Genomic DNA, 115,343 nt, shown 5'->3' on the forward strand with positions numbered 1-115,343 from the left:
TGTGGCGCGGCCGCGGCCGCGACTGACCGGCACACTGCCTTTCATCGAATCGTCCAGGTCGTGGCGCACTTATCCCATGTTCGCGCTGCGTGGACCGACGTAATCTCGGTGCGCACCATCCAGACGAGGCCGTCCCGTCTGCATCGCAAGGGAGCATGTATGTCCATTTCTGCACGCCGCCGCACCCGAGCGGCGACTCTGTTCGCCGGCGGAGTCGCCGCCGCGCTCATCCTCGCCGGCTGCGCCGGTCCGTCCGATCAGGCCGCCGACGGCGAGCCCGTGGAGATCACATTCCAGTCGTGGGTTCCCAACATCGACCGCGCCGTCGACGCGTTCAACGAATCCCACGACGACATCCAGGTCACGCTCGAGACGATCACCGCCGGGCCCGACGGAGGCTACGCAACGATGCTCTCCGCGGTCCAGGCCGGCAACCCGGCCGATGTCGTGCAGCTCGGCTACGACGCGATCCCCGATTTCCTCATCAACGACGCCCTCGAGGACATCACCCCGTACGTCGCTGACTCCGAGGACCTTTTCGTCCCGTGGCAGTGGCAGACCGGCGTCTTCGGCGACAAGGTCTACTCGATTCCGCAGGCGTCGGGTCCGCTCGGACAGTTCTACCGCGCCGACATCTTCGCCGAGCTCGGCATCGAGTACCCCGAGACGTGGGACGAGTTCTACGAAGCGGCGAAGGTCGTACGCGCCTCCGATCCGAACCGCTACATCACCGCGTTCGCCTTCAACCAGGCGCCGTGGATGATCGGCCTGGCCCAGCAGGGCGGCGCGAACTGGTTCACCGCCGAGGACGACGCGTGGAAGGTGTCCATCGACGGCGCGGAAACCGCCAAGGTCGCGGAGTTCTGGCAGAAGCTCATCGACGAGGACCTGGTCAAGGTCGAAGCCGACTTCTCAAGCGAATGGAACGCCGACCTTCAGAACGGCAACATCCTGTCGTGGATCTCGGGCTCCTGGGCCGACGCCATCCTTCGCGGCACCGCTCCCGACACGGCAGGGTCCTGGGCGGTCGGCGCCGTTCCGCAGTGGAATGCGGGCGAGAACGTCTCGGCGACCTGGGCGGGCGGCTCGGCCAACGCGGTGCTCAAGGGATCGGACAACCCAGAGGCCGCCGCGGAATTCGCCGTCTGGCTGAACTCGAACACCGACAGTGTCAGCATCCTCACCGAGATCGGTGCCGGGTGGCCCTCGATCGTCGACACGGACGCGATCGCCTCTCTGCAGGATGCGCCCGAAGTGTTCGAGTTCTATGGCGGCCAGGACATCTGGGACGTCTTCGCCGACTCGGACAAGGCCGTCGATACTTCCTGGGCGTGGCCGCCGCTGTCATCGACCCTGTTCGCCAGCCTGACCGATAACGTCAAGGCGGCCGTCGACGCCGGCACACCGCTCGTCGACGCGTACGCCAAGACCCAGGCCGACATGGTCGCGGCGCTCGAAGAGCGCGGCATCTCGGTCGATTGACACCCGACGGGGTGAGCCGCGCCCGAGCGGCTCACCCCGTCGTCCACTCCCTGGAGGATCCGTGAGTCTCGCTGTCCGCTCGCCGGCCCCCGCAAGCAGCCCGCCGGCGCCTGCGCCTCTTCATCCCCGGCGCCGCCTGCCCGGCGCCGTCTGGGTGCTCGTACTGCCGTTCGTCGTGATGTTCGCCGCGTTCTTCGTGGCGCCGATCGTGTACGCGCTCGTGCAGAGCATGTTCACGACGCGCAGTTCGGGTCTGGGGTACGGCGCACCCGAGACGGTGTTCGTCTTCCTCGACAACTACGCGCGAGCACTCTCCGATCCGGCCTTCGTCGAGAGCCTGGGGCGGCTTCTGCTGTTCTCGGCCATCCTCGTCCCGTCCATGGTGGTGACGGCGCTCGGCCTGGCTCTGCTGCTCGATTCCGGACGGGCGTTGTTCCCGCGGGCGTTCCGCGTGCTCTACTTCTCGCCCTACGGCGTCCCCGGGGTCGTCGCGACGCTGCTGTGGGGCTTCCTCTACGTCCCCGCGACCAGTCCGGTGCTGCAGCTGCTGGGCATGGCCGGCGTCGACTTCGACCCGCTCGCCAGCGGTACCGTGCTCTTCTCGATCGCGAACATCGCACTGTGGGGCTTCGCCGGCTACAACATGGTCATCCTGATGGCGGCGCTCAACGCCATCCCGTCCGAACTCTACGAAGCGGCACGGGTGGACGGCGCGTCAGCCTGGTCGACCGTGTGGCACATCAAACTGCCGCTGGTGCGCCCTTCCATCATCCTCGTCACGGTCTTCACGATCATCGGCACCCTCCAGCTCTTCGTCGAGCCGCTCGTGCTGCGGCCCCTCACCACAGCCATCAGCTCGACGTACACGCCCAACCTCGCCGCGTACAACCAGGCCTTCGCGCAGGGCAACCCCAACCTCGCCGCCGCGATGGCGGTCATCGTCGCCGTCCTCGGCTTCGCGTTCTCGTTCGGCTTCCTCCGTCTCGTCAATCGGAAGGACAACCGCGCATGGTGACCTCCCGCCGCTCTGCCCGCACCGCCGGCGCCGCCGGCACCATCGCGGTCAACGCCGTTCTCCTCGTGGCGGGCCTGTATTTCCTCCTCCCCCTCGTCTGGGTGATGATCGCGGCGACCAAGTCCCCTGCCGACCTCTTCGGCACCTTCGGCCTGTGGTTCTCCGATTCACCGCAGGCGTGGCAGAACCTCATCGCCCTCTTCACGCAGGACGGCGGCGCGTTCACGCGATGGGTGATCAACAGCATCATCTACTCCGGCGTGGGCGCCTTCGTGGCGATGGTAATCTCCGCGGCGTGCGGCTACGCGATCGCGAAGTTCCCGTTCCGCGGCCGCGACCTGCTGTTCTCCGTCATCCTCGGTGGAGTCCTCGTACCGGCGACGGTGATCGCGCTTCCGCTCTACTTCCTGCTCAACACCTTCGGCCTGACGGGGACCTACTGGGCCGTTCTGCTGCCCAGCATGGTGAGCCCGTTCGGCGTCTATCTCGCGCGCATCCATGCCAACGCCAGCGTCCCCGACGAGGTCATCGAGGCCGCGCGGCTGGACGGCGCCGGCGACCTGCGCATCTTCGGGTCGATGGCCGCGCGAATGATGACGCCGGCGCTCGTGACGATCTTCCTCTTCCAGTTCGTCACCATCTGGAACAACTACCTGCTCCCGCTCGTGATGCTCAACGACACCTCGACCTTTCCCGTGACCCTGGGTCTGACGCTCTGGAACGGCCAGACGCAGCGTGACCCGATGTTCTACTCGCTCGTCGTGGCGGGATCCGCGGTATCGGCGTTGTTGCTGGTTGCTCTCATGACGGCCCTGCAGCGGTTCTGGCGTGCGGACCTCACGGCCGGCGCGACGAAGGGCTAGCCCTTCCGCAGCTCGCGGTACGCGCGCGGGCTCATGCCGTGGGTACGGCTGAACTGCCGAGAGAAGTAGAACGGATCCTCGAGGCCCACCCGTCTTCCGATCTCTGCGACGGGCAGGTCCGTCGTGTCGAGCAACGCACGCGCACGCGCCATCTTGAGCGCGTTGTGATGGGCGAGCACTCCCCCTCCAGTGGCCTCCCGGAAGAGTGCGGCGAGGTGGGATGCCGACACCCCGACCATCGCCGCGAGCTCGGCGACCTGAACCCGCCCATCGACGCGGTCCTCCAGATAGCGCATGGCACGCTGCACGGGTGCACCGTCGCTGGGAAGCACCCTGTCCACGGCGAGCTGAGTGAGCAGCCGCCACGCCATCCCCGCCGTGGCGGTGAGCCGGGCGGGTGTCGTGTCGCGAGCCAGAGACACCGATATCTCATCGAGGATCGATGTGACGCGGTCGACCTCGCGCAGCGAGAGAGTGAGACGCCCGAGCCGGATGCCGGCTGCCTCGACCAACTCGGCCACATCGCTTCCTCGCACGTGACACCACCAGATCGTCCAGGGGTCGTCGACCGCCGCACCGTACGAGTGCGGGGAGCCGCTCGGGATCACGATCGCGGTACTGCTGCCTACCCGAGTCCGGACGCCTTCTGCCTCCACCCATCCCGAACCCGCGACGCACACGATGACGATCGTCTCCGCCGCGCCGCGTGGCCGGTGTCGCCCATGATGCTCCGCCCGGGGGAAGTAGCCGGCGTCCGTCACCAGCATCCGGCGCGTGACCGGCCGCTGCAAGGCCGACTCGACGAGCGGTCTCGGCACGACACTGAGGCGCTGCCGCTCGAATCCTTCCGCGCGTTCCACTCCGGCATCCTCCCACGAATCGATCATCGGATCATCCATGTTCGACGCCCGTTCGGCCATTGTCCGGCGGCGTGCCACGGCATAGCTTTGCGAGGTGACTCCCGACGCCGACGCCCAGAGCCGCATCGACCTTCCCGCCGCCCCTGCCGAGCAAGCAGAGCTCCTGGCGGCCGGTGGTGTCGCCTGCTGGAGCGAGCCGCTGTGGATCGACACGTATGCCCCCGGCGCTCCCGACCCCTACCCGCTCTTCCTCGATCGGCGCGTCTATCAGGGATCGAGCGGCAAGGTCTATCCGCTGCCGATGGTCGACAGCGTCGCGCACGACAAGGCACCCCGCCAGTGGCAGGCCATCCACCTCGAGAACGAGTTCGTTCGCCTGGTGCTCCTTCCCGAGATCGGGGGGCGCATCCATATCGGCTACGACAAGGTCGCCGGTTATGACTTCTTCTACCGCAACAACGTCATCAAGCCGGCGCTCGTGGGGCTCGCCGGGCCATGGATCTCGGGCGGCGTGGAGTTCAACTGGCCACAGCATCACCGCCCCGCGACCTTCCTGCCCGTCGATGCCCGCATCGAGCGCGAGCCGGATGGCGCCGTGGTGGTGTGGCACAGCGATCTGGACCCGCTGCAGCGCATGCGCGGTCTGCACGGGGTCCGGCTGCGCCCGGGCTCCTCGGTGATCGAGGTCGACGTGAGTCTGCACAACCGCACCGACGTGCCGCAGACGTTCCTGTGGTGGGCGAACGTCGCGGCCCGGTCGCACGAGCGGTACCAGGCGTTCTTCCCAGACGACGTCGCCTTCGTCGCCGATCACGCCCGCAGAGCCATCACCGCGTTCCCCTGCGCAGACCGTCCTTACTACGGTGTGGACTACCCCGCCCTGGCGGCCGAGCGGCCCGGCGCCGATCGCATCGATGTGTACAGCAACATCGCCGTTCCCACGTCGTACATGATCACCGACACCGACGATGCCTTCTTCGGCGGCTATGATCACGCAGCCGATGCCGGGTTCGTCCACTGGGCAGACCGCGCGATCTCTCCCGGCAAGAAGCAATGGACCTGGGGCGACGGACCCATCGGGCGCGCCTGGGACGACCAGCTCACCGACGGCGACGGTCCGTATGTCGAGCTGATGGCCGGCGTGTATACCGACAACCAACCCGACTTCAGCTGGCTTCTGCCGGGTGAGACGAAGCGATTCCGCCAGTACTGGTACCCCATCCACCGAACGGGCCCCGTGCGGCAGGCGACGACGGATGCCGCGATCGGCGTCCGCGCCGAGGGCGGGGCTTCTCGCATCACGGTCATCGCGACGCGGCAGCTGCCGGCTGCGACGGTCGAGGTGCGACGGAATCAGGAACTCGTATCCGAATGGACCGTCGACCTCGGGCCCGATGCGCCCTTCATCGGCCGGCTCGACCTGCCCGCCGATGAGCAGGCGCTCGAGGTCCGTGTCGTCTTCGGCGGCGCAGAGCTGGTGGTATGGCGCGCCCGGCACGAGCACGCCGGCGAGCCGTGGACGGCCACCGCTCCCGAGCTGCCGGCGGATGTGCCGACCAACGACGAGCTCTACACGACCGCGATCCACCTGCTGCAGTACCGGCATCCCACCCGCTCCGCCATCCCGTACCTGCGGGAGGCACTGCGACGCGATCCGCGCGACGCCCGCGCCGCGACAGCGCTCGGTGCCTGGCACCTCTCGCGCGGCGAGTATGAACAGGCACGGCAGCTTCTCACCGCCGCGATCGAGCGCGTGACCCGCCGGAATCTCAATCCCCGCGACGGCGAGGCCGCGTACCTTCTCGGCCTCGTGCACGAGCGGCTCGGCGACCTCGACGCCGCAGACCGCTGGCTCGGCAAGGCGGGGTGGAACGCGGCCTACGCCGCTGCCGCCTCGCTGGGCCGCGCACGCATCGCCCTGCGCAGAGGGCGGGCGAGCGAGGCGCTCGCCTCCGCCCGCGACGCGGGCACGATCCCGGAGGCGCGACGGCTCGCGGTCCTCGCGCTGGCGCGCCGCGGTGAGACCGACGCGGCGCGCGCCAAGCTCGAGTCGCTGTTGACGCAGGACCCGCTCGATCCCGCGACACGCGCGCTCGCCGGCCAACGGCTGGATCGCGACTCCCGCACGAGCTTGGACGTCGGCGCGGAGCTCGCGCGAGCCGGCGCGATCGACGAGGCGCTGCACTCGACCGGTGACGCGGTGGAGGCGACGCCCGCCGCTGGACTCGCCGGTCCGCTTCGGCACTATCTCCGTGCGCACTGGCTGGAGCGCGCAGGCCGACTCTCGGAAGCTCACCGCGAGCGGACGACCGCGCGGCGTGTTGCGGCATCCCTCGCCTTCCCCGCCGGACTCGATCAGTACGATGCGCTCGTCTCCGCGGTCGACGCGGAGCCCGGGGACGCGGTCGCGGCCGGCCTGCTGGGGATGTGGCTTCTCGACGCTCATCGGGAGGCCGACGCGCTCGCGATGCTGCGGCGTGCGGCGGACTCCGGTTCGACCGACCCGGTTCTCTGGCGCAACCTCGCCCTGGCCCTGGTCGCCGTCGAGAGTGATGACGCGGCGGCGGATGCCGCGCTCGCCCGAGCCCTTGAGCTGCGCGCGGACGCCCGGCTGGTCTTCGAAAGAGATGTCCTCGCCGCCCGCCGCCGTCTGGGCTCGACAGCGCGCCTCGAACTGCTCGAACGGCATGCCTCGCTTCTCGGGGAGCGCGACGATCTCGCCGTGCGGTACGCCGAGCTGCTTCTCGACGCTGAGCGCGTGGACGAGGCATGGTCGCTCCTCACCACTCGCCGCTTCCGCCCGTTCGAGGGCGGCGAGGGACGCGTCATCGCGGCGTTCGACCGGGCGTCGTGCATGCGTGCCGAGAAGCTCCTCGACACGAATCCGCACGCGGCTGCCGCGCTCCTGGAATCGGGCCTCGAGCCGCCGCGCACGCTCGGCGAAGGCCGTCACCCCGCAGAGCGGCCGGTGCGGCGGTGGGTTCTGCTCGGCAGAGCCCGCGCGGCCGCCGGCGATGCGCACGGCGCAGAGCAGGCCTGGCGCGCCGCCGTCGCCCCGACGCCGCTCGCCGTCGCTCCGCGGTCGGCGGACGAGGCGACCTATTGGGAGGGCATCGCTCGACTTCATCTCGGCGACACCGACGCCGCGTCGGCCGCATGGGATGCGCTGGACTCGCGTGCCGCGAGCCTGCGGGAGGCGCGCGACGTCGTCGATTACTTCGCGACTTCCGTGCCTGAGCTGACTCTTTTCGATGCAGACACGGCGGCCGTCCGGATCGACGTCGCGGGCCGGCTGGCGGACCTCGCCGCCCAAGGACGTGCCTTCCAGCAAGCGGCGACGACGCTCGTCGGAACCTCGGAAGGGGTCGGCTGATGACTGAGCGCTACCTGGGTACCGGCGCCATCGAGTCGGACGAATCCGCACTCACCGGGGTGGTGCCGGCCCACCTTCCGCAGCGGCTGACGATCACCCTGTGGGACTTCTCCTGGTACACGCAGGCGGGCTCGGGCGAGCCCTACGCCGACCTCGACTCCGCAGTCGCCGATGCCGCGGCGCTCGGCTACAACGCCATCCGCATCTGCGCGGCGCCGCTCCTGCTGTTCGGGGGCCTCGGACTGGATCGCCGGGCGCAGGATCTGGAGATCGAGGGGCTCGGCGCATCGCCCCACGGCGGCTACTTCGGTCAGCGCACGCGGTGGTACGACACTCCGGGCGGATTCCGCCTGGATCTGCGCGCCCGACTGCTGGAGCTGTTCGAGGCGGCCGCGCGTCACGGCGTGGTGATCGTGCTCGCCACGTGGGAGTACCAGCAGTCCCCGGCGTTCGCCGCATCGTCGGACTGGTTCGACGCGATCGACTCGGTTCCGCTGCAGGAGCGCTACCGAGTTCTCGCCGAAGCCTGGGACCGGATGATCCAGTGGCTCACGCGGCACGACCATCGGCAGCGGATCGCACTGGTCGAACTTCACAACGAAGTGGACTTCTCGATCCTCCCCGCCCTGGCAGGAAGCGGGGCCGAGGAGATTTCGCGGCTGCGGTCGCGGCATCCCGACCTCCTCATCACCGCCAGCTACGGCAAGCCGCCCCACCTCGCCATGCACGGCCTGCCGCCCGGCCTCGGTGCGGCGCAGTTCCACGTGTACAGCTACGGCGTGCTCGATGCGTTGCAGCAGCGCATCGATATCCGCTCGGAGGGCAGCGAAGGTTTCCCGAACGCCGCGCTCCGCGCGCTGCTGAGGGCCGACGCCCCGTCGGTCGAGACATACGGTCGGGCAAGGGACTGGAAGTACCGCGCGACCGTCGTCACCGACCAGATGATCTACGGGTACGACTGGGTCGACCCGGCCGCCTGGGACGCGTGGCTCTTCGAGCACTATCCGCCGTACGAGCACGCCATGCGGCGCGAGATCGCCGCGCGAACGATCGCGATCGCCGCCTGGGCACGCTGGCAGGGCGTCCCCGCGGTCGTCGGCGAGGGGTGGGTCGGCTACACCCCGCTGCACGGCACGTTCGAAGAGAGCGAGATCGGACTCTCGCTGGCCGAACACGGAGTCCGGACCGCCCTCGACCATGGCGTGTGGGGAGTGGTGCTGTGCTCCAACGCGGCGCCGCACCACCCGATGTGGCGATTGCGGGACTGGCAGCGCTCTCTGAACGCAGAGATCCTCGCTCGCTGACGGCGACCGGCCCGGCTCCACGGCCACGGCGACGGCGACGGCGACTGTGACAGTGACTGTGACTGTGACTGATGCGGGCTACTGCGGTTCGAGTCCGAGGTCGTCCAGGTCGATCGCCGCGAGCCACTGCAGACCCTGGGCTTCGACCGCCGCCTGCGCCCCGGTCTTGCGGTCGACGATGACGGCGACGGCGACGGGCTCTGCCCCCTCGCGGCGGAGGGCTTCTACCGCTTTGAGCGCGGACTGGCCGGTGGTGGACGTGTCTTCGACCACGACGACGCGCTTGCCGGCGACATCCGCCCCCTCCACCTGACGGCCGCGGCCATGGTCCTTGGGCTCCTTGCGCACCACGAAGGCGTCGAGCGGCGCGCTTGTGCGGGCCGACTCGTGCATCACGGCGTTCGCGATCGGGTCGGCGCCGAGGGTCAGCCCGCCGACCGCGACGATGCCGTCGACGTCGCGCACGAGGTCGAGCATGATGCGGCCGATCGCCGGGGCTGCACGATGGTCGAGCGTGAGCTTGCGCATGTCGACGTAGTACGTGGCCTGCTTGCCGCTGGAGAGCGTGAAGTCGCCGTGGAACACCGCCTCGGCCTTGATGAGGGCGATGAGGTTCTGGCGATCGAGCTCGAGCTCGGACGTGGAGGCGACGGTCATGCCCCGAGTCTACGGAGGGCCATCAAATTCACAGATCAGAGTGGGCCGGCGCCAAGCGGCGCCGGCCCACACGGGTACTCAGGTCAGTCGAGGAAGGTCGACAGCCACGCCAGGTCGTCGGCGCGGTCGACGCGGTAGACGCCGCCCGTCCCCGCGCACGTGCTGTTCAGGCCGAACGACGTGACGCCGGCGATCACGTTCGTGTCGCCGATGAAGTTCGGTCCGCCGGAGTCGCCCGAGCAGGTGCCGCCGGTGTGGGCGTTGTTCGACAGCAGCAGCGAGGCATCACCGGTGAAGCCCGTATTGATCTGGTTGAGCTTGGGGTACGACACCATGCGCAGGCGCTCGGCCTGGGTCTTCCAGGACGCCGCGTCGGGGAAGCTCTTCTGCAGCCCGTATCCGACCGCCGTGAAGGTGATGTTCTTCTTGTCGGTCTTGAAGGCGTCGAGCTGATCCAGCGTGGGCAGCGCGCCGTACTCGTCGACGTGGACGGGCTCGTCGAGCACCACGACGCCCAGGTCGTAGAGATAGAACGCCGCGTCGTCGTACTGCGGGTGGGTGTAGGGCGTCCCCGAGACGTCGCCCTCGTTGGGGTAGTCGTGTGCCACGGCGTCGCGCACGTCGTCGTCGAACCAGATCTCGACGCTGTCGGCGCCGAAGGTGCAGTGGCCCGCCGTCAGGTAGACGGTCGGCGAGATGAGCGTGCCGCTGCAGCGCCACAACGGCGTGCCGTCCTCGCTCTGGGCGACCATCAGCCCGACGTTCGGATGACCGTCGCCGTCGGGGACGCCGTCGGTGACCGCCTGAGCCGGTGATCCGATGGACAGGAACAGCAGTGCCGCTGCGGTGGCAGCGAGCGCGAGCGCGGGTTTGCGCATCTTCATACCCCTTCCCTGGGTTGCCGATGAGCATGCCATCGGAGCCAGACGCCGACAAGGGGCGGAGTGCTCACCACGTCCCCGCCCCGCCGTAGGCTGGAGGAATGCGCCTGGCCACGTGGAACGTCAACTCCATCCGCGCCCGGGTCGACCGCATCGTCGACTTCGCGGTGCGCGAGCACATCGATGTGCTCGCGATGCAGGAGATCAAGTGCAAGGTCGAGCAATTCCCGTTCGACCGGTTCGAAGAGGCCGGCTTCCACGTCGAGGCGCACGGCTTCTCGCAGTGGAACGGTGTCGCGATCGCGAGCCGTGAGCCCGTGACCGACGTGCGCACCGCGTTCCCCGGCATGCCGGGGTTCGAGAAGGGGCATACCGGGACGGATGCCCCGCTCGAGGCTCGCGCACTGGGCGCCACCGTGGGCGGCGTCGAGGTGTGGAGCCTCTACGTGCCGAACGGTCGCTCGCTGGGCGACCCCCACTTCTTCTACAAGCTCGAATGGCTCGAGGCGCTCCGCGAGTACGTGTCGGGCACGCTGGCGTCCCAGCCCGACCTGCCACTCGCGCTCGTCGGCGACTTCAACATCGCGCCGACGGATGCCGACAACGGCGACCCGGCGGTGGTCCAGGGCTTCTCGACGCACGTGTCGCCGCCCGAGCGCGAGGCGTTCGCTGCGCTCGAGAGCGCCGGTCTTCACGACGTCGTGCGCCCGCTCGTCCCGTCGGGCTACACCTACTGGGACTACAAGCAGCTGCGGTTCCCCCGCAATCAGGGCATGCGCATCGACTTCATCCTCGGATCGCACGCCGTCGCAGAGGCGGTCGCCGGAGCGGCGATCCACCGCGACGAGCGCAAGGGCGAGGCCCCGAGCGACCACGTCCCGGTCGTCGTCGACCTCGACTTCGACGACGCGGACGACGACGACCGCCCGATGATCTTCTGACCCAGCCGGCTCAGTCGGGAGGCGCGGGCGTGCAGCCGGGCGGCTCGGAGTTGCCGCTGATGGTGAAGTCCTCGCACGTGAGGAAGTGCTCCTGGTTCAGCCCCAGCACGAACGACGTGACCGCGATCCCGAGCACCACGAGCGCGATGAGCCACTTCGTGCGGCGGCGGGTCTCGGACGCGAAGTCCGGCCACACGACACGCACCAGCACCCACAGTGTGAATGGGATGCCGAGCAGCACGGCCAGCAGCGCCGCGAGATCCACGATCGCGACCGCCAGGTCGGTGGTCTCACCCGAGATCGCGAAGTTGAGCACCAGCCACACCGTGGGCAGCAGCAGCACGAAGGCACGGGCCAGACGGCCCCCCACCGGTCGGCGCTCGACCAGAACGAAGACGAACGCGGCCGTCGACGCCGCCCAGAGGCCGAGGATGTCGTCGAAGAAGATCTCCTCCCACGCACCGAGGGTGAACGCCGGCCACCACGCGACCGCGGCGATGCCGACCATGACGACGCCGACCGGGACATCTCGCCGCCGACGCGGTGCGGAGTCCGGATGCGGGTCGCTCACAGCCGCACGCTAACGCGTGTGGCCGAGGCATCCGTCCCTCCACGCCGACATGCTGTGCGAACTTTTTTCACGGTCCGCGTCATGATTCCGCCCCGATCGTGTCTTGATGTACGGAGCTCGTGCTCCACCCGAACCCGGGATCACCCCTCACCAGGGGTTTCCCAGCCCGCATCGCTAGCCTGGCGCCGATCCGCGCCGCCGGTGAACGAGTGAGCCCGAACACGCCGTCCGGCGAGGAGAAGACGTGACCAGCCCGAACGCCGTCAGCGACGCGCTCCTCGAGCCGTCGGATGACGACCTCGTCGAAGCTGCGCGCGGCGGGGACGACTCGGCGTACGCGACGCTGTGGCAGCGTCACGTGGAGAGCGGTCGTCGCGCGGCGCGTGCGGTGAGCCCCTCGGTGGATCCGGACGACCTCGTCTCGGAGGCGTTCACTTCGATCCTGGCCACCATCCGCAGCGGCGGCGGGCCGCGGGAGGGCTTCCGTCCCTACCTGTTCAGCACGATCCGCAACATCGCTGCATCGTGGGGTCGTCGCTCCAAGGAGCAGCCGCTCGACGACCTGGATGAACGGCCGGCGGATGCGCCCGCCGACATGGCCGAGGTCGTCGCCGACCGATCGGTGCTGGCGCAGGCGTTCCGGGAGCTTCCGGCGCGCTGGCGCACGCTGCTGTGGTACATCGAGGTCGAGGGGATGAAGCCCCGCGAAATCGCACCGCTGCTCGGCATGTCACCCAACGCCGTGTCGGCGCTGGCGTATCGCGCTCGCGAAGGCTTCCGGCAGGCATGGCTGCAGGCCCACGTCAGCGATCCCCGACGCCCCGCGGAGTGCCGTTGGGTGTGCGAACTGCTCGTCGCGCAGGAGACCAAGAAGTCGGTGCGCCGCGCCGACCGCAAGCGGCTGGACGCGCATCTGCGCGAATGTCAGGCGTGCCGCATCGTCGCGGCCGACATCGAGGACGTCTCGCACAAGCTGCGGATGATCCTGCTGCCACTCGTACTCGGCGGTGCTGGGGCCGTCGCGTATACCGCCGATGCCACTCCGGCCGTGGCATTGGCGGTGACCGGGACGCCCGACTGGGGCGGCGCGTCCGGAACCGGGGGACGCGGCGCGGGGGGCGCCGCGGGCAGAGGTGCCGGCGCGGGGGGCGCCGGCACCACTGCCCTCCCGATCGTGGGGATCGCGAGCGGTGTGGCCGCCGCCGGCCTGGCGGCCGCGGCCGCCGTGGTGATCGCGATCGCCCCGTGGAGTCCGTCTGTCGGCGAGGGTCCCGCCTCGGCCGACATCGGCTCACCGGCCGTGTCGGATGACGCCAGCGAACCCGCCGACCTCGAGACGGATGACCCCGAGGAAGCGGCGCTGCCGGCTCCCGACCCGGCGCCGCCGATCGAGCCCGTCGCGCTGCCCGAGGACGATGCCGCACCGGATGCCGCAGCGCCGCCGCCGGCACCGGCTCCTGCACCGACCCCGCCGCCCGTTCCCGCCCCGACGCCCGCTCCGACTCCGAACCCGACTCCGACTCCGACGCCCACCCCGGAGCCACCCGTGCAGACGGCGGTGCCGGCACTGGACGCGCCGCAGGACCCCGACGCCCCGGTGCCGGCGGCCATCACGGGTACCGGCGTCGCCGGGGCGCTGGTCGAGATGATCGACGAGCGCGGTGCGCGTCTGGCCGAGGCCACCATCGGCGAGGACGGACGCTTCCGTGTCGAGATCCCCGCCGACTCCCTCCGCGCGGGCATGACCCTGCACGCGGTGCAGACGTCGCCCGGGTCGCTCCCCTCTGCCGCGAGCGCGCCGATCGGACCGTTCCTGGCACCGGTCCCGACCGTCACGTCCGACGACGGCACGCTGCAGGCTCAGCTCGTCGACGCGGACTTCGACGGCGCGGCCGACGACTTCTTCCTCCTGCTGGAGGGCCTGGCCGGGCAGACGGCCGTCGTGTCGCTCGACGGAACACCGACCGGCACCCGGCACGTCTTCGAGGACGAACCCCTGCGCCGGGTCGTGTACGACATGGCTCCCGGCGAGCACGTGATCAGCATCCGGTATCTCGATCCCGCCACCGGCCTGCTCGGCCGCCGCGCCGACACCACGATCCTCGCGATTGCTCCGACGGCCTGACCGTCGAGTCGGCCGCCTATCCGCGGCTGCGGTGGCGAGGCGCACGCTTGCCAACAACAAGTGCTCTCCCCCGTAGGACGGATGCCGCGGCCCTGCGCACTCCGTACCGTTGAGGTATGTCCGACCACCCTCCCGCGCGCGTGACGCACCGGCCGTCACCGAGTCCCAGCGATCTGCGCAGCGACGTCTGGCTCGCCGGAGTGCTCTTCGTCGGCGCCGTGCTCAGCGCCGCACTGGGGAACGTCGTCGGCTTCTTCGGTTCGGAAGACGCCCCGGGACTGCAGTGGGCCCTCGTCTACGCACTGGGCATCACCGCCCCGCTCGCAGTGCGGCGCCGCTACCCGGTCACGGTGGTCGTCGTCCTCGCGCTCGTGTTCTTCGTCGGTATGTCGGCACGCATCCCCGAGCTGTACGTCGGCAACATCGCGGTCTTCATCGCGATGTACACCGTGGGCGCGTGGGTCGATGACCGCCGCCGCGCGGCCCTCGTGCGGATCGCGGTGATCGTGGGCATGTTCGTCTGGCTGCTCATCACCACCTTCCAGGCGGCGATCGACCCGGGAGACGGCGCACCCTCCCAGGCGGGCATGTTCTCACCGTTCGCGGCGTACATGCTGATCCAGTTCCTCGTCAACGCGGCGTTCTTCGGGGGCGCGTACTACATGGGCGACCGTGCGTACGCCGCAGCTCTGTCGCGCGCCGCGCTCGAGGAGCGCACGCACGAGCTCGAGCGTGAGCGCGAGGTGACGGCGGCTCAGGCGGTCGCCCTCGACCGCGTCCGCATCGCACGTGAACTCCACGACGTCGTGGCCCACCACGTCTCGGCGATGGGTGTGCAGGCCGGTGCGGCCAGAGCCGTGCTCGAGAAGGATCCGGATGCCGCGCGCACAGCGCTCGCCTCGGTCGAGGCATCCGCCCGCTCCGCCCTGCACGAGCTGAGGCAGCTGCTCGAGACGCTGCGCACCCCCGCCGGCGATTCCGAGGGCGGTTCGACGGTGCACGTCTCGGGCCTGCCCGATCTGGTGCGCCACGCCAGCGCGAACGGATTGCCCACGACGCTGACGGTCGTCGGCGATCCCGTCGAGCTGCCCGACGTGGTGCAGGTCAATCTGTACCGCGTCGCGCAAGAGGCGCTCACCAACGCCCGCCGGCACGGTGGACCGGGTGCCGCCGCCGACGTGCGCCTGCGCTACGGCGCCGACGCGGTCGAGCTCGAGATCTCGAACACGGGACGGTCGGCACTCGTGATGCGGGCAGGGCTCGGGCTGGTGGGCATGCGCGAACGCGCGATCGCGTCCGGCGGCACGCTCGACGCCGCGCCCCGCGCGCGGGGCGGGTTCCTCGTGCGGCTGCACGTGCCGCTCGGAGCTCCCGCCGATGCCGCCGCTGGAGCACGCTCGTGAGCGGCACGCCGATCCGGGTCCTGCTCGTGGACGATCATGCCGTCATGCGCGCCGGCTTCCGGATGATCCTCGAGTCAGCGGGCGACATCGTCGTCGCCGGCGAGGCGTCGACCGGCGCAGAGGCCGTGGCCGCGGCATCCGCCCTGCGTCCCGACGTGGTGTGCATGGACGTGCAGATGCCCGACATGGACGGGATCGAGGCCACACGGCGCATCATCGCCGACCCGGCGTCGTCGCCCGCGATCGTGGTCGTGACGACGTTCGACCGCGATGACTACCTCTTCGACGCCCTCGCGGCGGGCGCGACCGGCTTCCTGTTGAAGAACGCCGGCCCGGAGGAGCTGGTCTCGGCCGTGCGCGTGGCCGCGGCCGGCGACGCCCTCCTGGCACCCGAGGTGACCCGCCGCGTGATCGCCCGCTTCGCCGCGGCCACCCCCGTCCCCTCTCGCGAGAATCCATCTGGTGGACGAGACGGTGGGTGGCACCCGCCGTCCCGCCCGTCCGAGGGATTCTCGCGGGATGCGCGAGCCGAGGGTTCGACCGTGAGGCCCGAGCTGACCGACAGGGAGGCGGAGGTGCTGCGACTCGTGGCGCAGGCGCTGAGCAACGCCGAGATCGCCCGGCGGCTCTACATCGGCGAGGCCACCGTCAAGACGCACGTGTCCAACGTGCTGCAGAAGCTCGGAGCCCGCGACCGGGTCGCGGCCGTGGTCTACGCCCACCGCCGCGGACTGGCCTGACGCACCGCGGCCGCCACGACGACGGATGCCCCGGCCCGTGGCCTGCGAGAGGCGCACGGTCGGGGCATCCGATCGAGAGTACTCAGGCGGCGACGGGCACCTGCACGTAGCGATCGACGAGGGCACCGAAGGCCTCGAGATAGCCGACGAGGAACTCGGCGGTCTGGTCATTGGTGACCTCGCCGGACTCGGCGAACAGTCCGGGGGTCGCCTGCACGTAGCCCTCGGGCTGGCCGAGGGTGGGGGCGTTGTAGTGGCTGAGGATGGCCTTCAAATGCTGCTGGGCCGCAGCGGTGGCGATCCCGCCCTGGGAGGTGCCGATCACGGCGGTGGGCTTGCCGTTGAACGACATCCGGCCGTACGGACGCGCCGACCAGTCGAGCGCGTTCTTGAGCACGCCGGGGATCGAGCGGCTGTACTCGGGCGTCACGATGATGACGCCGTCGACGTCCTCGATCGCCTGTTTGAAGTCTCGGGCCACCTGCGGGAAGTCGCCGTCGTGGTCGGGGGAGTAGAACGGCAGGCCGGCGATCGGGATCTCGACGAGACGCATGCCCGCGGGTGCGAGACGCTCGAGCGCCTTCGCGAGGCGACGGTTTATCGAGGTCGACGAGATGCTGCCGACGATGTAGCCGATGGTCCGGTCGGTCATGTGTTCCTCCAGATAGAAAAGGCCCCCGGCGGGGACCACCGTGGACGTTCCATTTCCATGCAAGGACATACACATCTGGTCTATTCCCGCGTATGGAATCGCATCCCCTCCCCCGGACGGAGCAGAGTCCGCCTTCAGGGGGAGGTCCCGTCGCGCACGCCTGCCTAGCCTGGTGTGGACAGGCTCGATCACAGGGCGGAGAGGAGACGGGATGCTGCAGCTGAGCGGGATCACCAAGAGTTACGGCGGACGCCGGGTACTCGACGACGTGTCCTTCGAGGTGAGGCCGGGGCGCCTGACCGGATTCGTCGGGGGCAACGGCGCCGGCAAGACCACCACCATGCGGATCGTGCTGGGCGTGCTGGCTCGCGACGGCGGCACGGTGACGCTCGACGGCACGGAGGTGACGGCATCCGACCGCCGCCGCTTCGGCTACATGCCGGAGGAGCGCGGCCTGTACCCGAAGATGAAGGTGCTCGAGCACATCGTGTATCTCGCGCGGCTCCACGGCTTCTCGAAACCGGATGCCACAGCTCGCGCGACCGCCCTGCTCGAGCAGCTGGGGCTCGGCGAGCGTCTCGAAGACAACGTCGAGACTCTGTCGCTGGGCAACCAGCAGCGCGCACAGATCGCGGCAGCCCTCGTGCACGACCCGCAGGTGCTGATCCTCGACGAGCCGTTCTCAGGCCTGGACCCCCTCGCGGTCGACGTCGTCGCGGGCGTGCTGCAGCAGCGCGCGGCGGACGGCGTCGCGGTGCTCTTCTCCTCGCACCAGCTCGACGTGGTCGAGCGCCTGTGCGACGACCTCGTCATCATCGCCGGCGGAACGATCCGTGCGGCGGGCGCGCGCGACGCGCTGCGCTCCCAGCACTCCACCCGCAGGTTCGAGCTCGTCTCGGCCGGTGACGCGGGCTGGCTGCGCACCGAGTCCGGCGTCGACGTCCTCGACTTCGACGGCGGCTATGCGGTGTTCGACGCCGACAGCGACGAGACCGCGCAGCGCGTCCTGCGCCGCGCCGTCGCACAGGGCGACGTCGCGAGCTTCGCTCCGCAGCATCCCACCCTCGCCCAGATCTTCAAGGAGGTCATCCAGTGAGCACCCTCGAACGTGGTGAGTCCGCACCCTCGCATGGGCTGAGCGCGCCGCAGGGCATCTGGCTCGTCGCCGAGCGTGAGATCGGCTCGAAGCTGCGGAGCAAGGCGTTCGTCATCTCGACGGCCATCCTCGTGCTGGGCGCCCTCGCCCTGGTGATCTGGGGCGGCTTCCAGGCGGCGAACTCCAGCGGCACGCCCGTCGCCGTCACGTCGGACGCCTCGCAGTACGTCGCGAACGCGGAGGGCCTCGACGTCACCGACGTGGCCGACCGGGCCGAGGCCGAGGCGCTCGTCGAGAGCGGCGAGGTCGACGCCGCGGTCGTGGCAGACTCCGACTCGCCGACCGGCTTCACGATCCTCGCCGAGTCCAGCGCACCGTCGCAGCTGCTGCTGCAGCTGGCCCAGGTGCCGCCGGTCGAGCTGCTCTCGCCCGACGACGTCAACCCCGCCCTCGGCTACATCGCGGCGCTCGGATTCGGCATCGTGTTCCTCCTCGCCGCGTCGATGTTCGGCGGCACGATCGCCCAGAGCGTCGTGGAGGAGAAGCAGACCCGCGTCGTCGAGCTGCTGATCTCGGCCGTACCGGTGCGCGTGCTGCTGGCAGGCAAGGTGGTCGGCAACACGATCCTCGCGATGGGTCAGATCCTGCTCCTGGCCGCCGTGGCGATCGTCGGACTGACGGTGACCGACCAGACCGCGCTGCTGCAGGGTCTCGGCGGGCCGATCGCCTGGTTCGCGGTGTTCTTCCTGTTCGGCTTCATCCTGCTGGCGGCGCTGTTCGCCGCGGCGGCCTCCATGGTGTCGCGCATGGAGGACGTCGGCTCGACCACGACGCCGCTGACGATGCTGATCATGGCGCCGTACTTCCTGGTGATCTTCTTCAACGACAACCCGCTGGTGCTGGCGATCATGTCGTACGTGCCGTTCTCGGCACCGGTCGGCATGCCGATGCGCATCTTCCTCGGTCAGGCGCAGTGGTGGGAGTCCCTGCTCTCGCTCGTGATCCTCATGGCCACCTGTGTGGCGGCGATCCTCGTGGGCGCGCGCATCTACCAGAACTCGCTGCTGCGCATGGGCGGCCGCGTGAAGCTCAAGGAGGCACTGGCCCGCTGACGCGGATTCCGGATGCTCCCCATCGGCCGGTCTTGGGCCAGTGGGGAGCTTTCGTCATCTCCGCAGCGCGGCGCGGCCCGCGTGCCCGCCGAGCGCGTCGGCCGCACGCACGAGCGCGAGGTGGGTCAGCGCCTGGGGAGTGTTGCCGGCGTGACGGCCCGCTTCGACGTCGTACTCCTCCGACAGCAGGCCGAGGTCGTTGGCCAGCGCGCACAGACGGTCCATGAGCGCACCGGCGTCGTCGGTGCGGCCGCTGCTGGCGTACTGCTCGACCAGCCAGAACGAGCATGCGAGGAACGGATGCTCGCCACCGGCGAGGCCGTCGACGTCCGACTCGGTGCGATACCGCCGCACGAGCCCGTCGCGCATCAGCGTGCGTTCGATCTCAGCCACTGTGCCCACCATGCGCGGATCGTCGTAGGCGCAGAAACCCACCTGCGCGATCAGCAGCAGCGACGCGTCGACCTCGGTCGAACCGTAGTGCTGCACGAAATGCCCGCGCTCGGCGTCGTAGCCCTCGGTCTCGACCTCGGCGCGGATGCGGTCGCGCATCTTCTCCCACGTCTCGGCGTCGCCCTCGAGCCCGTACTCCCGCACCGCCCGCACGCCCCGGTCCAGCGCGGCCCAGATCATCACGCGGGAGTGCGTGAACATCCGCTCCTCGGCGCGGATCTCCCAGATGCCGTGGTCGGGCCGGTCGATCCACTCGATCACCTGCGTCAGCAGCGCGCGCTGCAGCGGCCACGAGAACGAGTCCTCTTCCACCCCCGCGGCACGCGTGGCCTCGAGGGCGACCATGACCTCGCCGATCACATCGGCCTGGTACTGGTCCACCGCGCCGTTGCCGATCCGCACCGGCGACGCTCCTTCGTACCCGGGAAGACTGGTGATCTCGCGCTCGGCGAGGTCGCGCTCGCCGGCGATGCCGTACATGATCTGCACGTCGGCCGGGTCGCCGGCGATCGCGCGCAGCAGCCATCCCCGCCACCGTTCGGCCGTCCGGGTGAAGCCGTGCTCGAGCAGCGTCTCGAGGGTGAGCGCGGCATCCCGCAGCCACACGTAGCGGTAGTCCCAGTTGCGCGACCCGCCGAAGTCCTCGGGAAGCGACGTGGTGGCCGCCGCCACGATGCCGCCGGTGCTCTCGTGCGTGAGCGCCCGCAGCACCAGCAGCGACCGCACGACCGAATCGTGGTGCGGGCCGTGATGGTGGATGCGGTCGGCCCAGTCCTGCCACCACGCGCGGGTCGCGGCGAGCGAGCGGTCCACGTCCAGCGGGTCGGGCACCTCATGGTGCGACTTGAACCACGTGAGCGACAGGTCGACGACCTCACCGGCCCCGACGGGAATCCGCGCCTGATGGGCATGGTCGGTGGGACGAAGCGGCGCTCCTCGCAGCACGAGGGCGTGAGGTCCGGCGATCGCGAGGCCCGTCAGCGGCACGCCCGGCACCTGGCGCACCCATGGGATCGCACGCGCGTAGTCGAAGCGCAGACGCACCGTGTCGGTGAACTCGACCGTGCCTGAGATCCCGATGATCCGGCGCACGATGTCGACGCGATTGCCGTCGATCGGCATGAAGTCGTGCACCTCGGCGACACCCTCGTCGGTCTCCCATCGCGTGACGAGGATGAACGTGTCGCCGTCGTAGCGCCGGGTGCTCGTCGCCTGCGGGTCGCTCGCGCGCAGGCTCCAGCATCCGTGATTCTCATCTCCCAGCAGCGCCCCGAAGACCGAGGGCGAGTCGAAGCGCGGCACGCAGAACCAGTCGATGCTCCCCTCCCGTGACACGAGCGCCGCGGTGCGGCAGCTGCTGAGAAGGGCGTAGTCCTCTATGGGTGACGGCATCGTCCCGATTGTGGCAAACCCGGGCGCCGAACGACAGCAGCCCGCCGCCATCCGTTTCGAATCGCGCGGTAGGTTGGGCGGCATGGCGACCGAGACCACGCTTCTGATCCTGGGCGCCACAGGCGACCTCACCTCGCGGCTGCTGCTGCCCGCGCTCGGGCAGCTGCTGACACTCGAACCGGATCGCCGGGTCCGCCTGCGCGGCTCTGGCATGGAGGACTGGGACGACGCCCGCTGGCGCGAGACGGTGCGGACGGCGTTCGCGACGGGCGGCTTCGAGAAGGCGTTCGACCGGGTGTCGGAGACCACCTACGAGCAGGCCGACATCACCGCGCCGGCCGACCTCACCCGGCTGCTGTCCGACCCCGGCGCGCGGATCGCTCTGTATTTCGCTGTGCCGCCTGCAGTGGCCGCGGCGGCATGCGAGGCGCTGGCCGGCGTCGCGATCCCCGACGGCACGGTGCTGGCTCTGGAGAAGCCGTTCGGCGTCGATGAGGCGAGCGCGCGCAAGCTCAACGAGACCGTCGCACGGCTCGTGCCCGAGGAGCAGGTGTTCCGCGTCGACCACTTCCTCGGCAGGTCGACGCTGCTCAATGTGCTCGGCGTACGGTTCGCGAACCGCGTCTTCGCCCCGGTGTGGTCGGCCGAGCACATCGAGTCGGTCGTGATCCGTTATGACGAGACGCTCGGACTCGAAGGGCGCGCCGGCTACTACGACCGCGCCGGGGCCCTCGTCGACATGATCCAGAGCCACCTCCTTCAGGTGATGGCAGTGCTCACGATGGAGCCCCCGGCGACCCTGCACGAGCGCGACCTGCGCGACGCGACGGGGGCCGTCCTGCGGGCCACGCATGTGTGGGGCGACGACCCGGTCGCCTCGTCGCGTCGCGCGCGTTACACCGCCGGAACGGTCGGCGACCGCGAGCTGCCGGCGTACACGGACGAGGCCGGCGTCGACCCGGCGCGCGGCACCGAGACGCTCGCCGAGCTGACATGTGAGGTGCGCACGGACCGCTGGGCGGGCGTGCCCATCACGCTGCGTTCGGGCAAGGCGCTGGCGGGCAAGGACGGCGAGATCGTCCTCACGTTCCGCCCCGTCAACCACGTGCCTGCCGGCCTCACCGGCCCCGCGCCCGGTTCGGTGCTGCGGTTCTCGCTCGGGCCCGACCGGATGGAGCTCGAGCTCAACGTCAACGGCGGCGACGACCCGTTCGAGCTCGAGCGCGCGATCCTCGAAGCCGACCTCGGCGCCGGCGCCCTCAAGGCGTACGGCGAGGTGCTGTCGGGCATCCTCGATGCCGACGCCGTGCTCTCGGTGCGCGGCGACGCCGCCGAGCAGTCGTGGCGGATCGTGGACCCGGTACTGGCCGCGTGGCACGCCGGCGACGTGCCGCTCGACGAGTACCCGGCGGGTACCCTCGGGCCGGAGGGGTGGCCGCACCTGCCGTGAGCGGCACCCCCGCCCAGAGCGGTCGCGTCAGCCCGTGACAGGTCCGCCCGACATCACCGAGATGACGTTGCCCGCGGGGTCGGTGAACCACGCGATGTCGGGCCCGCCCTCGAAGCCTCGCGAGATCCCCTTCTCGTCGGTGCCGTAGTCCGGATCACTGTAGATCTTGGTCACCACTCCGCGGGAGTTGAGGTCGTCGACGGCGGCCTCGACGTCGTCGACAGCGAAATTCAGCACGGTGAAGACGGCAGGCTCATGGTCGGGCTTGGGGTACACGAAGATGTCGCCCCCTCCGGGCAGCGCGATCGTGAAGCCGCCCACGTCGTCCGCCGTGACGGCGAGTCCGAGCGTGTCGCGGTAGAAGGTCATGGCCTCGTCGACGTCGGGCACGGCGAAGCTCGAGAACGGCCGGTCGGGTGAGAACATGTCCGCCTCCAATGGTCGGTGTCGGGATCAACGATCCTCCTGCGGGCGGGGCGTGTCCAGGGCGTCGTCCACCGTCGGCCGACGCGCGTCCCGCTCCCTCGACGGTGGCGCTCAGTCGGGTGACGGGCTCGTTCCGTGCAACGCGGGCGGGTTGTGGTCGGGGTGGAATGCGAAGAAGAGCGAATACGTCTCGCCGTCGGCATCCGGCCCCCGGTCCTTGAACTCCTGCGCGAGATCATAGAGCCGCTGCTGCAGCTCGGCCTTGTGCTCGTCGTTGAGCTTCAGCCCGAGCCACGTCGTGTCGAGGTCTTCGTCGGCGAGACCCTCGATCTGCTGCAGGAAGGTCTCGACGAGCACGGTGCTGCCGCTCGGCATCGACGTGCGCCACGACAGCCCGGTGGCGCGATACGGCACCTCACGTGCCCCCTGTGCGCCGGCGCGTTCGGGCTCGGCGGCGAGGTAGCCGGTCGAGACGAGGGTGCGCACGTGGTGGAGCATCGTGCCGGGGTTCACGCCCAGGAGCTCGGCGAGCTCCTTGTTGGTTCGCGACTCGAACGCGCACAGCCGCAGCACGCGCAGTCGCAGCGGCGAGCTGAGCGCTTTCATGCGTGCTTCGGCCTCGGGATCGCCGGGGCGAAGCTCGATACGCTCTTCGTGCGACTTCACCATAGAGCGAGCCTAGCGAACCGATTGACAAGTCTCAATCAGTGGCGCAGACTGATTGACATGTCTCAATCAGAGGGGCCGTCGGACGTCGCCGGCGTCGACACCGGAGTCCTCGCCGAGGCTCGGGCAGAGGCCATGACGTCGGTGTCGCGCGCGAGTGCCGAGGACGCCGTCGAGGCGGATCAGGATGCCGCGGCCGCGACAGCCGGGTCCGGCGAACCGGCCGGCCCTGCCACGCCGGCCGCCCCGAAGGGCTCGCTGTGGCGAGACCGCAACTTCCTCACGATGTGGAGCGGTCAGGCTCTCAGCCAGTTCGGCGCGCAGATCACCGAGCTCGCCCTCCCCGTCCTCGCCGTGCTCACGCTGCAGGCGACGGAGTGGGAGGTGGGGCTGCTGGGCGCCGCGCAGGTCGCGGCGTTCCTGATCGTGGGACTGCCTGCGGGTGCGTGGATCGACCGCATGCACAAGCGGCACGTCATGATCTGGGCGGACGTGGTCCGCGCCGTCGCGCTCGCACTGCTTCCGCTGCTGGCCGTCCTCGGGGTACTCGAGATCTGGCACATGATCGCCGTCGCGCTCGTGATGGGCATCGCGACGGTGTTCTTCGACGTGTCGAACCAGAGCATCATCCCGTCGCTGGTGCGCACCGACCAGATCGCCGAGGCCAACGGCAAGCTTCAGTCGACCGAGCAGCTCGCGGGTCTGGCCGGTCCTGCCGTCGGCGGCTGGCTCGTCGGCGTGCTCGTCGCCCCGGTCGCGATCCTCATCACGGTGGCCACCTACGTCACGTCGTTCATCGCCCTGCTGTTCACCAAGGACCACGAGGTGCGCCGCGCCCCCGAGGACCATCAGCCGCTCCACAAGGAGATCGGCGAGGGCCTGTCGTGGGTGTTCGGCAACCCGCTGCTGCGCCGCATCGTCGGCACGACCGGCGTGGCGAACTTCTTCGGCACGATCGCGACGACGCTGCTGCCCATCTTCGTGCTGCGCGAGCTCGGGCTGACCCCGGCGATGCTGGGCATCGTGTTCTCGCTGTCGGCGGTGGGCGGGCTGCTCGGCGCGATCGCGACGCCGCGCATCGTGGCGCGTATCGGTGAGGCCCGCGCCATTCCCCTGAGCGCGATCGCCTTCTGCCTCGTGCCGTTCTTCCTCCCGGCGATCTCGCTCGTGCCGGCGCTGGCCTTTCCGCTGCTCGTGGCGCAGTTCTTCGTCATGAGCTTCACGGTGCTGCTCTACAACATCACCCAGGTGACCTTCCGGCAGCGCATCACCCCACGGCGGCTGCTCGGCCGCATGAACGCCTCGATCCGCTTCGTCGTGTGGGGGGTCATGCCGATCGGGGCACTCATCGCGGGCGCCCTCGGGACCTGGATCGGCACCGTGCCGACCCTGTGGATCGCTGCAACAGGCGAGCTGCTGGCGTGCCTGTTCGTCGTGATCGGCCCGTTCTGGGGGATGCGCGACCTGCCCGATGCCGCGGAGGAGGCGCTGTCCGGCGCCACCACGTGAACGAGACCCGGATGCCCGGCACGTGCGCAGGGCGCGCGCCGGGCATTCGTCATCCGTCCCCACCGGGCAACGCGCCTGCGCCCACACGGCGGGAGGGGCCGTGGGGACGGCGCCTGGAGGGGCGAGGGACCGTGATCCGTCCCCTACCCGGCGGGCGATCATCGCGCAACCACTGCCGTGAGGGGGCTCGGCGTGATTGGGTGGCTCCATGACGGCCCGCATTGTCTCCATCGGCACCGCGGTCCCGCCCGCGCGCATCGCGCAGGATGCCGTGCGCGAGCTCTTCGCGTCGCAGCCCGGCGTCGACCGCCTCACGCGGCGGCGCATCCAGGGCGCCTTCGGCGCCTCCGCGATCGAGCATCGCCACACCGTGCTCGGCGAGCTGGCAGGTCTGCCGCCGACGCCGGGAGGCCCCGAGTTCCTCGACGCTGACGGCACGCTGCGCGCTCCGACGACGGGTCCGCGCAACGACCTCTACACCCGGCTCGCGCCGGGGCTCGGCGCCGAGGCGGCACGCACCGCGCTGACGGATGCCGGGCTCGCGGCATCCGCCATCACCCACGTCGTGACGGTGTCGTGCACCGGCTTCTTCGCGCCTGGCCCCGACTACCGGCTGGTGCGGGATCTGGGACTGCCGACCACGACCGAGCGCTACCACCTCGGGTTCATCGGGTGCGCGGCGGCGCTGCCCGGACTGCGGCTGGCCGCGCGGATCACCGATTCGCAGCCCGACGCGGTGGTGCTCGTGGTGTGCGTCGAGCTGTGCTCGCTGCATATCCGGGCCTCGGCCGACCCCCAGCAGATCGTCGCGGCATCCGTCTTCGGCGACGGCGCCGCGGCCGCGATCGTCGCGGGACCGGCGGCGGTGCAGGATGCCGGCGGCCTGGACCTCGACCGCTTCGGCACCGCGCTCACCGACGAGGGCGAGGACGACATGGTCTGGACGATCGGCGACCACGGCTTCGAGATGGTGCTGTCGGCCGAGGTGCCGCGGATCATCGGGCGTGAGATCCGCGCGGCCGTGGACCGGTTCGTCGGCCCCGATGCACCTGACGCGTGGGCCGTGCACCCCGGAGGCCGCAGCGTGCTCGATCGCGTCGAGGCGGGGCTGGACCTGGATCCGGCCGCGCTCGATGCGTCGCGTGCGGTGCTGCGCGAGTACGGCAACATGTCGAGCGCGACGATCCTGTTCATCCTGCGCGGGCTGCTGCACGACGACACGCTCCCGGAAGGCGCGCGCATCGCCGGACTGGCGTTCGGCCCGGGGCTCACCGTGGAGTCGGCGCTCATGACCCGGCGGCTCGGTCGCGGACGCACGTCGGGCCACGATGCGGTGCGCCAGGACCTCGCCGCCGGGGTGGCACCGGCCCTGGCTGCGCGGGCATGAGCCCGACCGCGACCCGATTGGGGAGCGCGGCGATGAGCCTCGCGGTGCGCGACGACACGCTCGTCGAGCTCATGGACGACCCGCACTGCGACCCACGCCGGCTGCGGGCGACACTGCGCCGCTTCGGTACCGTGAACCGGCTCGTCTCGGGCTGGGGCAGCGTGTATCGCAACCGGCTCAGGCCGCATCTGGCCTCACTCGGCCGGCCCGCCCGCGTGCTCGACCTGGGCTCCGGCGGTGGCGACCTCGTCGCGCGACTCGCGGGCCTCGCGCAACGCGACGGCCTCGACGTGCACTGGACCGGCGCCGACCCCGACCCACGTGCGCACGCCGTCGCGACGGAGCGCGAGGTTCCGCCGACCGTCGCCTTCGTGTGCACGGATGCCGCAGCCCTCGTCGCCGAGGGCCACATCTTCGACGTCGTGCTCTCGAACCACGTTCTGCATCACCTCGGCGCGGAGCTCCGGGCGTTCGCGGCGCAGTCGCTCCAGCTCTCGCGCGGGCTGGTGCTGCACGGCGACATCGAGCGCAGCGGCTTCGCGTACGGGCTCTACGCGGTCGGGATCACGCCCTTCGCGCCGGGAACCTTCCTGCGCACCGACGGCCTGCGGTCGATCCGGCGCAGCTTCACGCGCGGCGAGCTCGCCGAAGCGCTCGCTTCCGATGGGCCGGGCTCCTGGCGGGTCGAGCGGCCCGCGCCGTTCCGGCTCCTGGCTGTGGGGCACGGGCATGGCTGAGGTCACGGGCATGGCTGAGGTCACGGGGGTGGGCCACGGCATCCGTCCCCTTCCGCCGTCCGGCGACCGCACTCATGTGGCCGTTGCTGCGGCATCGGCGCCGCTGTTGCGACACGAACTGCCTCCCGAACGACGCGTAGCCGACGCTCAAGGCGCAGATGCCGCAGGTTCAGGCGCACGCAAGGGACGCGAACTGCCCCTCGAACCGTTCAGCGTGGGGCCCGGGCATGGCTGAGGTCACCGTGGTCGGTGCGGGCCCGGTGGGGATGCTGCTCGCCGCCGAGCTCGCGCGCCGCGGAGTCGATGTCGACGTGCTCGAACGGCGGCCGGCATCGCGTGACGGCTCTCGAGCGATCGGCGTGCACGCCCCGGTGCTGGCCGCGCTCGAGGCATCCGGGGTCACCGAACGGCTGCTCGCCCACGCCGTGCGGGTGCGCCGGGGTGAGGCCCGCTCCGGTGGGCGGCTGCTCGGTGTGGTGCGGTTCGACGAGCTGTCGACGCGCTTCCCGTTCGTGGCGACACTTCCCCAGGCGGCGACCGAGGCCGTGCTGGCCGACGGGGCGCCCGAGCCGCTGCGCGGCGCCAACGTGATGGCGGTCCTGCCGGGCACCGACGGCGTGCTCATTCGCACCGGCGTCCTCGGCCGACCGGTCGAGCAGACGAGCGGGCTCGTGGTCGTGGCATCCGGATCCGGCGGGCGTGACCTCGCCTACCGCGCCGGTGCGGTGCCTGTGCGCGAGTACCGAGATCGGTACGTGATGACGGATGCCGAGACCGGCCCCCGTGCGGACGCCGAGGTCGCCGTGGTGCACCTGGATGCCGCCGGCGTGCTCGAGTCGTTCCCGCTGCCCGACGGACGACGGCGGTTCGTCGCTTGGGATCCGCCGGGCGGCGACCCCGAACCGGGCGCCCTCATCGCACGCATGCGCACGGCGCTCGAGCTGCGGGAGGAGTCGGCGGCAGCGTCCGCGGTGACCGAGGCGACGGCGTTCGGCGTGCGCCGCGTCGTGGCGCCCCGTATGCGCAACGGGCGTGTGTTCGTGATCGGGGATGCCGCGCACGAGGTGAGCCCGATCGGCGGGCAGGGCATGAACCTCGGCCTGCTCGACGCGGCGACACTGGCCCCACTGCTGGCGGAGTGGGTGCGCACGGGCGCGGCGCCCGAGCCGGACCTGCGCCGCTGGGAGGCACGTCGGGTGGCATCGGCGCGGACGGCCGCGCGGCTCGCCGCGGTCAACACCGCGCTGGGCCGCTCGCTGCCGCGCGGCCTCGCCCGGGCCCGGCGTTCCGTGGTGCGCGCGATGCTCGCGCCACCTGCCGCTCGCCTCTTCGCCCACGCCTATGCGATGGGCCTCGACCGCGACTCCTGACGCGGCCACGGCTGGCGCGGGGCGTGCAACCCACCGAGGTTGAGAAACCACGCGCAGGTTGAGAAACCAGGCGTCACAGCGAGTCCCAACCTCTACGCGGTTTCTCAACCTCAAGGCGCGGGGCGTGGGTGAGCACAATGCTCGCGCACCCGCTGGTCGCCGCTCCGCCCACGCCGACGCGATGGGTGTGGGCCGCGCCTCCGACCCGGGATGGGTAGAGGTTCAGAAACCACACGCCGGTTCAGAAACCACGTGTCGCGGTGAGTCTCAACCTCTACGCGGTTTCTCAACCCCTCCGCGCTTCTCAACGTGAAGGCCGGCTTCGGGAGCGGCATGCCGCGGGGTCAGGCGACGAGAGCTCCCCCGGATGCCACGAGCTGCGCCGCGAGCAGAAGCGCTGCGAGCATCACGAGGCGGAAGAGCGCGCGCGTCGGGGGCCGCACCACCGCCCGCACGACAGTCGCGACCGCGAGGAGCGCGACCCCGGAGAAGAACACCCACGAGATCGGCGAAACCGCCGCGAGGTCTCCGCCGGCCGAGCCGAGCAGCACCGCGACGGCACCGGCGACGACGCCGAGCGCCGCGACGACGGCCGACGTCCGGGCGCCGAGCCGGTGCGGCAGCCCCCGCACACCTGTGCGCTCGTCGTCGTCGAGGTCGGGCAACACATTGGTCAGGTGCACCGCAGCGCCGAGCACCGCGCCTGCGATCCAGGCCCACCCCGCGGCGAAGGCCGGCTCGGGCGCCGACAGGGTCGCGAGCGAGGGGAACACGCCGAAGCTCACCAGGAACGGCACGATCGACAGCGGGGTCGACTTCAGTCCGGCGTTGTACGCCCATGCGGAGCCCAGCGTGAGGGCATGTGCCGTCAGCATCCGCCATCCCAAAGGCGCCGACAGCACCAGCGCCAGCGTGAGGCAGACGGATGCCGCCACCCACGCCGCAGGCAGGCTCACGTCGCCGCGGGCGAGCGGCTTGTCGGTGCGGCCGACGGCGCGGTCACGGCCAGCGTCGAGGGCGTCGTTCGAGATGCCGATCGACAGCTGCCCGGCGAACACCGCGACGGTCAGCAGAGCGAGCCTCCACGCCTCGAGGCCGCTCGAGAGTCCAAGGGCGAGAGCCAGCGCAGTCACGACGAGCGTGGGTCCGGGGTGCGACGACCCCCACAGTGCTCGGACGATGCGCACGTTCGATGCTCTCACGCACCGCCCGGCGTGCCCGGTTCCCCTCGTCGCTCACCCCGACGCGAAAACACCAGTCCAGAACGCCGACACGCCGAGGACGGATGCCTCCGCCCGGCGTGTCGCGGTCACCCGCTGGTGTTTTCGCACCCACCACCGCACGCCGGCCACACGCCCACCGCGGGCCGACCACCGCCCGGCGTGCCTGGTTCCCCTCGCCCCCCACGACGCTCACCTCCACGCGAAAACACCAGTCCAGAACGCCGACACGCCGAGGACGGATGCCTCCGCCCGGCGTGTCGCCGTTACCGGCTGGTGTTTTCGCACACACCACCGCACGCCGGCCACACGCCCACCGCAGGCCGACCGCCGCCCGGCGTGCCCGGTTCCCCTCGCCCCCACGACGCTCACCCCGACGCGAAAACACCAGTCCAGAACGCCGACACGCCGAGGACGGATGCCTCCGCCCGGCGTGTCGCCGTTACCGGCTGGTGTTTTCGCACACACCACCGCACGCCGGCCACACGCCCACCGCAGGCCGACCACCGCCCGGCGTGCCCGGTTCCCCTCGCCGCCCGCACGACGCTCACCCCGACGCGAAAACACCAGTCCGGAACGCCGACACGCCGAGGACGGATGCCTCGGCCCGGCGTGTCGCGGTCACCGGCTGGTGTTTTCGCATACTCCACCGCCCCGGCCGCCCGCCACCACACACCACCGCCCGCCGGTCGCGCACGCCACCGCGGACCTCAGGGCGCCCGAACTGGGCTCAGTCGTCGAGCAGCTCGGCCTCGATGACCTCGTCCTCGTCGGCCGGCACCTCCGGCGAGGGCGCGGGGCCTTCGCTGACGAGTGTCAGCCCCGAGCCGTCGGCGGCGACATCCACCCGTACGACGTCGCCGTCGCGTACGCCGCCGCCGAGGATCGCCATCGCGAGGCGGTCCTGGATCTCGGACTGGATGAGCCGGCGCAGCGGCCGCGCGCCGAACACCGGGTCGTAGCCGCGCTCGGCCAGCCACGCACGGGCATCTGGTGTGACCGCGAGAGCGAGGCGGCGGTCCTTCAGACGCCGCTGCAGCGCGAAGACGGCGAGCTCGACGATCTGCGCGAGGTCGTCTTCGGTGAGCGCCTGGAAGATCACGATGTCGTCGAGGCGGTTGATGAACTCGGGCTTGAACGCCTGGCGCACGAGGCCCTGCACCTGCTCGCGCTTCTGCTCCACCGACAGGGTCGGGTCGATCAGGATCGGCGAGCCGAGGTTCGAGGTGAGGATCAGCACGACGTTCGTGAAGTCGACGGTGCGCCCTTGACCGTCGGTCAGACGGCCGTCGTCCATCACCTGCAGCAGCACGTCGAACACCTCGGGGTGGGCCTTCTCGACCTCGTCGAGCAGCACGACCGAGTACGGGCGGCGACGCACGGCCTCGGTGAGCTGACCGCCCTGCTCGTACCCGACGTAACCGGGAGGGGCGCCGACGAGCCGCGAGACGGTGTGCTTCTCGCCGTACTCCGACATGTCGATGCGCACCATGGCGTGCTCGTCGTCGAAGAGGAACTCCGCGAGCGCCTTGGCCAGCTCGGTCTTACCGACGCCGGTCGGGCCGAGGAACAGGAACGATCCCGTGGGCCGGTTGGGGTCGCTGATGCCGGCGCGCGAGCGGCGCACGGCATCCGACACCGCCTTCACGGCGGCCTTCTGCCCGATGAGCCGCTTGCCGAGCTCGGCCTCCAGGTGCAGCAGCTTCTCGGTCTCGCCCTGCAGCAGACGACCCACCGGGATGCCGGTCCATGCCGCGATCACGGCTGCGATGTCTTCGTCGGTGACCTGGTCGTTGACCATGCGGTCGCCGGCGGGCTCTTCGCGTTCGGCCTCGACGAGCTGGCGCTCCAGCGCGGGGATCTCGGCGTACAGCAGGCGCGACGCCTTCTCGAGGTTGCCTTCGCGCTGCGCGCGGTCGGCCTCCATGCGGGCGGCGTCGAGCTTGGTCTTCAGGTCGCCGACGCGGTTGAGCGATGCCCGCTCGCGCTCCCAGCGGCCCTGCAGTTCGCCAAGCTTCTCCTGCTCGGTGCGCAGCGTCTCGCGCAGGGTCGCAAGCCGCTCCTTCGACGCGTCGTCCTTCTCCTTCTTCAGCGCCAGCTCCTCGAGCTTCAGCCGGTCGACGTGGCGGCGCAGCTCGTCGATCTCGAGCGGCGCCGAGTCGATCTCCATGCGCAGGCGCGACGCGGCCTCGTCGATGAGGTCGATCGCCTTGTCGGGCAGCTGCCGGGAAGGGATGTAGCGGTGACTGAGGGATGCCGCGGCCACGAGCGCGGCATCCGCGATGGCCACCTTGTGGTGCGCCTCGTACCGCTCCTTGAGTCCGCGCAGGATCGCGACGGTGTCTTCGACGTTGGGTTCGCCGACGTAGACCTGCTGGAAGCGGCGCTCGAGCGCGGCATCCTTCTCGATGAACTCGCGATACTCGTTGAGAGTGGTCGCGCCGATCATGCGCAGCTCGCCGCGCGCGAGCATGGGCTTGAGCATGTTGGAGGCTGCGACGGACCCCTCACCGCCGCCGGCGCCCATGAGCACGTGCAGCTCGTCGATGAACGTGATGATGCGCCCGTCGGACTCGGTGATCTCTTTGAGCACGCTCTTGAGGCGCTCCTCGAACTGGCCGCGATACATCGCGCCGGCCACGAGCGCCGAGATGTCGAGGGTGACGAGCTCCTTGTCCTTGAGCGACTCGGCGACGTCACCCGCGACGATGCGCTGCGCGAGGCCCTCGACGACGGCCGTCTTGCCGACGCCGGGCTCGCCGATGAGGACGGGATTGTTCTTGGTACGGCGGGTCAGCACCTGGCTGACGCGCCTGATCTCGCTGTCTCGTCCGATGACGGGGTCGAGCTTGCCCTGGCGGGCGCGGTCGGTGAGGTTGATGCCGAACTGCTCGAGGGCGCTCTGCGCGTCCTCCTGTCCGGGCTGCGGGGTGGCGTTCATGTGTCTCCTGAAATCTGCTCACGTTCAAAGTTGAGTCGTGATGGCTCAAGTTTACCAGGCACCGGACGCCGCGGCAATCCGTTCGGCGGCAGGCCCATCATCCCCGCGCGATCTCCTCACGCGCGTCCGCGTACGCGCGGCGCAGCGTCTCGCTCACCCATTCGCCGCCGTGGTACAGGTTCGCCTCGCCGATGTCGTCGACCAGGCCACCCGCGATTAGCTGGTTGATCACGCGCTTCTCGCTCGCGACGATCTTGAGAGAGGCATCCGCCGACGCCAGATCGTGCGCATACCGACGCAGCACCTCGATGAAGGCGAGCCCCACCTCGTCGGTGCCACGGAGCCGGACGATCACGACGGCGCGCCGCGAGTCGGCGCCGATGCGCGGAAGCTGGCGCTCGAACGTCGGTGCGCTGGCGAAGAAGAGGCTGCCGTACGGCTGAAGCACCAGGACCTCGCCGGGACGGACGGATGCCGGCGGGTCGGATTCGCGCAGGCGCCCGTCGTCGGTGATGTGCACCTGACGTACCCGCACGCGGTTGGACTGCTGCGCCACGAACATCACGATCCCGAGGCCGACTCCGACGAGCACCGCGAACTGCAGCGGGATGATCAGGGTCAGCACGAACGTCACCGCCATGATCGTGGTCTGCAGCGCTCCGCTCTTGATCACCGAGAACACGCGGCTCGGCTTGATCGCCGAGATCCCGACCACGATGAGCAGCGCGGCGAGCGCCGGCATCGCGACGAAGGCGACGAGTCCCGAGGCCAAGAGGATCACCAGGGCCATGACTCCGCCGGCGAAGACGAGCGACCAGCGCGTGCGCGCACCGGCGGCCACGACGAGCGCCGAGGCCGACATCGATCCGCCTACCGGCATGCCGCGGAACAGGCCGGCGACGACGTTGCCGACCCCTTGCCCGATGAAATCACGTGAGGCGTCGGCGGGCTTGCCGTCAGGGGTGGGGATGCCGGCCGAGACGCCCGCTCCCTGCACGAGGCCCACGAATGCCAGCGAGACGGCGGGGATCGCGAGGTACGCGATGTCGTCGAGGTTCGGGAGCACGGGTGCCGGAAGACCGCGGGGCACGTCGACGATGTCGTCGAGGACGACCACGGGACCGGCCACCCACAGGTTGAGCAGCCACGCCCCGATCGAGCCGAGCACGACCGCCACCACCAGGCTCAGGCTGCCGACGCGCGTGGGCTGCAGCACGACGATCGCAAGGACCGTGATCGCCCCGACGACGACAGCGGGGATGCTCCACTGGCTGACGTGCAGGATGAGGTCGATCGTCTTGACGATACGGTTCGCGCCCTGCGCGTCGTACCCCGTGAAGTTCGACAGCTGACCCAGCACGATGTTGACGCCGACCGCTGTGATGAATCCCGTCATGACCGCCGTCGGCACGAACCGTACGAGGCGCCCGGCGCGGGCCAGGCCCGCCACGATCATGACGACGCCGGTCAGCATCGCCAGCGTGTAGAGCGCACGATCGGGATCCGGCCTGCTCTGCAGGTCGGCGTCAGCCACCACCAGCGCCATTGCGCCCGTCGCCTGCACGGCCATGAACGTGCTGCTGGTGAAGAAGGCGGCGCCCACCATGCCGAACAGGTAGCCATAGAGCCCGGCGAGCGGGTTCACGCCCGCGAGAAGCCCCGATGCGAGGCCGTCGGGCACGCTCTCGACACCGAGCGCGATGCCGGCCTTGACGTCCTTCCCCAGGGCCTCGCGCGTGAACCACGTCTTCGGATTGAGGCCCATGGGGCCCACGGTAGCGAAGGGCACTCGTCGGTCGCGCGCCCGTGAGCGCGAACGGGCTCGTCAGCCACGGATTTCACACGTCCTGGGTGATGCCGGGCTGCGCGGTCTGCGCCACCTTCGAGATGTGCGGCACACGCCGGTGCCACCTCGCAGGAAGACCGCCCGGCGCCCGCTTCCACGAAAGGACCACGCACATGACCGACAACGACACCACTGTCACGGGATGGGTGGGATGGGGCGTCTTCGCCGCCGTCGTCCTTCTCATCGCCGGCGTCATCGATCTCTTCCACGGCCTTCAGGCCCTCATCGGGCCCGACACCGCCTATTTCGTGGGTGAGGCCGGCCTGTTCTCGCTCGACATCCAGGCGTGGGGCTGGTGGCACCTCATCTCTGGCGTGCTGCTGATCCTCGTCGGCATCGCGCTCCTGAGCGGGGCGACGTGGGCGCGTGTGATCGCCATCATCCTCGTCGCGCTCAACGCGATCGGGCAGCTCACGTTGATCGCTGCGCAGCCGTGGCTGTCGATCGCCGTGCTGGCGCTCGATGTCCTCGTGATCTACGCGCTCACCGTGCACGGGCGCGAACTCAAGGCACGGCGCGGCTGAGCCTCCTGAGGCTCAGGCCACCGGCTCGAGAACGGTTGCCCCGGCATTCGCTTCGGCGGGTGCCGGGGCTGGCCCCATTCGCCCGGGGGCTCCGAACGGCGCGTCGGCGGCGTTGGGAGTGGGCGTCGGGCCCGCCATCTCGTGCTCGTCGGTCGTGCAGGAGAAGCGGGCACGGTAGGCCGTCGGCGTCGTGCCCAGCACCCGGGCGAAGTTCTGCCGCAGCACCGCCGCCGAACCGAATCCGCTCTCGTACGCGACGCGGTCAAGGCCCAGGTCGGTGGATTCGAGCAGACGCTGAGCGTGGATGATGCGCTGCCGTGAAAGCCACGCGGCCGGCGTCGCACCGAAGTCGGCCTTGAACCGGCGGGCGAAGGTGCGTGGCGACATGTGGGCTTTCGACGCCAGCTGCTCCACCGTGAGGTCGAGGCGCAGATTGTCGAGCATCCAGTCCGTGACCGGCGCGAGCGACAGCGAGGTGGTGGCGGGGAGCGGCTTGTCGATGAACTGCGCCTGACCGCCGTCGCGCTGGGGCGGCACCACCATGCGCCGTGCGATCTTGTTGGTCAGCTCGGCGCCGAGCTCCTGCCGCAGCAGGTGCAGGCACGCGTCGAGGCCGGCGGCGGTGCCGGCGCTCGTGATGATGCGGCCGTCCTGCACGTAGAGCACGTCCGGGTCGACATCGACCTTCGGGTACATCTCTGCCATCTTCTGCGCGTACATCCAGTGCGTCGTGGCCTTGCGTCCGTCGAGTACGCCCGCGGCGGCGACGACGAACGAGCCGCTGCACACGCTCAGTACCCACACGTCCCGGGCGACGGCGTCGCGGATGACGTCGAGCACGCGCTCATCGGTGTGCGCCCAGTACTGGTGCGGAACCGGAGACACCACCACGAGGTCGGCCTCGTACGCGAACGCGAGGTCGTTCTCGACGTTGATCGAGAAGCCCATCTTCGACGAGACCTGGCCCGGCTCGGGCGTGACGATGCGGAAGTCGAAGTTCGGGATGCCGTCGTCCGAGCGATCCAGTCCGAACGCCTCGCATGCGACGCCGAACTCGAACGGCGCGAAGCCCTCTTGGACGATGCAGGCGACGGTCTTCATGGGCGGCTCTCCCGGTGTGGCAGTTTTCGTACGATGTGTGTCCATCCTGCCACTCGTGGCAGTGATCACGCAAGCGTAGCGTTTCTGCCATGTTCATCGCCATCGCCTTCGCTGTACTCTCCGCCTTCGCCCTCGCGTCGACGGTCGTCGCGCTCCGCACGGACGGCCGCCGCCGCATCCCGACCGACCGCACGCGTCTCCCCTGAGTCGGCCCCGCCCGCTCGAGCGGGCAAGCGTTCTCACAGCATCGCTATGCTCCTCCCGGGAAGGAGCACACATGTCCACGCCGTCCACTCCGCAGGGCCCGTCGCCGTCATCTCATCAGGGGCAGTACGCGCCTCCGTATCCAGGGGCCCATCCGACCGGGCAGCCTCAGCAACCCGGTGAATCGCAGTGGGCGGTCGCCGGGCGGTCCTCCCAGAGCAATCGCGCCGGGCTGATCTCCGTGATCCTCGCCGGCTGCATCCTGCTCAGTCAGCTCGTGTCGGCGCTCGCCCAGGCCGCGGTGATCGGCGGCAACACATACGAGGCCCTCGGTGTCGTCAACATCGCCTTCGCGATCATCGACTCCCTGCTCGCCATCGGCGCGATCATCGTGGGCGCGATCGGGCTCGCCGCCAAGGGCCGACCCAAAGGTCTCGCCGGCATCGGTCTCGGCGCCGGCATCGCGACACTCTTCTCGGTCATCGTGTTCTCAGCGATCTATCCGATCGCGATCCAGGTGGTCAGCGCGTTCTAAGCCGCCGGGATTCGCCGGCTCAGCCGGTGACCCGCTCGTACACCTCGACCATCGCCGCAGTCCGCGAGGACTGGCGGAAACGCTCCCGGATCGTCGGGTCGGGAACGACCGGCGCACCCCCGGCGATCTCGGATGCCGCAGTGCGCAGTGCGTCCGCGAGCGCGGGCACCGACGCATCCGGGATCCCCCTCGGGAACGCGTCGCCGACGGGCCAGTACCCCGCGCCGAGCTCGGCCGCCAGGTCGGGGTCGCTCACGACGGACGACGTCCCGAGCGCCGCGGCCTCGAAGATCGTCATGCCCTGCGTCTCGAAGCCGATCGAGGTCTGCACGACGGCATCCGCGCGCGCGATCTTGCGCAGTGTCTCGGCGTACGGCATTCGTCCCGCGAAGACGACCGTCGCCCGCGGGGACAGCTTCTCGATGAGCCGGCGCGCGGCGCGCAGCTGACCCCCGCCCCCGATCAGCTCGACCTCGGCGTCGACACCCGAGGCGGCGACCGCCTCGAGGAACGGAAGCAGGCGCTTCTCGGGGCTCATCCGCCCGAGCCACACGAACCGCGGGCGCCCCGGCATGCGCTCAGCACTCGACGACGCGAGGATCCCGTCGAGCAGCTCGTCGTCGATGCCGTTCCAGATCACATCGACAACGGGCGGGGCCGGCGGCACGACGCCATGCTGCTCGAGGCGGCGGGCGAAGTGCGCCGACGGGGCGGTCACCGCATCCGCCCGCTCGGCGAAGCGGCGCAGGTACGACCAGCCGTCCCGGCCGGGCTTCGTCTCGGACGCGACGCCCAGCACGCGTCGCTGCCACGCGTTCAGCACGCGCAGCACGAGCTTCGGGAACGGGGCAGTCGCCCCGATGCCCACGTCGAGCCGGTTGTGCATCGTGTGGACGATCGGGATGCCGTGGCGCCGCGCGAAGCGATAGCCGATGAGCGCGCCCCAGAAGTCGGCCTGGACGTGCACGACGTCGACCGGCGGGCGGCCCTCCAGCGCGGCATCCACCCATCGGTCCGTGCGCCGGCCCGGCCACGACATCGAGTACTCGCGATCGAGCGTCACCGGGATCGACGGGACGTCGAGATACGCGGAGTCGGCCGCCGCCGAGCGGGCGCGTGGCCCGTGCATCGCCGGCGCGACGATCGTGACGGTGTGACCGGCCTTCTCGAGGAACCGACGCTGCAACCGCATCGAGACCTGTGCCCCGCCGAGCGTCTCGGCGTGCTGGTCACCGAACATCACGACGTGCACGGGCGCCTACTCGGGAAGAGGCTCGTCGCGGTACAGCGCTTCGAAGGTGTCGAGCGTGCGGCGCATGTCGTGAACCTTCACGCCCTCGAGCGAGGCCCGCTGCATGCGCAGCCGCTCGTCGGGGTCCTGCGTGAGGACGGTGGTGAGCTTCTCGGCCAGATCCTCGACGTCGCCCGGACGGAACAGATAGCCGTTCTCGCCGTCGTGCACGAGGTGCGGCAGGGCGACGGCGTCGGCGGCGACGATCGGCAGACCCGACGCCATGGCTTCCATCGTGGCGATGGACTGCAGCTCGGCGATCGACGCGATCACGAACGCGCTGGCGCGCGAGAGGAAGCCACGGAGCTCTTCGTCGGTGGTGTGGCCGTGGAAGGTGACGCGTCCGTCGAGCCCGAGCTGGGCAGCGAGCTCTTCGAGGTTGCGGCGCTGGTCGCCGTTGCCGACGATGTCGAACGTCACGTCCAGGGCAGGATCCAGCGTCGCGAGCGCCCGCAGGATCACGTCGATCTGCTTCTCGGTCGTGAGCCGGCCCACGAAGACGAGGCGGTGAGCGTCGCGAGGCGTGAGGTCGGGCGTGTAGTTGGCCGCCTCGATGCCGCAGCTGATCGGGATCACGCCCTCGATCGCGATCGTCCTCTCGAGGAAGTCCGCGGCGCGCCGCGTCGGCGTGGTCACGGCGCGGGTGAGGCCGAATGTGCGCTTGGCGTCGTCCCACGCGAGCTTGATCGCGATCTTGTCGAGGAAGGGCGGCAGCGTCGTGAAGTCGACGATGTTCTCGGCCATCACATGATTGGTCGCGACCACGGGGATGCCGCGCTTGTGCGCCTCACGGGCGAGACCGCGGCCGATGACGATGTGCGACTGGATGTGCACGACGTCGGGCTTCACCTCGTCGAGCACGCGGCGGGCGTAGTGCTTCGACATCCACGGCAGCACGAAGGTGAGCCAGTCGTGCGGCGGCCAGCGCCACGACGGCAGTCGGTGGATCGTCATCTGGCTGCCCTCGATCACCTCGGTGAAGGTGCCGTGGTTGCGGTGCCCGGCGCTGGGCGCCATGACCTGCACGTCATGACCGCGGACGACCAGCCCGGCGGCGAGGCGCTCGGCGAACCGCGCGGCTCCGTTGACGTGCGGAAGGAAGGTGTCGGCGCCGATGAGGATCTTCAGCGGGCGCGCCGACGGACTCGGCGGCCGGGCCTCGGCGGGTAGGTCGGCGGGCGTCGCAGGATCGGTCACGGGATGGGGGCCTGTCTCTGACGGCGGGGGCGCGCGGCGGTGGGGTCGGTGACGCGCGGATCCACTGTACCCGAGGGCGGTGCGATGCCCCGGGAACGTGCAGGGTACGCCCCGTACGCTGGTGGCATGCCCCGACTTCAGGCCGATGCCGACCCGAATCTGTGGGTCCCGGTGACAGAGTCCCTCGGCTTCCGCGGCCGCCGGCACCGCAAGGCGGCGATCCGGATGCTGCTGAGCCAGGCGAGCGGCGCGCTCGGCGGCGAGGCGCGCCCTGGCAGCGGCGTGGCCGCGTGGGCGATGAGCCAGGCCGCGCCGTTCCTGATGCGCAAGGCCGCGGGACGCGTGCTGGTCTGGGTGTGGAAGGCCGACGCCGAGCTGGTCGTGGCGATGGCGCAGATTCAGCAGGCGACCAACGAGCTGCGTGCGGCCCGCGCCATGATGCCGATGGAGTACGACGACACCCAGTCCTTCCGCAATCCCTTCCTGGGCGTGGGCGAGAAGCTCGAGATGCCGCTGCCCCCGGATGCGCGCCAGCCACCCTTCGCGACGTACACGTGGGACACCGGGACGCACTTCGTCACGCTCACCGCGGTCTGCTCCGACCGCGAGCGCTTCGGCACCGTGATCGGCTCGGTCGACGACCTGGCGCGCACGCTGCGCGTCAACGACGACCTGACCCTGGGCGAATCGCCCGAGGTGCTGCGGATAGAACCCGGACACTGATCCGACGACGGCGGCTCGATTGCCGCTAGCCTCGGGATCGACATCCAGGAGGCGCCGTGCAACGACCACTCGCCGGTCTCACACGGAAGAACCTCGGCCGCGAGCTTCTCGCGGGCGTGACCCTCGTCGCGATCGCGATCCCGCTCAACATCGGCTACGCGCAGATCGCCGGGCTGCCCGCGACTGCGGGGCTCTACGCCCTGGTCGTGCCGACCATCGTCTATGCGCTGGTCGTCTCGTCACGGCAGCTGGTGGCGTCGCCGGATGCCGCGGCCGCGGCGCTCGTCGCCTCTTCGATCGGCGGCCTGGCCGTCGCAGGCTCGGCCGAGTATGCGACCATGGCGCTCGCGCAGGCGATCATCTGCGGCGTCATGTTCATCCTGATGTCGGTGTTCAAGCTCGGCTTCCTGGCGAACTTCCTCTCCAAGCCGATCCTCATCGGGTTCGTCGGAGGCCTGGCCCTCGACATCCTGGTGTCGCAGATCGCCAAGATGCTGGGCATCAGGATCGACTCGGGCGGCGAGTTCGTGGAGAAGACGATCGGGCTCTTCACCGGACTGGGCACCCTGAACATCTGGTCGCTCCTCATCTCGGTGGGATCGGTCGCCGTCCTGCTGATCGGGCGGCGCCTGCTGGCTGTGGTGCCGTGGGCGCTCGTCGTGATGATCGTCGCGACGATCCTGGTGGTGGTGACGGATGCCGACGGCGCCGGCGTGGCCGTGCTCGGGGAGGTGCCCGCCGGGCCGCCTCAGCTCACGTGGCCGATGCTGTCGTGGACCCAGTGGCTCGCGCTCGTCCCGTCGGCGCTCGCACTGACGATGGTGACCGTCGCCGAGGGCCTTCTCGTGATCCGCTCGTACGCCGAGAAGCGCCACTACCCGACCAGCCCCAACCGCGACCTGCTCGCCTTCGGCGTGGGCAACATCGCCGCCGGAGCGAGCGGCAGCTTCGCGATGGGCTCGTCGACGTCGCGCACCGCCGCGATGGACCAGGCAGGGTCCCGCACGCAGCTCCCGTCGTTCGTCTTGGCCGTGGGCACGCTGCTGCTGCTCCTGTTCGGCACGGCGCTCCTGGCCGAGATCCCCTCGCCCGCCATCGGCGCGATCGTCGGGGTGGCCGTGCTGCCGCTGCTGGGCATCCGCGAGTTCCGCGAGTTATGGCGCCTGGACCGCTTCGAGTTCTGGATCGGCGTGGTGTGCTTCCTCGCGACGCTCCTCATCGGCGCGATCCCCGGCATCCTCGTCGCGTTCGTGCTCGCGCTGATCAACCTGGCTAAACGTGCCGCCGATCCCGCGATCGACGTGCTGGCCGCCGACGGCGAGCCGAGCGGCTCCCTGCTCCTCGATGCACCCCCTGGTGCGGTGACGGCCCCGGGCGTCGTCGTGGTCCGCATGGCGGCGCCTCTCTTCTTCGCCAACGGCGACGTGTTCGGCACGGCGGTCAAGTCCGCGGTGACCAGGGCACGCGAGGGTCACGACGTGCACCACGTCGTGATCGACCTCGAGGCCGTGACGGACGCCGATGTCACCGGCGCGGAGTCGTTCGCATCGTTGCGGGACTGGCTCGAGACCAGCCAGGTCTCGCTCGGCTTCAGCCGCCTGCGCGCCGATGCGCGGTCTCGCCTGGAACGACTCGGGATCATCCGCGACGGCGACGCGGTCTACCCGACCAACCGCGCGGCAGTCGCCGCGCTCACGGAGAAGTAGGAGACAGCCATGGGTTCCGTCATCGGAGACATTCTTCCCCTCGCGCTCGGTGTGGCGATCAGCCCGGTGCCGATCATCGCCGCGATCCTCATGCTCCTCTCGCCGAAAGCACGCTCCACCGGCACGGGGTTCCTGCTGGGGTGGGTGTTCGGCATCATCGTCGCGGTCACCGTCTTCACCCTGCTGTCCTCGGTGCTGCCGATGGGTGAAGACGAGTCCGCGCAGCCGATCAAGGGCGTCGTCCAGCTCGCGCTCGGCGTTCTCCTGCTCCTGCTCGCGCTGCGGCAGTGGCGCGGCCGGCCGAAGCCGGGCGAGGAGCCGGCCCTACCCAAGTGGATGCAGGCCATCGACACCATCACGTTCCCGAAGGCGCTCGGCCTCGGGTTCCTGCTGTCCGCGGTGAATCCGAAGAACCTGCTGCTCGCGGCGAGCGCCGGCGTCACCATCGGCGCGGCGGCGCTCGACGGCGGATCGACCGCGCTCGTGATCGCCGTGTTCACGCTGATCGGAGCATCCACCGTCCTCGTCCCCGTCGTCGGCTACCTGGTGGCCGCCGGCAAGCTGCGCGGGCCGCTCGACGCGCTGCGCGGCTGGCTCGCCAAGGAGAACGCGGTCATCATGGCGGTGCTGCTGCTCGTCATCGGCGTCGCGGTGATCGGCAAGGGCATCGGCAGCTTCTGACACCACCGGTGCCGGGCGCGGATACGGTGGATGGCGTGACCTCCCCCGCACTCCGAGCCGACCACGACCAGGTGCTCCTCGAAGGCGGCGTGTTCCGGATGGGATCCGAGGACTTCTATCCCGACGAGCGGCCGGTTCACGAGCGCGAAATCGCGCCGTTCTGGATCGACCGGTATGAGGTCACCAACGAGCAGTATGCCGCGTTCGTCGACGACACCGGCTACGTCACGGTCGCCGAGCGGGCCCTCGAACCGGCGGACTTCCCTGGCGCCGATCCCGCCGATCTCGTGCCGGGAGCGATGGTCTTCACACCCACACCCGGCCCTGTCGACCTGCGCGACTGGCGCAACTGGTGGCGCTGGCAGCCCGGAGCCCACTGGCGCCGGCCGTTCGGGCCGGACTCGTCCATCGACGACAGGCTGCGGCATCCGGTCGTCCACATCGCCTTCGAAGACGCCAACGCCTACGCGCAGTGGGCGGGACTGCGCCTTCCCACCGAGGCCGAGCACGAGTTCGCCGCGCGCGGCGGGCTCGACGGCGCGCGGTTCGCGTGGGGCGACGAGCCCTACCCCGGCGGCGTCGCGCAGGCGAACTCGTGGCTCGGGCGATTCCCCTACGAGAACCAGGGCGTCGGGGATGCCGCACCCGTGGGCTCGTACCCCGCCAACGGCTTCGGGCTGTACGACATGACGGGCAACGTGTGGGAGTGGACGAGCGACTACTACACACCGCGGCACCTGCGCCTGTCGGACACCCCGGTCGACGCCGGCAAGCGCACGAACCTGCTGGCCGCCGCCAGCGCCCAGGAGGGGTTCCCCGCCATTCCGCGCCGCGTGCTCAAGGGCGGCTCACACCTGTGCTCGCCCGACTACTGCCTGCGCTTCCGCCCCGCCGCGCGCTCGCCGCAGGCGGAGGACACCGGAATGTCGCACATCGGGTTCCGCTGCGCCCGCGACGCCTGACCCCCTCCTCCTCCTTCTCCTCGCCCCCTCCTCCCCCCGCGAACCGTCTCAAAGGGTCGGCTGCGAAGTTCCGAGGCGGCCGTTCGCGACGCCTCGGAGCGCGAATCGGGGGACGGGATCGGCGGCGGGGTCATGGGGGCGGGACGGGCACCCAGCCTCTGGACATCAGAGACTCGCGCACTCGCTCGAGCCTCTCGTGGCGCGGCGCTCCTCGGTGCTGCTTCGTGACACGGACCACCCGCCACCCGAGACGCGCGAGGTCGTCGAGTCGGCCGACATCGCGGGCGAACTGCCGATCATCCAGGCGGTGCTGTTCGCCGTCGTACTCCAGCAGCGTTCGATACTCCCGGTACACGAGATCGCCGTATGCGACGAACCGGCCCCTCTCGTCGAGGATGACGCCGTTGACCTCGGGTTCAGGCAGCCCCGCGTCGGCGGCATCCAGCCTCAGCTCGGTCTCCTGCTGTGAGTCGGTGTTCTCCCGCACCAGGGCCATGGCCCGGCGCAGGCTGCGCACGCCGCGACGCGGCGCCCATGATTCCACGGCTGCTGCCAACTCGGAACGGGTCGCGATCGGATGTTTGCGCCTCGTGAGGGCATCGCCGATCACCACCAGCTGTCTGACCGTGAGGGTGGCTCCGAGCTGGCACCACGCGTCGATGGGATGAACCGCCGGCAGGCCGGCCACGACGCCGACGCGAAGAAGCCCCTCGGCAGCTTCGTGCCCGCGTACGCTCCGACCTCGGGCGCGTTCCCGGCCTCCGACGCTCGTCACATGCACATTAGTGTCGTTGCCGGACGGCACCGCTACGTCGACCAGCTCGAGCGCGGTTCCATGACTGAACGCCTCGCCCGGTCGGAGCCTGGGCGCATATGCCCGCGCGCGTGCTCGCGCATCGACGGCCGGCATGCGGACACGGACGCCGTGGAACGGCGCTCGTAGATCCGCGGCCCTCAGCCGACGCCGGCTGACTCCGGCCGCAACCGCGTCCCGGACGGCGAAGCCGCTTTCGTCGAGTTGAGCGGGCAAGGGGCGGGGTCGCGGCATCCCCGAATCATGCACGGAGCCGGGGGAACGGCATCCGCTCTCGTTCTGGATCCGTGGAGAACTCAACCCTCGCGTGCGCCCTGTGGATTCGCGTCGGAGCGCGCCCGAACCGTCGCATATGGCCGCTCGGTACGGCGCTCAACGACCATTCGCGACGACTCGGTGCATCGGGCGGCGATCGCGCCGCACCCCTAGCGACGACCCCGTCGGAACTGTTTGGATGCGAGAGCGGCTTCGCCGCGAATCTCGCCGCCTCGACAGGAGCCCCTCATGGCAGACAAGCCCAACATCCTCATCATCTGGGGCGACGACATCGGGATCTCGAACCTCAGCGCGTACTCGGACGGGCTCATGGGCTACCGCACGCCCAACATCGACCGCGTGGCGAACGAGGGCGTGAAGTTCACCGACTACTACGGCGAGCAGAGCTGCACCGCCGGCCGCGCCGCCTTCATCACCGGACAGAACCCGTACCGGACCGGCCTGACGAAGGTCGGGATGCCGGGAGCCGATGTCGGACTGCGGCACGAGGACCCGACCATCGCCACGGCGCTGAAGGCTCAGGGCTACGCCACCGGCCAGTTCGGCAAGAACCACCTCGGCGACCGCGACGAGTTCCTGCCGACGGCGCACGGATTCGACGAGTTCTTCGGCAACCTCTATCACCTCAACGCCGAGGAGGAGCCCGAGCATCCGGACTACCCCACCGACGAGGAGTTCCCGGGGTTCAACGAGCGCTTCCGCCCGCGCGGGGTCATCCGCTCGTGGGCGAACGAGGACGGCACGCAGCGCATCGAAGACACGGGACCGCTCACCAAGAAGCGCATGGAGACGTGCGACGAGGAGTTCCGGGATGCCGCGGCGGACTTCATCCGCCGGCAGGCCGAGGACGACACCCCGTTCTTCGTGTGGTTCAACTCGACGCACATGCACTTCCGCACCCACACCAAGGAAGAGAGCAAGGGCCGGGCGGGACGCTGGCAGTCCGAGTACCACGACACGATGCTCGACCACGACGACATCGTCGGCAGCCTGCTCGATCTGCTCGACGAGCTGGGGCTGGCCGAAGACACCATCGTCATGTACTCGACCGACAACGGCCCGCACCTGAACAGCTGGCCCGACGCCGGCATGACGCCGTTCCGCAACGAGAAGAATTCCAACTGGGAGGGCGCGTACCGGGTGCCGTGCATGGTGCGCTGGCCAGGGCACATTCCCGCGGGCACCACGCTGAACGGCATCGTCAGCCACAGCGACTGGTTCGTGACGCTGCTCGCCGCCGCCGGCGACACCGACGTCGCCGAGCGGCTGGCGACCGGCACCGAACTCGCCGGCTCGGAGTACAAGGTGCACCTCGACGGGCACAACCAGCTCGACTACATCACGGGAAAGGCCGAGAAGAGCCCCCGCCGCCACTTCTTCTACGTCTCGGATGACGGCGACCTCACGGCACTGCGCTTCGACAACTGGAAGATCGTGTTCCTCGAGCAGCGCGCGCCCGGCACCCTGAACGTGTGGCTCGAGCCGTACACCGAGTTGCGTGCGCCGAAGCTCTTCAACCTGCGGACCGATCCGTTCGAGCGGGCCGACATCACGTCGAACACCTACTTCGACTGGATGCTGGACCGCGTCTTCCTGTTCGTCCCGGCGCAGGCCTACGTCGCGCGGATGCTGCAGACCCTGGTGGAGTTCCCGCCTCGTCAGGAGCCCGCGGCGTTCAACCTCGACCGTGTCATGGAGAAGCTGAAGGCGGCCGCGGGCAACTCATAGGGCACACTGTGCACGTGGACCCTGCTTTCGGAGCGAACCTGGGGTGGACGCTCGGCGCCGTCGCCATCCTCGCGATCAACGTCGCGGCGCTCATCGTCATCCCCCGCGGGCGCAAGCCCACCGCGGCGATGTCGTGGCTGCTGCTGATCTTCCTGCTGCCCGTGGTCGGCATCGTGCTGTTCCTGCTGATCGGCAACGTCAAGCTCCCCAGGAAGCGGCGCGCCGAGCAGGCCCGCGTCGACGGCATCATCCGCGCCGCCGTCGACCGGGCGGGCCTGGACGCTCCGACCGATGACGAGCCCCGCTGGTTCCAGCGGGTCGTGCAGCAGAACCAGGCGCTCACGGCACTCCCGGCGACCACCGGCAACGAGGCGACCCTCTACGGCGACTATCAGGCGTCGATCGACGCGATGGCGGCGGCGATCGACGAGGCGCAGCATCACGTGCACGTGGAGTTCTACATCGTCGGGTTCGACGACACCACGCGCGGCTTCTTCGCAGCGATGGAGCGCGCCGTCGCCCGGGGCGTCACGGTGCGGGTGCTGCTGGACTACATCGCCTCGCGCAAGGTGACCGTCAGCGACGCCACGGTGGCCGAACTCGACCGCATCGGCGTGACGTGGGCGTACATGCTTCCCGTGCAGCCGTTGAAGGGCAAGTACCAGCGCCCCGATCTGCGCAATCACCGCAAGATCGTCGTGGTCGACGGCCGAGTCGGCTTCGTGGGGTCGCAGAACCTCATAGATCGCAGTTACGACGCGCCGAAGAACATCAAGCGGGGCCTCAAGTGGCAGGAGCTCGTGACGCGCGTCACCGGCCCGACGGTTGCCGCGATCGACGCCGTGTTCCAGTCCGACTGGCTGATCGAGACCGGCGAGGAGCTGACCGCGGAGCGCGTGCCCGTCGGCGAGCTCAAGCGCTCGGCCTCCCCCGACGCCCTGCTGTGCCAGGTCGTGCCCAGCGGCCCGGGCTACGAGACCGAGAACAACCTGCGCCTGTTTCTGTCGCTCATCCACGGCGCGACCGAGAAGGTCATCCTCACGAGCCCATACTTCGTACCCGACGAAGCGATGGTGTACGCGATCACGACGGCGTGCCAGCGCGGCCTGGAGGTGCAGCTGTTCGTATCGGAGATCGGCGATCAGGGCCTGGTCTACCACGCGCAGCGTTCGTACTACACGTCGCTGCTCGAGGCCGGAGTGCGGATCTTCCTCTACCCACCGCCCTTCATCCTGCACTCGAAGCATTTCTCGATCGATGACGACATCGCAGTGATCGGATCGAGCAACATGGACATCAGGTCGTTCAGCCTCAACAGCGAGGTCTCGCTCCTCGTGCGCGGCGCGTCGTTCGTGGCGGCGATGCGCGAAGTCGAGCAGGGGTATCGCGACGCGGGACGTGAGCTCACGCTCGAGGAGTGGCGTCGCGAGCCGGCGAAGGCGACCTTCCTCGACGGGGTGGCCCGGCTCACGTCGGCATTGAACTGACGGGGGCGTCCCCACGGTCCCCTCCGCAGGGGCCGCCGCCTGTCAGATCTTCTGGTCCTGCCTCGGGATGACGATCTCGCGGATGACCAGCAGGATCGACGCGATCACGGGGAGCGCGAGGAGAACCCCGAGAATGCCCATCAGCGTGCCGCCCACGAGGGCGCCGATCAGCACCAGCGCTGGCGGGATCGAGATCGCGCGGTTCATCACGCGCGGGCTGACGACGTAGGACTCGAGCTGGATGTAGACCAGATACGCGATCCCGAAGATCAGCGCCTGCGCGGGGCTGGAGAAGAACGCGACAGCCGTGGCGAACACCCAGAAGATCACCGAGCCGAACAGCGGGATGAGGGTGATCACGAACGCGATCACCGCCATCAGTGCGGGGAACGGCAGCCCGATCAGCAGATGCAGCGCGAAGACCACCCCGGCGTTGATCGAAGACAGGATGACCGACCCGATGAGCGAGCTTCCCACCGACGTCGTGATGCGCTCGGTGAGGTCTTCCACCCGCGGGCGGCTGCGGGCGGGTGCCAGCGCGTACATCGCACGCTTGGTCGCCGCGAGCGACGCCAGGAAATACAGCGTCAGTGCCACGACGATGAATCCCGCCGAGATGCCGCCGACGATTCCCGCACCGACGGCGAGCACGCCGCCGCCTACGAGTGCGAGAGTCGACGGCGATGCGATCCAGTCGGAGAACTGCGCGAGGCCGGCCAGGATCGCCGTCTGCGCGTCGGGACTCAGCCGCGCGAACCAGTCCGAGTCGGGGATGGCGGCGATCGCCGAGGGCAGGACCTCGACCAGCTCGATGATCTGCGCGATCACCGGCGGGAGCACGAAGATCAGGAACGCTGCCATCAGCAGCGCGAACCCGCAGAAGACGATCGCGATCCCGGCGGACCGGCGAACGCCGCGGCGTTCGAGCAGCCGCACGATCGGATCGAGGGCGACGGCGAGGAAGATCGCGAGGACGATGTAGACGAGGATCGTCGAGATCACGCCGAGGGCCGAGCCGAGCAGCAGCGCACCCAGCACCCCGATCGTGGCGAGGAACCCGGTGGCGAGCGGCTTGTCCAGCGCGGCGAGGACGCCGGAGAATCGGCGCGGAGGCGAGACATCGTCGTCGGGGGTCATGACCTCATGATTGCGGCATCCGCGGTCCCGCACCACACCACGCGAACGATCGGGGGCGCTGGGAAAGTTCACCCCGGTCTCATGCGGATCGGGGGATGCCGTGCGAGAAGCCGAGCGCTAGGTTCAAACCAGCGACGAGCATCCGGCTCGTCCTCACGATTGGCACCTCGCATGGGCTTCTGGGATCTTTTGCTCTGGATCTTCTCGATCTTCGTCTTCGTCGCATACCTCATGGTGGTCTTCTCGATCATCGGCGACATCTTCCGCGACGAATCGCTGAACGGCTGGCTGAAGGCCCTCTGGATCCTCTTCCTGATCTTCGTACCGTTCCTCACGGCGCTCGTGTACCTCATCGCTCGCGGAGCGGGGATGCAGAAGCGCTCCGTCGCGCAGGCGCAGGCGCTGCGTTCGGCACAGGACGCCTACATCCGGCAAACCGCCGGCGGCGCCAGCGCTGCCGACGACATCACCAAGGCCAAGTCGCTGCTGGACGCGGGCGCGATCTCACCGGCCGAGTTCGACGCGTTGAAGGCCAAGGCGCTGGCGGCCTAGCCCGCGCAGGATCAGGAGGAGACATGACGACATTCGACTACGGCCCCATCGAGTTCTACGCGGTCGCGTTCGAGGGCGACCGGCCCGGACCGGCGGTGCTCAAGGCGGTCGACGACCTCGTCGCCGCAGGCACGGTGAACCTGCTCGACCTGGTGTTCGCGCGACGCTCGCCCGAGGGAGAGCTCGAGATCCTCGAGCTCTCGGACACGATCGATGACGGCGGGGTCCCCGCGCTCGACATGGCGGGTCTGGCCGGCGAGGACGACATCGCCGAGCTCGCCGCAGGGCTCGAACCCGGTACCTCGGCCGCGATCCTCGTCGTCGAGCTGCTGTGGGCGAAGGCGTTCGCGTCGGCACTCTACGACGCCGGCGGCGCGGTCATCGCCCGAGAGGGCGTCCCCGCACCGATCGTGAACGCGTTCCTCGCCGAGCACGCCGACTGAGCCGAGAAGGATCAAGGAGGAAGAAATGCCACTGAGAAGAATGGGCCGTCCGGGCCTGATCGGGATGGCCGCCCGCACCGCGGTCGTCGCCGGCACGGCCACCGCGGTTTCGGGCGGGATGCAGCGTCGCCAGCAGGAGAAGGCCTACCAGGCGCAGGAGGCCCAGGCCTACGAGGCGCAGCAGCAGCAGGCCGCCATGCAGGAGGCCGCCGCGCAGGCGGTGGCGGCTCAGCAGCCCGCTGCTCCGGCCGCACCGGCTGGCGACGACATGATGGCCAAGCTCACACAGCTCGCGCAGCTGCACGCGCAGGGCATCCTGTCGGACGACGAGTTCGCCGCGGCCAAGGCGAAGCTCCTGGCCTGACCTGCCGCTGTCTCTCGACGAGGCCGCGCCCTACGGGGTGCGGCCTTCGTCGTTGCGGCTCCCGCCATCACCCGCCGACAGCGCATCGATCTTCGCCATGAGCTCGCGCACCTGCGCCCGCGTAGCCGGCTCCTGATCGTCGTGGCCGCGGCCCGCGCGCTCGAGCACCCACGACGCGAGCGTCGCGGTGATGACGCCGGCGAGCGCCACCCCGCCGAACATGAGCCCCACACCGACCCAGCGTCCGGCATCCGTCACCGGCGTGTAGTCGCCGTATCCCGTTGTCGTCACCGTCACGCACGCCCACCAGATGGCGATCCCGAACGTCGTGATCGTGCCACCGGGCGCATGACGCTCGACCTCGAGTACCGCGAGGGTCGAGATGTAGATGAGGATCACCGCCGCACCCGCCCCGTACACGAGGATCTGCGTCCGAAGGACGCGTCCTGCGCTCGGCCGCAGGCCCGGGGCGCGGGTGAGTGCGCTCAGCAGCCGAACCAGCCGGAGCACCGGCACGAGAGCGAACGCGAGCGCGGGCAGGTGGGAGCGGAACCACTGCCACTTGTGCGGGGCAAGAAAGAGCCGCACGAGGTAGTCGACGATGAACATCGCCCACGTCACGATGACGACGACAGTGGCGACAGTGCGCGCCGGACCGGTGAGATCCGCGATGACGCGCCACGAGTATGCCACGAGGTAGAACAGCGACGCGACCAGGAGCGTCGTCCGAGTGCGCCGGTGCCAAGTCGTCTCGTCCACAGGCGCATCATCCCGCATGCGCACGGCGCGCCGCGAAGGGCGCGCGGTGGGCGAGCCGACCGCTAGTGTGGCGCCATGCCCGGCACCTCCTCCGCCGTTTCTCCGCCCGAGGCGCCGCTCACCGTAGGTCGGCTGGCGCTGCTGTCGCTCCCGGCTCTGCTCATCGGCGTGCTTTCCGGGCTGTCACTGTGGGCGCTCGAATCCCTCGCGGGTCTGCTCGAAGACACGCTCTGGACGAAAGCGCCCGGCGCCCTGGGTATCGCAGCCGACGACCCGTGGTGGATCTTCGCCGTCCTGACCGGCACGAGCATCGCCGTCGGGCTGGTGGTATGGCTGGTGCCCGGTCATGCCGGCCCTGATTCGGCCACCACCGAGCTGGAGCCGAAGGCGCTGAGGCTCTCGGTTCTCCCTGGGCTGGCGATCGTGCTCATGCTGGGGCTGGCCGGGGGCGTGAGCCTCGGCCCCGAGAACCCCATCATCGCGATCAACGTGTCGCTCGCGGTGGCGCTCGTCGCGCGCTTTGCCAAGGCCGTCCCGCCTGCCCTCGTCGGCGCGCTTGCGATCTCAGCGACCATCGGCGCGCTATTCGGCACTCCCGTTGCGGCGGCCCTGGTCTTCACGGGCGTGGTCAGCCAGTTCCGCGCGAAAGGGTCGCTGTGGGACAAGCTCTTCCTCCCGCTCGTCGCCGCGGGCGCCGGCTCCATCACCACCCACTTCGTGGGAGGGGGCATCCCGACGATGGAGCTCGGCGACCCGTATGGCGCGCCGCAGCCATTGGATCTGCTCCTCGGGGCACTGGTCGCGTGCCTCGCTGCGGCATTCGCGCTGGTCGGCGTGTACCTCTTCCCGCTGGTGCATCGAGCGTTCCGCATGCTGCGGCATCCGATGCTCTACATCGTGGCCGGCGGAGTCGTCCTGGGCCTGCTCGGAATGCTCGGCGGGCCGGTGACTCTCTTCAAAGGCCTCGAGCAGAGCGCGGAGCTGCTGTCCCACCCCAGTGACTACTCCCCCGCTGAACTCACGGTGATCCTGCTCGTGAAGCTCGCGGCGCTCGTCGTGGCGGCCTCGGCGGGCTTCCGCGGCGGCCGCATCTTCCCCGCCGTCTTCATCGGCGTCGCCGCCGGCATGCTCGGGGGCGCACTGCTTCCCGCACTGCCCTTCAGCCTCGCCGTCGCGTGCGGCGTGCTCGGCGTGGTGCTCGCGATCGCGCGAGACGGCTGGATCGCGCTGTTCGTCGCCGTCGCGATCGTCGGCGACATCACGGTGCTGCCGATGCTGTGCCTCATCGTGCTTCCCGCGTGGCTCACGGTCACGTGGGCACGCCAGATGCTGATCACTCCCGACGATCTCGCACGCGAGCGGGGGTTCAACCCGGCAGGCTCAGCCCGCTGAGCCGGGCCGGGCGTCCTGCTCGAGCGCGGCGCCGTTACGGATGAATAGCACGATCCACGTGAAGACCAGGATGCCGGCCACGAGCTCGACGGCTGTGAGCGTGTAGTAGCCGACCGCGAACAGCACTGCGAGCACCAGCGTCACCAAGAGGAACAGCCAGCCGAGGACGACGAAGGGCCGCGGCATCCCGGTGATCCATCTCGGAAGCCCGATCACCAGCACGCCGAACGCGACCACCATGCCCGAGGCGACTCCGGTATGGAGGGCGAAGAACTGATCGACCGGGAACACCCCCACGAGCCCCAGAAAGACGCCGACGATGATCAGGCAGACCCGCACGCGTCCGATGCCCTGCGGGTTGGCCGTCGGGATGCCGCGAGTGGAGTATCGCGCGAGGGTCGTCACGAGGAAACCAGCGACGATGATCGTGATGTTGAACGCGAAGGCCGACACGTTCGACGACATGCCGAGCGCGCTGAGATTGTCTTTCCACCAGTTCGGGTCGCTGGCGGTCAGCATGCTCGCCAAGACGCCCACGACCAGGAAGACCGCGAGCACGACCGCCAGCAGCTGAAGGTCCATGTGCGTCGCCGAGAAGAACGAGATGTAGCCGCTCATCGCCGCCGCCGCCCCGGAGAGGATCAGCACCGGCAGGGCGAACACTTCGGCGCCGATGAAGGCGTGCTCGAGGATGACCGCCAGCAGCGTCCAGCCGAGCAGCGCGATCACCCCGTGCGCGAACGCGAGGGCGATGAGGTCGAGGGAGCCGAGGATGCGTGCGCGGGGAGCCTCGCCACGCACCCGCAGCAGGATCCTGCCGGCGATGACCGACAGCATCGCGACGATCCCCGAAGCGATGGCGGCGAACTGCCCGACCGACCCGGGGCCTGCGATCGGCGCCGCCTGAAAGCCGAACGCCACCAGCGCGACGAGCGCCACGAGCACGAACGAGGTCGCGCCGACCGCGAGCGCGAGCGACTCGAGGGACCGCTGGCTCGACGTGTCGAACACTCGGGGAGCGACCGGCGGTCGGCGCTCTGCCGCCGTCTCGAGGGGGGTTTGCGTCATGGCCGTCTCCGTGGCGGGGCGAGGGATGGGGCAGCGGATGCCGCAGCCGCGGCGTTCGCAGGAGTCGCGGAGTGGTCGCCTGAGAGCCAGCGCAGCCACAGCGCGCCCGGATCGCCTTCGAGCACGAGCGCTCGCACGAACAGCGTCAGCGGAATCGAGAGGATCGCGCCGAGCGGTCCGATGATGAAGGTCCAGAACACGACCGAGAAGAAGCTCAGCGTGAGGCTCAGGTCGACCGCGTCGCTGACGAACTTGGGCTGCACGAGCACCTGCAGCACGACGTTGACGACGCTGTAGATCGCGATGACGGCGAGCAGCATGGGCCAGCCGCCCACCACGAAGGCGAGCACGGCCGGCGGGATGAGCCCGAGCACGAAGCCGATGTTGGGCACGAAGTTGGTGACGAAGGCGAGGATCGCCCACACCAGCGGCGCGGGCACCCCGAGCGCCCACAGCGCGAGCCCGTCGATGATGGCCACGATGGCGCCGAAACTCGCGTTGACGACGTAATAGCGACGGATGCCGGTGTTCAGATGACCGATCCGTGCCAGCACGGGCCGCCGCTCGGCGCCGAAGAGGCGGTCGGCGCTGCGGTAGCGCGCGGCATCGGCCGCCATGAAGATCACGTACGCGAAGACGAAGAACAGGGCCGTCGCCACGGCGAGGATAGTACCGCCGAGGCTCGACGCCAGATCGACCAGGGTCCTCGGATCGAGTACCGCCGCCGCGGCATCCGTCGCTTCCTGGTGGAGGCCCGCCGAGGCGAGCCATGCGAGCAGCTCGTCGACGTTCGCGCGCAGCTCGTCGACGTAGTCGGCGACCAGGCGCGCGAACTGGGTGCCGGCCAGCCACAGCAGCGCCGCCATGCCGACCAGCACAAGATAGGCGACGACGATGACGGCAGTCGTGCCGCTCCACCTCGGCCAGCCGCGTCGCTCGAGCGGGCGGCGCACCGGCTCGCAGATCACGACGAGCACGATGGCCAGCGCGAGCGGCCCGAAGATGTCGCGTGCGAAGAACACGCCCGCCAGCACGACCACCGACGCCGCGAGTCCCAGCAGCACCCGCAGGCTCGGCGAGAGCAGAGGCGGTGGTGCGGTGGGCGCGGCGCGGGTCACGAAGCCAGGCTAGGGGTCACCGCGTACGCCCACGCCCGACGCGCGGGCGGCGCGTCGGTCTCAGTCGCTGCGGGGGAAGACCTGCGACCAGTCGTCTCGCACGCTCACCACCGTGAACCCGTGAGCCGGCGCCACCTCGAGCGCCTGCTCCGCCCCCTTGTCGTAGGGCGCGTCGCCGCGGCCGGTGTCGTCGTGGCGCACCAGCAGGCTCAGGCTGCGGGGGCTGCCCTGCGCGAACCGCAGCATGGGGATGTCGCCGTTCGAGTTGCCGGCGGCCAGGATCGGCCGTCGTCCGGTGCGCATCCAGATGCGCACCGGCTTCTCGGGCCCGTCGTCGAAGAATGACAGGGCTTTGCCGTAGCGCACGACGTTGTCGTCGGCGTCGTACTCGAGTGACATCCCGGTGCCGATCACGCGCTGCACCGGGATGCCGTAGTAGTCCTGCGTCATCGGGCGCATGAAGTCGCGTTCGCCGCCCGAGACGATGTACGTGCGGAAGTCGTGGGCGTCGAGCAGCCGGATCAGCTCGACCATCGGCTGGTAGACGGTGTGCGCGTACGAGCTGCCGAGCGTCAGGTGCCGCGCCTCGCGATAGAACGCAGCGACGGATGCCTCGTACTCCTCCACGCTCATGCCCGTGCTCGACTCGGCGACCGCCGCGATGAGCAGGCCGAGGTCGGAGTCATCGCCGGCGTAGTGCTTGTCGATCGCGGCCCCGAGCCACGCGTAGTCGCCGGTGACGGCGGCGCGATAGGGCTGGCGTTCGGCAAGCGTGGGATCCGCGGTCGCGGCGAGCTTCCACTGCTCGAGCAGGTAGTGCAGCTGAGTGGGCATCGGCTTCTCAGTCCACAGCGTGCCGTCGTTGTCGAAGACCGCGACACGACCCTCATGCGGGACGAAGTCAGGGGAGTCGTCGTCGGTGACGGCGGCGACGAACTCGAGGATCGCGGCGCGGGTGGAGGTGTCTCGCCACGAGGGCAGGATGTCGTTCACGGATGCCGTCCTCTCGAGCCGCGCTGGGCACAGCCGTCAGCACCAGACACTACCCGCCGGTCTCCTGAGTCTCGGCCTGCGCGGAGTTCACGGCGAGCGCAGCTTCGACGGTGTCATGCACGCGACCCTGCCGCTCGAGCCCGGCATACCAGGTCGTTCTGCGCGCCACCTTGGCCGCGGCATCCGGAAGCCGTGCGAGGTGCAGAGCGATTCCGCGCTCCGCGAGCTCGCCGTCGAGGTCCTCCAGGACGTCGAGCACCGTGATGCTGAGGACCGTCAGCCGCTCGACGTCGAGGACGACGGCGGTAACGGGGGGATGCTGCGACACTGCCAGCGAGAGGATCGCGCGTTCGTTGGGCTGCGCGTTCGCGGTGTACATGCCGCGGCCTACGCGGATCGCGACGGCTCCGTCGGCTCGGGCCACGACCGACAGCTCCGGCGTGTTCACCTCTCGCAGCACCAGGACGAGCGTGACCACGATGCCGACCGCCAGCGCGGGGAGCAGTCCTGCGGTGAGGCCGAGCAAGGCGACGGTCGAGGCGACCCAGAAGTCCATGCGACTGACGTGGAACCAGCGCACGAGCTCGGGGATGTTGATCAGCGCGGCCACTGCGACGAAGACCATCGAGGCGAGCGTGGCCTCGGGCAGCATGCTCAGGACCGGGCCGAGGAAGAGCGCGACGACCAGAGCGAGTGCGACCGTGACGAGTGACGACACCTGCGACTTCGCACCGGACGCCTGATTCATCGCACTCTGCGAGAAGCCGCCCGCGGCGGGCATCGTCGCGAAGAACCCGCCGACGAGATTCGCCGCGCCGACCGCGACGAGCTCCTGGTCGGAATCGATCTGCGGCTCGCCCTTGCGCCGGATACCCCGCGCGACGGCCGCCGATTCGAGGAATGCCATCACCGCGATGGCGAGCGCTCCGGGTACGAGCGCCACGATGTGGGCGAAGTCGGGGATGCCGGGCAGCGGGACCCCCGATGGGACCGGGTCGATCAGCGAGATGCCCGCCGAGGCTGTGATGCCGAAGGCCGTGAGCAGGATCCCGCCGGCCACGACGATCAATGCGCCGGGGACTTTCGGGGCGAACCGTCTCAGCACGATCAACACGAGGATCGACGCGACCGACAGCGCGACGGTCGGCCAGTGGACGCTCTCCCACGCGCCGCCGACCGCGACCACGGCACGGATGAAGCCCTCGCCCGAGACGTCGGTCGACTCGCCGAGCAGCTTGGGCACCTGCCCGACGGCGACGGTCGTGCCGACGCCGATCTTCAGGCCGAGGGCGGTCGCTCCGCTGATGTTCTCGACGAGCGAGCCGAGTCGGAAGAGCCGGGCCAGCGCGAGGCAGGCGCCCACCAGGAGCGTCAGCATCATGAGCGAGCCGAGAGGGTCCTTCGACCCGGCCGCGACGCCCGCCGACACCAGGGTCGTCGCGGTGAGCGTGGCGATCGTCGAAGTCGTCGAAACGCTCATCGCGCGGCTGCCGCCGAGCAGGGCGTAGACGAGCATCGGGAGGATGCACGTGAAGAGGCCGACCTGCACCGGCAGGTTGGCGATGGTCGCGTAGGCCATCGCTTGCGGCACGACCACCGCGCCGGCCGACAGCCCCGCCAGCAGGTCGCGGCCTATCCACGCACGGCGGTAGCCGCTGAGCGTCGGCATCAGCCACCGTGGCCGTGAAGCGGTCGTCGTCACAGGCCGAACCTACCGGTCGCCGGCGAATCGCGGCATCCGTCGGCTCACCGGTGATTCGCTGCCGCTGCCCTCCCCGAGCGGCGGTCAACCGGGGTCAGTGGCGGGAGGGTGGGCGGCGAGCCACTCCTTCGCGGTGCGCTTGGGCGCCCTGAGGAGCCACGCGTCGGTGACCACCTCTCGCAGCAGGTCCGGCTCGATCGCTTCGAGCCGGACCAGCACGGCAGGGTAGCCGTCGAAGTGCGGGATCGTGAAGAACACGTCCGGATAAGTCTCGAGGAGGGCGTCTTTGACCTGCGGCCCATCGGTGCGAACGCCGACGACGGCGCCGGCGGGCCATGACTCGCCGAGAGCGGCGAGCTGCTCGTCGTCGCGCCTTGTCGGGCCACGCTCCCACACGAACATGCCCGCTCGCGTGCGCCAAGAAGCGCCGCCGCGGTGCCCTTCCACCCGCTCTTCGACATCCGGAAGCGTCAGCGCGATGGCGCGGACATCGTCGAGTGTGGCCACGACACCATCATGGTTCCCGGCCTCTGGCGGCGAAAGGGCGACCGTGGAGCTCGGCGACCGCCTGTGGTGTACTGGCGGAAGGCTGTACTCGATGCTCTCGAACGGGGCCCTGACATGAGCCGTACCAGACGACAGTCCCTCCGGCGCGCGGTGGCCTCTGGTGCCGCCGTTCTCCTGGCGGCCACCGGTGCCATAGCCGTCGACGCGACGCTGGCCACGCCGGCCCATGCGGCCTATCCCGACACGTTCAACCCGTTCACCATGAACGGCGGGTTCACCGTATACGCGCGCGAGGACGCACTGCTGCAGAACCAGGAGACGGAGGGCAGCATCGCCGTCGGCGGTACCGCGACGGTGCAGGGATCCAGCGGCACCTACACGATCATCCACGTGGCGGCAGGGACGGGCGATTACACACTTCCGACCGTCGACGGCGACCCCACCCGGTTCCTCGTGGGCAGCTACGACGAGGCGAGCACCGGCATCCTCGCCATCACGAGCGCGGGCACCACCGAGCCGTCGCTGCACGGCGACCTCAAGATGGTCGAGCGCGACGGCCCTTGGCAGCCGTTCGCACGTGCCGACTGGATCCGGCTGAACACGAACCCGTCCAGTCCAGATCAGACACCTCTGATCGACGCCACGAGCCAGCAGTATCCGGACGATGCCACCCCACCCGCGGGAGCGGCGGGAAACGGCAGCATCTACACCGTCGACACGTCCGCTACGGCGGTCGCCGACTATGTGGAGGCCAACGCCGAGGCGTCGTACGAGGCAGCCGCCGACTGCCTCGCCGGACTGGTCCCTTCCGGAGCCGGGCATTCCGTCGGCGTCGCCGAGGACGCGGGGGCGCGCGTGGTGCTCGAGCCGCTCAGCCCGGACCAGCCGAACATCGTGGACTATGCCGACATCGCCGGGACGGCCTTGTTCCAATACTCCGCCGGCCCCACACCCGGGCTTGCCAATCCGCTGATCATCCGTGTGCCCGCCGGAACCACCGACGTGGTCGGTGCGCGATCGGATCCTCAGGGCGCCTACTCCCCGTACATCCTCTGGGATCTCTCCGCCCTGACCGGGCCGGTCTCGGTCACGGCAGCGGAGGGCGGACGCATCGACGGGTCCATCTACGCGCCGACCGCCGACGTGACAGTCACCGCGGCACCTCTGGACGGCCAGGTACTGGGACAGAATGTCACGATCGCCGGCGGCGAGGTGCACTCGTTCCTGTTCGCAGGCCAGCTCAGCTGCACCGCCGACAGCGGCACGTTCGCCGCGCGTAAGTCGCTCGAGGGGATCGAACCGGCCGAGCTTCCTGCCGGCACGACCTTCACCGTCAACTACACCGCCACCGAGCCGGACAGTACGGTGCTGACGGGGACGATGGAGCTACCCGCCGACGGGACCCTGGTGGCGGCGGGGACGCAGTTCCCCCTCGGCACGAGCATCGAGTTCGAAGAGATCGCGCCCGAGAGCGTGCCGGGAATCGACTGGGGAACGCCCTCGATCTCGCCCAACCCGCTCACGGTCGGGGCGGGCACCGCCGAGATCGTCGTGAGCAACACGGCGACTCCGGTCGTCCAGTCCGGGACCTTCAGCGTGTCCAAGACGATCGAGGACGTATCGGGCGGCGCCGGCGGCGACCCGTCCCAGGCGACGGTCCCCGTCGCCTGGGTCGCTGTCTACGACGGCATGGACATCGGGGCCGGAACGCTCGACGTGCCGTTCGACGGTACGGCGGTCGATGTCGGCCAGGACTTTCCCGTCGGCACCGAGGTCACGCTGACCGAGGACCTGTCGGGCATCGACCCGCCTGACGGGTACGAGTGGTCCGACGTGGCATGGAACCCTGGTCAGACGTTCACGATCGAGGAGGACGGTTCCGTCGTCGCCGTCACCCTGACGAATGCGATCACACCGTCTGAGCTCGAACGCGCGATCACCGTCGTGAAGTCGGCCGAGGGCGAGGCTGCCGATCCCGCGTACGAGTACACCATCAGCTACAACACCGATCCGGCGGGCTCGCGCACCACGCGGCCGCTTACCGTGGGCGACCCCGAGCTGCTCGACGACGTCGAGACCGGTGCCGACACCCTGCTGCTCGCCGAGCTCGTGCCGACGCTGAACGGCACGCCCGTCGATCCCGCCTCTTTCGCGGTTCCCATCATCACCGTCACGGTGGACGGCGTTGAGACGACGTATACGCCCGAGAACTTCGAGGGCGCCGGTCCCCTCGAGACCGCGATCGTCGAGATCCCGCTGCCCCCTTCGGGCGACATCGCCATCAGCGTCGGCAACGCGGTCGAGCACGGCACCTTCCAGCTCTCGAAGGCATTCGAGGGTGAAGCGGGAGAGTTTCTTCCGCCGGGCATGGAGTTCACGGTCGAGTGGACCACCACGACCCCGCTGGGCACTGTCTCCAGCGGCATCGTGCGGCTTCCCGCCGACGGCACGCCGGTGAGCCCGCTCGACGAGAACGGGGAGCCTCTCACCTTCCCATACGGCACCGTCGTCACCTTCACCGAACTGGAAGCGCCGCGCCTGCGCCATGTCGCATGGGGCGACGCGACATTCGACCCCGCTCAGCTCGTGGTCGGTGCTGACGGCCAGGCGACGGTGTCGTCGACACTCACGAACAGCGCCGTCGTCACGACAGGCACGTTCCAGGTCGCGAAGGATCTCGTCGGCATCGACGCCTCCGAGCTGCTCGTCGACTCGTTCACCATCGAGTACACGGCGCTGGTTCCCGGCGAGGGTCTGCTCGCCGGCAGCTTCGAGATCCCCGCGGACGGCACACCCGCGGGCCCGATCGATGAGGCCGGCGATCCCCTGGAGTTCCCGGTCGGCACGATCGTGCGCCTCGAGGAGGTGATTCCGGATGCCGCAGCCCTCCCCCCCGGGAACGAGTGGGCAGGGACGACCTGGAACCCGGGCCAGTTCCTCGTCGTCGGCTCGGAGGAGACGCCACTGATCGAGGTCACCAACACCGTCGAGCATCTGACACGATGGGCGGTCACGAAGGTCGTCGACGGAGATGCCGCGGCCAGCCTCCCCACCGGCACGACGTTCCCGGTCCAGTGGTGGTGGGACACCGTACCGCAGCCGGACGTCGAGTTCGAGCCGGGAGTGCCGGTGCTTTCGCCCTACTTCCCCGTAGGGTCGATCATCCAGGGCCGTGAGGGCGCGCTGCCCGAGATTCCCGGCATCGAGTGGGGCGACCCGGTCTGGACGGTGAACGGTGAAGCGCTGGCGCCGGATGCCGACGGCATCGTGACGCTGCCGATGGAACTGGTCCGTGACCAGGACCTGGCAGAGCTCACGCTCACCAACACCGGCGACGCACGTGATCTGCCGGCCACGGGTGGCGGCGGCATGTCGCCACTCCTGCCCGCGGGAGCGATCGCGGTGATCCTCGCCGGCCTCGGCCTCGTGCTGTCACGGCGACGCGTCAGGATCAGCTGACGCCGCCGGCGCCGGCGCGCTCGCCTCAGTCGTCGAGGGCTCGACGGCGAACGTGAAGGCGCGCCCTTGGCGGAACGGCTCGACGAGCTCGAAGTTCTCGAAGGCGATGCCTCCCGGGATCGGCGCGTCACTCATCCAGTACGTGTACCGGCCGTTGACCTGCGCGACCAGGCCGGGGTCCGGATCGGTCGCGCGCCAGGACTGCGTGGCGCGCGCGCCGATGTAGTGCCAGTGCTCGCGGGTGCCGGGGGCGTACACCGCGCGGTGCGGCGCAGCCTCGTCAGGCGCCGCCGACACGATGACGGTATCGCCCTCGCGCTCGAGATCCTCCGCGCCGAAGGTGGCGTGGTCGGCGAAGTGGACGTCGCGGTACTCGGGCCACAGCGAGGCTGCCGTCACCTCACGCCCCTCCAGGTGAAGTGTGCGCAGTCGTGCCCAGTTGCCCATCGTCGCGGTGAGCACGCAGGCCTCGAGGGCGACGGACGTGTCGCGCCGGTAGGTCGCGACCGAGATCTCGTGCGACCGATCCGCGCGGAACACTGCACGCACCCACACCTCGGCGCCGTTGGCGAACGGCTCGACGAGCACGTCGACGGTCAGGGTCTCGATGCCGTCTACGACGTCCACCTGCCCTCGAGAGGGGTCCCGCGCGTCGCGCGGCGTCGCATCCGAGGGGTCGTCCGACGACCACATGCGCAAACCCGGCAGCTCGTCGAGGCGACTTCGTTCGAGCTCGGAATACCCCCGCTCGGTCGCGCCGGCCGGGATCGGCTCGACCGCGATGAAGTTGAGCAGGCGCTCCCGCGGCTGCCCGAGATACGGCGTGTACAGGCGCAGCAGGCCGCGCGGACCCGAAAGCGGGTGCAGCCCGAGCTGCATGCCGCCCGGGTGCCCCCAGCGAGGCTCGCGCGGACCGTCGGCGACGGCAGGGCGCAGCCAGCGGCCCTCCGCCACCGCTTCGACCCATCCGCGACCTTCGGCGTCCACCGGCATCGCGGGACTCACAGCCCGTCGACGCGACCGGCGAGGTTGACCTTGATGCCCATGCGGTCGAACATGGCCGCCTTGGCGATCAGTGCTTTGTCAGCGGTCGCGGCGTCGGGCGCGTACACGAGCTGGGCGTGGTTGGCCTTGTGCCGCGCCATGAACTGGTCGCGGCTGACGTCGTGCAGCACCACGTGGGCGATGGGCCACTCAGGGTTGGTCGCATCCTTGCGCCGCTGCGTCTCTTCCGTGGGCAGCTCGACCACGGTGCCACGGAACACGTCCGCCTGCAGGATGCCGTCGGCGATGAACACGCGTGACAGCACGATCTCGCCGGGCTTCGAGACGCCGTTGATCGTCGACCCGCCGGCCGGGAAGAACACCGGGCCCTGGCGCCAGCCTTCGGCCTTGTCCCAGCCGCCCAGGTGCGAGGCGGGTACCGAGCCCGAGATCTCGTACACCCACACGAACTGACCGTCGTAGTCCTCGCCCCAGCGCACGTCGTGGAGCGTGTTGTCGGGCAGCAGCCCCATCGCGCGCCACACGCGGTCGGTCACCAGCGCGTCGACCGCGACGCCTTCGTCGGCCTCGTTGAAGTGCGGGAATGCACGCCCCGGAAACAGCTCACGCGACCCGTCGCGAGAGAGCACCGGCGGCCGCTCGGTCGAGTTGAGCATGCCCTCGGCCAGATCGGACGCCGGAACGAGGTCCTTCAGGCCCTGCTGATACTGGATGCCGACGGCGTCCAGACCGAAATCGTCGGCGATGCGCAGCGCGGCGATGTACATCTTCATCTGCCAGCGCACCTGCGACTCGGTCAGCTCGGTCGCCTCGTCGGTGCCGAATCGGAACACCATGCCGCGATCGGTCAGCCAGTCACGTGCGGCGTCGGCCTCGGCATCCGTCACCGTCAGCATCTCGGCATACAGCGCGGACTGACTCAGCCGCTCTTTGTAGATGCCGGTCCGGTTGAGCAGCTCGTCGTCGAAGATCGCGTTGTACATGCCCATGCAGCCCTCATCGAACACACCGATGATGGCTTTCTCGGCGAGCAGCTGATCCCCGAGCGCCCGGCCCAGCTCTACCTCGGGGGTCGACGGCAGGTCGCCGAGCGGCCGTACATGCGAGGCGTCGTGCGTGATGCTGCCGGTCTCGGTCCACTCCTTCAACCCCGCCGCGAACCAGTCGTCGGTGAAGTCCACAGACCAGATGGTGGCGTAGTCCTTGCCCATCTTCGTGAGCCCGGCATTCAGCCCGAGCAGTCCCACGAGGCCCGGCCAGTCACCGGCGAAGTTCGCGACCGTGAGGATCGGTCCCTCGTGGGTGCGCAGCCCCGCCAGCACGTGATGCGAGTACTGCCACACCGCCTCGGCGACGATGAGCGGCGCGTCGGCGGGGATGGTCTTGAAGACCTCGAGCCCCATGCGCTGGCTCGAGATGAATCCGTGCCCGGTCTCGGGGTCGACGTCGTTCGCGCGCACGACCTGCCACCCGAGATCGTTCAGCACCCGAGTCACGCCGGCCTCGAGCTCGACCTGCGTCGCCCAGCCCGCGACGTTGGCGGATTCGCGCAGGTCGCCCGACGCGATGAGGTACGCGGTCCGCGCCGGGATGCTGCGGCGCTCTCGAGGGGTGGGAAGGGTGTACGTCATGTCGTCTCCTGGAGTGGGTGGTCGGTGGTCACGGCGAGGCGAGCAGTGAAGCTCTCGCCCGCCGGCAGTCGGAGGGGGCCGGATGCCTCGTGCCCGTGCACGATGAGGCGGTCGAGGTCGAGGACTCCGCCGTCCACGTGCACGGTGACCGTGCCGGGCTCGATCTCGACCCGCCCCCATGCCTCGCCGGCGGTGAACAGCGCGCGCAGCTGCGCGGCGGTGGAAGCGAACGAGAGCGTGCGGGCCGGGGCATCCCATTGCACTCCGCTGACGGCCAGCAGCAGTCCCCACGACGCGAGCGAACGGGCGTAATGGTTGCCGCACTCGATCTCGTTCCAGGGGCTCCGGGTGCGCCCGTCGTACCGGGAGCGAAGGGCGCGTTCGATGAGCAAGGCCTCGTCACCGAGTCCGGCATAGACGAGGGATGCCGCGACCTGATGCTCGACGCCGGTCCATACTTCGTCGGAGTACACGAACGGGATGGCCGGGCGACCGCCGCGCGGCCACGATGCCAGCAGCAGTCCCCCTTCGTCGCCCAGCGCGTAGACCCGCTGCGTGCTCTCGTGCGCCGTCAGGTCGGAACGGAAGTTGTGCCGCACGACGGCGCCGAGCGCGGAGCGCAGGCGCTCGCGGGGAAGGAGGTCGCCGAGCCCGTTGATCCACGCGTGGAACTGCCCGAGCAGCTGGTCCGAGAGCACGCCCTCGCCGTACTGGTAGCGGTGGCCGTCGACGTCGTCGATGACCTGCCGGTAGTACTCGCCGTTCCACAGCACCGCGTCCATCCTCTCGGCGACGCGGTCGGCGCGGGCGAGCCAGTCCGTCGCACGATCGGTCTCGCCAAGGTGGGCCGCCATCCGGGCCCCGGCGCGCAGGGCAGCGGCGAAGAACCCGTTCGCGAGGGGCTCGGTCCCGTGGAACTCGATGTCGTAGGTGTTGTGCAGCTCTCCGCTCAGCAGGCCGGATTCGGGCCCCCGGCTGTCGACACCCCACTCCCGGATCGCGTACTCGAGGCTGCGCGCGGCGGCGGGCCAGAGCTCACGCAGGAACTCGTCGTCGCCCGAGAAGCGCCACTCGCGGTGCAGCCGCAGGAAGGTGCCGAGCTGCCCGTCGACGGCGGGGCCCATGAACCACGACGGGCCGCCGAACACGCGGTTGGAGCGGAATTTCTGAGCCCCCGCCGCGTCGGTCTCGAGGAGGAACTCCACGCGACGAGCGCTGCGCTCGAGAGACGGGAACAGCCACGCCGCCGTCTGAGCGTACGACCAGACATGCGTGCAGGTGCCCTCGCACGAACCGCCGTGATCGAACGAGCCCTCCCACGCGGCGAACACCGGACCGGAGCCGAGCTCAGGAGCCGGCGACTCCACGACGAACGCGGTCGTCGACCTCAGGGCCGCGATGTTCGCGCCCACCGCGTCGGAAATCGCGGGGTCGAGCGTGCCGCCGTACAGGGCATCGACGAACGCAATGGTCCGGGCCTCGAGCGTTCCGAGCTCGCGATGGAGGTGGGATGCCGCGGCCCACGCGTCGGGCCACAGCGTCGCGTAGTGGTTGCGCACGACCCCCTCGTCGTCGCGGCCGTCGGGCACGATATGCCCGCGCCACGAGCGGTGCCGATTGGGAAAGCTCCACGCGAGCACGAACTCGAAGTCGCGGGTCTCGCCCGGCGCGAGCTCGTGCACGATTCCGAGCGAGCCGGTGCGCAGCCGCGGCAGCTTCTCGAACAGCTCTGCCTCGGTCATCTCGCCGGCGGAGGCGGAATCGGCGAACAGGCCGCGCGGGCGATCCTCGAGGGTGAGCCGTGGCTCCGGCTGCAGCATCCCATCGTCCGAGAGGTCGTTCCAGAACAGCCTCGGTCCGTCCGGCCAGAAGCCCGTGACCCACTGCGGCTTGGCGGTCGTCGAGGCGTCGGTCGTCGTGAGGCTCAAGCTGCCGTAGCCGAGATCGTCCGCGGGCAGGTCGATGCCGAAGTCGAGGCCGCGGACGCCTTCTTCGTCGCGCCAGCGGACGGTCTGCGCGGCGCGCATGCCGAACGGCCCTTCGCCGCGGCCGGCCGTGTGGCTGACGCTGCCCACGACCGTGACGCCGACCGCACGCTCGCCGGGGTTGCGCACGCTGTACCGCAGCACCGCAGCCGGGACGCCCGACGCGTCCGGATCCAGCGGGACCAGCGGAGTGAAGGCGCGCAGCGACACCTCGACCGGCAGCACGTCGTCGTCGAACTCGATATCGACCACCGGGTACTCGCCGAACATCGTCGCGCCACGCAGCCGGGGCAGGCCGGCCTGTCGCTCGAACGGGAACCCGGCATCCCAGTCCCGCCGGCCGGTGGACTGCGCCTCGAGGACGCGCGTCACGGCCTCGCCGCCCAGTGGCGCGGCGTGGATGGCGAAGAACGTGTACGGATTGACGCGTCCCTTGTCGGGGAGATTCTCGAGCTCCCAATCCCGCAGCTCTCCGCGCGCGCCCAGCGACACGTTGCCGGTGCCGATCCCGCCGAGCGGGAACGCGGCGCGTTCGGAGGTATGCGGGATGCCTCGCGCACGACGCGTCATGTCGATCCTCCTCGATCGGGTCACGGTGCCGGAACAGCGTCCACAGGGACTCGCTCACTCTAGACGAAATCGATTTCATGATCAACCGCGCAAAACTGGACCGATCGTGAAACCGCCGCGATCAGGGACGCACGGCGGTGCGTGCGGCGTGCAGTTCATTGCGCAGGACGATCGTGCGCGCCGGCTGGTCGTCGCCGTTGATCCGCTCGAGCAGCATCTTCGCCGCTGTCACTCCCATGTGCCGCGCGGGGAGCCGCACGACCGTCACCGCGCTGGGCGACAGCGTGGTGAACGGCAGCGATCCGACGACCGCCACACCGATGCGCGGCGGCGTCAGGTCGTGCTCGGTGAGCACCTGGATCGCTCCGACACCGAGCAGGTTGTTGCCGGCGACGATCGCATCCGGAGGCTCCGGCAGGGACAGGAGCTCCTCCATGACCTCGCGGCCACCGTCCACGCGGAAGGTCGAGTAGCGCAAGAGCTCATCGGCGTCGCGGTCGGGAAAATGGCGGGCGAGAACGGCGCGGTAGCCCTGCGCGCGCTCATAGGCCGTCTCGATGTGCTGCGGCCCGGTGATGCACGCGATGCGGCGATAGCCCGCCTGCACCAGGTTCTCCGTCGCTGCCTGGCCCGCCGTGCGATTGGCCATGACCACGCCGTCGATGTCATAGCCGGTGCCGCGGTCGACCGCCACGACGGGGCGGCCGATCGCCATGAGATCGTCGAGGTTGGTGTGGTCGGACGCGGCGGCGAGGATCACTCCGGCCATGTGCTCCGAGATCGCGATCTGCAGGTACGTCGCCTCTTTGTCGATGTCGGCGTCGGTGTTGCACAGCACGACCGAATAGCCCGCCTGCGATGCGACATCCTCGACACCGCGCGCCATCTCGGTGAAGTAGGGGTTCTCGATGTCGGGGATCACCAGCGCGATCACCTCGGAAGCCTGCTTGCGCAGCGTGCGCGCCGTGCGGTTGGGCGTGAACCGCAGCTGCCGCGCCGCTTCGCGCACCGCGAGCGTCTTCTCGTCCGAGACGCCGATGCCGTTGAAGACACGCGAAACGGTCGCGGGCGACACCCCCGCGAGCTTTGCGACCTCGTAGATCGTCGCCATTGCGCTCCCGTCGGACTGCGGGCCGAGCGCGTTGACACGCCGGTCAGGCCACAATACAGTGTTGAAATCGATTCCAGAAGCACGCCGTCATCCGGCGCGCCGACACGAGGATGTGCACCCAGATGCCCGCCAACCCTTTCCCGCCCGACCTGTCGTCGATCTCCGGCATCCGGGGATTGCAGACCCGCTCGATCTCTCCCGAGAACTTCGACGGCGCGCCCGGCGGTGGCGGCCGCGCGACCGAGGGTACCGGCGCGTCCTGCGCCCGCGACCTCGGCCCCGGCTGGAAGATCTCGCCGAGCGTCGACGTCAAGGCGGGCGAGACCTTCGACCTCGCGAACATCGACGGCGCCGGAAAGATCACCCACATCTGGATCACGACGCACACCGACAACTGGCGCACGCTGATCCTGCGCGCGTACTGGGACGGCTCCGAGGAGCCCGCGGTCGAGGTGCCGTACGGCGACTTCTTCTGCAACGGGTGGGGCGTGTTCGCCCAGGTGAACTCGCAGCCCATCGCCGCCAACCCTCACGGCGGGTTCAACTCGTACTGGCCGATGCCGTTCCGCGAGGGCGCCCGGCTGACGATCGAGAACACGTCGGTCGTCGACGTGCGGGTCTACTACCAGGTCACCTACGAGACCGGCGGCGACTACTCGCGCGACGGGTACTTCCACGCGCAGTGGCGCCGCTCCAACCCGCTCGAGGAGCTCGTGCCGCACACGATACTGGAGGGCATCGAAGGGCAGGGGCAGTACGTCGGCACCTATATCGCGTGGGGCACAGGCTCCAATGGCTGGTGGGGCGAGGGCGAGATCAAGTTCTACCTCGACGACGACACGGACTACCCCACGATCTGCGGCACCGGCACCGAGGACTACTTCGGCGGCGCGTGGAACTTCGACATCCCGGGCAAGGGGTACACCGAGTTCTCGACCCCGTACCTCGGGATGCCTCAGGTGATCCGGCCCGACGGGCTCTACGTCAGCCAGCAGCGCTTCGGCATGTACCGGTGGCACCTGGTCGACCCGATCTTCTTCCGTTCCGGCATCCCGAAGGTCGACATCCAGGCGCTCGGCTGGCGCAGCGGCTGGCGCTACCTGCCGCTGCGTGACGACATCGCCTCGACGGCGCTGTTCTACCTCGACCGCCCCACCGCGCGCCGGCCGAAGACGCCGACCGCCGACGATATGGAGGTTCACTTAGGCACCGCACCGGTGCCGGACATCGGCGCGACTCCCCCACGCGCGCCACAGGACTGAGGTCGTGACGGAGGAGGCGGAGTGCTGTTCTCTCTGACCGGAGCGAGTGGCGCCGGCAAATCGGCCGCACTCGCGCACCTCAGAGACGTCGACTGGGGTGCAGACGTGCGATGCGTCGAGTTCGACTCGATTGGGGTGCCCGAGGGCGCGGATACGGCCTGGCGCCACGAGGCCATCGAGCACTGGATCCATCGCGCACTGCAGGCCCAAGCACAGGGCGCGCACATGCTGCTGTGTGGTCAAGTCCCGATGGGCGAGCTCCTGGCAGCGCCGTCGGCGGATCGCCTGCAACGCATAGCCGTCTGCCTGCTGCACTGCTCGCCAGACGTGCGAAGCGCACGCCTGCTGCGTCGCGGCGAGGATCCAGCGTCGATCGTGCACCACGCCCGGTTTGGCGAATGGTTCCGCGCGCACACGCTCGACCCCGCGCATGCGCCCGAGGTCGTCCAGGTCCCGAGCAGCGTTCCGATGCAGTGGGCGCGATGGACGCGCCGCCGGCCAGGCGATCCGCAGTGGGACGCGGAGATCATCGACACCGATCTGCTCACGCCCGCACAGTCGGCGCGGCTGGTGGAGGAATGGGTTCGTAGAGAGCTCAGCAGTCGATGACTGCCGCGCTCCGGTTCGTCGACGGCGTGCCGGTGAATCCGGACGCCGCGCCTCTTCGACTGCGCGTCGCGCACGTCGATCAGGCGAACTCGGTGTGGGCCGACGGCGACGGAGACCTGTGGCCGTCGGCGTGGGCTGACGACGGCGCCCTGTACACCGCGGCCGGTGACGGCACGGGGTTCTCACCTCACGGCTGGCACGACATCCTCGTCGGCCGCGTGGATGGGATGCCGCAGACCGGGCTGGCCGGCGCGCCCCTGGCGGCGGGCGACGAGGTGGCGCCGACGTGGGACGCGCCGCGGTTCAACCGCAAGCCGACGGGCATGGTGGCGGTCGACGGCGACGGAGACGGCCGCGATGAGCTGTATCTTGCCGTGCAGGATCTGCGCTGCGGCGACGAACCCGGCATCTTCGACGAGGCGCCCACCGCGACGATCGTGCGGTCGACGGACTACGGGCGCACATGGACGTGGCCGACCGAGCCCCTCTTCGTCGACCACGTCTTCACGACCGTGATGTTCCTCGACCTCGGCCGTTCGAACGGCGGCAGCCCCTGGGTGTACGCGTACGGGATCGATGGGAATTGGCGCACCTCCTTCACGCGAATCGTGCCGGACCCCACGGCGCTGTTCCTGGCGCGGGTGCCCGCGGCATCCGTGCAGGACCGCTCCGAGTGGGTGTTCTTCACCGGACGAGATGGTGACGGGATGCCGCGCTGGAGCTACGACATCGGCGAGAAGTCGCCCGTTCTCGAGGACGAGCGGATTCTCTACCCCGATCCCGCTCCGTACGGCGGGCGCTCCGGGTTCACCGCGATCGCGCAGGGCGGCGTCGTCTGGAATCCCGGCCTCGGGCGCTATCTGTGCTCGTCGTGGAGCGAGTACACGCACGAGTTCTACGAGGCGGCCGCGCCGTGGGGTCCGTGGCGGCATCTGCACTCGGCCGACTACGGGCACTTCCCGTGGCAGGGTCCGCGGTCGCCGCTCGCGAAGCACGGCGGCTACACACCGACGATGCCGTCGAAGTTCCTCTCGGCCGACGGGCGCGACCTGTGGCTGCAGAGCAACTGGTTCTTCGGCGCGACCTCCAGGGGCGGCCGCGCGTACACCTTCGGTCTGCGCCGTGTGCGCTTCGACCCGGGAACGGATGCCGTCGCCCCGGACACCGGCGGCAACCTCGCGCTGTCGCCCGACACGTGGCCGCTTGTCTCTCGCGTGGCAGACGGGCAGACGTCGGTCTTGAACGACGGTCGCCGCGACCTCGTGGAGGACTCGAGCCGCGGGCCAGGCTCCGGCGAGGACGTGTGGGGATACCAGTGGCCGTCGCCGCGGCGCTTCGACCGCATCGTGACCGTGCCCGGCGGCCAGGACTCTATGGGCGGCTGGTTCGCCGACGGACCGCGCGTCGAGGTGCGAGTGGACGGAGAGTGGCGGGCGGTAGAGGCATCCGTCGCTCCGCCATATCGGAACGACTTCACGGCGCTCGAGGAGCACGAGTACGTCTTCGACTTCGCCGAGGTGTGCGCCGACGGCGTGCGGCTCGTCGGGGAGCCCGGTGGTCCGCTTCGGTACACGTCCATCGCCGAGCTCGAGGTGTGGCTGGTCCAAGCCGACCTCGGCTGAGTGTCGGCGGCGCCTTCGGCGCGCTCCACGTCTGTGGCGAACCGTCTCACATGGTCGTCTCGAGCGCGCGCAGGCGTCGATTTACGACGGCTCGCGTCTCGTCGTGCCGCCGGCCGGCCGGCTCACGCGAGCCGGCCGACAGGCGGGCTCAGACGGTGCCGGGCTTGCCCGGCTTACCGGGCTTGTCGGGCTTGCCCGGCTTGTCGGGGAACTCGGGCCGGGGCGGGCGCGGGTCGTAGTGCACCGCCGTCAGCGTCGATTCGCAGCCGTCGCACGACGTGAGGATCGCGCGCTCCGCCGAGGCATCCGTCGTCACGATCAGCTGCGAGTCGGTGCGGGAGGCGTCGCGTCGCACGGTCGCCGCGAACGAGACGGTGAGCGTCTCGCCCGCGGGGATGGCGCCCGTCCACCGCAGCGTCGAACCGTCGAGCACCGGCGCACCGATCGACGACGTCACCGACGCGCCGTCGAGGGTCGCGTCGTCCACGAGCCCGGTGAGGTCGATCGCGAGGTCTACGGCCTCACTCGTGGCGCTGTCGGTCGAAGCCGCCACCGTGTAGGTCACGACGTCTTCGCGAACCACCTCGCTGCCAGCAGCGGGGTCCGAGACCACAGACACCGACAGACCGGGCAGCTGCTCCCTCGCCTTGACGAGGGACAGGTCGTCGATCTGCACCCAGCGATCGCCGTTCAAGTGGCTACCGACGAACGCCTGCACCTGGGTGCGGTCGCCGCTGTGGAACGTGACCTCGAAGCGCGTGTACGCGCCGACCCCCTCGAAGGATGCCTCGGCGACGGTCGCCGCGCCGGCGCCGAGCTCGCGCACTCCGATCGCTCCCTCGGCCGGAGTTCCTCCGGTCACGACGAATCCCGTCAGCGTGTAGGTGGTGTTCGGTTCGACCGCGACATCCTGGTGGATGTCGATCCAGCCGACGTTGGAGCGCATCCAGCCCTGCTTCGACCCGCCGTGCGCCCACGCGTGGTTGGTGTCGATGCCACAGTTGCCGGTGCATGCCCACGGTGCCGGCATCGTGCCGTCGACAGCTCGCTCGAAACCGCCGTTCTGGATGAGGTTGGGGTTCACGACCGTGCCGTCCTCATCGATCGCGGCGCGCATGAGGTAGACGTTGTACGGGTCCCACTGCGACAGCGCGAAGTAGAGATCGCCGTCCTCCGACCACGGGTGCATGTAGCCCCCGTACAGTCCGGGGTAGTCGGCGAAGCTGGCGAGCCGCTGCCGCTCGCTCCACGGTCCCTCCGGCGACGCCGCGGTGCGCAGCACGATGTCGAGGTTCTCGTCGAGGTAGGTCATCAGCCACCCGCCGGTGTGCTCGCTGTACTGCACCGAGAGCTCGGCGACGTTCGGCGGCACGATCGGCGCCGCCGCGGTGTCGTCGCCGAGCACCCACGATGAGCCGTTCCAGTAGGAGTACGCCGACTTGTCGAGCACCTGCGCCTCGGGCACGCGGGCGACGTGCGCCGCGCCGAGCCGCCCATTGGGCGTGCCGAACATGTAGACGTACCCGTCGTGACGTTCGAAGGCCACCATCTGGAACGGATGCTGCCCGTCGGCGGTGTTCGTCCACTCCGGGCCGTCGGTCGAGTTCCACGTCTCGCCGTTGTCGTCGGAGTAGGCGATTCGGCTGAAGTTCGTGTCCCACTCGCCCGGCAGGCCCCACTGGCGCACCGACATGAACGCGAGGTACTGACGCTCCCCCACCGCGATGCCCGCGGTCGGGATCGTCGTCATCTCCTGGCCGTTGATCTTGAGCGACGGGATGATCTCGCCGGCATGGCCAGGCGCGTCCTCCACCGCGGAGTCGAAGCTCATGCCGTCGGAGAGGTCGGCGTCGGTACTGCGCAGCAGCACGTTCGAGCGCCAGTCCCCGCCCCCGCCGCCGGGCCCGCCCCAGTCGCCGAACGTGTCGCCGAATGCGGTCAGGATCTCGCCGTGCCCGTTGTCCCACATGATGCCGAGATCGGTGCCGGTGACTCGCCAGCGGGTGTCGGTCGCACTCAGCGACTTGGGTCCGGTCATCTTCTCGACGAGCACCGCCGGGGAGTGGTCCGGTGGCGCCACCGCCAGGGCAGACGACGCCGGGTCGGGCGAAGCCGCCGACGCGCCCGCCGGCACCATCGCCCCGACGGCGATCACGCCGATCGCCGCGAGAGCCGTCGTTCTCAGACCTCGTCGCATGGGCCGGTCCTCTCTCATTGCAGTTGCTCCGGCAGACCGAGATCGCCGATGAGCTTGGTGATCGTGGCATCCGCCTCATCCATCGCCGCAGCGATGTCGTCACCCCGCATGGCCTTCTCGAGGGCTGTCCCGAACGCCAGACTCACCTGCCAGTCGTACGTCGGCTCGAGAATGGCGGTCTCGGTCGAGCCGACGAGCACGTCGTAGAACGGATTGATCGACACGCCGGGATCCTCTGCAAGCTCCGCCGCGAGCGAAGTGCGCGGAGACAGCTTGGTGAACTTCGTCTTGACGAAGTAATCCTTCGGGATCGCGGTGTCTTCAGCCAGCATGAACGAGATGGCGGCGGCTGCCTCTTCGACGTGCTCCGACCTCGCGTCGACGCCGATCGTCCAACCACCCAGCGTCGAGGTGGCCCGCGTCGCATCGCCATCGACCGTGGGCATCGGCGCGATCGCAAGCTTCTCGATCATGTCGAGGTAGTCGTTCAGCAGCAGGCTGATGCCCCACGAGCCGTTCGCCATCATCGCGAGCTTCCCCTCGCCCAGCGGGGCGGCGTCGCCGTAGCCCGACAACGGCTGCTTGGCGAGGATGCCGTCGGCGTATAGGTCGCGGTAGAACTCGAAGAGCGGCTGGTAGGCCGGGTCGGCTGCCAGCGATTCTGACCAGTCGTCCGAGATGGGCAGGTGCCCCGCGGTACCGAACTGCGCGCCCCACGTCGACCATGACAACTCGACGGCGGTCTGCGCGAGCTGGAAGGGCACGACGTCGGGGTCGGCCTCCTTCAACGCGGCACCCGCGTCGAGCAGTTCGTCCCACGTCTGCGGCGGAGTCGCCGGATCGAGACCCGCGGCTTCGAACAGGTCGGTGCGGTAGAACAACAGCGCGCTGGGCTCGAAGAGCAGTGGGTAGGCGTACTGCTCATCCTCGACTGTGACAGCCTCGAGGAACCGGGGGTCGAGATCTGCCCACGCCTCCGCGTCGATGTATTCGGTGATCGGCGCGATCTGCTCGTTGCGCGCCTTCATCGGCACCGACGAGTAGTTCATCGTGTACATATCAGGAGCGTTTCCGGCGGCCTGTGCCGCCTTGAGCTTCTGGTCCCAGGCATCGCCCGGCACGACGGTGAGCTTGACGGTGATCTCGTCCTGCGAGTCGTTGAAGGCGGCGACTGCCTCCTTGTACCAGGCGTTGTCCTCCTCGGAGAACTGGTTCTGCCAGAACTCCACGGTCACTCCCGACGCGTTGTCGTCTGCGGGGGCGCCGCCGCTGCAGGCGGCGACTGTCAGGAGACCTCCCGCCGCCAGAGCGGCGAACCCTATCCTCGTGAGCGATTGCCTCATTGCTTCTCTCCTCTGTGTGTGATTGCGGGACTGTCGCCTGGGGAGCTAGGACCGCGTGAGCGAATAGTCGTCGACCTGCACCCACATGTCGCCGTTGTCGGTCCAGGCGCCGGTGAACAGCTCCACCGCCGTGCGGTTCCCGCTCTGGAATGTGACGGTGTACCTCGTCCAGGCGCCGACGGCCTGGAAGTTGACCTCGGCGATCGGTGGCCCGCCGACGTCGCGTACGCCGAAGAATCCGTTGTCGTTGTTTGCCGAGGTCCGTATCCAGCCCGTGACCGTGTACGCCGTGTTCGGACTCACGCTGACTGTCTGGTGGATGTCGTGCCAACCGGAGTTATAACGGACGAAGCCGTTGCGGTCGCCGGAGACCGACCACATCCCGTTGTCGACGCCGCAGTTGCCGGTACACGCCCACGGCGAGCTCGCGGTGCCACTCGTCTGTCGCTCGAAGCTCGGATCCGCGACGAGGTTGGGCTTGTCGACGCCACCCGACGGGGTGAGCCCCACGCGCATGAGATAGACGTTGTACGGGTTCCACTGCGAGAGTGCGAAGTACAGGTTCGAACCCGACGACCACGGGTGGATGAAACCTCCGTAGAGCCCGGGGTAGTCTGCCGAACTCGCAATGACCTGCGGAACGCTCCACGAAGCGGTCGGTCCGCTGGCGCTTCGCAGCACGATGTCGCTGCCCTGCATATAGGTCATGACCCAGCCGCCCGTGTAGGCGTTCTTCTGCACCGAAAGCTCCGCGACCGGTCCCGAGACGACGTCCACGGCAGCGGACTCCGACGCGGACCAACCCGATCCGGTCCAGTACGTGTAGGCGGACTTCGTCAGCACGGACGCCTCAGGCACCCGTGCGAGCCGAGCGGCGCCGAGCCGGCCGTTCGGTGTTCCGAACATGTACACGTACCCGCCGTCCCGCACGAACGCGGCCATCTGGAAGTTGTTGGTTCCGCCGGGGTTGTCCCACCGCGGTCCGCCGGCTGTGACCCAGGTCTGTCCGTTGTCATCCGAGTACGCGATCGCCGCGTAGTTGGTGTCCCACGTGTTGGGGACGCCCCAGTGCCGCACCGACATGTACGCCATGTACTGGCGCGACCCGACCGAGACGCCGGCGGTCGGGATGACCGTCATCTCGTCGTTGTCGATCTTCTTGCTCGGGATGAGCTCCTTCGCGTGACCGGGGGCGTCCGTGGCCGCGCTGGAGAACGACATGCCGTCGGCGAGGTTCGTGTCGGTGCTGCGCAGCAGCACCTGGCTCCGCCAGTCGTTGCCGTTGCCACCGGGTGGCGTCCACGCGTTGCCGAAGGTGTCTCCGAAAGCGGCGAGGATCGTGCCGGCGCCGTTGTCCCACATGACGCCGAGATCGGTCGAGTACACGCCCCATGTCGCGGGTGTGTTGCTCGTGGACACCGGCCCGGTCATCTTCGAGACGACCACCGCCGGCGATGTTGCGGACGTCGCGGCGGCGGGGCCGACGCCCGCGACCGCCGCGACCATACAGAGCGCCGAAATCGCGACGGTTGAGATCAGTCGCTTGCCGAACCGAGTCATACGCCCTCCTTGGCGTGCGCGATGTTCGAGATCGGGGTACGCACACACGCGTGTGAGTAGCCCTGAGGAGCAGGTTAAACGAAATCGATTTCAAGCACAAGAACCTGCGGGTCTGTATTCCGGATCGAGCGTCTGACTGATATTCAGCCGTTGACGCGACTTCGTCCGCGTCGCAGCCTCGGGTCCGACCCCAACAACACCGACAGGAGGCGGCATCGATTTCAGGTGAGAATGTTCAGGCGCACGTCGTCATTTGAGGCCGGCCATCTTGATGTTTCCGATGATCTGGCGCTGGAAGATGAGGAACAGGATGATGACGGGTGCGGCGGCGAGGACCGACCCGGCCATCAGGATGCCCAGCTCGGTGCTGCGCTCCGAGCGGAACGTCGCGAGGTACTGCTGCACGACGAACTGCTCAGGCGTCGTGATCGTCAGGATCGGCCACACGTACGAGTTCCAGTACGCGAGGAACGCGGTGATCCCCATGACGACGAACGGGGGCTTCGAAAGAGGCAGGAAGAGGTGCGTGAAGATGCGCACCCGCCCGCAGCCGTCGAGCATCGCCGCTTCCTCCAGGCTTGCCGGGACGCTGAGGTAGAACTGCCGGATGAAGAAGATCATCCCGGCGCTGGCAGCGCCCGGGATGACGAGCACCGCAAGCGTGTCGAGCATCTGCAGGTTCGTCACGACGATGAAGCTCGTCAGAAGAATCGTCATGCCCGGGATGAACATCGTCGTGATGACGAGGACCCACAGTGTGCGCTTGAATCGGAAGTCGAGGCGCGCGAAGGCGTACGCGGCGAGCGAGTTGACCGTGAGAGCGAGCAGAGTGAAGAGCACGGCCCCGAGGAACGTCCAGAGCATCGTCCGCGTGAACGTCGGGTCGGCGAGGATCTGCGCGTAGTTCTCCCACAGCCAGACTTCGGGGAAGAACTGGAACGGTGTCTGGATGACCTCGGTCTTCGATTTGAAGCCGGCTATCACCATCCACGCGAGCGGGAAGAGCGCCGCGAGGATGAAAGCGGCGCCGGCGAGCGCCTTGCCGATCCCGTACAGCCACCAGAGTGCATCGCGGTGGGGGCGCCGAGCCACGGGGATCTCGAGTGCGACCGCCATGTCAGTCCACCAGCCTCTCGGAGTTGACGAATCGGAACACCAGCGCCGACACCGTCCCGAGCACGACGAACAGCAGCAGCGCAGCGGCGATCGAGTACCCGACGTTGATGTCGTTGCGGAAGTGGTTGAAGATGAACAGGTTGGGGAGTGTCGTGGAATCCAACGGCCCGCCGTTGGTCATGACGAGGGGCAGCTCGAACTGCTGGATCGCGGCGACGAAGCCCGTGATCAGCAGGTACAGGAGGATGTTCTTCAACTGGGGCAGCGTGATGAAGAACGTCTTCTGCCACCAATTGGCGCCCTCCATCGCCGCGGCCTCGTAGTACTCGTTCGGGATGTCGACCATGCCGGCGACCATGATGAGCGATGTGAGGCCGATGCCGAGCCATACGGCGGGAACCGCGATCGCGAGAAGCGCCCAGGCGGGGTCGCCGATCCACGCGATCGGATCGATGCCGAATCCGGCGAACATGGCGTTCAGCAGGCCACCCGAGTAGTTGTAGATCAGTACGAAGATGATCGAAGTGATCACCGTGGAGATGATCGTCGGGATGTAGATGCTGACCTTCAGCACGCCGGCGAAGCGACGCGACACGCTCACAACGAGGCTCGCGAAGAAGAATGCGAGGACGAGCATCGGCGGGACGGTCATCACGACGAATGCGAAGCCGCGCCCGATCGCCGCCCAGAAGAGTGGATCGCTCATCACGTTGATGTAGTTGCGCCAGGCGACGAACTCCGGATCCTTGTAGAAGCTCCAATCCTGGAACGACAGATACGCGGCGTAGACGGCCGGCCAGATCACGAAGATCCCGAGCAGCACTACTGCGGGAAGGATGAGCAGGTACGCGATCCTCCCATCCCGGAAGCGGTAGCGGTCGCGGCTGCGCCTGTCGCGCTTGCCGCGCTTGCCGCCGGGGAGGATCATCGCCTCCGTCTCGGTCATCATCGTCTGCGTCGCGGTCATTCCCTCACCTCACTGTGGTCCCCGAGTCACCGGGGGTCGGGCGCGCCCGACCCCCGGTAACTGATCATCGCTAGGACTTCGGCGCCTTGCTGGGCAGATCGTCGCGCTGGATGACCGTGTTGATGGCATCCTCCGCCGTCTTGATCGCGTCGTCGACCGAGGCCGCTCCCTTCATGACCGACTCCATCGCGGTGCCGACGGCGAGCGAGACGTCCCACGGGTACGTCGGCTCGGGGATTGCCGTGGGCGCGATGTCGTTGACGATGATGCCCGACCAGGGAGCCTCGCTCGCCGCCGGGTCTGCGGCGACGGCCTCCTGGACAGACTCACGGACCGGGACCTTGGTGAACTGCGTGTCGACGAAGAACGGCACGAGGTTCTCGGCGTCACCCGCGATCGCCCACTCGAGGAACGCACCCGCCGCCTCGGCGTTCTTCGACTTCGCGTCCACGACCCACTTGAAGTTGCCGAGCGTCGTCGCTGTGTCACCCTCGGCCGAGTCCGCGTCGGGAAACGCTCCGATGCCGGTGCTGCCGAGAAGGTCGGGGAAATCCGAGCCGATCTCCGACATCATCCACGAACCCGATACCTTGAACGCGACCTTCTCCTCACCGAAGTCCTTGCCTTCGACGTAGGCGGCGAGCGCCTGCTTCGGCATGTAGTCCTCGTTCCACAACGTCTGGTAGCTGGCCATCAGCTCGCGATAGCCCGCGTTGTCGATGTCAGGCGCGGTCCAGTCGGACGTCAGCGCGGTGTGCCCCGAGAAGTTGAACTGCTGTCCGACCGACGACCACGCGAAGGTCACGGCGTCCGTCGCCGGCGAGATGCAGTACTGGCCCTCAGCGAGGGTCGGCTGAATCTGCGCGCACATGTCGAGCAACTCGCTCCACGTGGCCGGGCCCACTTCGGGATCGAGCCCCGCGGCAGACAGCATCTCCTTGTTCCAGAACAGCACGGCCTGCGGCTCGAGCAGCAGCGGGTAGGCATAGTACGTGTCGTCGATCGCCGATACCGGAAGCGCGGAGTCGATGATCTCGCCGAGCGCTTCGTCCGAGACGATGCCGTTCAGTTCGTGCAACTGGCCCGCGTTGACGGCATCCTGGATCGAACCCGGGTGCGTGTAGACGTCTGGGGCTTTGCCGGCGGCCTGGGCCGCCTTCATCTTCTGATCCCAGGCGTCTCCCGGGACCTCGGTGGCGACGACCTTGATCTCGTCCTGCGACTCATTGAAGTCCTTGACGATATCGGCGTACCACTCGTTCTCCACGGGAGTGAACGTGCGATGCCAGAACTGAATCGTCGTGACGCCGTCCTCGGTGGTGTCCCCTCCGCCCGCGCTGCAGCCAGCGACCATCACGCCTACGGTTGCGGCCGCCAAGACGGCGAGCGCAAGCCTGCTGTTTCTCTTGTGCATTTGTTCGTCCCTCCTCAGGAACACGACTCTTCGATGAGTCCGGAGCTGTGCCGGTCATGGAGCCCGGTCTGATCCGATCCGGCGCTATCCACAGCCCTCGCGGATCGCCGCTGATCTCGTCTGGGGCCAGATTAGGCGAAATCGATTTCAAGCGCAACGACGAACAGCTGTGCGGCGTTCGTCATTCCGAGCGATCGAGCTCGACGGAGAACCAGAACACGTTGTACGGCTCCCACAAGGACAGCGTGAAGAAGATCGTGCGGCCGTCGTCGGAGACGTACTTCGGGTTCAGGTACGGCGAGTAGAGGCCGGGATAGTCCATGCTCGAGACGAGCAGGATCGGTTCGTTCCAGGGCCCCCACGGCGTGATGCCCTCGCGGATGTACGCGTTCCCGTCGTCGGAGTACGTCATCAGCCATCGATCCAGGTGCTCGGAGAACATCACCGAGAGCTCGCCGATCGTGCCATCGACCACGAGCTCGGCATCAGCCATGGCGGTGGACCAGATCGGCGCTCCGTCGGCACCGGTGCCTGCGAAGTACGAATAGGCCGAGAGGTCTTCCACCGACTCCTCGGCCGCCGGAACGCGCATGAGCGCGACGCCTCCGAACCGCCCAGAAGGGATCGTCCAGAAGTACACGTACTCGTCCCCGCCGTCCGACACGATCATCGGCGCGACCTGAACGAAGTTCGAATCCCCCGGCCATCGCGGACCGTCCAAGGCCGTCCACGTCTCGCCCTGGTCGGTCGACTTCGCGAGCCCCGCATAGTTGGCGTCCCACGCACCCGGCTCACCCCAGTACGACACCGACATGTACGAGATGTAGAGCGTGTCGCCGATCGCGAAGCCGTGCGTCGGGATCTTGGTGACCTCTCCCTCTCCGTCGTTCGGATCGTGGTCGCCCTCGACGAGCGCCTCCGCCCAGCCGAGGTCGTCGACCGGCGCCCACCCGCCGAACGTGATGCCGTCGGCCGGATCTTCATCGGTGGTCCACGCCGACACGTTCGAGCGCCAGATGCCGCCCTGCCCGCCGATCGATTCCGGATCGCGCTGTCCGAATGTGTCGCCGAAGAAGAAGTAGGTGCGGTCGCCCAGGTTGGTCATCGAACCGAGGTCGGTTCCGGCGACAGCGGCGGCCTCGGTATCGTTCATCGCGCCTGGGCCGGTGAGTTGTGCGATCTCAGTGAGGTTCGACACGTCCGCCAGGACGAATGGCTTGTCCTGGTCGGCGTCGACGTCGGGGACGACCGGCGGTCCCCCAGAGCACGCCGTGATCGCCACGGCGAGAGAAGCGGATGCCACGACAGCAGCGACGCGAACTCGAGAGCGTGCGGTGGACATGATCCTCCTCGATCGTCGGTGCCACCCTACGTCGACGAGCACGAAAGTAGAAATCGATTTCAGCCAGTTCATCGCCGTGCGATCGCGGCTGCGGGCTCCCCACGCAACCCGCCCCGCCGCTGAGCTGACAGCTTCACTCGGGCGGGCGCATGCGCTCCACGGGTGGGGCGTGGCGCACCAGACCGCCGCGGGCGAGCGCGCGCGTCAGCGTGAACGCCACGAGCGCGGCGGCTGCCTCACCGAGGATCCGGCCGGCCACGGTGGCCGCCAGGATGGGCGGCACGAGGTGCTCGCTCGAGAAGACCGGCAGCGAGACGAGGAACAGGGCGATGCCTGCGGCGACGGCACCGATCATCACGCGCCAGAGCGGCATGGGTCCGTGTCCGCGACGCCGGAGCAGCGCGACGTCGAAGACGATCCCCGCCGTCAGCATCGGGACGGCCGCGAGCAGCCCGATCGGCGAGAACGCCGCCGTGAGCACGCCGGTGATCAGCGCCGTGATCGTCGCGGTCCCCGGAACACCCGTCACCAGCCGGGCCGTGAAGGGAAGGAGACTATGGATGCCGGCGACCACCGCGTACGCGGGCGGCGCTGCGACGGCCAGCGCGGTCGTGACCGGTACCACGGCGAAGAAGATCAGAGTCTGCAGCGCGGCGAATGCGGCACAGATCAGGATCGCGCGGGTCGGCACCCGTGGCCCTGTTCGCCGCCCCTCGGCTCTCGTTGTCGTCACACCCACGACCGTACGCCCACGGGGCGCTCCCCCAGGTCAACCGTGATCGAAGAGAAGGTGTCGTGACACAGCGGCCGCGACTGCCTCCTCGCGTCCTGCGACGCCGAGCTTGCGGTAGACGCTCTTGACCTGCGTCTTCACCGTGTTGGGAGAGACGCCGAGGTCGGTCGCGATCGCCGTCAGCGGTTTGCCCGAGGGAAGGGCGCGAAGCACGATCAGCTCCCGCTCCGTCAGCGCGGGCCGCGCGGTCGAGTGGGGCAGGGCGGATTCGACGGGCCCGATGGCGGAGAGGTCTCGGTCGTGCAGCAGCGCCCACACGGCCTGCCCGTCCATCGGGGGCAAGAGGGCCAACGGCAGCGTGAGCTCCCGATCGTCCAGCAGCGCGCCCAGCTGCCTCGCCTCCTGGTCGGCGGCCACATCGTTCCCCGTGCGGAGCAGGGCAGCCGCGCGCAGGGAGGAGGCCTCGGCACGGACCCTCGCGGTGGTCGGGCGGGTGAGGGACTGGCTGAGGATGCGGAGCGTGTCGCGCGGCCGGTCGTCCACCAGTGCGATCCGGGCTCGTTCGATCAGTGTCTCGGAGCGGTCTTCGGGTGCGTCCTTCTGGAGGACCGCCTTGGCGGCTTCGGTGTTTCCCTGAGCGAGATGGAGGATGGCACGGGGACGACTGAGCACCCGTCGCGCGCTCGTTCCGTGCCCCTCACGCCCGCGCAGCTGCACGAAGGACTCCAGGCGCGCCGACGCCATCGCCGGGCGGTCGAGCCGGAGCGAGACCAGCATCTCCACAACAGCCATCGTGAGCCAATGCTCGTTCGTCGCACGCTCCGCCTCGAACGCCGTGACCTGTTCAGCCGCCCGCTCGGTGTCACCGTCCTCCAGCGCCAGAAGCGCTTCGGCGACCCGATAGAACGTGCCCCGATAGCCGTCGAGAGACCGCGGCCCCCACCCGCCGTCGCGGATGAGTTGGACGTAGTGTCTCGCCTCGGGAAGGTCACCGTCCAGAGCGTGGATGCCGCTGAGCATGGCGAGATTGCTGAGCGCGTGCTCGTGGACTCCGGCCGCCGCGAGGGCGGCGCCGTAGGCGAAGCATTCGATCGCCTGCCGCTTGCTGCCGCCGTAGTAGAGCGAGATACCCAGCTGTGCGCACAGCAGCGGCACCTGCCCGGCATACGTCTCCTGCTGATCCTCCGGGGTATCGACCAGCAGGCGCAGCGCGCGCACCGCGACGGTGGCCGCACGCTCGTGCATGCCGAGGACGCGGAGCGCCACGCTCTCTGCAACCCAGATGAAGAGGCGGTCGGCCGTGTCGAGATCGGAGCGCTGCGAGTTCGCCGCCGAGACCGCGACGCGGAAGAGCTGCAGACCGCGGACGCGCCTCACGCGCACACCGTTGTAGCAGATCGCCAGGAGCATCACGAGAAGGGGCTCTTCACGCAGGCGTGCCAGCGGGATCGGTCCGAGGATGGCGCGCACGCCCATGCCATGGTTCAGCAGCTCGTACCACGACGCCATCACGACCCGACGAGCCAGCGGAAGATCGCCGCCGTCGACGGCGACTCGGAGCGCCACCATCGGCCTGCCGTGGGCGAGTGCCCACTCGGCATAGGTGCGCCGGAGCTCGGGAAGCTCGGTTCCATGACGCCGCTCCAGCTCGCGCCGCAGGAGCTGCCGCGCGAAAGGCGCGAATCGGAACATGCGCCCGGAGCCCTGCCCCGACCATGATCCGAAGCCGTAGGTCTCGGCGTCATCGAGGAAGCTCTCGACCCGGGCGTCTCCCGCGAGGTCGCGTGCGAGCGGCACGTCCACGGCATCGGCGAAGCTCACCTTGAGAAACGCCGAGATGAGTTCGGGATCGTACCCGGATCGCGCGATCCGGATCCTCATGTACTCGGCGACGGTCTCGATTGCGGCGTCGGCCAACGGCTCTTCGCTTCCGTGCGCACGATGTCGCGCCATGGCGTGGATGATCGCGGGGAAGCCGTTCGTCGCACTGAGGATCTTGCGTGCCAGCGCGGCGTCGACGTCGAGCGCGCGCCGGACCTCTTCCTCGTCGAACATCAGCTCGAGCGGCCCGATGACGGAGCGGTCCACCAGCAGCGCCATGCCGTCGGAGTCGAGCACGGTCTGGCGATTGGAGGCGGCGACTACACGAAGCCGCGGGATTGCGGCGACGGTCTCGCATAGTTCCGCGAGCGCGTTTCGCTCGAGGATCGCCGCGTCGTCGAGGACGATCGTCACCGGTTCTTCCAGGTCGGCGAGGACATTCCGCACCGCATGCCAGCCGGCTGGGATATCGAGATCGTGGTCATCGGCGCCGCCAAGACGTTGCAGGATCATGCCCGCCAGCCCCGCGCTGTCGGCTCGGTCGGTGGTTGCGGTGATCCACACGAGGCGCGATCCATCTTGAAGGCCCCGATGCGCCCACGCGCGGAGCACGACCGTCTTACCGGCGCCGCACGCGCCTCGCAGCACGGTGAGCGGCGCACCCTGATCCAGGAGTTCGAGCACTCTCGGCCGGGAGATGACGTCGCCGGGCACTCTCGGCACTCCGACATCGAGCCGCTGGGTCAGCCACACTTCGAACACATTCCTTCGTCAGGCCCCAGCCCAGCCATTCTGTCAGTCCCCAGACGCACGAGGCGCGCGCCGGGGTGCTCTGCATGTCCGGCCCCCACCGGATCGTCGCTGCGCCCCGCCTTCGCGAAGGCGGGGCACAGCGACCCGGCCCGATCCCAGGCGAATCAGGTCACCGGCTCACCCCGTCCGACGCCGTCGGGAGACGCCGACGGTGGTGAATCATCAACGCGGCCGCTCCGATCAGCAGCAGCAGTCCGGCGAGTCCCGCGCTGGTCCACGCGATCGTGCCACCGGTGACCGCCAGTCCTGGCGGCGGTGCGGGCACTTCGTGCTGGGTCAGGCAGACACCGTCGGGGTCGCAGATCGCCCGCTCGTCGGGGCTGGTCACCACGTTGCGCAGCTGCGCGGGCCCCGTCGCGGTCACGTGCACCGAGTACGTGACCGTCACGGTCTGGCCCACCGACAGGTCGCCGGTCCAGGTGAGCGTGCTGCCCGCGCGCGCGACCGTCCCGCTCGTCGCAGCGGCGTCGTCGTTCCATGTCGCGTCGTCGAGCACTCCGGACAGGTCGTCGGTGACGATCGCGTCGGTGACAGCGCCCTCGCCTCGCTGGGTGACGGTGACGGTGTAGGTCACGGTGTCACCCGCACGGACGGTGGTTCCCGATGCCGGATCCGCCGTCTTGGCGTAGACATAGCCGCCGGTCTTGTGGATCGTGCGGCACTCCTCGGTGCCGTCCTCCGCTGTGACGCACTCCCCCGCCGGCGAGGTCGTGGTGACCACGTTCGCCAGGGTGGTGTTGCCCGCTCCGGTCACGGTCACCGAATAGGTGATCGCCACCTCGTCGCCGGGGGCGAGATCGCCGCTCCACGACAGCGCGCTGCCGTCCACGACGGCTGTCCCGGAGGTTGCTGCGACGTCGCCGTTGTACGTGGCGTCATCGAGCACGTCCGTCAGGTCGTCGGCGACGGAGGCGGCAACCGCTGCCGGTCCGGTCTGCACCACGGTGAGGGTGTAGGTGATGATGTCGCCGGCCTGCACGTCGCTGTTGTGAATGGGGTCCGCCATCTTCGAGTACTCGAACCGGCCCGTCTCATGCGTCGTCTCGCACAGGGGATCCCCGCTGGAGTCGAGCTCGCACTCGCCGTTCTCACCCGGCGTCACCACGTTGGCGAGCGTCATGTCGCCGTCCCCGGTGACGGTCACCGAGTAGGTCACCGTCACGCTGCCGCCCACCGCGAGGTCACCGGCCCACTCCACGATCTCGGCATCCGGGTCGAAGGTCGCCGTTCCCGCCGTGGCGGCGAGGTCGTCGCTCCATGTCGCGTCGTCGAGCACGGCCGAGAGGTCGTCGTCGAACGACGCGTCGGTCACGGCCCCGGGCCCGTACTGCTCCACGGTCACCGTGTAGGTGATGGTGGAGCCCACGGCCACGTCCGTCCCGGATTCAGGGTCGGACGATTTGGCCACGGTGTACGCCCCCGTCTGGTGCGTCGTGGTGCAGGCGGCGGCATCGACACAGCCGTCGCTGGTCACGACGTTGGTCAGCGTCATGTCGCCCGCCCCGGTCACGGTGACCGAGTAGGTCACCGTGACCACGGCATCCACCGCGAGATCACCGCTCCACGTGACGGTCGGTTCCGTGTAATCCGCCGTCCCCGCGCTCTCGGCGAGGTCGTCGTTCCACGTCGCGTCATCCAGCACGGCGGTCAGATCATCGGTGAACGACGCATCCTCCACGGCCGCCTCACCCACCTGGCTGACGGTGACGGTGTACTCGACCGTGTCACCGATCTGCACATCCGAACCCGACACCGGGTCCGACGTCTTCACCGTCTCGTAGCGGCCGGTCTGATGCTCGGTCTCGCAGTCCGCGGCCGACTCGCAGCCCGGCGACTGCACCGTGTTGCCGATCAGCGTGTCACCGGCAGCGGTCACCGTCACCGAATACGTCACCGTCGCCACATCGCCAGGACCGAGGTCGCCCGTCCACGCGATCACGCCGTTCTCGTAAGTGAACGTGCCCGCCGAGGCCACGATGTCGTTGTTGAACGTCGCGTCATCCAGCACGTTGGCCAGATCGTCGTTGAAGAACTGACCCACCACACGGCCCAGACCCGACTGCGTCACGGTCACCGTGTACTCGATCACGTCGCCGATCTGCACATCGGAACCGGATGCCGGGTCACTGGTCTTCACGGTCGTGTACGAGGCCGTGTAGTGCTCGGTCTCACACACCTCCTGCGACACGCAGCCCTCGCTTGAGACCACGTTGTGCAAGTGGGTGTCGCCGTCCCCGGTGACCGTGACCGAGTAGGTGAGGGTCACCACCTCGCCCACCGCGAGATCACCCGACCACGACAGCATCTCCGTCGCGGCATCGAACGACAGCGTGCCGCCCGTCGCCGTCTCGTCCGAGTTCCACGTCGCATCGTCCAGCACGTCGCTCAGGTCATCCACCAGCGAGGCACCGAGGTACGTAGCCTCACCGTGTTGCGAGATGGTGAGGGTGTACTCGATCGAGTCACCCTCGTCGACATTCGACCCATCCACCGGATCCGACGTCTTCACCACCGAGTAGTCAGCGATCGTGTGCTCGACCGGGGGACATCCTGTCTCCGGGCAGCCCGGACTCGTCACCCCGTTCTCGAGGAAGTAGCTGCCGCCCTCGGCAAGAGCCGCGGAGTCCTTGATCGTCACGGTGTAGGACACCGTCGCCACTCCGTCGACGGGCACCGTGCCGTTCCACGACAGCACGCCATCCGTGATCGCCGCGGTACCGGTCGAGGCGGTCGGCCCGGACGTCAGGTCGGCGTCGTCGAGCACCTCGGACAGATCGTCGGAGAAGAGCGCCTGCGCGGGCGCTGCGCCCTCCTGAGTGACCGTCACCGTGTAGATGACCTCATCACCCGGGTGGAGCACCGTGCCCGACACCGGGTCCGACGACTTCGCGACGGAGTAGTTCACGACGTCGGCGCCTGCCGGATCACAGTTGATCGTCGGCGCCACGCCCGAGTCGGACGGGATCGCCGCCGACCCGCAGGCGGTGTTGACCACACTGCCGCCGCCGGTCATCGTGACGGTGAACTCGTGCGTCTCGGACGCTCCCGGTGCCAGCTCGTCCACCGTGAACGAGCCCTCCGGGAACAACGAGTCCGTGACCTCGAGGTCCGTCAGCGTGCCCTGACCGGTGTTCTCGATCACGATCCGGTACGGCACCTCGTCGCCGACCCGGTACGTCGGGTAGTCCTCGACCGTGTTGGCGTCGCGCCAGTTGCCCTCGGCATCCTGCACGTACTTCTTCAGCGTCGCCGAGTAGTAGTTCGCCACCGTCATCGACGCGGATGTGCGCATCACGAGTTCGGTGTGCTCTGCGCGCGCCTGTGCACGGTTCACGAGGGTGTCGCCACCCTCGACGCCGTCGGTGGCGACGTGGACCGTGAAGGCCTGCGTCGCACCGGCCGGGAGCTCGGGACCGATCACACGCACCGCTGTCGCATCCGGAGTGAAGGTCGTCGACCAGCCTGCCGTGCCGCCCGTGGGATCACCTGCCGCGCCGTTCGACGGATCGGCCGGGTCATCGGTGAGGGTGGCCGGGTCGGCCGTCGTGTAATAGACCGTGGCGCCTGCCGCGGCCTGCACCTCGGTGAGCTCATACGAGCCGGCGAAGCTCGTGCCGCGGCCGTCGCCGACGTACGGGAGGATGTCGATCGTGTCGGTGAACGCCTGCGGCAGCGGATCGAACGATCGCAGCGTCACCGTCCACGATCCCTCGCCCGCCCCGTCGCCCGCGAGGTTCGGGATGAACGGCGTGTCCGCAACCTTGGCGATACTCGTGTAGCCGTCGGTGCTGACTGTCACCTGCGCGGCGACAGGGGCCGTCACGACGCCACCGTATGCCGCGGTCGCGGTGTTGACGAGCGCCTGGCCGGGGGTCACGGATGCATCGGCGATCGCCTGATAGGTGAGCGCGTTCTGCGTGTTGGTCGCGACGCCGTTCAGGGTCCAGCTGAGCACCTGACGGCCCTGCAGGTCGGTCGTCACCGTCGGGGCGGGCGACGCCGAGCCGGGCACGTAGGTCATCCCGACCGGCAGGGTGTCGGCGATCTGATAGCCGTCAACGGTAGGCGGAACCTGTCCGGCGCCGTTGGCGGCGTAGGTGAGTGTGAAGGTCGCGGGGACACCCGGGGTCACGGCGCTGCGATCGACCGACTTCGCGATGGCCGGAGCCGCGTCGACGATCCGCAGGACGTCACGGAACCCCGTCGTGCACGGATACCGCCAGCCCGGTGTGTTGGTGATGCAGCCGGCGTAGTCGGGGCCGGTCCACGAGTTGGGGACCGGCGCGTCGTGGATGCCCGAGAAGAAGCTCCACACCTCAGTGCCCGCGGGCGTGCCCGGACGGATCCGCAGGTTGGCGACCGGCGTGATGCTGGGGTCATCGACGTGTGCCTCGGCCTGCCCCTGCGTCATGACGACGCGGACCGCCTTGACGTCGGCAAGATTCGCCGGCGGTGTCGTGCTCCACCCCGCCGAGGGGGCGCAGTCGAAGGCACTGGGGTTGTAGCCGGGGCTCGCCGGATCGAGGTTCGGGCTCGTTCCGGTGTAGTACTCGAAAGGCGCGCCGGGGACGCCACCGAGTGGAGTTCCCCAGTAGAAGGCCTCGAGAGTGACGTGGCGTGTGTCGAAAGGCGCGCACATGCCGACGAGCAGGCTGTCGTCTCGGTGGGCCCAGCGCTGCCACCCGGTATCGAGGTACTGCCCGACGAGAGTCCCGGCCGCGACGCGATAAGTGTCATCCCACGTCGTGCCGCCGCTGCCGGTGTAACCGCGGCCCCAGCCGGAGGAGTAGGTGCCCAGCGGCTGCCATGTCTTGGTCTCGCTGTTGTTGGACGGGTCGTCCTGCGCGGTCAGCCCGGTCACCGACGTGTACACGGGGGCGCTGGAGGTGACAGTCGTCGAACCGCCCGGGACGTTGAACGTCCGGACGAAGAGCGATCCGGATGCCAGCGCCACCTGGTCGGTCGGCAGCAGGTTGCCGGCGGAGTCCCGAGTCGGGATGTTCGCCGGGTCGTAGTCGATCCCGTTCAGTGTCATCTGGAACGTGTTCGGGCCCGTCTGCGCGACCGAGCAGCTTCCGACGAACGACGTCATGTGGGTGGACGGATGGCTGCCACCAGACCACGGGTGCCCATCGGATGCGATGTTCATGTCGTAGGGCGTGCATCCCTGTGGCGCGATCTGGATCGCCCCACCCTGGGGCGAGGCGATGGTCAGGTCATACGTGATCGTCTGGGGTCCCGCATCGCTGCCGAGCCCCTTGCTGAGGGTCCACTCGTAGCTCGTCTCGAAATAGTTCGCCCCGCTGGCGACATAGGCCGCGCCGGTTCCCCAGCGGATGTCCATCGAGAACTCGTTCGTGATCTCGATCGGATCCAGTGCCGCCGCCTGATCGCCGATCGTGCCGGCCGCCGATACCTGCGACCCGGTCGGGCCGTCCACGGTGATCGGCGCCTGAATGGCGACCGCGGTGCCCTCGGTCTGGGTGCCGAGGTTGCAGACCAGGGTGCGGCCGTCCGGCGAGATGGTCGACACGGGATCCACGCCCGTGGTCGCGCACATGTTCGGAATGGAGGCGAAGCGGCCGTTCTGCGCCACGAGCGTGGCGGTGACATTGTCGACGGGGTCGTTCACGGGTGCGGCCGCGTCATCGTTCAGATTCAGATGCCACAGCCCGGTCACGACGTCGCCGCTCTTGACCGACGCCGGAGTTCCGTCCACCCACCGTGCGGCGAGCTCGTAGACCGTCGCCGCCTGAGCGGCCGTTGCGGGCAGGAGAGCCATCATGAGCGCTGCGACGGTCGTCGTGACCACCGAGACGGATGAGATGCGGCGTCCTGCAGACCGTCGCTTGGATGTGGAACCGGCCGAGATTCTGGGCACGAAGAGACGACTCAAGATTTCCCCCCTGGGAACGTCACGAGTGCGACGCCGAGATGACGGCGCACTCTTGAATCGTTCCTACCGGGATTCTGAGAACCTTCTCACGAATTTCACCCGGTCCTTCACCCCATGGCGGCGCTGGGCCCGGTCACGCGGTGTCGTCGTCGTCCGCTTCGGCCTCAGGGGCCGCAGGGAGGGGGTGCCGCGGACGCCACACCACGAGCTCCGTGGCACGGCGCACACGAGTCCCGTGACGCAAGGTCACGACCGCCCCGGTCGATCCCGCCGCGAAGACGCGCGCCCCCGGGCGCTTCTCGAGCTCAGCGCGCACGCGCTCCTCGAGGTCGTGCACCCGCCCATGGAGTTCGCGCACGCGGTCCTCGAGCTCGAGGATGCGGGCGATGGCGGGGAGGCCGATGCCGTCGGCCGACATCCGAGCCACCTCGCGCAGCTGCGCGACATGGCGCAGCGAGTAGCGGCGAGAGCCGCCCTGCGTGCGCGCGGGGACGACGAGGCCCAGCCTGTCGTACTGCCGGAGGGTCTGCGGGTGCATGCCCGAGAGCTCGGCGGCGACCGCGATCGCGAAGATCGGGGTCTCGTCGTCGATCTCGTGCTGCTCGCCCATGGTCACCACCTCGCCTCCGGTCTATCGCGTCTCGTCTCGCTTCGCTCGCTCAACGAGCGGGCGTGTCAGCCCCTCGCCTTACTCATGAGGTCGGCACGCGGATTCTCCTTGGGCTCCAGGTCGTGGAAGCGCTGGAGCGCCTCCCGTGCAGCCTCGTCGAGGTGCGACGGCACCGCGACCTGCACCTCGGCCAGCAGATCTCCGGTGCCCTTCTGGGTCTGCACGCCACGGCCCTTGACACGCAGCACGCGCCCTGACGGCGTCCCCGGCGCCACCCGCAGCTTCACGGGGTCGCCGCCGAGGGTCGGCACCTCGATGGTGGCGCCCAGCGCGGCCTCGGTGAAGGTCACCGGGACCACGACCCGCAGGTTGAGCCCCTCACGCGTGAAGACCGGGTGGGGGCGCACTGCGACCTGCACGACGACGTCTCCGTTCTCGCCACCGTCCGGCGAGGGGCGGCCGCGGCCGCGCAGACGGATCTTCTGCCCGTCCGAGACGCCCGCAGGGATCTTGACTTTGAACGGCTTGCCGTCCTCGCCCTGCAGTGTGATCGTCTCGCCCTTGGTGGCAGTGATGAAGTCGATCGTGGTGCGCGCCGTGACGTCCGCGCCGCGGGTGGGACCGCCGTAGCCGCGGAACCCGCCCGTCGGCTGACCGAACCGGCCCGATCCGAAGCCGGCGCCGCCCTGCTGCTGGTTGAACATCGCGAAGATGTCGTCGAAGTCCTCGGCTGACTGGTAGCGCGCGCCGCGGCCCTGGTTGAACATGCTGAAGACGTCTTCGAAGCCGCCGGCGCCACCGGCGCCCCCGGCCGTGAAGCGCGCCCCCGAGCCCATCGCCCGGATCTGGTCGTACTCCTTGCGCTGCTCCGCGTCGGAGAGCACCGAGTACGCCTCGCTGATCTCCTTGAACTTGGCCTCGGCCGCAGCGTCACCCGGATTCGAATCGGGGTGGTACTTACGGGCGAGCTTGCGGTACGTCTTCTTCAGGTCGGCGTCGGAGACGTCCTTCGAGACGCCGAGCACCGAGTAGAAGTCCTTGTCGAACCAGTCCTGACTGGCCATGCATGTCCTCCCGGTGCTACTCGGCCGGCACGGCGACGACGACCTTCGCGGGCCGCAGTTCGACCGAGCCGAGACGGTAGCCGATCTCGACGACCTCGAGGATCGTCGGCTCGGTCACACCAGGAGTCGGCGCCTGGAAGATCGCCTCGTGCTGCTGCGGGTCGAACAGCTCGCCCGCGGCACCATAGGTGCGAAGTCCCATCTTCTCGGCGACGCCGCGCAGCTTCTCGGCGATCGCGGTGAAGGGCGAGCCCTCCTCGAGATCGCCGTGCTTCTCGGCACGGTCGAGGTCGTCCAGCACGGGCAGCAGCCCCTTCGCGACCGCACCCTGGGCGCGCTCGATCTCGAGCTCGCGCTGCTCCTCCGTACGGCGGCGGTAGTTGGCGTACTCGGCCTGCAGGCGCTTGAGGTCGTTCAGCAGCTGCGACTCGAGGTCGGCCAGTACGGCGTCCTCGGCCGCGGCGTCGGCGTTCTGCGACGCCCCGAGGATGTCGTCCACCGTGAGCTCTTCGCCCTCGGCGCCGCTGTCGCCGGCGTCCTCCTGGCCCTCCTGCGGGTCGGACCCGGAAGCCTGCGCTTCCGGGTCCTCGCCACCGGGGACCTCGTTCTCGTCGAAGTCCTTGTCGGCCATGGCTACTTCTTCTCGGTCTCGTCTTCGTCTTCGACGACCTCGGCGTCGACGACGTCCTCATCGGGGTTCGTCGGCTGCGAGCCGTCGGCCGATTCGTCGGCTGCGGCATCCGGCGCCGCCTGCGAGGCCTGACCGGCGGAGTAGATCGCCTCGCCGAGCTTGCCCTGGCTCTGGCTGAGCTTGTCGAACGCCGTCTTCACGGCCTCGTCGTCGTCACCCGCGAGCGCCGACTTGAGTGCGTCGACGTCGGCCTGGACCTCGGTCTTGACGTTCTCGGGAAGCTTGTCGTCGTTGTCCTTGATGAGCTTCTCGATCGAGTACGACAGGGTCTCGGCCTGGTTGCGCACCTCGGCGGCCTCGCGACGCTTCTTGTCGTCGGCGGCGTGCTCCTCAGCCTCACGCACCATGCGCTCGATGTCCTCCTTGGGCAGCGACGAGCCGCCGGTGATGGTCATCGACTGCTCCTTGCCGGTGCCCTTGTCCTTCGCCGAGACGTGGACGATGCCGTTCGCATCGATGTCGAAGGTGACCTCGACCTGCGGGATGCCGCGGGGCGCCGGGGCGATGCCGGTGAGCTCGAAGGTGCCCAGCGGCTTGTTGTCGCGGGTGAACTCGCGCTCGCCCTGGAAGACCTGGATCGCGACCGACGGCTGGTTGTCGTCGGCGGTCGTGAAGGTCTCGGAGCGCTTGGTCGGGATGGCGGTGTTGCGCTCGATGAGCTTGGTCATGATGCCACCCTTGGTCTCGATGCCGAGGCTCAGGGGGGTGACGTCGATGAGCAGCACGTCCTTGCGCTCGCCCTTGAGGACACCGGCTTGGAGGGCGGCGCCGACGGCGACGACCTCGTCCGGGTTGACGCCCTTGTTGGGCTCCTTACCGGCCTCGCGCTGCACCAGCTCCGACACCGCGGGCATGCGAGTCGAGCCGCCGACGAGGACGACGTGGTCGATGTCGGCCACCTTGATGCCGGCCTCGCGGATGACGTCCTCGAACGGCTTCTTGGTGCGGTCGAGCAGGTCCTTGGTGAGGTCCTCGAACTTGGCTCGCGTGATGGTCTCGCTCAGCGACACCGGGCCCGAGTCGGTCAGCGACAGGTACGGGAGGTTGACGCTCGTCGAGGTCGACGACGACAGCTCCTTCTTCGCCTGCTCGGCGGCCTCCTTGAGACGCTGCAGCGCGATCTTGTCGCCCGAGACGTCGACACCGGTGGTGTCCTTGAACTGCTTGATGAAGTAGTCGACCAGCCGCTGGTCCCAGTCGTCACCGCCGAGGCGGTTGTCACCGGCGGTGGAGCGCACCTGGATCGTCGAGAAGTCGTCGTCCTTGCCCACCTCGAGCAGCGAGACGTCGAAGGTTCCGCCACCGAGGTCGAAGACGAGGATGAGCTCGTCCTCCTTGCCCTTGTCGAGGCCGTACGCCAGAGCGGCGGCAGTGGGCTCGTTGATGATGCGCAGGACGTTCAGGCCCGCGATCTCACCGGCCTCCTTGGTGGCCTGACGCTCCGCGTCGTTGAAGTACGCGGGGACGGTGATGACGGCATCCGTCACCGTGTCACCGAGGTACTGCTCGGCGTCGCGCTTGAGCTTCTGGAGGATGCGCGCAGAGATCTCCTGCGGCGTCCACTTCTTGCCGTCGACGTCGAAGCCCCAGTCGGTGCCCATGTGGCGCTTGACCGACGAGACGGTGCGGTCGACGTTGGTGACGGCCTGGCGCTTGGCGGTCTCGCCGACGAGCACCTCGCCGTCCTTGGTGAACGCGACCACCGACGGGGTCGTGCGGAAGCCCTCGGCATTGGCGATGACCTTGGGCTCGCCACCCTCGAGGACGCTCACGACCGAGTTGGTCGTACCGAGGTCGATTCCAACAGCACGTGCCATGTGATTTCTCTCCTTCTCAGGGGCGAGACGGATGCCTCGGCCCAGGGTTTGCGGGAAGTCAGCTCGCGCTCACAAAGGTGAGCCGCGATGACTCAACCCTACTCTCGCCCCTGCGAAGGTGTCAAATGAACTTGATATGACTCGACTCAAGTTCGTGCGAACGTGTCATCCAGCCAGTCGAGCACCCGCCGGTTCAGCAACGAGCGGTTCATCATCTCGCAGTGACCGCCGGCGCCCTCTGCGGCGGTGAACGGCAGGACGGTGACGTCGCTCAGCGCCTCCGCGAAGGCCGGGACCCCGCCGGCGATCGGATCGTTCTCGGCATGGGTCAGCAGGACCGGGCAGCGGATGTCGCCGACACGCTCGATGCGATACTCCGCCGTGCGGGCGAGGAACGCCTTGAAATCGGCGACGCCGTTGACCCAGAAACCGCGTTGGATGATCGACCAATGCAGCTTGCGGTCCTGCTCGATCGCCTTCATGAGCCTGCCGACGGTGTCGTCGTCGAGCCCGGAGAGGTCTCTCGCCTCTTCCTCCGTCGCACCGAGTCGCCGGGCGAACACCGACAGCCCCGCCCCGAGGTCCTGCTGACCGGGGTCGGCGATGCACGCCGCGATCCTCGGGTCGCCCGAGGCCGCTCGCGGTGCGAGATACCCGCCGAGACTCCAGCCGCTGACCGCGATCCGTTCGGGGTCGACCAGCGGAGATGTGAGGGCGTGATCGATGACCGCCGAGACGACGACCTCCCAGTCCGGCCGCATCGGCACGCCCTGCTCGTAGAGCACGGCACCCTGACCCGGACCGTCGAAGAGCAGGCAGTGGTACCCGCGGCGGAGCGCAGCGACTGCCGAGGCGAAGTAGGAGTCGGTGACCGTCGCGTCGTAGCCGTTGACGAGGATCAGCAGCGGCCGCACCTCGGTCTCATGGCCGAACGCGGGGATGAGATACACCGGCACCTGCGCATCATCCACCGCCACGGAGGAGGGACGGATGCCTCGCAGGGCGAGACCGGTATCGAAAGCGTCGATCTGCCGGCGAAAGCCGTCGAGCAGCCGGGGGTCCACGGGCGTGCCGTACAGCGGGTGGTAGGAACTGGCGTAGAACGCACTCGCCCGCAGGTACAGGTCGGACGCCCCCGGGCGTCCGGCGGCTACCGCAGCATCGGCATCCGCTCTCACCCGATCCCCCGCCGCCACCCAGGCGTCGAAGAAGTCCCCGTCGTCGCCCTCGCCCACCGCCGCTGCGACGGCGGCGACTTCACCCCAGTCGCCGCCGCCGAACGGTGTGTACCCCAGCATCCACGTGCCGAACTCGTCGTGGAGCTCGTCGGCGAACAGTCTCCCCGGTGACATGCTCATGGACGAACGCTAGGGGCGGATCGTGCGTGTTGTCACGAAGATGGGCCGGATTGACGACCTGAGTCCACACGCGATCGCGCGTCAGGACCCGGGTGGCGACCTGAGTCGCTCGCGTGATCCCGCGGCCGGTTCCTAGCGTCGACACATGACTGATTCTCAAACCAGGCGTCCGCGCCGATGGTCCCGCGTCATGTCGGGTGCGATCGGCGCCTCTGTCGTGGCCACAAGCATCGTGGCCACGAGCATCGTGGTCGCCGTGCCGGCTTCGGCCATCGAGGGCGAGTACGCCACCGCGACGACCGTCGCGATCGCGGGCGACCTGCACCTGCAGTCCATTCGATACGGCTTCCGCGCGGACGACGCGCCCGTCAGCCCAGGCCCCCACGCCGAGCCCGGCCCCTCGAGCACATCGTCGTCCGCGACGTGGACGCTGGGCGGGCTCGGCTCGTCCGAGCTGCGCTCGCACATGATCGGCCGCATCGTCGACTTCGACAAGACGACGGACTATTGGGTCAGGGTCTCGACGCAGGTCACGAACATCGTGGGCACGTACACGAGCTCCTGCGAGGTGTTCCTCGGAGACCCCGAGGCGGGCGGCACCGTGCTCGATCAGGAGAGCGCCTCGCCCTACCGCTGCTTTTCGAGTCATCTCGATGATGTGTTCGCCGACGACCCCATCCGAGTGATCAACGAGACGTTCACGATCTCGTCACTGAACTGGGCGACGGCGCGCGGCGCGATCTCGCCGCAGGGCACCGTCATGCTCGGCGACGGACATCTCGAGTCACCGACCACCCGCTTCATCGTCGACGGGCGCTGGTTCCCTTCGGACCCGGCCGAGCAAGGGCCCTTCAACACGATCGAACCGGGCGCAACCCTCGATTGGGCTGCGTTCCGCCGCAACGGCGAGTCCGACGCCAACGCCTCGGGGTACTTCTCCTACCGCATCTACGACAGCGGCGTGCCGACCCGGTTCTGGGTGTCCGGGATGGCGTCGAACTGGCGCGGGGTCGAGTTCAACTGGGACTACACGTGCCAGATCTTCGACGGCGACCCGCTCCAGGGAGCGTCCGCGGTCACCGAGTCGCCCTACCTCTGCGACATGGCCACGACCACGGTGAACGGCAACGGCGACTACCGGGTCGACTTCACGATTCGCACGGCACCCATCCAGACGCTCGGGCCGCTGGAAGCACGCGACCTGATGTCGGAAGGATGCGGTGACCCCGCAGACGCCTGCTATTTCGTGCCTGCCACGAACGAGGCGTACCTCCCGCCGGGGACGCCGCTCGGACCCCCTTACGCCAACGCCGGCGATGAAGAGGCGGAGTACGAGTTCTACTACGCGACGGGTCGGTCGATCACGAACTCGATCGACGTCTCGATCAGCGCGCAGGCGAACGTGCTCGAGATCTTCAAGGCCACGATCAAGTTCGCGTACGGCTGGGAGGAGACGAACGAGGTCGACAAGAAGTGGATCGCCACCATGAAGGTGCCCGCGAAGGAGGAGGGCTGGTTCGAGTTCGCGCCCGCGTACCGCAGGATCAGCGGAGACTTCCTCTTCGAGGTCGACGGCACCTGGTACCGCGTCGCGAACGGCACGTTCACCGTGCCGGACAGCACGGTTCCCGGAACGCTGACCTCCCACACTCGTCCGATCGCCGGGTCTCCCGGAGGCGGCACCGGGGCCGAACCTCCCGTGACGCCGGCACCGGTCGACCCGGCGCTCGCAGGGCTCGATCCGAGCGGGGCGAAGAGCAGCGGGTCCGGGGTGCTTGCGACCACCGGCGGCGGCGATGTGTCGGGCTCGGTGTGGATCTCCGCCGCCGCGGTGCTCTCGGGAGCGCTGCTGCTGGTCTTCGCGCGTCTGACGCGGCGCACCGGCTCACGATCGCGCTGATCGTCGATCCGATGCAAGAGGCGTCCGCCGGCAGGCGGGCGCCTCTTTCGTGCGCGGTGCAGGAGAGCGGATGCCTCACTCGCGGTTCAGGTACCGGATGACCGCCTGCACCCGGCGGTGGGTGTCTGCGGCGAGCGGAAGCCCGAGCGCGTCGTAGATGCGCGATACGTGCTGCACGACGGCTTTCTCCGTGAGGAAGAGCTTGGCGGCGATGCTCGCGTTGCTGCGCCCCTCGGCGACGAGCGACAGCACCTCCTGCTGACGCGGGGTGAGACTGCTCACGGCCGCCTCGGAGTGACGCGCCTTGCCCAGCATCACCGACACGACGTCAGGATCCAGTGCCGTCCCCCCGTCGGCCACGCGGGCCAGGTCGGCGAGAAAGGTCTCGACGTCGGCGATGCGCTGCTTCAAGAGGTAGCCGACACGGCCTGTCCCCTCCGCCAGGAGGTCCTTGGCGTAGCGGCGCTGCACGTGCTGCGACAGGACCACCACGGCGATCCCTGGGTGCTCACGGCGGATGCGCAAGGCGGCGACCAGACCCTCGTCGGTGTGCGTGGGCGGCATCCGGATGTCGGTGACGACGAGTCCGGGGGCCTCGTCGGTCACGGCATCCCTCATCTCCTGCGCGTCCCCCACCGCGGCAACCACGTCGTAGCCCCCTTCCTGCAGAACGAGCTGGAGGCCTCGGCGGATCAGCGCCTCGTCCTCGGCTATGACGACGCGCACGGCAGTTCCGCCCATACGTGGGTCCCCTTTCCTCGTGGACTCGAAATCGACAGGCGGCCTCCGATGGCCTCGACGCGGTCGGCGAGGCCCCGCAGCCCGGTTCCGCCCTCGAGCGATGCTCCCCCGGCGCCGTCGTCCTCAACGTCGAGGCGCAGCCAGCCGTCGCGCTGCACCAGACGGACCCGCGCGACAGACGCTCCCGCGTGCTTGACCACGTTCGCGAGCGCTTCCGCGAGGACGAAGTACGTGGTCGTCTGCACGAGGTCGCCGATCGCGTCGCCCACGTGCGACTCGAACTCGGTCGAGATCGGCATCCGATCTGAGAGATCCTCCGCCGCCGCCGCCAGACCGCGCTCGATGAGCGCCGCCGGGACGAGATCGCGTACGAGGGTCCGGACCTCTGCGGCTGCCGCGTCGATGTCCTGACGAAGGCGCGTGGCGCGCGGACCGACCGTCGCCGGGGTCGCCGTCGCCATCTGCTGAGCCTCGAGCGCGAGGAGCACCAGCTTCACCTGCAGGCCGTCGTGAAGGTCGCGCGCGATGCGGCGACGCTCGAGATCCGCGGCCTCGACGATGCGTTCACGCGAGCGCACGAGCGCCCGCTGGCTCGCGAGGAGTTCGGTGGTGAGTCTCTGTCGCTCGGCCGCGAGCGCCACGATCCGTCCCGCCGTCTGCACGAGCTCCCGGTCGGTCACGAGCGCCGCGTCGTACTCGATGTGGCCGATCGTGCGGCCTTCCAGTTCGATCGGCTCGCTTCTGCGGTGCAAGGACTCGGGACGGGTGTCGGCATACGGTGCGAAGCGGTGCAGGGCGGACGGGTCCTCTGACGTCGCGCCGATGTACAGCCGCAGCGAAGGGTCGCCCAGCGTGCGGGCGAGCGCGGTGGTGAGGGAGTCCACGCCGGTGTCGGCGGCACCCAGCCAGGTCCCCAGCTCCTCCAGCTCGGCGGTGCGCGCGAACCCTCCGCGCAGCATGCCGAGGACGAAGGCGATCGGGATGCCTCCGATCGCCGCGAACTGCAGGAACGCGCGCACGTCCGGATCGATGTGGAACACGCGATCGAGCGCGATCGCGATCAGCGGCATGAAGAGCACGGTGAAGATGCCGTACGAGAAGAGCGGGATCAGAACACGCCGATGCGCGACATCCGCTCGGCGAAGCCGTCCCCACAGGACTCCGGCGATCAGCACGAGGATCGAGGTGCCGGCGATCGTCTGCAGCAGCCCGAGGAACGCCGCCGCCTCAGGAAGGTCCGCGATCGCGAAAGGCGGATAGGGGCCGTCCGGATTGAGCAGATACTTCGGCGCCTGCAGCACGAGTGCCGTCGCGTACACCGCCGCGACCAGCACGCGCGACGTGCGGTCGGGAAGCCGGCCGACCGGAAAAGCGAGCAGCAAGTGGGCCACGGCGGGAATGACGAGGGTGGCGCCGATCGCGCCGATGGCCTCCAGGAGGGGAACGCCGGTGTTGGCGATACTGCCGACATACACGGTCATGCCCGCCATGAGGATCAAGGCCCCCATCCCGTTGCTCGGGCGCCGCTTCCACGCGATGAGACCGGCCACGACGTAGATCACGAAGATGACCACCACGCTCCACAGCAGCACGCGGTCCGAGCGATCGAACGGGAACAGCGCGATCTCGGTGATCGTCAGCGCACCGCACACCATCGCAATGACCACAAGCGCGCGATCGAGCGAGTACGAGAGCGCTGAGCGCACGCGAGGGGCTGCAGGCATCGGGCCTCTCCGACAGACGACGTTGGCCCCATTCTGGCGTGCGGTCGGTCCGGCGCGCACGAGGACTCAGGTCGCCATTGCCTCCCCGCGGCCGGGTAGCCTGGCCGAGCGTCGCGATGGGGCGGCGCGCGCCACCGGCGGCACCCGCCGTTCACCGAAGGGTCATACCGTGACCGACATGAGTTCGCCCGAGTCTCGTCCGCCGGCCGACGCGCCCCGATTCTCGCCCGTGACGCCCACCGACGCACTGGCCGCCGCGATCGACCCGGCCGCACCGGCCAGCACGAGCCGGCGCGCGGTGCTGGCATGGGGTCTGTGGGACTGGGGATCCGCCGCGTTCAACGCCGTCGTGACCACCTTCGTGTTCACTGTGTACCTGACCAGTTCGAGCTTCGGGCCCGCCGGAGCCGTCGAGGCGCAGCTGGGATGGGCGCTCGCTGGCGCGGGCCTGCTCATCGCCCTGCTCGCTCCGATCACCGGGCAGCGCTCCGACACATCGGGCAGGCGCAAGCTGTGGCTCGCCGTCAACACCTACATCGTCGTCGGCCTGACCGCCGCGATGGTGTTCGTCGCCCCCGACCCCGGCTACCTGTGGCTCGGGCTGCTCCTGGTCGCGGCGGGAAACGTGTTCTTCGAGTTCGCCGGCGTCAACTACAACGCCATGCTGTCGCAGGTGTCGACACCGCGCTCGATCGGCCGGGTCAGCGGCTTCGGCTGGGGCATGGGATACGTCGGCGGCATCGTTCTGCTGCTCGTCGTGTACTTCGGCTTCATCCAGGGCCTGTTCGGCGTTCCCGAGGACGACGGGTGGCCGGTCCGACTCGCGATGGTCGTCTCCGCCTTGTGGTTCGGTCTGTTCGCCCTCCCGGTCCTGTTCACGGTGCCCGAGTATCGCGGTGCCGGAGTGAAGCGGGAGAAGGTCGGATTCTTCGCGTCCTATCGCCGTCTCGGCCGGGATATCGCACGACTGTGGCGCGAGAGCCGGCCCACGCTGTGGTTCCTGCTCGCCAGCGCCGTCTTCCGCGACGGGCTCGCGGGCGTCTTCACCTTCGGCGGCGTGCTCGCGGCATCCGTCTTCGGCTTCTCGGCAGGCGAGGTCATCATCTTCGCGATCGCCGCGAATGTGGTCGCCGGAGTATCGACGATCGCCGTCGGCGCCCTCGACGACAGGCTCGGAGCGAAGCCGGTGATCGTCGCGGCGCTCATCGGGCTCGTGATCTCGGGGCTGCTCGTCTTCTTCCTCCACGACGGCGGGCAGATCGTGTTCTGGACTGCCGGGCTTGCGCTCTGCCTCTTCGTCGGTCCCGCCCAGTCGGCGTCCCGCACGTTCCTCGCCCGCATCATCCCGCCGGGACGCGAGGGCGAGGTGTTCGGGCTGTACGCCACCACCGGCCGTGCCGTCTCGTTCCTCGCACCGACGATGTTCGCCCTGTTCGTCGCCATCTCCGGGGAGGCGTACTACGGCATCCTCGGGATCGTGCTGGTGCTGCTGGTCGGCTTGCTGCTGCTGCTGCCGGTGCGCGCATCTCAGGAGAAGCTGTCGGCCTGACCGCGCCGGCCACCACTTCAGGCGTCACGACACGCCGCGAGCCCCACGCCGAACCGACAGTTCACGACACCCGAGCCGAGCCGGGAGGTCGGTCAGCGCGGATGCCGCAGCCAGCGCGGCAGCTGCGGCCACTTCACGCCCCGCTGATCCGGCTCCTCGACCTCGAGCCCGTAGTAATCGCCGATGCGCTCCACGAATGCGTCGCGGCGCGCGTGCTCGTACGCGCGCCGCTCACGCCGGAACGCCACGACGGTCGACCAGCACATCAGCAGCATGACGACGCTGAACGGCAGTGCGATCGTGATCGCCGCCGTCTGCAGTGCGGTGAGTCCGCCGGTCAGCAGCAGCGCGGTCGCGAGCACCGCCGTCACGAGCGTGAAGAACGTTCGGACCCATTTCGCCGGCTCCTGATTGCCGCCGGTCGCGATCATGCCCATGACGAGCGCGCCGGAGTCGGACGAGGTGACGAAGAAGATCGCGATCAGGATGATCACTCCGATCGTCAGCACGGCGCTGCCCGGAAAGTGACTCAGCAGCTGGAAGATCGAGCCCTCGAGGTCGACCGTGCCATCGGGCAGCGTCATCGAACCGGGGTCGTTCAGCTCGAGGTACAGGGCCGAGCCGCCGAGCACCGCGAACCACAGGATGCCGAGCATCGTCGGCACGATGATGACGCCGAGGACGAACTCGCGAACGGTCCGCCCCCGTGAGATGCGTGCGATGAAGATGCCGACGAACGGTGACCACGAGATCCACCAGCCCCAGTAGAACGATGTCCACGCGGCCTGCCAGGCCTCGCCCTCGGCGCCTTGGAACGCACTCACCGTGAACGACAGGCCCACGTAGTTCTGGATGTAGCCACCGATCGACTGGACCCATTCGCGCAGCAGGAACTCGGTCTGGCCGAACACCAGGATGTACGCCAGCAGCAGGCCGGCCAGGATGAGGTTCGCCGACGAGAGCCACTTCATGCCCTTGGTGACGCCCGACAGCACCGACAGCAGCACGAAGAGCGTGATGACGCCGATGATGACGACCTGCATGCCCACGCTCGGTTCACCGAGCCCGGCCGATTCCAGTCCGGAGCTGATCTGCAGGACACCGAGGCCGAGCGACGTGGCCACGCCGAAGAGTGTGCCCGCGAGCGCAACGATGTCGATCGCATGGCCCCACGGACCCTCGACGCGCTTGCGCCCGAGGACGGGTTCGAGAGTCCACCGGATGGAGATCGGCCGGCCGCGACGGTGGATGGCGTAGGCCAGGCCCAGTCCGACCACGACGTAGATCGACCATGCCTGCACGCCCCAGTGCAGGTACGTCTGGGTCAGCGCCTGCTGCGCGAGCTGCTCGGGCGTGCCCTCGACGCCCGGCCGGGGGTCGACGAAGTGGCTCAGGGGTTCGCTGACCCCGTAGAAGACGAGGCCGATGCCCATGCCCGCCGCGAACAGCAGCGAGAACCATGCACCGACCGAGAACTCGGGCTTGTCGACGTCACGACCGAGCTTGATGTCGCCGAACCGCGAGAACCCCATGACGAGGGCGAAAGCCACGAAGAACGCCGCGATGAGGACGTAGTACCAGTTGAAGGCGTTGACGATCGTCGACTGGATCGCGGCGAACATCGCCTCCGCAGCCCGGGGCGCGAAGATCGCGAAGGCGCTGAACGCAAGCACGACGGCGGCCGCGGGCCAGAAGACCCAGCGCTGGATGCCGGGCCCCGGCGCAGGCTGCACCGCAGGACTGGCGGGCGGCAGTGCCGGGGCCACCGGTGTCGAGCCGGTGGTCTCGTGTGTCTCGGACGGAGGTGATTCGTCGTCGGTCACCCGTTCACGGTATCCAGCGAGCAACCCCGTCCATAGGGGCTACCGCTGCGGCCAGGAATCTGCAAGCTTCGTCAGCAACCTGGCCAGCTCCGCGCGCTCGTCGTCGGTGAACGCGGCGAGCGCCGCGTCGATCGCCTCGCGCCGCTCCCCCCGGAACCCGCGTACCAGGCGGGCCCCGGCATCCGTCAGTGCCACACGCGTGCGCCGCGCATCGTCGGGGTCCGCCTCGCGCCGCACCAGGTCGAGATCGACCGACTGCTGCACGAGTCGCGAGGCGCGCGGCTGGTCGACACCGACCGCTTCGGCGATCTCGCCCACCGAGAGGGGGTGGGATGCCGCCGCCAGCGCCTCGAGCAGCCTCATGCGTGCCGGGCCGCCGATGCGCGGGGCTCCCCAGGGCGGGCCGCCGTGCCCCCTGCCCCACGGCGGGACGCCCTGCCCCCCGCCGTGCGGACCATGACCGTGCGGACCGCCGTGGCGACCGGCTCCGTGGGGACCGCCGAACCCCGGGTCCACGGGCGGGATGACGCCTTCGCTCCACGGTGGCCGCGGCATCCGGCGCCCTCTCAAACGCGCCAGGGCGGCGGCGATGGCGTCGGCGGGGTCATCGGGGCGAGAGGGCATGGCTCCAATTTACATGCGAGTTGACATGCATCCAGATTCCATGTCACACTGCATGTACATGCACTTCGACATGTAACTCCGGCGGCCCTCCGCGCCGCCTCAGAAAGGACTTGTCATGAACACCGAGAACGAAGACAACGAGAACGACCACCTCCCCACCGACAAGCGACCGCTCGGCTACTGGCTGCGCGCCGTCGACGCACTGCTGACGCGAGAGTTCGCCCAGGCGCTCGATGCCGAGGGCATCTCGCGTCGCGAATGGATGATCCTCAACGTGCTCTCGGGCGACGTCGACGCCCCCGGGCTCAGCGAGCGCCTCGCCCGCAAGGGCAAGCGCCTGCGGACCCTCGAGGACCGCGGCTGGGTCGAAGAGGCCGGCGACGGCACCTGGACCTTGACCGAGGCCGGCCGCGCCGAGAAGGAGCGCATCGGCGGCATCGTCGACGGCATCCGCTCCCGCCTGGTCGACGCCGTCGGCGCCGACGCGTTCGCCACCACCATGAGCTCACTCGAGGCGATGGCCCGCGAGCTCGGCTGGGACGAGAACGAGGGCTTCGGCCACGGGTTCGGCCCCGGTCCCGGCTTCGGCCGCGGCTTCCCCGGCGGTCCGGGCTTCGGCCGGCCGTTCAACCCCGAGATCCGCTTCGGCTGGGGACCGAACCGCCACCGCGGCTTCGCCCCCGGTCGCCCGGGCCAGCCCGCCGAGCGCGGCGACGAGCCGTTCTCCGGGCATGCCCACGGTGACGGATGCCACGGCCACGGCCCCCACGGCGGTCACGGCTTCCCGCACCACCGCCACGACCGCGCCGAGCGCGACGCGCAGGGCGCGTACGAGCGCGGCTTCGACGCCGGGTTCGCTCGAGGCCGGGAGGCCGGCGCCGCCTGACCCGCGGCATCCGTCCCGTCCCTTCCCGGCCCGGGGCGACCGCCGGTTGGGGGTTGAGAAACCATATGGAGGTTGAGAAACCGCGTGATTCGCGGTTTCTCAACCTCCGCGTGGTTTCTCAACCTCAAACTCACCCGACACCGAGCCCGGGGAGCGGCGTGCGGGGAGCGGCGCGTAACGCGCGCGCCACACGAGGCGGGCACAATGGGGCGCGTGACTTCGACGCCCGCCCTCCTTGCCATCTCGCACGGCACGTCATCCGCCGAAGGGCAGGCGGCGGTGTCGGCACTGGTGGATGCTGTCGCGCGGCGGCTGCCGGACGTCACGGTGCGACTGGGGCATGTGGATGTGCAGCAGCCTGATGTCGCGGCATCCCTCGACGCCCTGCCTTTGGGCCAGCCCGTTGTGATCGTGCCGCTGCTGCTGTCGGCGGGGTACCACGTGCGCGTCGACCTGAAGAAGCAGACCGCGGGGCGTGAAGGCGTCGCGATCGCGCCGGCGATGGGTCCGGATCCGCGGCTCGTCGACGCGTTGGTCGCCCGGCTCGAGCCCCTCGTGGTCGCACCCGATGACGCTGTCGTGCTTGCGGTCGCCGGTTCGAGCGACGACCGCGCGAACGAGGACTGCCGGGAAGTGGGACGGATGCTGGGCGCACGACTCGGCCGGCGGGTCGACGTCGGCTTCCTCGCGGCCGCCGACCCGAGGCTCGACGTCGCGGTCACCCAGGCAGCAGCCCAGGCAGAGCGGGTGGTCGTCGCGAACTATCTGCTGGCGCCCGGCTACTTCCACGACCTCGCGACCCGCCTCGCCGGCGGGGCGCCCGTCGCCCGGCCGCTGCTGGACGACGACGAACCCGCGGCAGGCCTGGTCGACCTCGTGATCGACCGGTATCGAGCGCTATCTGGAATCGCCCACCGGTTACGGAACAGTGTCGGCTGACGCGGCCACCCCCGGATTTCTCGGACGCCGTCCAGCAACCGCCGCTGGTCGCAACTGTGTGACGCCGCGTTACCTCGGTTAACGCACCTTGACACTCGGGTAGGTCAGACAGGTGGCCGCTTCTAGCCTCACGGAATGGACTCGATAGGGTCCTGCCCGGGGACGCCCGGGTCATCCGGAGGCCACCGTGACCATCAGCGACACCGAACCCCGCCCCGCCCCGCGGCGTGAGGCGGCCACGACGCGCCCGGGTGGCGCGACCGCGCGGCCGCCGCGCCCCTCGTCCAAGCCCAACGGCCAGTGGAAGATCGACGGCACCACGCCCCTCAACGGCAACGAGGAGTGGAAGCAGGTCGACGACGGACTGAGCGTGCGCGACCGCATCGAGAAGATCTACTCGAAGGGCGGCTTCGCCTCGATCGACCCGACCGATCTGCACGGCCGCTTCCGCGTGTGGGGCCTCTACACGCAGCGCAAGCCCGGCATCGATGGCGGCCGCACCGCGACCCTCGAGCCGCACGAACTCGAGGACGAGTACTTCATGCTGCGGGTCCGCATCGACGGCGGACAGCTGACCACCGAGCAGCTGCGTGTGATCGCGGGCATCTCGACCGACTTCGGGCGCGACACCGCCGACATCACCGATCGCCAGAACATCCAGCTGCACTGGATCCGGGTCGAAGACGTCCCCGAGATCTGGCGCCGTCTCGAAGCGGTCGGCCTGCGCACGACCGAGGCGTGCGGCGACGTGCCGCGCGTCATCCTCGGCTCGCCGGTCGCGGGCATCGCCGCCGACGAGCTGCTCGACCCGACGCCGCAGATCGACGAGATCAGCGAGCGGTTCATCGGCGACCCGACGCTGGCGAACCTGCCCCGCAAATTCAAATCGGCCATCACCGGGCACCCCAGCCAGGACGTCGTGCACGAGATCAACGACGTCGCCTTCGTCGCGGTGGAGCATCCGCAGCTCGGTCTCGGCTACGACCTGTGGGTGGGCGGCGCGCTGTCGACTACCCCGCGCCTCGGCGAGCGCCTGGGCGCGTTCGTCCGGCCGGATCAGGTGGCGGATGCCTGGCACGGCGTCACGCAGATCTTCCGGGACTACGGCTACCGCCGACTGCGCAACAAGGCCCGCCTCAAGTTCCTGCTCGCCGAGTGGGGCGTCGAGAAGTTCCGGCAGGTGCTGCAGGACGAGTACCTCGGCTACGCCCTGCCTGACGGCCCAGCCGCACCCAAGCCGAAGTCGCAGGGCGACCACGTCGGCGTGCACCGGCAGAAGGACGGCCGCTTCTACATCGGCGTCACCCCGATCGTCGGCCGGGTCTCGGGACCGACCCTCGCGAAGCTGGCCGAGGCGATCGAGAAGCACGGATCGACCCGGCTGCGCACGACGCCGCACCAGAAACTCGTGATCCTCGACGTTCCGGAAGAGAACGTCGAGCCGCTCATCGCCGAGCTCGACGCCCTCGGCCTGCAGGCCCGGCCCAGCCTGCTGCGCCGCGGCACGATCGCGTGCACCGGCATCGAGTTCTGCAAGCTCGCGATCGTCGAGACCAAGGTCAACGCGACGGCGGCCGTGCTCGACCTCGAAGAGCGCCTGAAGAGCTTCGAGCTGCCGCATCCGATCTCGCTTCACGTGAACGGATGCCCCAACTCGTGCGCCCGCATCCAGACGGCCGACATCGGGCTCAAGGGTCAGCTCGTCACGATCGACGGCGAGCAGGTGCCCGGCTACCAGGTGCACCTCGGCGGCGGGCTCGCTTCGCAGAACCGCGAGGACCCCGGCGTCGGCCGCACGGTGCGCGGCCTGAAGGTCGCCGCCGACGGCATCGCCGACTACGTCGACCGGGTCGTGCGGCGCTTCCTCGCGGACCGCGACGTCGCCGCCGACGAGACCTTCGCCGAATGGGCCCACCGCGCCGAAGAGGAGGCCCTCCAGTGACCGTCTCACTCGCGCCCCGCGTGACCGTCAAGCGGTCGCGCGAAGAGCTCAAGGCCCTCGCCGAGCAGGGCAACCTCGAGCTCGGCAGCCTGACCGATCATGAGGCATCCCCCGCCGAGGTCGTCGCGTGGGTGGCCCGGAACTTCGGATCGGATGCCGCGGCCGTCGCGTGCTCGATGGCCGACGCCGCGCTGCCGCACCTGGTCGCCGAGCAGCTGCCCGGGGTCGACGTGCTGTTCCTCGACACGGGCTACCACTTCGCCGAGACCCGGTACACGCGCGACGAAGTGGGCCGCGTGCTCGACGTGCGGATCGTCGATGTGCTGCCCGAGCAGACCGTGGCGCAGCAGGACGCCGAGTTCGGCGCCAAGCTGCACGACCGCGACCCCGCGCTGTGCTGCGAGCGCCGCAAGGTCGGGCCCCTCAGGGACGCGCTCGGCGGCTACGAGGTGTGGTTCACGGGGGTCCGCCGCGAAGAGGCGCCGACCCGGACGAACACGCCGCTGGTCACGTGGGACGAGCGCAACGGGCTGGTGAAGGTCAACCCCGTCGCCGCCTGGACCTTCGATCACCTGCTCGACTACGCCGGCGAGCACAACGTGCCGGTCAACCTGCTCGTCTCGAACGGCTACCCCTCGATCGGCTGCGAGCCGTGCACCAAGCCGGTCGCCCCCGGCGAAGACCCCCGGTCCGGCCGCTGGGCCGGGCTCTCGAAGACCGAATGCGGGCTGCACGTATGACTCTCGACACGACTCAGGACGTTTCGCCTCGCTCGTTCCTCGCCCGCTCAACGGCCGCGGGTCCCGTCGTCGAGCGAGCGAAGCGAGACGAAACGCGGCTGTCGACCCTCGACCTGCTCGAGGCCGAGGCGATCCACGTCATCCGCGAGGTGGTCGCCGAGTTCGAGCGGCCGGTGCTGCTGTTCTCGGGCGGCAAGGACTCCGTCGTCGTGCTGCACCTGGCCACCAAGGCGTTCGCGCCCGGGCGCGTGCCGTTCCCGGTGCTGCACGTCGACACCGGACACAACTTCCCCGAGGTGCTGGCCTTCCGCGACGAGACCGTCGCGCGCCTCGGCATCCGTCTCGAAGTCGCCCGCGTGCAGGACTACATCGACGACGGCCGTCTGCAGGAGCGCGCCGACGGCACTCGCAACCCGCTGCAGACGCTGCCGCTTCTCGACGCGATCGCCGCGGGCCGCCACGACGCCGTCTTCGGCGGTGCGCGCCGGGATGAAGACAAAGCGCGTGCCAAGGAGCGCATCATCTCGCTGCGCGACGAGTTCGGGCAATGGGATCCGCGCAACCAGCGCCCCGAGCTGTGGAGCCTGTACAACGGGCGCCACACCCCCGGGCAGCACGTGCGCGCGTTCCCGATCTCGAACTGGACCGAGCTCGACGTGTGGCGCTACATCGAGCGAGAGGGAATCGCACTGCCGCCGCTGTACTTCGCCCACGAGCGCGAGGTGTACCAGCGCGACGGCATGTGGCGCCCGGTCGGGCCGTTCTCGCCGCCGCGCGAGACCGAGACCGTCGAGGTGCGGACCGTCCGCTATCGCACGGTGGGCGACATGAGCTGCACCGGAGCGGTGGAATCGGATGCCGCATCCCTCGCCGACATCGTGGCCGAGGTCGCGGTCTCGACCATCACCGAGCGTGGCGCGACCCGCGCCGACGACCGCCTCAGTGAGGCCGCCATGGAGGACCGCAAGAAGGACGGGTACTTCTGATGGCCCTGACCCTGACCCAGACCGGGACGCTGTTCCGGTTCGCGACTGCCGGCTCGGTCGACGACGGCAAGTCCACGCTCGTGGGCCGCCTGCTGCACGACTCGAAGGCGATCCTCGCCGACCAGCTCGAGCAGGTCGCGCGCACCTCCGCCGACCGCGGCTTCGCGCACGGCGAGTTCGACTTCGCGCTGCTCACCGACGGCCTGCGCGCCGAGCGCGAGCAGGGCATCACGATCGACGTCGCCTACCGCTACTTCTCGACCGGCGCCCGCTCGTTCGTGCTCGCCGACTGCCCCGGCCACGTGCAGTACACCCGCAACATGGTCACGGGCGCGACGACGGCCGATGCGGTCGTGGTCCTCGTGGACGCACGCAAGGGCGTCGTCGAGCAGACCCGGCGGCACCTCGCGGTGGTCGCCCTGCTGCGCGTGCCGCACGTCATCGTCGCGGTGAACAAGATCGACCTGATCGGCTTCGCGGCGGATGCCTTCGCCGACGTCTCGGCTCAGGCCCACGCCGTCGCGGCCGAGCTGGGCATCGACGACCTGCACGTGCTGCCGGTCTCAGCGCTCGAGGGCGACAACATCGTCGACCGCTCCGACCGCACGCCCTGGTACGACGGGCCGGCGCTGCTCGAGCTGCTCGAGACGCTGCCCGGCGCCGACGCCCTCGACCGCGAGCTCGAGCCGCTGCGCCTGCCGATCCAGCTCGTGCTGCGGCCGCAGGGCGGGCTCGCTCCTGACGTCGCCGCCGACACCGCGGAGGCGGAGCGCCTGCGCGACTACCGCGCGGTCGCCGGGCGCATCGCCAGCGGCATCGTCCGCGTCGGCGACCCGGTCGAGATCTTCCCTTCCGGCATCACGACCACGGTGACCGGCATCCGTGCCGCCGGCGCCGAGGTGGACGAGGCAGTGGCTCCGCAGTCCGTGTCGCTCGAGCTGGCCGACGATGTCGACACCGCCCGCGGCGCGCTCGTCGTGGCGACCGGAACTCTTCCGGCCGCACAGCGCGAGTTCGACGCCGAGCTGTTCCAGCTCGACGCGCGTGCGCTGACCCCCGGCATCCGGGTTCTCGTCAAGCACGGCACCGCGACCGTGCAGGCGATCGTCGCGCAGATCGAGTCGCGCTACGACCTCGACAGCCTCACGCACGAGCCCGCGCAGACGCTGCAGACCAACGACATCGGCCGCGTGCGGATCCGGCTGGCGGCAGACCTGCCCCTCGAGCCCTACCGTGCGAGCCGCCACGGGGGCTCATTCCTCGTGATCCACCCGTCCGACGGCGCGACGCTCGCCGCCGGCATCGTGCGCTGAACGCGGCGCACCGCTCCACCCCGACCAGCACCACTCAGACGAAGGAGGCGACACCGTGAACAACATCCGCACTGCGACGACACTCACCACCCTGGGACTCGTGGCCGTCATGATGGCCGGCTGCGCCTCCGCGTCGGCCGACCCCGGCGGCTCCGTGGAGCCCGCCACCGAGCTGCGTCTCGGCTACTTCGCCAACGTCACTCACGCTCCCGCCCTGGTGGGCCTCGAGGAGGGCCTCTTCGAAGAGGCGCTCGGCGACGTCGACGTGACGACGCAGGTCTTCAACGCGGGGCCGGCCGCGATCGAGGCACTCTCGGCCGGCGCGATCGACGCGACGTACATCGGCCCGAATCCGTCGATCAACACCTTCATCCAGTCCGGTGGAGAGTCGGCGCGCATCGTCGCCGGCGCGGCAACCGGCGGCGCGGCACTCGTCGTGCGCGAGGGCATCGACGACCCTGCCGACCTCGAGGGCACGACGCTGGCCACTCCGCAGCTCGGCAACACGCAGGACGTGTCGCTGCGCACGTGGCTCGCGGACCAGGGCTTCGAGACCGACACGTCCGGTGGCGGCGATGTGCAGATCACCCCGACCGACAACGCCCAGACACTGACGCTCTTCCAGCAGGGCGAGCTCGACGGCGCCTGGCTGCCCGAACCGTGGGTCTCGCGACTCATCGAGGACGCCGGTGCGCACGTGCTCGTCGACGAGGCGGAGCTGTGGGAGGACGGCGCGTTCCCCACGACGGTGCTGCTCGTGCGGGCAGAGTTCCTCGACCAGCATCCCGACGCCGTGGCCGACCTTCTCGAGGGTCACCGCGCCGCCGTGCAGTGGATCTCGGACAACCCCGAGGACGCCCCCGCGGTGATCAACGGTGCGATCGAGGCCGAGACCGGCAAGCCGCTCGCGGATGCCGTCATCGTCCGCGCGCTCGAGCACGTGACGTTCTCGGTCGACCCGCACGCCGAGACGTTCGAGACGCTCGTCGAGAACGGCATCCAGGCCGGCACGCAGAAGGAGGGCTCGATCGAGGGCTTGTTCGACCTGCGCCTTCTCAACGAGCTGCTCGAGTCCGACGGCGCCGAGACGGTCTCGGCCGGTGGGCTCGGCGAGGACTGACATGGCATCCCGACCGACGCCCGCAACCGGGGCAGCGCAGGCTGCCCCGGTCTCGGGTGTGCCGTTGAGCCCGAGCTTCGACGGATTCACGCCGGTGCGCGTCCCGGCCGCGCCGGCGCCGCCGACCGTGCGCATCGAGGGCGTCTCCAAGCGCTTCGGCACCGGGCCTGTCGTGCTCGAGGACGTGTCGCTCGACATTGCACCGGGCGAATTCGTGTGTCTGCTGGGAGCGTCCGGCTGCGGCAAGTCGACGCTGCTCAACCTCATCGCGGGGCTGGACCGGCCGAGCGCGGGAAGCATCCAGACCCCCGCGGCCGGGTCGGCGGTGATGTTCCAGGAGTCGGCGCTCATGCCGTGGCTCACCGCGCGCCGCAACGTCGAGCTCGCGCTGCGCCTGCGCGGCGTGCCGCGCGGCGAGCGTCGCGAGAAGGCGCTCACGCTGCTCGACGCGGTGAATCTGGCCGATGCCGCCGAGAAGCGTCCGCACGAGCTCTCGGGCGGCATGCGTCAGCGCGTGGCGCTCGCCCGGGCGCTCGCGCAGGATCGCCCCGTGCTGCTGATGGACGAGCCGTTCGCCGCGCTGGATGCGATCACGCGCGATCTGCTGCACGAGGAGCTCGAGCGGGTCTGGCGCGCCACCGGCCGCACCATCGTGTTCGTGACGCACAACGTCCGCGAGGCAGCACGCCTCGGGCAGCGCGTGGTGCTGATGGGCAGCCGTCCCGGCCGCATCGTGCAGGAGTGGACGATCGCCAAGACCACCGGCCGGCGCATCGAGTCGCCCGAGGTCGCCGCCCTCTCGGTCGAGATCACCGACCAGCTGCGGAAGGAGATCCGCCGCAATGCCGCGTGACAACTCGCCCGTGCTGGATGACGCCGTGACCGCCGCGAAGACGGATGCCGCGGCATCCGGTCACTCCGATGACCTCCGCCGTCTCGAGGCCGGTCTCGACCGCCTCCAGACCGACGCCGAGGCGGGACCCGGCCGCTGGCGCCGCTTCGCCGCGAGCGTCGTACCGCCGATCGTCTTCCTGGTGCTGCTGGTCGTGGCATGGCAGCTCTACGTCGTGATCGCCCAGCCGCGGCCCGACATCGTGCCGGGCCCGCTCGCGGTGATCGGCGCGCTCGGCGACGCGTGGGATGCCGGCCGGCTGCAGGAGGCGGTCACCACGAGCCTCGAGCGCGGCATCGTCGGCTTCCTCATCGCGATCGTCGTCGGAACGCCGATCGGCCTGCTGCTGGCCGAGGTGCGGCCGATCCGACGCGCGGTCGGCCCGATCATCTCGGGCCTGCAGGTCCTGCCGTCGGTCGCGTGGGTTCCGGCCGCGATCATCTGGTTCGGCCTCTCGGACGCGACCGTCTACTTCGTGATCCTGATGGGGGCGATCCCCTCCATCGTGAACGGCCTGATCGCGGGCATCGACCAGGTGCCGCCCCAGCTGCGGCGCGTGGGCACGGTTCTCGGCGCCACCCGGTGGCAGCTCGCGACCGCCGTCATCCTCCCTGCCGCTCTGCCCGGCTATCTCGCAGGCCTCAAGCAGGGCTGGGCGTTCTCGTGGCGCTCGCTCATGGCCGCCGAGATCATCGCGACCGGCGGCACGATCGGCTTCGGCCTCGGCTCCATGCTCGACCAGAGCCGCGAGCTCGCGGATCTCGCCGGCGTGCTCGGCACGATCATCGTGATCCTCGCGATCGGCATCCTGATCGAGCTCGCCTTCTTCGGCCCGCTCGAGCGTCGCATGCTCAAGCGCCGGGGCCTGCTCCTCACCGGAGGTGCCCGATGAAATCCGGATCGGCGGGAACGGATGCCGCAGCCTCAGGCACCGGCAAGGTGTGGCTCGTCGGAGCGGGGCCGGGCGATGCCGGCCTCCTCACCGTCAAGGGACTCCGGGCGCTCGAGGCGGCGGACGTGATCGTCGCCGACCGGCTCGGCGCGCGCGCCGTGCTCGATGGTCTGGCCGCCGACGGCGTGAGGCTGCGGGCCGAGGTGGTCGACGTGGGCAAGCGCCCCGGCCACCACGCCGTACCGCAGGATGCGATCAACGCGCTTCTCGTCCACCTCGCGGGCGAAGGCAAGACCGTCGTGCGCCTCAAGGGCGGCGACCCCTACATCTTCGGTCGCGGCGGCGAAGAGCTCGCCGCGTGCCAGGAAGCGGGAGTCGCTGTCGAGGTCGTGCCGGGAATCACCAGCGCGGTCTCGGTGCCCGCGATCGCCGGCATCCCGCTCACCCATCGCGGCGTGGCCACAGCTTTCACTGTCGCGACCGGCCACGACCAGATCCGGGCGCTCGGCGGAGGCCGCGACCACACGGTCGTGCTGCTCATGGGCGTCGGCACGCTCGCCCACTCGGCGATCACCCTGGCCCGCGGCGAGCGCGGCGCCGACTGCCCGGTGGCGGTCGTCGAGGACGGCTACGGGCCGCGCCAGCGCGTCACGATCGGCACGCTCGCGACCATCGCGCAGCAGGCCGGCGAACGCGGCATCCGCTCCCCCGCCGTCGTGGTCGTGGGCGACGTCGTGCGACTCAGCCCCTACGCGCCCGCGGATCTCGCGACCCTGAAGCCCGAAACGTACGACCCGCTCGCCGTCACGGCCGAGCCCCTCACACGAAAGGCCACCCTGTGACCTCCTCGTCGAACCTCCAGAATCTGCGCGTCGCGATCGTGGGCGCCGGCCCGGCGGGCATCTACGCCGGCAACATCCTGACCGGCGCGGTGCAGGCGGCCGGCGGTGTCGTGGCGATCGACCTGTTCGAGTCGCTGCCCGCCCCCTACGGACTCATCCGCTACGGCGTCGCGCCCGATCACCCGCGCATCAAGGGCATCGTGAACTCGCTGCACGAGATGCTGGATGCCGGAACCACCCGGTTCATCGGCAACGTCGAGGTCGGTCGCGACATCGCTCTGGACGAACTGCGCGAGCGCTACGACGCCGTGATCCTCGCGACCGGCGCGATCCGCGACGCCGCGCTCGACATCCCCGGCATCGACCTGCCCGGCTCGTTCGGCGCCGCCGACTTCGTCGCGTGGTTCGACGGGCACCCCGACGTGCCCACCGAATGGCCCCTGGACCAGCGCGAGGTCGCGGTCATCGGCAACGGCAACGTGGCACTCGACGTCGCCCGCATGCTCGCCAAGCACGCCGTCGACCTGCGCTCGACCGAGATCGCCGACAACGTGCTGGCCGGGCTCGAGGCATCCGCCGTCACCGACGTCCACGTCTTCGGACGCCGCGGACCCGCCGACATCAAGTTCACGCCGATCGAGCTGCGCGAGCTCGGCGAGGTGCCGAACGTCGACATCGTCGTGCACGACGAGGACTTC

Annotated in this window: 90 protein-coding genes (1 of these 90 running past the window's edge); 45 read left to right on the plus strand and 45 right to left on the minus strand. The window is 69.4% G+C overall.

Going from position 1 to position 115,343, the window contains the following annotated elements:
• Nucleotides 1-159 precede the first annotated feature (159 nt).
• The 3 genes from ACLKM7_RS05160 to ACLKM7_RS05170 all read left to right on the plus strand — a co-directional run bounded on the left by ACLKM7_RS05160 (nucleotide 160) and on the right by ACLKM7_RS05170 (nucleotide 3,360).
• Entirely contained in the window at nucleotides 160-1,482 is a 1,323-nt protein-coding gene (locus ACLKM7_RS05160; protein WP_436446092.1) for an ABC transporter substrate-binding protein, read from the plus strand.
• 61 nt (nucleotides 1,483-1,543) lie between these two features.
• On the plus strand, nucleotides 1,544-2,497 hold the full coding sequence (locus ACLKM7_RS05165; RefSeq protein ID WP_436446093.1) for a carbohydrate ABC transporter permease: 954 nt from the start codon (nucleotides 1,544-1,546) through the stop codon (nucleotides 2,495-2,497).
• Entirely contained in the window at nucleotides 2,491-3,360 is an 870-nt protein-coding gene (locus tag ACLKM7_RS05170) for a carbohydrate ABC transporter permease (protein ID WP_436446094.1), read from the plus strand. Before ACLKM7_RS05165 ends, ACLKM7_RS05170 begins: the two co-directional genes overlap by 7 nt.
• Here the strand turns inward: ACLKM7_RS05170 and ACLKM7_RS05175 are convergent.
• The gene (locus ACLKM7_RS05175) at nucleotides 3,357-4,247 is read right to left on the minus strand and encodes a helix-turn-helix domain-containing protein (RefSeq protein WP_436446095.1); all 891 of its coding nucleotides are present in this window, start codon (nucleotides 4,245-4,247) and stop codon (nucleotides 3,357-3,359) included. The two genes, ACLKM7_RS05170 and ACLKM7_RS05175, sit on opposite strands and share 4 nt — an antisense overlap.
• 67 nt (nucleotides 4,248-4,314) lie before the next feature.
• Between ACLKM7_RS05175 and ACLKM7_RS05180 the strand changes: the two genes are divergently transcribed.
• Together ACLKM7_RS05180 and ACLKM7_RS05185 are read left to right on the plus strand one after the other, a co-directional pair.
• A complete protein-coding gene (locus ACLKM7_RS05180) occupies nucleotides 4,315-7,593 on the plus strand; it encodes a DUF5107 domain-containing protein (RefSeq protein WP_436446096.1) in 3,279 nt (1,092 codons plus the stop codon).
• On the plus strand, nucleotides 7,593-8,897 hold the full coding sequence (locus ACLKM7_RS05185) for a cellulase-like family protein (RefSeq protein ID WP_436446097.1): 1,305 nt from the start codon (nucleotides 7,593-7,595) through the stop codon (nucleotides 8,895-8,897). The genes ACLKM7_RS05180 and ACLKM7_RS05185 overlap by 1 nt, the downstream gene beginning before the upstream one ends.
• 78 nt (nucleotides 8,898-8,975) lie before the next feature.
• On the opposite strand, the gene pyrE is transcribed toward ACLKM7_RS05185, so the two are convergent.
• Both pyrE and ACLKM7_RS05195 read right to left on the minus strand, forming a co-directional pair.
• The gene (pyrE, locus tag ACLKM7_RS05190; protein ID WP_436446098.1) at nucleotides 8,976-9,554 is read right to left on the minus strand and encodes an orotate phosphoribosyltransferase; all 579 of its coding nucleotides are present in this window, start codon (nucleotides 9,552-9,554) and stop codon (nucleotides 8,976-8,978) included.
• Between the two features lie 83 nt (nucleotides 9,555-9,637).
• On the minus strand, nucleotides 9,638-10,432 hold the full coding sequence (locus ACLKM7_RS05195; RefSeq protein WP_436446099.1) for a S1 family peptidase: 795 nt from the start codon (nucleotides 10,430-10,432) through the stop codon (nucleotides 9,638-9,640).
• A gap of 104 nt (nucleotides 10,433-10,536) precedes the next feature.
• Here ACLKM7_RS05195 and ACLKM7_RS05200 point away from each other — a divergent pair, with 104 nt between their 5' ends.
• On the plus strand, nucleotides 10,537-11,376 hold the full coding sequence (locus tag ACLKM7_RS05200; protein ID WP_436446100.1) for an exodeoxyribonuclease III: 840 nt from the start codon (nucleotides 10,537-10,539) through the stop codon (nucleotides 11,374-11,376).
• Between the two features lie 10 nt (nucleotides 11,377-11,386).
• Here the strand turns inward: ACLKM7_RS05200 and ACLKM7_RS05205 are convergent, their stop codons facing one another.
• Nucleotides 11,387-11,947 carry a hypothetical protein gene (locus ACLKM7_RS05205; RefSeq protein WP_436446101.1) on the minus strand — a complete coding sequence of 187 codons (561 nt, stop codon included), beginning with the start codon at nucleotides 11,945-11,947 and terminating at the stop codon, nucleotides 11,387-11,389.
• A gap of 244 nt (nucleotides 11,948-12,191) precedes the next feature.
• On the opposite strand from ACLKM7_RS05205, the gene ACLKM7_RS05210 reads away from it, so the two are divergent.
• From ACLKM7_RS05210 to ACLKM7_RS05220, 3 genes are all read left to right on the plus strand, one after another.
• Nucleotides 12,192-14,072: a sigma-70 family RNA polymerase sigma factor gene (locus ACLKM7_RS05210; RefSeq protein ID WP_436446102.1), complete on the plus strand. Its 1,881-nt coding sequence runs from the start codon at nucleotides 12,192-12,194 to the stop codon at nucleotides 14,070-14,072.
• Between the two features lie 116 nt (nucleotides 14,073-14,188).
• The gene (locus ACLKM7_RS05215; RefSeq protein WP_436446103.1) at nucleotides 14,189-15,475 is read left to right on the plus strand and encodes a sensor histidine kinase; all 1,287 of its coding nucleotides are present in this window, start codon (nucleotides 14,189-14,191) and stop codon (nucleotides 15,473-15,475) included.
• Between the two features lie 44 nt (nucleotides 15,476-15,519).
• Nucleotides 15,520-16,215: a response regulator gene (locus ACLKM7_RS05220; RefSeq protein WP_436446461.1), complete on the plus strand. Its 696-nt coding sequence runs from the start codon at nucleotides 15,520-15,522 to the stop codon at nucleotides 16,213-16,215.
• Between the two features lie 82 nt (nucleotides 16,216-16,297).
• Here the strand turns inward: ACLKM7_RS05220 and ACLKM7_RS05225 are convergent, their stop codons facing one another.
• Nucleotides 16,298-16,867, minus strand: a complete 570-nt coding sequence (locus tag ACLKM7_RS05225) for an NADPH-dependent FMN reductase (RefSeq protein WP_436446104.1) — start codon at nucleotides 16,865-16,867, stop codon at nucleotides 16,298-16,300.
• A 211-nt stretch (nucleotides 16,868-17,078) separates the two neighbouring features.
• Between ACLKM7_RS05225 and ACLKM7_RS05230 the strand changes: the two genes are divergently transcribed.
• Both ACLKM7_RS05230 and ACLKM7_RS05235 read left to right on the plus strand, forming a co-directional pair.
• Nucleotides 17,079-17,963 carry an ABC transporter ATP-binding protein gene (locus tag ACLKM7_RS05230; RefSeq protein WP_436446105.1) on the plus strand — a complete coding sequence of 295 codons (885 nt, stop codon included), beginning with the start codon at nucleotides 17,079-17,081 and terminating at the stop codon, nucleotides 17,961-17,963.
• The gene (locus ACLKM7_RS05235) at nucleotides 17,960-19,075 is read left to right on the plus strand and encodes an ABC transporter permease (protein WP_436446106.1); all 1,116 of its coding nucleotides are present in this window, start codon (nucleotides 17,960-17,962) and stop codon (nucleotides 19,073-19,075) included. Before ACLKM7_RS05230 ends, ACLKM7_RS05235 begins: the two co-directional genes overlap by 4 nt.
• Nucleotides 19,076-19,129: 54 nt before the next feature.
• Here ACLKM7_RS05235 and ACLKM7_RS05240 read toward each other — a convergent pair whose 3' ends face one another.
• Nucleotides 19,130-20,920 carry a glycoside hydrolase family 15 protein gene (locus ACLKM7_RS05240; protein ID WP_436446107.1) on the minus strand — a complete coding sequence of 597 codons (1,791 nt, stop codon included), beginning with the start codon at nucleotides 20,918-20,920 and terminating at the stop codon, nucleotides 19,130-19,132.
• An 82-nt stretch (nucleotides 20,921-21,002) separates the two neighbouring features.
• Here ACLKM7_RS05240 and ACLKM7_RS05245 point away from each other — a divergent pair, with 82 nt between their 5' ends.
• Nucleotides 21,003-22,370 (plus strand): glucose-6-phosphate dehydrogenase, encoded by a 1,368-nt coding sequence (locus ACLKM7_RS05245; RefSeq protein ID WP_436446108.1) that lies wholly within the window; start codon nucleotides 21,003-21,005, stop codon nucleotides 22,368-22,370.
• 27 nt (nucleotides 22,371-22,397) lie between these two features.
• On the opposite strand, the gene ACLKM7_RS05250 is transcribed toward ACLKM7_RS05245, so the two are convergent.
• Together ACLKM7_RS05250 and ACLKM7_RS05255 are read right to left on the minus strand one after the other, a co-directional pair.
• Complete coding sequence (locus tag ACLKM7_RS05250) at nucleotides 22,398-22,796, minus strand: VOC family protein (protein WP_436446109.1); 399 nt, start codon at nucleotides 22,794-22,796, stop codon at nucleotides 22,398-22,400.
• Nucleotides 22,797-22,907: 111 nt separating this feature from the next.
• The gene (locus ACLKM7_RS05255) at nucleotides 22,908-23,465 is read right to left on the minus strand and encodes an ArsR/SmtB family transcription factor (protein WP_436446110.1); all 558 of its coding nucleotides are present in this window, start codon (nucleotides 23,463-23,465) and stop codon (nucleotides 22,908-22,910) included.
• A 57-nt stretch (nucleotides 23,466-23,522) separates the two neighbouring features.
• On the opposite strand from ACLKM7_RS05255, the gene ACLKM7_RS05260 reads away from it, so the two are divergent.
• The 4 genes from ACLKM7_RS05260 (at nucleotide 23,523) to ACLKM7_RS05275 (ending at nucleotide 28,465) form a co-directional block, all read left to right on the plus strand.
• Nucleotides 23,523-24,971, plus strand: coding sequence for an MFS transporter (locus ACLKM7_RS05260; RefSeq protein WP_436446111.1), 1,449 nt, complete (start codon nucleotides 23,523-23,525; stop codon nucleotides 24,969-24,971).
• Between the two features lie 208 nt (nucleotides 24,972-25,179).
• Complete coding sequence (locus ACLKM7_RS05265) at nucleotides 25,180-26,358, plus strand: type III polyketide synthase (protein ID WP_436446112.1); 1,179 nt, start codon at nucleotides 25,180-25,182, stop codon at nucleotides 26,356-26,358.
• Nucleotides 26,359-26,390: 32 nt separating this feature from the next.
• Entirely contained in the window at nucleotides 26,391-27,095 is a 705-nt protein-coding gene (locus ACLKM7_RS05270) for a methyltransferase domain-containing protein (protein WP_436446113.1), read from the plus strand.
• Nucleotides 27,096-27,253: 158 nt separating this feature from the next.
• Nucleotides 27,254-28,465: an FAD-dependent oxidoreductase gene (locus tag ACLKM7_RS05275; RefSeq protein WP_436446114.1), complete on the plus strand. Its 1,212-nt coding sequence runs from the start codon at nucleotides 27,254-27,256 to the stop codon at nucleotides 28,463-28,465.
• 344 nt (nucleotides 28,466-28,809) lie between these two features.
• Here ACLKM7_RS05275 and ACLKM7_RS05280 read toward each other — a convergent pair whose 3' ends face one another.
• The 3 genes from ACLKM7_RS05280 to ACLKM7_RS05290 all read right to left on the minus strand — a co-directional run bounded on the left by ACLKM7_RS05280 (nucleotide 28,810) and on the right by ACLKM7_RS05290 (nucleotide 34,391).
• The gene (locus ACLKM7_RS05280; protein WP_436446115.1) at nucleotides 28,810-29,652 is read right to left on the minus strand and encodes a UbiA family prenyltransferase; all 843 of its coding nucleotides are present in this window, start codon (nucleotides 29,650-29,652) and stop codon (nucleotides 28,810-28,812) included.
• Between the two features lie 763 nt (nucleotides 29,653-30,415).
• The gene (locus ACLKM7_RS05285) at nucleotides 30,416-32,626 is read right to left on the minus strand and encodes an ATP-dependent Clp protease ATP-binding subunit (protein ID WP_436446116.1); all 2,211 of its coding nucleotides are present in this window, start codon (nucleotides 32,624-32,626) and stop codon (nucleotides 30,416-30,418) included.
• 97 nt (nucleotides 32,627-32,723) lie between these two features.
• Nucleotides 32,724-34,391 carry a SulP family inorganic anion transporter gene (locus ACLKM7_RS05290; protein ID WP_436446117.1) on the minus strand — a complete coding sequence of 556 codons (1,668 nt, stop codon included), beginning with the start codon at nucleotides 34,389-34,391 and terminating at the stop codon, nucleotides 32,724-32,726.
• A gap of 194 nt (nucleotides 34,392-34,585) precedes the next feature.
• Here ACLKM7_RS05290 and ACLKM7_RS05295 point away from each other — a divergent pair, with 194 nt between their 5' ends.
• Nucleotides 34,586-34,996, plus strand: a complete 411-nt coding sequence (locus ACLKM7_RS05295; RefSeq protein ID WP_436446118.1) for a DUF7144 family membrane protein — start codon at nucleotides 34,586-34,588, stop codon at nucleotides 34,994-34,996.
• A gap of 12 nt (nucleotides 34,997-35,008) precedes the next feature.
• Here ACLKM7_RS05295 and ACLKM7_RS05300 read toward each other — a convergent pair whose 3' ends face one another.
• Nucleotides 35,009-36,097, minus strand: coding sequence for a GlxA family transcriptional regulator (locus ACLKM7_RS05300; protein WP_436446119.1), 1,089 nt, complete (start codon nucleotides 36,095-36,097; stop codon nucleotides 35,009-35,011).
• A 277-nt stretch (nucleotides 36,098-36,374) separates the two neighbouring features.
• On the opposite strand from ACLKM7_RS05300, the gene ACLKM7_RS05305 reads away from it, so the two are divergent.
• Entirely contained in the window at nucleotides 36,375-36,836 is a 462-nt protein-coding gene (locus ACLKM7_RS05305; protein WP_436446120.1) for a hypothetical protein, read from the plus strand.
• A gap of 19 nt (nucleotides 36,837-36,855) precedes the next feature.
• On the opposite strand, the gene ACLKM7_RS05310 is transcribed toward ACLKM7_RS05305, so the two are convergent.
• Together ACLKM7_RS05310 and ACLKM7_RS05315 are read right to left on the minus strand one after the other, a co-directional pair.
• A complete protein-coding gene (locus ACLKM7_RS05310) occupies nucleotides 36,856-38,088 on the minus strand; it encodes a glycosyltransferase (protein WP_436446121.1) in 1,233 nt (410 codons plus the stop codon).
• Between the two features lie 6 nt (nucleotides 38,089-38,094).
• Nucleotides 38,095-39,324 (minus strand): glycosyltransferase, encoded by a 1,230-nt coding sequence (locus ACLKM7_RS05315; protein WP_436446122.1) that lies wholly within the window; start codon nucleotides 39,322-39,324, stop codon nucleotides 38,095-38,097.
• Between the two features lie 126 nt (nucleotides 39,325-39,450).
• Between ACLKM7_RS05315 and ACLKM7_RS05320 the strand changes: the two genes are divergently transcribed.
• From ACLKM7_RS05320 to ACLKM7_RS05335, 4 genes are read left to right on the plus strand one after another with little or no spacing between them, the layout of a single operon-like run.
• Nucleotides 39,451-40,047 carry a hypothetical protein gene (locus ACLKM7_RS05320; protein ID WP_436446123.1) on the plus strand — a complete coding sequence of 199 codons (597 nt, stop codon included), beginning with the start codon at nucleotides 39,451-39,453 and terminating at the stop codon, nucleotides 40,045-40,047.
• 56 nt (nucleotides 40,048-40,103) lie between these two features.
• Nucleotides 40,104-41,753 (plus strand): SulP family inorganic anion transporter, encoded by a 1,650-nt coding sequence (locus ACLKM7_RS05325; RefSeq protein ID WP_436446124.1) that lies wholly within the window; start codon nucleotides 40,104-40,106, stop codon nucleotides 41,751-41,753.
• Between the two features lie 9 nt (nucleotides 41,754-41,762).
• Nucleotides 41,763-42,434 carry a GAP family protein gene (locus ACLKM7_RS05330; RefSeq protein ID WP_436446125.1) on the plus strand — a complete coding sequence of 224 codons (672 nt, stop codon included), beginning with the start codon at nucleotides 41,763-41,765 and terminating at the stop codon, nucleotides 42,432-42,434.
• Nucleotides 42,435-42,469: 35 nt separating this feature from the next.
• Entirely contained in the window at nucleotides 42,470-43,396 is a 927-nt protein-coding gene (locus ACLKM7_RS05335; protein WP_436446126.1) for a formylglycine-generating enzyme family protein, read from the plus strand.
• 130 nt (nucleotides 43,397-43,526) lie between these two features.
• Here the strand turns inward: ACLKM7_RS05335 and ACLKM7_RS05340 are convergent, their stop codons facing one another.
• Nucleotides 43,527-44,084 carry a hypothetical protein gene (locus ACLKM7_RS05340; protein ID WP_436446127.1) on the minus strand — a complete coding sequence of 186 codons (558 nt, stop codon included), beginning with the start codon at nucleotides 44,082-44,084 and terminating at the stop codon, nucleotides 43,527-43,529.
• Between the two features lie 630 nt (nucleotides 44,085-44,714).
• Here ACLKM7_RS05340 and ACLKM7_RS05345 point away from each other — a divergent pair.
• Nucleotides 44,715-46,214, plus strand: coding sequence for an arylsulfatase (locus ACLKM7_RS05345; protein WP_436446128.1), 1,500 nt, complete (start codon nucleotides 44,715-44,717; stop codon nucleotides 46,212-46,214).
• Between the two features lie 14 nt (nucleotides 46,215-46,228).
• The gene (gene cls / locus ACLKM7_RS05350) at nucleotides 46,229-47,701 is read left to right on the plus strand and encodes a cardiolipin synthase (protein ID WP_436446129.1); all 1,473 of its coding nucleotides are present in this window, start codon (nucleotides 46,229-46,231) and stop codon (nucleotides 47,699-47,701) included.
• 42 nt (nucleotides 47,702-47,743) lie between these two features.
• Here cls and ACLKM7_RS05355 read toward each other — a convergent pair whose 3' ends face one another.
• Nucleotides 47,744-48,838: an AI-2E family transporter gene (locus tag ACLKM7_RS05355; RefSeq protein ID WP_436446130.1), complete on the minus strand. Its 1,095-nt coding sequence runs from the start codon at nucleotides 48,836-48,838 to the stop codon at nucleotides 47,744-47,746.
• Nucleotides 48,839-49,009: 171 nt separating this feature from the next.
• Between ACLKM7_RS05355 and ACLKM7_RS05360 the strand changes: the two genes are divergently transcribed.
• Genes ACLKM7_RS05360 through ACLKM7_RS05370 form a run of 3 tightly spaced genes read left to right on the plus strand, consistent with a single transcriptional unit; the run spans nucleotide 49,010 to nucleotide 50,197 of the window.
• Complete coding sequence (locus tag ACLKM7_RS05360; RefSeq protein ID WP_436446131.1) at nucleotides 49,010-49,390, plus strand: PLDc N-terminal domain-containing protein; 381 nt, start codon at nucleotides 49,010-49,012, stop codon at nucleotides 49,388-49,390.
• Nucleotides 49,391-49,413: 23 nt separating this feature from the next.
• Entirely contained in the window at nucleotides 49,414-49,833 is a 420-nt protein-coding gene (locus ACLKM7_RS05365) for a DUF6325 family protein (protein WP_436446132.1), read from the plus strand.
• A gap of 40 nt (nucleotides 49,834-49,873) precedes the next feature.
• Nucleotides 49,874-50,197, plus strand: a complete 324-nt coding sequence (locus tag ACLKM7_RS05370) for an SHOCT domain-containing protein (protein WP_436446462.1) — start codon at nucleotides 49,874-49,876, stop codon at nucleotides 50,195-50,197.
• Between the two features lie 30 nt (nucleotides 50,198-50,227).
• On the opposite strand, the gene ACLKM7_RS05375 is transcribed toward ACLKM7_RS05370, so the two are convergent.
• Nucleotides 50,228-50,956 (minus strand): potassium channel family protein, encoded by a 729-nt coding sequence (locus ACLKM7_RS05375; RefSeq protein WP_436446133.1) that lies wholly within the window; start codon nucleotides 50,954-50,956, stop codon nucleotides 50,228-50,230.
• A 75-nt stretch (nucleotides 50,957-51,031) separates the two neighbouring features.
• Between ACLKM7_RS05375 and ACLKM7_RS05380 the strand changes: the two genes are divergently transcribed.
• Nucleotides 51,032-52,348: an ion channel protein gene (locus tag ACLKM7_RS05380; protein WP_436446134.1), complete on the plus strand. Its 1,317-nt coding sequence runs from the start codon at nucleotides 51,032-51,034 to the stop codon at nucleotides 52,346-52,348.
• Here the strand turns inward: ACLKM7_RS05380 and ACLKM7_RS05385 are convergent.
• From ACLKM7_RS05385 to ACLKM7_RS05405, 5 genes are all read right to left on the minus strand, one after another.
• Nucleotides 52,337-53,416: a DUF998 domain-containing protein gene (locus ACLKM7_RS05385; protein WP_436446135.1), complete on the minus strand. Its 1,080-nt coding sequence runs from the start codon at nucleotides 53,414-53,416 to the stop codon at nucleotides 52,337-52,339. The two genes, ACLKM7_RS05380 and ACLKM7_RS05385, sit on opposite strands and share 12 nt — an antisense overlap.
• A complete protein-coding gene (locus tag ACLKM7_RS05390; RefSeq protein WP_436446136.1) occupies nucleotides 53,413-54,534 on the minus strand; it encodes an AI-2E family transporter in 1,122 nt (373 codons plus the stop codon). Before ACLKM7_RS05390 ends, ACLKM7_RS05385 begins: the two co-directional genes overlap by 4 nt.
• Before the next feature lie 60 nt (nucleotides 54,535-54,594).
• Entirely contained in the window at nucleotides 54,595-55,527 is a 933-nt protein-coding gene (locus tag ACLKM7_RS05395) for an HAD family hydrolase (RefSeq protein WP_436446137.1), read from the minus strand.
• Nucleotides 55,528-55,576: 49 nt separating this feature from the next.
• A complete protein-coding gene (locus tag ACLKM7_RS05400) occupies nucleotides 55,577-57,229 on the minus strand; it encodes a SulP family inorganic anion transporter (RefSeq protein WP_436446138.1) in 1,653 nt (550 codons plus the stop codon).
• A gap of 84 nt (nucleotides 57,230-57,313) precedes the next feature.
• A complete protein-coding gene (locus ACLKM7_RS05405) occupies nucleotides 57,314-57,736 on the minus strand; it encodes an MmcQ/YjbR family DNA-binding protein (protein ID WP_436446139.1) in 423 nt (140 codons plus the stop codon).
• Nucleotides 57,737-57,850: 114 nt separating this feature from the next.
• Between ACLKM7_RS05405 and ACLKM7_RS05410 the strand changes: the two genes are divergently transcribed.
• On the plus strand, nucleotides 57,851-61,195 hold the full coding sequence (locus tag ACLKM7_RS05410) for a DUF5979 domain-containing protein (protein ID WP_436446140.1): 3,345 nt from the start codon (nucleotides 57,851-57,853) through the stop codon (nucleotides 61,193-61,195).
• Here the strand turns inward: ACLKM7_RS05410 and ACLKM7_RS05415 are convergent.
• The 4 genes from ACLKM7_RS05415 to ACLKM7_RS05430 all read right to left on the minus strand — a co-directional run bounded on the left by ACLKM7_RS05415 (nucleotide 61,169) and on the right by ACLKM7_RS05430 (nucleotide 67,497).
• Nucleotides 61,169-62,188 (minus strand): hypothetical protein, encoded by a 1,020-nt coding sequence (locus ACLKM7_RS05415; protein WP_436446141.1) that lies wholly within the window; start codon nucleotides 62,186-62,188, stop codon nucleotides 61,169-61,171. The two genes, ACLKM7_RS05410 and ACLKM7_RS05415, sit on opposite strands and share 27 nt — an antisense overlap.
• A gap of 8 nt (nucleotides 62,189-62,196) precedes the next feature.
• Nucleotides 62,197-63,831: a fucose isomerase gene (locus ACLKM7_RS05420; protein ID WP_436446142.1), complete on the minus strand. Its 1,635-nt coding sequence runs from the start codon at nucleotides 63,829-63,831 to the stop codon at nucleotides 62,197-62,199.
• On the minus strand, nucleotides 63,828-66,386 hold the full coding sequence (locus ACLKM7_RS05425) for a GH116 family glycosyl-hydrolase (protein ID WP_436446143.1): 2,559 nt from the start codon (nucleotides 66,384-66,386) through the stop codon (nucleotides 63,828-63,830). The genes ACLKM7_RS05420 and ACLKM7_RS05425 overlap by 4 nt, the downstream gene beginning before the upstream one ends.
• A 121-nt stretch (nucleotides 66,387-66,507) precedes the next feature.
• Nucleotides 66,508-67,497, minus strand: coding sequence for a LacI family DNA-binding transcriptional regulator (locus ACLKM7_RS05430; protein ID WP_436446144.1), 990 nt, complete (start codon nucleotides 67,495-67,497; stop codon nucleotides 66,508-66,510).
• Nucleotides 67,498-67,619: 122 nt separating this feature from the next.
• Here ACLKM7_RS05430 and ACLKM7_RS05435 point away from each other — a divergent pair, with 122 nt between their 5' ends.
• The 3 genes from ACLKM7_RS05435 to ACLKM7_RS05445 all read left to right on the plus strand — a co-directional run bounded on the left by ACLKM7_RS05435 (nucleotide 67,620) and on the right by ACLKM7_RS05445 (nucleotide 70,990).
• Nucleotides 67,620-68,759, plus strand: a complete 1,140-nt coding sequence (locus ACLKM7_RS05435) for a glycoside hydrolase family 172 protein (RefSeq protein ID WP_436446145.1) — start codon at nucleotides 67,620-67,622, stop codon at nucleotides 68,757-68,759.
• Between the two features lie 135 nt (nucleotides 68,760-68,894).
• Entirely contained in the window at nucleotides 68,895-69,368 is a 474-nt protein-coding gene (locus ACLKM7_RS05440; protein ID WP_436446146.1) for a hypothetical protein, read from the plus strand.
• Nucleotides 69,365-70,990 (plus strand): hypothetical protein, encoded by a 1,626-nt coding sequence (locus tag ACLKM7_RS05445; protein WP_436446147.1) that lies wholly within the window; start codon nucleotides 69,365-69,367, stop codon nucleotides 70,988-70,990. Before ACLKM7_RS05440 ends, ACLKM7_RS05445 begins: the two co-directional genes overlap by 4 nt.
• Nucleotides 70,991-71,138: 148 nt before the next feature.
• Here ACLKM7_RS05445 and ACLKM7_RS05450 read toward each other — a convergent pair whose 3' ends face one another.
• The 15 genes from ACLKM7_RS05450 to ACLKM7_RS05520 all read right to left on the minus strand — a co-directional run bounded on the left by ACLKM7_RS05450 (nucleotide 71,139) and on the right by ACLKM7_RS05520 (nucleotide 95,732).
• Nucleotides 71,139-73,187 (minus strand): DUF4185 domain-containing protein, encoded by a 2,049-nt coding sequence (locus ACLKM7_RS05450; RefSeq protein ID WP_436446148.1) that lies wholly within the window; start codon nucleotides 73,185-73,187, stop codon nucleotides 71,139-71,141.
• Nucleotides 73,188-73,201: 14 nt separating this feature from the next.
• A complete protein-coding gene (locus ACLKM7_RS05455; protein WP_436446149.1) occupies nucleotides 73,202-74,530 on the minus strand; it encodes an ABC transporter substrate-binding protein in 1,329 nt (442 codons plus the stop codon).
• A gap of 45 nt (nucleotides 74,531-74,575) precedes the next feature.
• Complete coding sequence (locus ACLKM7_RS05460) at nucleotides 74,576-76,090, minus strand: DUF4185 domain-containing protein (RefSeq protein WP_436446150.1); 1,515 nt, start codon at nucleotides 76,088-76,090, stop codon at nucleotides 74,576-74,578.
• A 249-nt stretch (nucleotides 76,091-76,339) separates the two neighbouring features.
• The gene (locus ACLKM7_RS05465; RefSeq protein ID WP_436446151.1) at nucleotides 76,340-77,206 is read right to left on the minus strand and encodes a carbohydrate ABC transporter permease; all 867 of its coding nucleotides are present in this window, start codon (nucleotides 77,204-77,206) and stop codon (nucleotides 76,340-76,342) included.
• A 1-nt stretch (nucleotide 77,207) separates the two neighbouring features.
• The gene (locus tag ACLKM7_RS05470; RefSeq protein ID WP_436446152.1) at nucleotides 77,208-78,173 is read right to left on the minus strand and encodes a carbohydrate ABC transporter permease; all 966 of its coding nucleotides are present in this window, start codon (nucleotides 78,171-78,173) and stop codon (nucleotides 77,208-77,210) included.
• A 70-nt stretch (nucleotides 78,174-78,243) separates the two neighbouring features.
• Nucleotides 78,244-79,587: an ABC transporter substrate-binding protein gene (locus ACLKM7_RS05475; protein ID WP_436446153.1), complete on the minus strand. Its 1,344-nt coding sequence runs from the start codon at nucleotides 79,585-79,587 to the stop codon at nucleotides 78,244-78,246.
• Nucleotides 79,588-79,768: 181 nt separating this feature from the next.
• Nucleotides 79,769-80,929, minus strand: a complete 1,161-nt coding sequence (locus tag ACLKM7_RS05480) for a DUF4185 domain-containing protein (protein ID WP_436446154.1) — start codon at nucleotides 80,927-80,929, stop codon at nucleotides 79,769-79,771.
• A 133-nt stretch (nucleotides 80,930-81,062) separates the two neighbouring features.
• On the minus strand, nucleotides 81,063-81,662 hold the full coding sequence (locus tag ACLKM7_RS05485) for a hypothetical protein (RefSeq protein ID WP_436446155.1): 600 nt from the start codon (nucleotides 81,660-81,662) through the stop codon (nucleotides 81,063-81,065).
• A gap of 36 nt (nucleotides 81,663-81,698) precedes the next feature.
• Nucleotides 81,699-84,245 (minus strand): LuxR C-terminal-related transcriptional regulator, encoded by a 2,547-nt coding sequence (locus tag ACLKM7_RS05490; protein WP_436446156.1) that lies wholly within the window; start codon nucleotides 84,243-84,245, stop codon nucleotides 81,699-81,701.
• Between the two features lie 160 nt (nucleotides 84,246-84,405).
• Nucleotides 84,406-90,108 carry a DUF7507 domain-containing protein gene (locus ACLKM7_RS05495; RefSeq protein WP_436446157.1) on the minus strand — a complete coding sequence of 1,901 codons (5,703 nt, stop codon included), beginning with the start codon at nucleotides 90,106-90,108 and terminating at the stop codon, nucleotides 84,406-84,408.
• A 217-nt stretch (nucleotides 90,109-90,325) separates the two neighbouring features.
• Nucleotides 90,326-90,802 carry a heat shock protein transcriptional repressor HspR gene (locus ACLKM7_RS05500; RefSeq protein WP_436446158.1) on the minus strand — a complete coding sequence of 159 codons (477 nt, stop codon included), beginning with the start codon at nucleotides 90,800-90,802 and terminating at the stop codon, nucleotides 90,326-90,328.
• A 65-nt stretch (nucleotides 90,803-90,867) separates the two neighbouring features.
• Complete coding sequence (locus ACLKM7_RS05505) at nucleotides 90,868-91,866, minus strand: DnaJ C-terminal domain-containing protein (RefSeq protein ID WP_436446159.1); 999 nt, start codon at nucleotides 91,864-91,866, stop codon at nucleotides 90,868-90,870.
• Between the two features lie 16 nt (nucleotides 91,867-91,882).
• Nucleotides 91,883-92,497 carry a nucleotide exchange factor GrpE gene (locus ACLKM7_RS05510; protein WP_436446160.1) on the minus strand — a complete coding sequence of 205 codons (615 nt, stop codon included), beginning with the start codon at nucleotides 92,495-92,497 and terminating at the stop codon, nucleotides 91,883-91,885.
• A 2-nt stretch (nucleotides 92,498-92,499) separates the two neighbouring features.
• On the minus strand, nucleotides 92,500-94,374 hold the full coding sequence (gene dnaK, locus ACLKM7_RS05515) for a molecular chaperone DnaK (RefSeq protein ID WP_436446161.1): 1,875 nt from the start codon (nucleotides 94,372-94,374) through the stop codon (nucleotides 92,500-92,502).
• A gap of 146 nt (nucleotides 94,375-94,520) precedes the next feature.
• Complete coding sequence (locus ACLKM7_RS05520) at nucleotides 94,521-95,732, minus strand: alpha/beta hydrolase family protein (RefSeq protein ID WP_436446162.1); 1,212 nt, start codon at nucleotides 95,730-95,732, stop codon at nucleotides 94,521-94,523.
• A gap of 145 nt (nucleotides 95,733-95,877) precedes the next feature.
• On the opposite strand from ACLKM7_RS05520, the gene ACLKM7_RS05525 reads away from it, so the two are divergent.
• Nucleotides 95,878-97,632, plus strand: a complete 1,755-nt coding sequence (locus tag ACLKM7_RS05525; RefSeq protein WP_436446163.1) for a hypothetical protein — start codon at nucleotides 95,878-95,880, stop codon at nucleotides 97,630-97,632.
• Nucleotides 97,633-97,707: 75 nt separating this feature from the next.
• Here ACLKM7_RS05525 and ACLKM7_RS05530 read toward each other — a convergent pair whose 3' ends face one another.
• Nucleotides 97,708-98,373, minus strand: coding sequence for a response regulator (locus ACLKM7_RS05530; protein ID WP_436446164.1), 666 nt, complete (start codon nucleotides 98,371-98,373; stop codon nucleotides 97,708-97,710).
• On the minus strand, nucleotides 98,343-100,097 hold the full coding sequence (locus ACLKM7_RS05535; protein ID WP_436446165.1) for a sensor histidine kinase: 1,755 nt from the start codon (nucleotides 100,095-100,097) through the stop codon (nucleotides 98,343-98,345). The genes ACLKM7_RS05530 and ACLKM7_RS05535 overlap by 31 nt, the downstream gene beginning before the upstream one ends.
• Nucleotides 100,098-100,266: 169 nt before the next feature.
• Between ACLKM7_RS05535 and ACLKM7_RS05540 the strand changes: the two genes are divergently transcribed.
• Complete coding sequence (locus tag ACLKM7_RS05540) at nucleotides 100,267-101,646, plus strand: MFS transporter (RefSeq protein ID WP_436446166.1); 1,380 nt, start codon at nucleotides 100,267-100,269, stop codon at nucleotides 101,644-101,646.
• Nucleotides 101,647-101,738: 92 nt separating this feature from the next.
• Here the strand turns inward: ACLKM7_RS05540 and ACLKM7_RS05545 are convergent, their stop codons facing one another.
• Nucleotides 101,739-103,400 carry a BCCT family transporter gene (locus tag ACLKM7_RS05545; protein ID WP_436446463.1) on the minus strand — a complete coding sequence of 554 codons (1,662 nt, stop codon included), beginning with the start codon at nucleotides 103,398-103,400 and terminating at the stop codon, nucleotides 101,739-101,741.
• A gap of 108 nt (nucleotides 103,401-103,508) precedes the next feature.
• Nucleotides 103,509-104,093, minus strand: a complete 585-nt coding sequence (locus ACLKM7_RS05550; protein WP_436446167.1) for a MarR family winged helix-turn-helix transcriptional regulator — start codon at nucleotides 104,091-104,093, stop codon at nucleotides 103,509-103,511.
• Between the two features lie 115 nt (nucleotides 104,094-104,208).
• Here ACLKM7_RS05550 and ACLKM7_RS05555 point away from each other — a divergent pair, with 115 nt between their 5' ends.
• The 11 genes from ACLKM7_RS05555 to ACLKM7_RS05605 form a co-directional block, all read left to right on the plus strand.
• Nucleotides 104,209-104,979 carry a MarR family winged helix-turn-helix transcriptional regulator gene (locus tag ACLKM7_RS05555; protein WP_436446168.1) on the plus strand — a complete coding sequence of 257 codons (771 nt, stop codon included), beginning with the start codon at nucleotides 104,209-104,211 and terminating at the stop codon, nucleotides 104,977-104,979.
• Nucleotides 104,980-105,183: 204 nt separating this feature from the next.
• Nucleotides 105,184-105,918, plus strand: coding sequence for a sirohydrochlorin chelatase (locus tag ACLKM7_RS05560; protein WP_436446169.1), 735 nt, complete (start codon nucleotides 105,184-105,186; stop codon nucleotides 105,916-105,918).
• Between the two features lie 187 nt (nucleotides 105,919-106,105).
• Nucleotides 106,106-107,860, plus strand: a complete 1,755-nt coding sequence (locus ACLKM7_RS05565) for a nitrite/sulfite reductase (RefSeq protein ID WP_436446170.1) — start codon at nucleotides 106,106-106,108, stop codon at nucleotides 107,858-107,860.
• The gene (locus tag ACLKM7_RS05570; RefSeq protein WP_436446172.1) at nucleotides 107,857-108,600 is read left to right on the plus strand and encodes a phosphoadenylyl-sulfate reductase; all 744 of its coding nucleotides are present in this window, start codon (nucleotides 107,857-107,859) and stop codon (nucleotides 108,598-108,600) included. The genes ACLKM7_RS05565 and ACLKM7_RS05570 overlap by 4 nt, the downstream gene beginning before the upstream one ends.
• The gene (cysD, locus tag ACLKM7_RS05575) at nucleotides 108,597-109,586 is read left to right on the plus strand and encodes a sulfate adenylyltransferase subunit CysD (protein WP_436446173.1); all 990 of its coding nucleotides are present in this window, start codon (nucleotides 108,597-108,599) and stop codon (nucleotides 109,584-109,586) included. Before ACLKM7_RS05570 ends, cysD begins: the two co-directional genes overlap by 4 nt.
• Complete coding sequence (locus ACLKM7_RS05580; RefSeq protein ID WP_436446174.1) at nucleotides 109,586-110,899, plus strand: sulfate adenylyltransferase subunit 1; 1,314 nt, start codon at nucleotides 109,586-109,588, stop codon at nucleotides 110,897-110,899. Before cysD ends, ACLKM7_RS05580 begins: the two co-directional genes overlap by 1 nt.
• A gap of 55 nt (nucleotides 110,900-110,954) precedes the next feature.
• Nucleotides 110,955-112,019 carry an ABC transporter substrate-binding protein gene (locus ACLKM7_RS05585; RefSeq protein ID WP_436446175.1) on the plus strand — a complete coding sequence of 355 codons (1,065 nt, stop codon included), beginning with the start codon at nucleotides 110,955-110,957 and terminating at the stop codon, nucleotides 112,017-112,019.
• A 1-nt stretch (nucleotide 112,020) separates the two neighbouring features.
• The gene (locus ACLKM7_RS05590) at nucleotides 112,021-112,872 is read left to right on the plus strand and encodes an ABC transporter ATP-binding protein (protein ID WP_436446176.1); all 852 of its coding nucleotides are present in this window, start codon (nucleotides 112,021-112,023) and stop codon (nucleotides 112,870-112,872) included.
• Nucleotides 112,862-113,803 (plus strand): ABC transporter permease, encoded by a 942-nt coding sequence (locus tag ACLKM7_RS05595; RefSeq protein ID WP_436446177.1) that lies wholly within the window; start codon nucleotides 112,862-112,864, stop codon nucleotides 113,801-113,803. The genes ACLKM7_RS05590 and ACLKM7_RS05595 overlap by 11 nt, the downstream gene beginning before the upstream one ends.
• The gene (cobA, locus tag ACLKM7_RS05600; protein ID WP_436446178.1) at nucleotides 113,800-114,645 is read left to right on the plus strand and encodes a uroporphyrinogen-III C-methyltransferase; all 846 of its coding nucleotides are present in this window, start codon (nucleotides 113,800-113,802) and stop codon (nucleotides 114,643-114,645) included. Before ACLKM7_RS05595 ends, cobA begins: the two co-directional genes overlap by 4 nt.
• A protein-coding gene (locus ACLKM7_RS05605) for an FAD-dependent oxidoreductase (RefSeq protein WP_436446179.1) crosses the window boundary here: on the plus strand, nucleotides 114,642-115,343 show its 5' portion. 717 nt of this gene lie beyond the right edge of the window; the window shows 702 of its 1,419 coding nt (coding positions 1-702); the start codon lies at nucleotides 114,642-114,644; the stop codon falls past the right edge of the window. The genes cobA and ACLKM7_RS05605 overlap by 4 nt, the downstream gene beginning before the upstream one ends.

This window comes from Microbacterium sp. I2, from assembly GCF_051364985.1.
In the GTDB taxonomy this organism is placed as follows: Bacteria; Actinomycetota; Actinomycetes; order Actinomycetales; family Microbacteriaceae; genus Microbacterium.

What these genes read in the sequence shown, in the direction of transcription:
- ACLKM7_RS05160 (WP_436446092.1), top strand. Translation starts at nt 160, where the DNA reads ATGTCCATTTCTGCACGCCGCCGCACCCGAGCGGCGACTCTGTTCGCC.
- ACLKM7_RS05170 (WP_436446094.1), top strand. Translation starts at nt 2,491, where the DNA reads ATGGTGACCTCCCGCCGCTCTGCCCGCACCGCCGGCGCCGCCGGCACC.
- ACLKM7_RS05175 (WP_436446095.1), bottom strand. Translation starts at nt 4,247, where the DNA reads ATGATCGATTCGTGGGAGGATGCCGGAGTGGAACGCGCGGAAGGATTC.
- ACLKM7_RS05185 (WP_436446097.1), top strand. Translation starts at nt 7,593, where the DNA reads ATGACTGAGCGCTACCTGGGTACCGGCGCCATCGAGTCGGACGAATCC.
- pyrE (WP_436446098.1), bottom strand. Translation starts at nt 9,554, where the DNA reads ATGACCGTCGCCTCCACGTCCGAGCTCGAGCTCGATCGCCAGAACCTC.
- ACLKM7_RS05195 (WP_436446099.1), bottom strand. Translation starts at nt 10,432, where the DNA reads ATGCGCAAACCCGCGCTCGCGCTCGCTGCCACCGCAGCGGCACTGCTG.
- ACLKM7_RS05200 (WP_436446100.1), top strand. Translation starts at nt 10,537, where the DNA reads ATGCGCCTGGCCACGTGGAACGTCAACTCCATCCGCGCCCGGGTCGAC.
- ACLKM7_RS05215 (WP_436446103.1), top strand. Translation starts at nt 14,189, where the DNA reads ATGTCCGACCACCCTCCCGCGCGCGTGACGCACCGGCCGTCACCGAGT.
- ACLKM7_RS05220 (WP_436446461.1), top strand. Translation starts at nt 15,520, where the DNA reads ATGCGCGCCGGCTTCCGGATGATCCTCGAGTCAGCGGGCGACATCGTC.
- ACLKM7_RS05225 (WP_436446104.1), bottom strand. Translation starts at nt 16,867, where the DNA reads ATGACCGACCGGACCATCGGCTACATCGTCGGCAGCATCTCGTCGACC.
- ACLKM7_RS05230 (WP_436446105.1), top strand. Translation starts at nt 17,079, where the DNA reads ATGCTGCAGCTGAGCGGGATCACCAAGAGTTACGGCGGACGCCGGGTA.
- ACLKM7_RS05240 (WP_436446107.1), bottom strand. Translation starts at nt 20,920, where the DNA reads ATGCCGTCACCCATAGAGGACTACGCCCTTCTCAGCAGCTGCCGCACC.
- ACLKM7_RS05245 (WP_436446108.1), top strand. Translation starts at nt 21,003, where the DNA reads ATGGCGACCGAGACCACGCTTCTGATCCTGGGCGCCACAGGCGACCTC.
- ACLKM7_RS05250 (WP_436446109.1), bottom strand. Translation starts at nt 22,796, where the DNA reads ATGTTCTCACCCGACCGGCCGTTCTCGAGCTTCGCCGTGCCCGACGTC.
- ACLKM7_RS05255 (WP_436446110.1), bottom strand. Translation starts at nt 23,465, where the DNA reads ATGGTGAAGTCGCACGAAGAGCGTATCGAGCTTCGCCCCGGCGATCCC.
- ACLKM7_RS05260 (WP_436446111.1), top strand. Translation starts at nt 23,523, where the DNA reads ATGTCTCAATCAGAGGGGCCGTCGGACGTCGCCGGCGTCGACACCGGA.
- ACLKM7_RS05265 (WP_436446112.1), top strand. Translation starts at nt 25,180, where the DNA reads ATGACGGCCCGCATTGTCTCCATCGGCACCGCGGTCCCGCCCGCGCGC.
- ACLKM7_RS05270 (WP_436446113.1), top strand. Translation starts at nt 26,391, where the DNA reads ATGAGCCTCGCGGTGCGCGACGACACGCTCGTCGAGCTCATGGACGAC.
- ACLKM7_RS05275 (WP_436446114.1), top strand. Translation starts at nt 27,254, where the DNA reads ATGCCGCAGGTTCAGGCGCACGCAAGGGACGCGAACTGCCCCTCGAAC.
- ACLKM7_RS05285 (WP_436446116.1), bottom strand. Translation starts at nt 32,626, where the DNA reads ATGAACGCCACCCCGCAGCCCGGACAGGAGGACGCGCAGAGCGCCCTC.
- ACLKM7_RS05290 (WP_436446117.1), bottom strand. Translation starts at nt 34,391, where the DNA reads ATGGGCCTCAATCCGAAGACGTGGTTCACGCGCGAGGCCCTGGGGAAG.
- ACLKM7_RS05295 (WP_436446118.1), top strand. Translation starts at nt 34,586, where the DNA reads ATGACCGACAACGACACCACTGTCACGGGATGGGTGGGATGGGGCGTC.
- ACLKM7_RS05300 (WP_436446119.1), bottom strand. Translation starts at nt 36,097, where the DNA reads ATGAAGACCGTCGCCTGCATCGTCCAAGAGGGCTTCGCGCCGTTCGAG.
- ACLKM7_RS05305 (WP_436446120.1), top strand. Translation starts at nt 36,375, where the DNA reads ATGTCCACGCCGTCCACTCCGCAGGGCCCGTCGCCGTCATCTCATCAG.
- ACLKM7_RS05320 (WP_436446123.1), top strand. Translation starts at nt 39,451, where the DNA reads ATGCCCCGACTTCAGGCCGATGCCGACCCGAATCTGTGGGTCCCGGTG.
- ACLKM7_RS05330 (WP_436446125.1), top strand. Translation starts at nt 41,763, where the DNA reads ATGGGTTCCGTCATCGGAGACATTCTTCCCCTCGCGCTCGGTGTGGCG.
- ACLKM7_RS05345 (WP_436446128.1), top strand. Translation starts at nt 44,715, where the DNA reads ATGGCAGACAAGCCCAACATCCTCATCATCTGGGGCGACGACATCGGG.
- ACLKM7_RS05355 (WP_436446130.1), bottom strand. Translation starts at nt 48,838, where the DNA reads ATGACCCCCGACGACGATGTCTCGCCTCCGCGCCGATTCTCCGGCGTC.
- ACLKM7_RS05360 (WP_436446131.1), top strand. Translation starts at nt 49,010, where the DNA reads ATGGGCTTCTGGGATCTTTTGCTCTGGATCTTCTCGATCTTCGTCTTC.
- ACLKM7_RS05365 (WP_436446132.1), top strand. Translation starts at nt 49,414, where the DNA reads ATGACGACATTCGACTACGGCCCCATCGAGTTCTACGCGGTCGCGTTC.
- ACLKM7_RS05370 (WP_436446462.1), top strand. Translation starts at nt 49,874, where the DNA reads ATGGGCCGTCCGGGCCTGATCGGGATGGCCGCCCGCACCGCGGTCGTC.
- ACLKM7_RS05380 (WP_436446134.1), top strand. Translation starts at nt 51,032, where the DNA reads ATGCCCGGCACCTCCTCCGCCGTTTCTCCGCCCGAGGCGCCGCTCACC.
- ACLKM7_RS05385 (WP_436446135.1), bottom strand. Translation starts at nt 53,416, where the DNA reads ATGACGCAAACCCCCCTCGAGACGGCGGCAGAGCGCCGACCGCCGGTC.
- ACLKM7_RS05410 (WP_436446140.1), top strand. Translation starts at nt 57,851, where the DNA reads ATGAGCCGTACCAGACGACAGTCCCTCCGGCGCGCGGTGGCCTCTGGT.
- ACLKM7_RS05415 (WP_436446141.1), bottom strand. Translation starts at nt 62,188, where the DNA reads ATGCCGGTGGACGCCGAAGGTCGCGGATGGGTCGAAGCGGTGGCGGAG.
- ACLKM7_RS05420 (WP_436446142.1), bottom strand. Translation starts at nt 63,831, where the DNA reads ATGACGTACACCCTTCCCACCCCTCGAGAGCGCCGCAGCATCCCGGCG.
- ACLKM7_RS05425 (WP_436446143.1), bottom strand. Translation starts at nt 66,386, where the DNA reads ATGACGCGTCGTGCGCGAGGCATCCCGCATACCTCCGAACGCGCCGCG.
- ACLKM7_RS05430 (WP_436446144.1), bottom strand. Translation starts at nt 67,497, where the DNA reads ATGGCGACGATCTACGAGGTCGCAAAGCTCGCGGGGGTGTCGCCCGCG.
- ACLKM7_RS05435 (WP_436446145.1), top strand. Translation starts at nt 67,620, where the DNA reads ATGCCCGCCAACCCTTTCCCGCCCGACCTGTCGTCGATCTCCGGCATC.
- ACLKM7_RS05445 (WP_436446147.1), top strand. Translation starts at nt 69,365, where the DNA reads ATGACTGCCGCGCTCCGGTTCGTCGACGGCGTGCCGGTGAATCCGGAC.
- ACLKM7_RS05450 (WP_436446148.1), bottom strand. Translation starts at nt 73,187, where the DNA reads ATGCGACGAGGTCTGAGAACGACGGCTCTCGCGGCGATCGGCGTGATC.
- ACLKM7_RS05455 (WP_436446149.1), bottom strand. Translation starts at nt 74,530, where the DNA reads ATGAGGCAATCGCTCACGAGGATAGGGTTCGCCGCTCTGGCGGCGGGA.
- ACLKM7_RS05460 (WP_436446150.1), bottom strand. Translation starts at nt 76,090, where the DNA reads ATGACTCGGTTCGGCAAGCGACTGATCTCAACCGTCGCGATTTCGGCG.
- ACLKM7_RS05465 (WP_436446151.1), bottom strand. Translation starts at nt 77,206, where the DNA reads ATGGCGGTCGCACTCGAGATCCCCGTGGCTCGGCGCCCCCACCGCGAT.
- ACLKM7_RS05470 (WP_436446152.1), bottom strand. Translation starts at nt 78,173, where the DNA reads ATGACCGCGACGCAGACGATGATGACCGAGACGGAGGCGATGATCCTC.
- ACLKM7_RS05475 (WP_436446153.1), bottom strand. Translation starts at nt 79,587, where the DNA reads ATGCACAAGAGAAACAGCAGGCTTGCGCTCGCCGTCTTGGCGGCCGCA.
- ACLKM7_RS05480 (WP_436446154.1), bottom strand. Translation starts at nt 80,929, where the DNA reads ATGTCCACCGCACGCTCTCGAGTTCGCGTCGCTGCTGTCGTGGCATCC.
- ACLKM7_RS05500 (WP_436446158.1), bottom strand. Translation starts at nt 90,802, where the DNA reads ATGGGCGAGCAGCACGAGATCGACGACGAGACCCCGATCTTCGCGATC.
- ACLKM7_RS05505 (WP_436446159.1), bottom strand. Translation starts at nt 91,866, where the DNA reads ATGGCCAGTCAGGACTGGTTCGACAAGGACTTCTACTCGGTGCTCGGC.
- ACLKM7_RS05510 (WP_436446160.1), bottom strand. Translation starts at nt 92,497, where the DNA reads ATGGCCGACAAGGACTTCGACGAGAACGAGGTCCCCGGTGGCGAGGAC.
- dnaK (WP_436446161.1), bottom strand. Translation starts at nt 94,374, where the DNA reads ATGGCACGTGCTGTTGGAATCGACCTCGGTACGACCAACTCGGTCGTG.
- ACLKM7_RS05520 (WP_436446162.1), bottom strand. Translation starts at nt 95,732, where the DNA reads ATGAGCATGTCACCGGGGAGACTGTTCGCCGACGAGCTCCACGACGAG.
- ACLKM7_RS05525 (WP_436446163.1), top strand. Translation starts at nt 95,878, where the DNA reads ATGACTGATTCTCAAACCAGGCGTCCGCGCCGATGGTCCCGCGTCATG.
- ACLKM7_RS05530 (WP_436446164.1), bottom strand. Translation starts at nt 98,373, where the DNA reads ATGGGCGGAACTGCCGTGCGCGTCGTCATAGCCGAGGACGAGGCGCTG.
- ACLKM7_RS05535 (WP_436446165.1), bottom strand. Translation starts at nt 100,097, where the DNA reads ATGCCTGCAGCCCCTCGCGTGCGCTCAGCGCTCTCGTACTCGCTCGAT.
- ACLKM7_RS05550 (WP_436446167.1), bottom strand. Translation starts at nt 104,093, where the DNA reads ATGCCCTCTCGCCCCGATGACCCCGCCGACGCCATCGCCGCCGCCCTG.
- ACLKM7_RS05555 (WP_436446168.1), top strand. Translation starts at nt 104,209, where the DNA reads ATGAACACCGAGAACGAAGACAACGAGAACGACCACCTCCCCACCGAC.
- ACLKM7_RS05560 (WP_436446169.1), top strand. Translation starts at nt 105,184, where the DNA reads ATGGGGCGCGTGACTTCGACGCCCGCCCTCCTTGCCATCTCGCACGGC.
- cysD (WP_436446173.1), top strand. Translation starts at nt 108,597, where the DNA reads ATGACTCTCGACACGACTCAGGACGTTTCGCCTCGCTCGTTCCTCGCC.
- ACLKM7_RS05580 (WP_436446174.1), top strand. Translation starts at nt 109,586, where the DNA reads ATGGCCCTGACCCTGACCCAGACCGGGACGCTGTTCCGGTTCGCGACT.
- ACLKM7_RS05590 (WP_436446176.1), top strand. Translation starts at nt 112,021, where the DNA reads ATGGCATCCCGACCGACGCCCGCAACCGGGGCAGCGCAGGCTGCCCCG.
- ACLKM7_RS05595 (WP_436446177.1), top strand. Translation starts at nt 112,862, where the DNA reads ATGCCGCGTGACAACTCGCCCGTGCTGGATGACGCCGTGACCGCCGCG.
- cobA (WP_436446178.1), top strand. Translation starts at nt 113,800, where the DNA reads ATGAAATCCGGATCGGCGGGAACGGATGCCGCAGCCTCAGGCACCGGC.